The sequence below is a fragment of the Mesorhizobium sp. A556 genome (assembly GCF_054489545.1).
On record NZ_JBTMXA010000003.1, the window covers coordinates 1 to 111945 of the forward strand.

A 111945-nucleotide genomic window follows, 5' to 3' on the forward strand; every position below is an offset into this window, starting at 1 on the left:
TCGTTCAACTCTTGGCTTCCTAGAAGCGAACCTCTTCGGCGCCGGCGGCGAACCGCCCTCGTTGATGAGGCGTATATAGTCGCCACCTACACGAACTGTCAACACGCATTTCGATCTTTTTCGTGTTTTATCAGCAGAAAGCCGTCAGCCGGCTTTTTCGTAGCCGGCTTATGCGGGGCATTCGCATTCGCAGGCACGATACCCGCGCCAAAACCCTGTCGCAGCCATAATGACGGCAACCGTACTGGCGCTGGTGGTATCCTGATTCCGGCCACGCTTTTGCCCGCTTCATCAGGAAAGAAGACGGAATGCCGAGCATAGGCTGTGCGACCGCCCTTATAGGAATGACGTAAACGGGGATCGAGACGCGGTCGGGTTTCGTTGACTTAGCCCGGCGCGACAGGCAAATGTCACGGATACGTCGAAAGCAGTAACCCGCCGGGGAAGAAGCAGCCGTCCTGGATGCCAGACACGCAAGAGGTCATAGCCGAACTCGGCAACCAGCCGCCGCTCATCGCGGACGGCCGCAGCGGTCCTCCCGACCGTCGCGAGGTTTCGGCGCGCTGGCTGTCCGGCACGTTCCTGACCGGCCTAACCTCCAGCGTATTGATGGGCGTCGCCCTGTTCGCGGCGCTCGACGGACGCCAGCAACTTGCCACACCGCCCGAGATCGCCCAGCTGATCGGCCTGGCCGACGGGGCCGATTCCGGCGAAGGCGCAAAGACGACGCGGCTGGTACCGCTGCGCCAGATCGCCAAGGCCAAGGATCGGCGGCGCATGGAAGTGTCGATGGTCACCAAGGTTGGCGACCGCGACGTTATCCACACCATTCCCTTCGTGCAGATAAAAATGGCGTTGGCCGCTGGCCACACGACGACCCGCGCCTATCCCCCTTTCGATCCGATGCAGGTTTTTGGCGACGACGCGCCGGCCCAGCCGGCCACCAGTACCGCCAGTGCCGGCCAGATTTACGGCGCCAAGGTCGAAAGCGAGATGTCGCTGAAGACCATCGACTTCCCGATCGACACCGCCGCCTTTGACGAAAAGAACGACCTTTCCGCCAACGAGGTGGAAAAGGTGGTGCGGGAAGCCGGCGCCGACCTTGGCGACGGCGCCATCCATGTCGCGGCACTTCATTATGTCGACCCCCAGCGCTTCGGCGACCAGCTGGCGCAAAGCATGGCCGGGTCGTATGGCGTCAAGATCGTGCCTGAAAACGTGTCCGTCTCCCCGCGCGCCGATGCCGACGACCATGCGCCGTTTTTCGCCGAGGAGATCATTCCCTTCACCAAGGACTACGGCATTGCCGACGCCTTCGCGGACTCCGGCTATACCGGCGATGATGCGACCGGCATGGCCGAGGCGATCGGCAAACTGCTGAATGCGTCGGCGCTCAAGGCGGGAACCGTCCTGCGCGTATGCCTGGAAGTCGACGGCGACGTGGCCAAGGTCGTGCGTGCGAGTGTCTATGACAAGACCCAGCATATCGTCACCATCGCGCTGGACGACGACGGCCAGTACGTCCCGGCCAGGGAGCCCGAGCCCAATCCCGAATTGCTGACGGCATTCGACGATTCGAAGCCGGTAGCCGTGCGCGGCAGCCTGCCGAACATTTATGACGGCATCTATCGCGCGGCCTATTCCTACGGAATGACCAAGACGATGACCAAGCAATTGGTCAGGCTGCTGGCGTCGAATGTCGATTTCCAGTCACGCCTTACCGCGTCGGACCGCATGGAAGTGCTGTTCTCCCAGCCCGATAGCGACGATCAGGCATCGGACGAGTCGGAATTGCTCTACGTGTCCGCGACCTTCGGCGGCCAGACACGCACCCTCTACCGGTTCCAGATGCAGGATGGCGAAGCCGACTATTTCGATCAGGATGGGCGCAGCGCCGAACAGTTCCTGCTGCGCAATCCGCTGCCGGCCGGGAGATTCCGCTCCGGCTTCGGGGCCCGGCGCCACCCGATCCTGGGCTATGTGCGCATGCATACCGGCGTCGATTGGGCGGCCCCCGTCGGCACGCCGATCATCGCTGCGGGCAATGGCGTCATCGAGAAAGCCGGCTGGGCTGGCGGCTACGGCAAGCAGATCATGATTCGCCACGCCAATGGCTACGAGACATCCTATAATCACCAGAGCGCCTTTGCCAAAGGAATGGCGGCTGGCGTGCGCGTGCGCCAGGGCCAGATCATCGGCTATCTCGGCCAGACAGGCTTGGCCACCGGCCCCCATTTGCACTACGAACTGATCGTCAACGGCACCAAGGTTGACCCGATGCGCGTGCGCCTACCCGTCGGCAAAACGCTGAAGGGCGAAGATCTGGTCGCCTTCAAGCGGGAGCGCGAACGCATCGACGACCTTTTGAAGCAGGAAGATGCCGATCAATTGAAAGTCGCCAGCGCCAAGGTCGACAGCGGGAGCTAGTTTGCTTCCGGCAGTGAACCTTCACCGGGAATCGTTGTCCAGGCGATAATTGCCGAGAGCAGGCATAATAGCGCGGTAACGGATGCCACCGCTGCGAACGCCGCGTCCCCGGCAGCAATGCGTTTCGCATCGAGCGCGGGCGAAAGGCCGGTGGGCGCCGATTCGCCGAACCCGACGATTGCTCCCGGCATGCCGAACGCATTTGCATACGCCCACGCCGCCAGTGAACCCATCGCGGCAACGGCAAAAAGGCCGGCAATGCGCGAAACGGCGTTGTTTATGCCGGACGCTGCGCCGGTGTCCTTGTCGTCGACGGCCGTCATGACAGCCGTCGATAGCGGCGACACGACAAGCGCCATGCCAAGCCCCATCAACGCGGTCAGCGGGAAAGCGCCGGTCCAGAATCGATGCGCGCCGGAATAGGTCAAGAACGCCAGGCCGGCAAACGCCAAAGCAACCAGGAGATTGCCGGCCGTAAGCGGCAGGCGCGGTCCGGTTCTATCGGAAAAGCGACCGGCCGGACCCGACAAAAGGGCGATGCAGGCTGAGAGCGGGACAAAGATGAACCCGACCTCGCCGGCACTCAATCCCCAGCCGGCAATGAGCAGCATCGGCAGGTAAAAAAGGTTCGCCGACAGCGCGAAATAGAGAAAGAAGGTCACGATATTGGCGCCGGCAAACGCACGGTTCCTGAACAGCGCCAGTTCGATCATCGGCTCACGCTGGCGCCGCTCCCACAAAAAGAAACAAATGAGTAGCGCCATGCCCGCTGCGATGCTCAGCCCTGGAGCGCGATTATGCCCTGCCTCGCTGATCGCCGTGAGCCCATAGGCAAGGCTGCCGAAAGCCAGCGTCGCAAGGGCGGCGCCGCCAAGATCGAGCGAGCGTTTGGCGACCGCCTTATCATTGGGAACCTTGGCCAGCAGGAGGTAGATGGAAATCGCGCCCAGCGGCAGGTTGATGGCAAAGATCGCGCGCCAGATGCTGTCATCGAAGGAAGCCAGCAACAGGCCGCCGAGCACAGGTCCGAGCGCCGTCGTCAAGGCCGATGCCGATGCCCAGATACCGATGGCGCGTCCGCGCTCTTTCTTGGGATAGGCTTTTGCGATGATGGCGAGACTGCAGGGCACCATGATCGCCGCGCCCAAACCCTGGACCGCTCGAAACACGATGAGAAGCGCCGCGCTCGGCGCCAGCGCGCAGGCAAGCGACGCCAGGATGAAGACCGCAATGCCGGCAACGAAGGTGTGGCGCAGGCCGAAACGGTCGCCGGCCGCCCCGCCGGCCAGAATCAGCGCCGAGAGCGTCAGCGCATAGCCGTTGGATATCCATTGCGCGTCGGCGAAACTGGCGCCGAGATCGGCGCGAATCGCGGGAATGGCGATGGCCAGAACCGAACCGTCGATAAAACCCAGCGCGGAGGCAAGGATCGCCGCAATCAGGACGAAGTGACGGCGGTTCTGCGGACAAAAGGCACCGCCATTCGGCGCGACAGGCACGACGGCTGCTTCCTCTTTGGCATGGCTTGGCAGCATCGTCTAGAATCCGCGCTTCACACAAACAGGATGCGCGCGAGAGTACGCCGCCGCAAGTGGGCTTCCCGATGCTGGATCATCGGCGAAACTGGCGATCGGGCTTAATCCATGAACTCCACCGTCACGCCCGGCTTCACCAGTTTGGCCAGTTCGCGCGCGTCCCAATTGGTCAGGCGAACGCAGCCATGGCTCTCGGTCTTGCCGATTTTGGTCGGATCGGGCGTGCCGTGGATGCCGTAAGTCGGCTTGTCGAGCGCAATCCAGACCGATCCGACCGGTCCGTTCGGACCTGGCGGAATGGTCAGCACCTTGTCGTTCTCGCCTTGCTTGAAATTGATCTTCGGGTTGTAGGTATAGTTCGGGTCCAGGGCTACCCGGGATACGGCATGCGTGCCCGAGGGCGAAGGCGTATCTGTGGAGCCGATCGTCGCCGGATAAGCGGCGACCAGTTTTCCCTCCGCATCGTAGGCTCGCACCTGCTTCATGGCCTTGTCGGCAAGGATACGCGCTACCGGAGTGCTGACGAGCCTGCCGAAATTGGCGACCTTGATGATCGTGCCCGGCCGGTTGAAATTGGCTTCTGGATTGAGCGCCTTGAGATAGTTCTCGTCCATGTGGAACCGCTCGGCCAGTGCCTCCGTAACCGTCGTAAAACTGAGCCGGTCGAGCTTTGCCTTGTCGCTGTAGTCTGATGGCACCGAAGCGACGTAAGGACCGGCAGCGTCTTCAGCCGTGATGGTATAGGAGGCAAACGCATCGCCGCCCGTGCGCGCCAGCGCCTCGGTTATGCCGACCGTGTCGGTCGTCCTCAATTGCGTGCCGGTTATTTCCCGATAGGCGGCAAGGGCCTTGTCGACATTGGAGCCGAACCTGCCGTCGATGACGCCCGGCGAAGCGCCGACGCGATCCATCAGGACTTGCAGCGCCGCCACGTCCTCGCGTGCGCCGAGCGCCAGATGCGAATTGAGCTTGACAGCCGGCGCATCCCCCGGATGCGCAGGCACGACCACAACCTCCGGCTCGGCCGGATCGATAGAGGCCTGATCAAGCGGCTCGCTGGTAATCTTCCCACGCTGCACGTCGCGTGGCGCCTGTGGCTCTTCCGGGTAGGCCTCGCCATAACTTCCGTCGTCCAGCGGAATGGCCTCGCTATACGGATCGCTTTCCTGCACGGGCGGGTAGAGGCCGCCTTCCTCTTCCATCTGCCTTCGACGCAGCCGCGCCAGGTCTTCGGGATCGTCCAGATAATACCGGTCATCCCGTTGCTGGCGCAACTGGCGGCGGCGTTCGTCCAGGCGAAGGGATCGGCGGTCGAGACGGGTTTGCGGTGGCTGTATCGCGACCACCTTGCCGGTGAAGGAATCGACGATCACCCGATTGCCCTTGCCGTCGAAATAGACTTCGTAGTCGCCATTCTGGGCAACGATAATGCCAGGCTCGGCAGTCGGCACCGTTTGCTCCTGCCCATCCGGAGATGGCACCGCAGCGGCAAGCACCGGCGACGAAACCAAGGCAAATATCGAAAGGGTGAGTAACATGCGAAGCATGGCAGCTATTCCGGGTCCTGTTCGCCGTCGCGCGGCGCTATGCTCAACTGACAATCCAAAATAGGGTTCCAACATGAACCGGGCATGAAAATGGCAGCTACCGCTGCGCCGTATGCGACAAGGCGCCGACCGCAGGCTTTAGCCGGCGAATCAGCGCCTCGATCTTACCCGAGCAGGCCCGCGAGAACAGTGGCCCGCGAAATCAGGCGGCGTCGGCCTCCGCGACGAGCGTGGGCTTCGACCTGAAGTTCAGCCGGTCGGACCCGGCCGTCACCTTGACGGTAGAACCGTCGAGGATGTCGCCCATCAGGATTTTCTCCGCCAGCGGGTCTTGCAGTTCCTTCTGCATCGCCCGCTTCAGCGGCCTTGCCCCATAGGCAGGGTCGTAACCCTTGGCCGCCAGCCACTCCACCGCATCCTTGTCGAGGTCGAGCGTGATCTTGCGGTCGACAAGCAGGCTTTCCAGCCGCTTGAGCTGGATTTCCACGATGCGGCCCATATCCTGCCGGCGCAGCCGGTGGAACAGGATGATCTCGTCGATCCGGTTGAGGAATTCCGGCCTGAACGAGGCGCGCACGACGTTCATGACGTCGTCGCGCACCAGATCGACATCCTGGTCCTCGGTGAGATTGACCAGATATTCGGAACCAAGGTTGGAGGTCATGACGATCAGCGTGTTGCGGAAATCGACCGTACGGCCCTGCCCATCGGTCAGCCGCCCATCGTCAAGCACCTGCAGCAGGACGTTGAAGACATCGGGATGCGCCTTTTCGATCTCGTCGAACAGGATGACCTGATAGGGCCGGCGCCGCACCGCTTCGGTCAGCGCACCGCCTTCCTCATAGCCGACATAGCCGGGAGGCGCGCCGATCAGGCGCGAGACCGAATGCTTTTCCATGAACTCCGACATGTCGATGCGAACCATCGCGCTTTCGTCGTCGAACAGGAAGTTGGCCAGCGCCTTGGTCAGTTCGGTCTTGCCGACGCCAGTCGGCCCGAGGAACATGAACGAGCCGAGCGGCCGGTTCGGGTCCTGAAGACCGGCGCGCGCACGGCGAACGGCTTTCGACACCGCCTGCACCGCTTCGCCCTGGCCGACGACGCGCTTGCCGATCTCGTCTTCCATGCGCAAGAGCTTGTCGCGCTCGCCTTCCAGCATCTTGTCGACCGGAATGCCGGTCCAGCGCGAGACGATGTGTGCGACGTGGTCGGGCGTGACCACCTCCTCGACCATCCCAGGTCCTTTTCCGTCATGGGACTCGGCTAGCTTCAGCTTCTTTTCGAGTTCCGGGATCGTGCCATAGGCAAGCTCGCCGGCGCGCTGGAACTCGCCCTTGCGCTGAGCAATCGCAAGTTCGTTGCGGGCATCGTCCAGATTCTTCTTGAGATCGGCGGCATGCCCGAGTTTCTGCTTTTCGGCCTGCCATTTCGTGGTGATCGTGGCCGATTCCTCTTCAAGCCCGGACAGTTCCTTTTCGAGCCGGACCAGCCGGTCCTTCGAAGCGTCGTCGGTTTCCACCTTCAGCGCCTCGCGCTCGATCTTGAGCTGCATGATACGGCGGTCGATCTCGTCCAGCGCCTCCGGCTTGGAGTCGACCTGCATGCGCAGCCGCGAAGCCGCCTCGTCCATCAGATCGATCGCCTTGTCGGGCAGGAAACGGTCGGAAATGTAGCGGTTGGACAGGGTCGCCGCCGAAACCAGCGCCGAATCGGATATGCGCACCTTGTGGTGCTGCTCGTATTTTTCCTTCAGGCCGCGCAGGATCGAGATGGTGTCTTCTACCGACGGCTCATCGACGAACACCGGCTGGAAGCGGCGTGCAAGGGCGGCGTCCTTTTCGATATATTTGCGGTATTCGTTCAGCGTGGTCGCCCCAACGCAATGCAACTCACCGCGCGCCAGCGCCGGCTTCAACAGGTTGGACGCATCCATCGCGCCGTCCGCCTTGCCGGCACCGACCAGCGTGTGCATCTCGTCGATGAACAGGATGATGCCGCCGGCAGCCGACGTGACTTCCGAAAGCACGGCCTTCAGCCGCTCCTCGAATTCGCCGCGATATTTGGCGCCCGCAATCAGCGCGCCCATGTCGAGCGCCATCAACTGCTTGTCCTTCAGCGATTCCGGCACGTCGCCATTGACGATGCGCAGCGCCAGCCCTTCGGCGATCGCCGTCTTGCCGACGCCCGGCTCCCCGATCAGCACCGGATTGTTCTTGGTGCGGCGCGACAGAACCTGGATCGTGCGGCGAATTTCCTCGTCGCGCCCGATCATCGGATCGAGCTTTCCCGCCCGCGCATCAGCGGTGAGATCGCGCGCATATTTCTTCAGCGCGTCGTAGCCCTGCTCGGCCGTTGCCGAATCGGCGGTGCGGCCCTTGCGCAAATCGCTGATTACCTGGTTCAGCGCCTGTGCGGTGACGCCGGCCTTGGCCAGAATATCGGCGGTTTTCGCCGACTTCTCCATGGCAAGCGCCTGCAGCAGCCGCTCGACGGTGACGAAACTATCGCCGGCCTTCTTGGCCAGTTCCTCGGCGGTCGAAAACACCTTGGCCAGGGGCTGCGCCAGATAAAGCTGGCCGTTGCCGCCTTCCACCTTGGGCATGGCTTCGAGTGCCGTCTCGACGCCAAGCTTGACGTCGCGCGCATTGCCGCCGGCGCGTTCGATCAGCGACGCGGCCAGGCCCTCGTCGTCGTCGACGAGCACTTTCAGGATATGTTCGGGGGTGAATTGCTGGTGGTTGCGCGACAGCGCCATTGTTTGTGCGGAATGGATAAAGCCGCGCACGCGCTCGGAGTATTTTTCAAGATCCATAATCGTCTCCCTTCCGTCACCGGCCCGCTTCGCGGCACCGGATCGGACTGCGGTGAGGAACCCGCCAATGTGGCCGAGTCCAGTTCGGGATAGATATGGGGCGCGATCTTCTGTCGCTCAAGGCTCGCGACCTTGCCGCCGGCAAAAAACCGGACGGCCGAAAAGCAAAACGGCGGGTGATGCCCGCCGCTTACTTTGGATTGACCCTAGCCGATCAGCTTTCGCTGACGGCCGGTTCGACTGCGGCGGCTTCCGCCGGCGCTTCCGCACCTTCGGCCGCCGCACTGTCAGCGCTCACGCGTGGCCGGCGCGGGCGGCGCGGCCGCCTCGGCGTCTCGGCTGCGGCTTCGTTAAGCTCGGCGCGAGCGGCCAATTCGGCAGGTGACAGGTGTTCGGAGGAAGCGACAGGCGCGGCAACGGCCTCAGAAACATCGTCCGCCGCAATCGCCGGCGACGCATCGGACGAAGCCGGCGCACCGTTTTGCCGGTCCGCCTCGTCTCGCGATCCGTTCTGTTCGCCACGCGACTGGTGATCGCCGCGCTGGCCATTCTGGCCATAGCCGCGACTGGGCCGGCGTTCGCGCTGGCGACTATTTCGCTCCTCTGATCCGCCCTCGCCGGCAGATTCGGTATTGAGCGCGATTTCGGCTGGCGTGCCCTCGATGACAGGCTGCGGGCCCGATCCGTTGTTGGCGCGCTCGGTCGACGAGTCAGCCTGCGCATTGTGGCCGTTGTTGTCGAAATCGTCGCGATCTTCGTCGCCGTCGTCGTCAAAATCGTCGCGGTTATTCTGGACGTTCTGGACGGGCATCTGCGCCTGCGCGGCGGCAATGATGCGGTTGTAATGTTCGGCGTGCTGAAGATAGTTTTCAGCCATGACGCGGTCGCCGGAGCTTTGGGCGTCGCGCGCCAGCGTCGCGTATTTTTCGGCGATCTGCTGAGCCGATCCTCGGATCTTCACATCCGGGCCGTTGCTCTCATAATTACGGGTCAGCGGGTTAGGTCCCTTGCGGTTGTTATTATTATTATTGTTGCTGTTGCCGCCACCGCCGCCATTGTTGTTGCGACCGCGCATGCGCCTGTTCTGCTGTTGTGGCCTCATCAGACTCTCTTCATTGTGGAAATTTGAAAAACTTCTTGCAGACGGCGGCGCTCATGCGTCCTGCCGTTTCGGTGTTTCACCGGTATTCGCCCGCATCGATTGCGTTGGCGCTACTTGCCATCCTGCTCGGTTGCGTATCACTTGCCAGACGGTTCCCGCTCGAAGCTTGGCGTCGTTCGCACAAGGGGCAGATGTTTCCAAGGAACCCGAATCGTTGGAGCACTGCCTGCTTCGTCTCGTCCGGTAAAAAAACCCTAGCGGTATTCCCTGGCGTTGCCAAGCGTTTTTTCGCTGCCGTTTCAGTCTATTTTACGGGTAATTCCTGCATATTTGCCTGCAGATACGAAGATCAGCGCCCGGTCATTCCCGGCGAGATCGCAAAACGCTTCAGCAACAGTAAAACCCGCCATCCCGAAGACATTGGCTACGTCGTGTTTTTGCGTACTACCGATTTCCACGGCAACAGATCCGCCCGCTTCCAGATATTTCTGGACCTGACCTGCAATGATACGATAGGCATCAAGCCCGTCTTCACCACCGTCCAAAGCCCGGTGCGGATCGAAACTGCGCACCTCGACCTGCAAGTTTTGTACGTCGACGGAGCTTATATAGGGCGGGTTGGACACGATTACATCGTAACACCCTGAAATTTTCGAAAACCAGTCCGACTGGAGCGTCATGAAGCGGTCGGCAAGCCCCAGTTTCGCGGCATTGCGCATTGCGGTCGCAAGCGCGTCGCTGGAAATATCGACGCCGGTTGCAGTCGCCTGGGGAGCGGCAGCGAGAAGCGCCAGCGCAATCGCCCCGGTTCCCGTGCCGAGATCGAGAATTCGGCATTTGCCTTCACGCGCGACGACGACCCGCACCAGCGGCAGCACAGCCTCCACCAGCGTTTCCGTGTCTGGGCGGGGTTCGAGCGTTTCCGCCGACAGGTCGAGTCGCAGGCCATAAAACTCGCGATAACCCAGGATGCGATGCACCGGCTCGCCCGAAATCCGGCGCTGCAAAGCCTGGTTTATCGCTTCGACAACAGCCACGTCGACCAACCGACCGGGTTCCGTGATCGCCTGGGTTCGCGTCGTGCCGGAAAAGTGTTCCACCAACAGACGCGCATCGAGCACCGGGGTTTCAACGCCCGCATCGCTCAATCTTCGCCGTGCTTCGCGATGGAGTGCAGCCAGCGATAGCGGGGCCTGGGCGGGCGAATTCATAGCCCGACAGCCTCAGTTTTCAACGATATCAGCGAGCAGCTTTGACTGATGATCGGCGATCAGCGCGTCGATAATCTCGTCCAGTTCGCCCATCATTACGCGCTCGAGCTTGTACAGCGTCAGGTTGATGCGGTGGTCGGTAACGCGCCCTTGCGGAAAATTATAAGTACGGATGCGCTCCGAGCGGTCGCCAGATCCCACCTGCGACTTTCGCGACGACGAACGTTCCTCGTCGGCGCGGCTGCGTTCGAGGTCGTAGAGCCGCGCGCGTAAAATCTGCATGGCGCGCGCCCGGTTCTGGTGCTGCGATTTTTCCGCCTGCACCACCATGATGCCCGTCGGCAGGTGCGTGATGCGCACGGCCGAATCGGTGGTGTTGACGTGCTGGCCGCCCGAACCGGAAGCCCGCATCGTGTCGATGCGGATCTCGTCCGGCTTGATCTCGATATCGACCTCTTGCGCCTCGGGCAGCACCGCCACGGTAGCCGCCGACGTGTGGATGCGCCCTTGTGCCTCCGTGGCCGGAACGCGCTGTACGCGGTGCACGCCGGATTCGAATTTCAGATGGGCAAACACGCCCCTGCCGGAGACGGTCGCGATGATTTCCTTAAAACCGCCGGCATCGCCATCGCTGGCCGTTACCGTCTCGAAACGCCAGCCGCGCTCGGAGGCGTAGCGCTCGTACATGCGGTAGAGATCGCCGGCAAACAATGCCGCTTCGTCGCCGCCGGTGCCGGCGCGGATTTCGAGGATGGCGTTCTTTTCGTCGGCGGCGTCCTTGGGCAGCAGCAGTATCTGTATATCGTTCTGCAAGCCCTCGATGCGCTCCTCGACATCCGGCAGATCGGCTTCGGCCAGCGCACGCATCTCGGCGTCGGTGCTCTTGTCGGCGAGCATCGCCTCAAGGTCCGCCTGCTCGGCCTCGGCAGCGCGCAACTCCCTGATCTTGCCCACCATGTCCTGGATTTCGGCATATTCCGAAGCCATTCTTACATAGGCATCGGGAGCCGGGCCGGCCGCCATCTGCGCTTCGAGCATGTCGAAGCGCTTGACGACTTGGTCCATGCGGTCGCGCGGAAGAGTGATCATAGGGGAATCGAGCGATCGTCGGCAAAGGCCTGCAACAGCGCCCGCATCGGCAGGCCGTTCGCCGGCGCGGAAAGGTTATCGGTGAAAAAGCGCTGCAATTCTTCCAGCGGCAGTTCGGTCAACATCGCCTTGACCGGGCCGATCGCGGCGGGCGACATGGAAATGGAACGGTAGCCAAGCCCGATCAGTGCCATGGCCGATATCGGCTTGCCGGCAAGTTCGCCGCACAAGGTGACCGGTGTAAGATTGCGATGACCGGCATCGGCGATCTGCTTCAGCACGCGCATGAACGGCACCGACAACGGGTCGAAGCGGTCGGACACCTGCGTGTTGCCGCGGTCGACCGCCATGACGAACTGGAACAGATCGTTCGAGCCGACGGAAACGAAATCGACGGCCTTCATCAGTTCGTCGAGCTGGAACAGCAACGCCGGCACTTCCAGCATGGCGCCAAGCTTCAGGCTGGTCGGCAGATGATGGGCAAAGCGCGACAGATGCCGCACCTCGCGGTCGATGATCTCGCGCGCTTGCGCGATCTCGCCGAGTTCGGTCACCATCGGCAGCATCAGCTTGAGTTCGCGGCCCCCGCACGCCTTGAGCAAAGCGCGGATCTGGGTACGCAACAGGCCCGGCCGGTCGAGCGTCAGCCGGATCGCGCGCCAGCCGAGCGCCGGGTTTTCCTCCTGCACCGATCCTTTAAAGTAAGGCAGCACCTTGTCGCCGCCAATGTCGATGGTGCGGAAAGTGACCGGCTTGCCGCGCGCCGCGTCGAGCACGTCGCGATAGAGCTTCTCCTGTGCTTCCGCACGCGGGAAGGTCGAAGCCACCATGAACTGCAATTCGGTGCGGAAAAGCCCGATGCCGGCCGCACCCGCCTCCGCCAGTTGCGGCAGGTCGACGGCCAGCCCGGCATTCATCAGAAGATCGACCTGGACGCCGTCCTTGGTGATCGATGGCTGCTTGCGAAGTTCCCGGTAAACTTCCTGCCGGCGTGCGCGGAAGCGTACCTTCTCGGCATAGGCGGCCTCCAGATCCGCCTGCGGACGCAGATGGATGATGCCTTCCTCGCCGTCGACGATGATGTCGTCGCCATTCTCCGACATCGAGACGGCGCCCTTCATGTGGCCGGCGACCGGAATGCCCATGGCGCGCGCCACAATGACGACATGGCTGGTGGCCGTGCCGTCCTCCAGCACCAGTCCGCGCAAGTTCTCGCGCGGATAATCGAGCAGTTCCGCCGCCCCCATCGAGCGGGCGACGATGATGGCGTCCTTCGGCAACCAGGCCGCCACGGCTTCAGGCCCACGCCCCATCAACTGGCGCAACAGCCGGTTGGCGAGATCGTCGAAATCGCTCATCCGCTCACGCAGATACGGATCGGTCATGTGGATCATGCGCGCGCGCATGTCCGACTGCACTTTCTCGACGGCAGCCTCCGCCGTCAGGCCGTTGTGGATCGCCTCTTCCAGCCGGCGCACCCAGCCGCGGTCGTTGGCGAACATGCGATAGGCTTCCAGCACCTCGCGGTGCTCGCCCTCGAAGGCAACGTCGCGGCGTTCCAGCATGTCGTCGATGGACAGCCTGAGCGAGCCGAGCGACGTTTCCAGCCGCCGCACCTCTTCCTCGCTGTCCTCGTTGAACAGATTGGTGACGACGATGCGCGGCTCGTGCAGCACGACCTGCCCAAGACCGATGCCCTCGTTGAAGGAGAGGCCGGTAAAACTGACCGGACGCTTCAGGTCGAGTTCCAGTCCCTGCCGGTTGAGCCGTGCCAGGTCGCCGGTGGCGATCATCTCGGCGATGACCATCGCCGTGGTTTCCAACGCCTCGACCTCGTCGTCGCGATAGGTGCGCATGGTCTTGTTCTGGACCACCAGCACGCCCAGCGTGCGCCCTGCCCTGAGCACCGGCACGCCGAGGAAGGAATTGTAAACTTCCTCGCCCGTTTCCGGCAGATAGGCGAAGGCCGGGTGCTCCTGCGCGTTGGACAGGTTGAGCGGGCGCGCACTCGCCGCGATCGAGCCGACAAGCCCTTGCCCCAGCCGCAACTGCGCCAGGTGGACGGCTTTGGGATTCAAGCCTTCCGTAGCGTAAAGCTCAAGCACCGAATCGGAGCGCAGCACGTAAAGCGAGCAGACCTCGGCGACCATGTTGGAGGCGATGTCGCGCACAATCCGGTCGAGCCGCTCCTGCGGCTCCATCGGCTCCTGCATGAGCTCGCGGAGCCGTTTCAGCAAAACGCGCGGGCCGCTGGCCGTATCACGCATCGCGGCTTGTTCTCCAATCGGCATTTCTGTACCGCCGCGGCTCCACCCGCGCCAGCTCTCACGCAAAGACTGACTTTAAAAGTCCTGCTACTGCTTATCCAGACCGTAAACGGAATGCAAAGTGCGAACCGCAAGTTCCGTATAGGGACCGTCGATCAGGATCGAAATCTTGATCTCCGACGTGGTGATGGCGCGGATGTTGATGCCCTTGTCGGCCAGGGCCTTGAAGGCGGTCGCCGCGACGCCGGCATGGCTGCGCATGCCGATGCCGATCACCGAAACTTTCGACATGCCGTCGTCGTGCTGCACCATGTCGAAGCCGATATCGGCCTTGATCTTGTCCAGTGCCGCCAGCGCCCTGTCGACATCGCCCGATGGCACGGTAAAGGTCATGTCGGTGAGCTTGCCGTCCTCCGAAATGTTCTGGACGATCATGTCGACATTGATGCCGGCCTGCGCCAGCGGCCCAAAGATGCCGGCGGCAACGCCTGGGCGGTCGCCGACACGGCGCAGCGAAATCTGCGCCTCGTCCTTGGCATAGGCAATTCCAGTGACGACCTGCTGTTCCACGATTTCATCCTCGTCGCAAATAAGCGTTCCGGGCGGATTGTCGAAATCCCCCATTCCAGGCGCGTCCGGGTCCACGAAGGACGACCGCACGAAGGTGCGCACTTTATGAACCATGGCAAGTTCAACCGAGCGGACCTGTAGAACCTTGGCCCCCAGCGAAGCCATTTCAAGCATTTCCTCGAAGGAAATCTGCGCCAGCCGCCGCGCCTTCGGCTCCACGCGCGGGTCCGTCGTATAAACGCCGTCGACATCGGTGTAGATATCGCACCGGTCGGCCTTGACCGCCGCCGAGATGGCGACCGCGCTGGTGTCGGAGCCGCCGCGTCCGAGCGTGGCAATGCGGTTGTCCGGACCGATGCCCTGGAAGCCGGCGATCACCGCGACCTGGCCTTCGCCGAAGCGCTTGACCAGGAACGACCCGTCTATGTCGAGGATGCGCGCCGCGCCATGGCTGTTGTCGGTCTTGATCGGGATCTGCCAGCCCTGCCACGAGCGGGCGTGCACGCCCATGTTCTGAAGCGTGAGCGCCAAAAGGCCGGCCGTCACCTGCTCGCCGGAAGCGACGACGGCGTCGTATTCGCGCGCATCGTGCATGGGCGAGGCTTCGCGCGTCCAGGCGACCAGTTCATTGGTCTTGCCGGCCATCGCCGAAACGACCACGGCAACCTCGTGGCCGGCATCCACTTCGCGTTTGACGTGGCGCGCCACATTGCGGATGCGGGCGATGTCGGCGACCGACGTTCCGCCGAATTTCATCACGATGCGCGCCATGGAAACGAAACGCCTTTGCCTGAATACCGGACCGAAGGGGCCGCAAATCAACGAGATGCGGCCCCCGGAAGTCGAGGCGCCACATTATTGCGGCCTCCTTAACCAAAAGACCGTGGCTGCGCAAGCAACAGAAATCCTGTCAGCGACCGGGAAATTGTTGCCTTGACATTCCAGCCGGCACACCCGACTTCCTAGGGCCGATCGAGGAGACCACGCAATGCCAAAGCCAGAACGATCGGTAGAGAAGCGATCGACGATCGACGCCGCGGAGGTGGAGCGCTTTTCCGCACTCGCCGCCGAATGGTGGAACCCGAACGGCAAATTCCGCCCGCTGCACAAGTTCAATCCGGTGCGTCTTGCCTATATCCGCGACCAAGTGGCGGAGCGTTTCGGCCGCGACCCGCGTGAGGCGCGACCCTTCAAGGGCCTGCGTTTTCTCGACATCGGCTGCGGCGGCGGCTTGCTGTGCGAGCCGATGGCAAGACTGGGAGCCGAAGTGGTCGGCGCCGACGCTTCCGCCACCAATATCGAGGTGGCGAAACTGCACGCCTCCGAATCGGGCGTCGAGATCGACTATCGCGCCACCACGGCGGAAGACCTTGCCGACTCCGGCGAGAAGTTCGATGTCATCCTCAACATGGAAGTGGTCGAACACGTAGCCGACATCGACCTGTTCCTCGGCAAGTGCGCCGATATGGTCAAGCCTGGCGGCATCATGTTCGTCGCCACCATCAACCGCACGCTGAAGGCGCTGGGTCTGGCCATCATCGGCGCCGAATACGTGCTGCGCTGGCTGCCGCGCGGCACCCACCAGTTCGGCAAATTGGTGCGTCCCGAGGAATTGGAAAAGGCGTTGACGACCGCCGCGATGGCCATCGTCGACCGCACCGGCGTCGTCTACCATCCGCTGGCCGACCGCTGGCAGCGCTCGACGGACATGGATGTCAACTACATGGTGCTGGCCGAAAAAGGCTCCGCCTGACCATTTTCAGGCGGCTTTGCCGTTCATTCGCTGCGGCTTGGAAGTCAGTTGCGGTCGTCTGGAAAGACCGGAACCGGCATGAAGTCGACGCCGTCTTCAGCGAGGCTTTTTGCTTCTTCCAGCGTCGCTTCGCCATAGATTCCGCGCGGATCGATTTCGCCGAAATGGATTTTGCGGGCTTCCTCGGCAAATTTGTCGCCGACATAGTCGGCGTTCCCGCGAATCTTTTCCGCCATGGCCTTGAGTTGCGCCATCGCCGCCTTCTGCGCGTCGCCCATGGCGAGCGCAACCTTTTCCCGGCTGCGTCCGGTCGAGACGGCAGGCGCCATCAGCGCCTTCTCGACCGCGTGGCTGCCGCAAGAGGGGCATTCGACAAAGCCGCGCTTGGCCTGCGTGTCGAAATCCTCGTTGCTGCGGAACCACCCCTCGAATGTGTGGGCATTGTCGCACTCAAGCGAAAAACGGATCAAGACGCCGCTCCCCTGAGTGCTGCTTCGCCAACGCCGGCATCGACGGTGAATTCTCGCGCATTCTTCAGGTTCGGAATTTTGCGGCGCGCAGCCATCGATTGCGCCGGATCGATCTCGGCGACAATGACGCCAGGCTCCGCATCGGCAGCCTCGGCCAGCACCCTGCCCCATGGATCGACGATCAGCGAATGGCCATAGGTTTCGCGGCCGTCCTCGTGCACACCGCCTTGCGCGGCGGCAATGACGAAAGCCCCGTTCTCGATGGCGCGGGCACGCAACAGGACGTGCCAGTGCGCCTCGCCCGTTTGCCGGGTAAAAGCGGCCGGCACCGACAATATTTCGGCCCCGGCAAGCGCCTCGGCGCGAAACAATTGCGGAAAGCGCAAATCGTAACACACGGCAAAGCCGAGCCTGGCTCCGCCGATGTCGGCGATCACGGCCCGCTCGCCCGGCTCGTAGGCGGCCGATTCGCGCCAGCTTTCGCCATTGTCCAGATCGACGTCGAACATATGGATCTTGTCGTAGGTCGCAACGATCCGGCCCTGCGGCGATATCAGCAGCGCGCGGTTGGCGATCTTGCCGTCGGCACGCAGGATGCCCGTCGAACCGATATGCACGAAGATGCCAAGTTCCTTCGCTAGGCGACGCGCCCTGGCCACCACGATATCCCTGTCCTCGGTCGTATAGATCGCCTGCCGCGCATCCTTGTCGCGAACCATCGCCCCGGTCATTTCGGGCGTCTGGACATAGGTCGCGCCCTGCCCGGCGGCATTGCGCACCATCCGCTCCATCTCGGCGGCGTTGCGTTGCGGATCGGTGCCAGAACGCATCTGGATTGCCGCGGCCTTGAACACGCCCATCGTCAGGTTTCCTGTTTCATTGCGGTAGCGGCAAGCATGGTATCCAGCCGCCCCGTCGTTTCAAGGTCATGGAGATCGTCGCACCCGCCGACATGCAGATCGCCGATGAATATCTGGGGGAAAGTCGAGCCGCCATGGGCGCGGCTGATCATCTCCTGGCGCAGTTCCGGAGAAAACGAGGCGTCGTGCTCGGTATAGGCGACGCCCTTGCGCTCGAGCAGGCGCTTGGCCGCCGCGCAATAGCCGCACATCATGCGGGTATAAATGGTGACATCAGCCATGTCGGTCTTCCGTTGCGATACACCCTATATAGGGCCTGCTTCGTCGGCTCGGAAGTCCCCCGGCAGCACGCGGGCAAAGGTCAGCACGTCGACGGCGCCTGCGCCCCCCTTCTTGAGCGCCTTGGCCATGGCCCGCACGGTAGCGCCTGTCGTATAGACGTCGTCGATCAACAGCACGCGGCGGCCGGCAACCTCTATTTCGCGCTCCACCGGGACGCGGAAGGCCGCCCGCACGTTTTCCTCGCGCTGGCGTCGTTCCAGCCCTACCTGCTGCTGCGTCGGCTTCACGCGTTTTACCGCCGACGGTGCAAACGGCACGCCGCCAAGGCGCGAAACGGCGCGGCCTAGTTCCGCGGACTGGTTGAATTGCCGCTTCAGGAAGCGCCGCCAGTGCAAGGGCACCGGCACGACCACATCCGCGTCAGCCACCAAGGCAGCGCCCGCCCGCATCATCCACCGCGCCATCCAGGGCGCAAGATCCGTTCGGTCCTGGTATTTCAGGCCGCTCACCATCTGCCGCGCGACACCCGTATAGGCAACCGCAGCCCGCGCCCGTTCGAACGGCGGCGGATCGGCGATCGCTTCCGCCGACAAGAAGCCCTCGCCCATGTCATGAACGAACGGCGTGCCCATCACCGGGCACCAGGGTGGCTCCAGCAGGCGTAATTTCGGCCAGCACAGCGCGCACAATACGCCGGGCTGCGAGACGTGACGGCGGCAACCGGCGCAAACCGGCGGGAACAGAAGCCGCGCCGGCCAGTTCAGCGCCGCTCTGGAAAGACCCTTGATATCTGCCATGGGATCGGCCACGTCACGCCTGTTGGCATTCTCGATCCAGACCTTAGCAGATGCCGTAACGACGGGAACCTGTCCGTGCAGCCTATTTTCGATACATCGCTGTTCCTGGCGCGCAAGCGCCGGGCCCTGGCCAACCCCGTTGCCGGCTCGGATTTCCTGATGCGGCGCATCGGCGACGATCTGGCCGACCGGATCAATGCGGTGGAGCGCCGCTTCACCAGCGCCGCCACCCTTTTTTGCCAGACGGCAACGGCAAGGGACGTTCTGGCCGCAAGCGGAAAGGTCGCCGACGTCGTGCGCGTCGAGGCCGATCCGGCCTTTCTGGCTGGGCAGCCGGGTATTATAGCGTCGCCGGAAACCGTGCCTTTCGAGCCGGAAAGCCTCGATCTTGCCGTGTCGCTCCTGTCCTTGCAGTCGATGAACGACATTCAGGGCATGCTGGCGCAGATACGCCGGGCGCTGCGGCCGGACGGCCTGTTTCTGGGTGCGTTTGCCGGGGCCGGAACGCTGGGCGAATTGCGCGAAAGTTTCCTCGCCGCAGAAAGCGAACTCTATGGCGGCGTCAGCCCCCGCGTAATCCCTTTCCCCGATGTGCGCGATGCGGGCGGCCTCTTGCAACGCGCCGGGCTCGCCCTGCCCGTAGCCGACGTGGAAACGCTGACCGTGCGCTACGATACGCTATTTGCCTTGATGGCCGACCTCAGGGCGATGGGCGAAACCAGTCCGCTGGTCGACCGTCCGCGCCGGCCCGGTACGCGAAAACTTTTTTCGCGCGCGGCGGAGATTTACGCGGAGCGTTTCGCCGACCCGGACGGCCGGATCAAAGCGAGTTTTTCCATCGTCTGGATGTCTGGATGGGCACCCGATGCCTCGCAGCAAAAGCCGTTGAAGCCAGGTTCGGCAAAGGTGTCACTTGCAAGCGCACTGAGAGAAACCGGGCAAAACTGACGGAAGAACCCGCAGGTTAGTTTGCAGCGAACCCCTGCACCAGGCGGCTGCTATTGTCGCTCCACAACCATTGCAGCGAATCGGCCAAGCCACCCACCCCGGCGAAAATGGCGAGCGATATCAGTGTCGCAATGAGGCTGTATTCGATAGCCGTGGCGCCAGTTTGATCGTTGATGAACCGGCAAAACAGTCGTGTCATGGTCGTCGATCCTCTTGCTCCAACGCTAGCATCGACCCATTAAGAAAGGTTAACGGCACAGGCTTAACAAGCGGTGAAGGCCTGCGGAATAACCAGTCCTGGACCGTCGATGCTCTAGCAGTCGCCGCTGCGGCGGCCATTGGCGCGAATCACGCAAACGGATTCGGACGAGGACTGGAGCACGCTGCGGCGGATGGTGTAGGTTCCGCCGCGCTCGATCGAGCCGGTGCTCATCGTGTCGATCCCGGCAAAGCCGTCGCGTGCGACCTGCCTGTTGTCGTTGCTGTTGTCGAGAAGCGGCACCGCGATCAGGGCCAGCGCAATGGCGACCGAACCGAACAACAGCGTGATCCGCAACAGGCCCATTCCGGCTTCGACGGCCCGCGAGCCTCGTTCCGAGCGTAGCGAGTCCCAGTCGTCAATCGATTCCCTGATCGAACTGTTGTCGAGGCCCATCGCACCAATCCCAAGAAAATCCCTCGCCGCACGGCGACCGCACTAGGTCAATTTTTCACGGCAAGATTAAGCTTCCATTAATGATGATGGCGCAGCCGCGAAATAGACCGGCAAGTTCCCTCATAAAAGGTCGATCAGGAACGGAATAAGCGGCTCGTCGGCCGGCGGCATCGGATAGTCGCGCATCTGGCGCGGCCTTACCCATTTCAGGGTCTGGCCTTCTTTCGGCATCGCGATGCCCTCGAAGCGGCGGCATATGTAGAGCGGCATCAGCAGGTGAAAATCGTCATAGCTGTGGCTGGCGAAAGTCAGCGGCGCAAGGCATGCAATTTTTGTTTCGACACCAATTTCCTCGCGCAGTTCCCGCACGAGGCATTGCTCCGGCGTCTCCCCCTGCTCTACCTTGCCTCCCGGAAATTCCCACAGGCCGGCAAGTTGCTTGCCCTGTGGCCGTTGCGCGATCAGGACGCGGCCGTCGGCGTCGACCAGCGCACAGGCGACAACCAGGAGCAGGCGCTTGCCGCTTGAATTCATTTCGCTCATGCCGGCGGCGGCCGACGGTAGTGGTAACGGTAGACTTCGCTGAAGCCGAGCGTCCGGTACAGCGCAAGGGCCGGGTGGTTATCGGCGCCCACCTGCAACCACGCCTCGCGCGCGCCGCGCAAGCGCGCCCATTTCAGCGCCGACAGAATCAATTGGCGGGCATGCCCCTGGTGGCGCGCGGCCTCGTCCGTGGCGATCTCGAACAACCCGGCAAGATCGCCCTCATGCACGCAGATCAGCGTCGCCAGGGGTTCGTCACCCCGTTCCAGCGCAAACAGGCCGGCCTCGGGCTGGATCGACCCGATGATTTCGGACAGGCCCGGCCGCAGCGAAGCATCCGCCCCATGCACCTTCAAGGCAGCACCGACAAAACGGCTGATGTCGCGCAACGGCAGCTGATCCATCGCCTGCTCGACCGGCGCATCGGCCAGGGGCAGCCGCATGACCAGCGATTCGTCGAATGTGCTCCAGCCCTGCGCATCGAGATAAGCCGGGATCACGGTTCCCGACAGCGGCGAGACACGAAAGGTCAACGGCCTGCCATAGGCCTCGAAACGGCGGCTGGCGCGGCCGATTCGTTCGGGAATCTGGCTTATGTCGCCGGGGTCGAGCGGGTTGACCGAATTCAGCCGCTTTGCCGAATGGCCGGCCGTCAACCGGATCACCCAGGTTCCGTCGTAATGAACGGCGGCCGCCGGCCATGCCCGGAAGCCCGCCGCTTCATAGCGGCGAACCGTAGCCAGAATGCTGGGCGATGCCACCGGGCCCATCCGCGTCAGCTCCGATAGTCGCCGTTGATTGCGACATATTCCTTGGTCAAGTCGCAGGTCCACACCGTCGCCTTGCCGCGGCCGATGCCGATCTCCGCGCGAATGCGAACCTCGTCGCGCTTCATATAGGCCGTGGTCGCCGCTTCGGAGTAGGATGGATCGCGCTCGCCTTCATGCGCCAGCCGGTTGTCGCCGAACCAGATCGAGAGGCGGTCGCGATCGGCCGGTTCGCCGGCCTTGCCGACGGCCATGACGACACGCCCCCAATTGGCGTCTTCTCCGGCCACGGCTGTCTTGACCAGCGGCGAATTGGCGATCGAAAGCGCGATGCGCTTGGCCGAGCGCGCCGATTTCGCGCCGGTCACCGTCACCTCGATCTGCTTGCGCGCGCCCTCGCCGTCGCGCACGACCTGCAGCGCCAATGATTTCAGTATCTTTCCAAGCGCTCGGCGAAACGCGCCAAGGCGCGGGTCCTTCGGATCGGTGATCGACGGCGCGCCGCGCCCGGCGGCCGTGCCGGTTGCGAACAGAAGCAGCGTGTCGCTGGTCGAGGTATCCGAATCCACGGTAACGGCATTGAAGGTCTTGCCGACGCCGCGCGACAGCAAATCCTGCAAGACAGATGCCGCAATCGGCGCATCAGTCGCGACGAAGGACAACATGGTCGCCATGTCCGGCGCGATCATGCCGGCGCCCTTGGCGATGCCGTTCAGCGTGACATCGGCATCGCCGAGCTTGACGGTCGCGGTCGCCACCTTCGGATAGGTGTCGGTGGTCATGATGGCCTTGGCGGCATCGAGCCAGGAATCCGGCTTGCTGTCCTTGACCATGCCGGCCAGCAGCGGCCCGAATTTGGTCGCGTCAAGCGGCTCGCCGATAACCCCGGTCGAGGCCAGGAATACGTCGCCGGGCGCGCAATCCGCAGCCTTTGCGGCCGTCTCACTGGTCAGCGTGGTCGCTTCACGGCCCTTCTGGCCGGTAAACGCATTGGCGTTGCCGGAATTGACGACCAGGATTCGGGCCTTGCCCGCACCCAGATTCTGCCGGCAGAAATCGACCGGCGCCGATGGACACTTCGATTTGGTGAAAACGCCCGCGACCGTCGTGCCGGCATCGAAGACCATGGCCAGCAGATCGGTGCGGTTCTTGTATTTGATGCCGGCTTCCGCCGTGGCGATGCGCACGCCGTCTATGCGCGGCATTTTGGGGTATTTCTTAGGGGCAAGCGGCGAAATCGATTCGGACATGGCAGCCTCAGCGGGAAAACGCGAAACGAGGCCGGTTTGCCTGATGCCGCGCCGCTGTGCAAGACGTTTGCTTGCAACTTGCAAGAGACGCGTCTCGGCAGAACGCCTATCGAACCCGCAGTGGTTCGCAAGGGCGACCGCCCGTCGGCCGGCCAGGCCGCCCCATCGGAGCCCGTGAGCGAAGCGAACTGGGCGTGAGATCAAAAAGATGGTGCGCTCGGCAGGATTTGAACCTGCAACCTACGGATTCGAAGTCCGGTGCTCTATCCAGTTGAGCTACGAGCGCTTCAGGGCAGCGTCAGACCGCGCGAACGGAGCGGAAAAGGCGGATCCCGATAAGGCCCGCCCATCCGCATTCGGCTTGCTTACTCGCCGCCTTCAGCCGCATCGACGGCCTTCTTCAGCGCCGCGTCAGGGATTTCCACCTTGGCATCGGCGCGAAGCGCCTTGACCAGCGCGAAATATTTGTCGCGCACGACAAGCGAGCGGACATTGTCCTTGACCGCGTCGTAAGCCGGCGGCTGCTTGGCGCGCTTGTCCTCGACCTTGATGATGTGCCAGCCGAACTGGGTCTGTACCGGTTCCTTGGTATAGGAGCCAACCGCCAGCGCCTGTGCTGCCTTGTCGAATTCCGGAACCATCTGGCCAGGGCCGAAATAGCCGAGATCGCCGCCATTGCTCTTGCCGCTCGGGTCGCTGGTGTGCTCGTTGGCCAGCTTCTGGAAATCGGCGCCGCCGTCCAGTTGCTTGATGATCGCCTCGGCCTCTTCCTTGGTCTTCACGAGAATGTGACGGGCATGGACCTCGTTGACCGCCGGCTGCGCCGCGATTTCCTTGTCGTAGCGGGCGCGAACCTCGTCGTCGGTAATCTTGCCGACCACGTCCTTCGCGACCATCTCACCGTGCAGGGCGCGCTCCTGCAGGAACGCCATGCGGCGCTGGAATTCGGGATCCTTGTCGAAGCCGTCGGCGACAGCCTTGGCCGCGAGCACCTTGATCTCGATCGCTGCCGAAAGCGCTGCCGCGCGGCGCTGTTCTGGCGGAAGCTGCGCAAATTGCTGCGCAAGTTCGCCTTCTGCAAGCGTCAAATCGGCTTCCGTCACCGGCTTGCCGTTCACGGTGGCGACAACTGCCGCCGGATCGACGGGTGCGGCAGCCGGTGCTGCCGCAGGCGCGGCAGGTGCGGTTTCCTGCGCCAGGGCGGGCGAGAACGACAGCGCCGTCAGGCCAAGGACGAAACCCAGGCCGATAAACGGCGAACGACGAAACAACAGGGACATGGGCAAGATTACTCCGAAGGAATTGATAAGAGCGCGGGACAGGCTTTCTGATCAACCTGAATGTGGCGGAATTTGGCGCGGCAGCGCAGCGGCGCGCGGCGTTGACATCGATTGAGCCCCCTCTTATCTGTCCAACGAGTTTGCGTCCAGAACCGTTTTCAGGGCGCTTTTCGGTGTTTTTTCCGCCTCGGGCGGACTAGGCGGGGCCAGCCGGCTTTGTCGTGATGATCAGGATTGCAAGCGAAAGGACCATTTATGGTCAGTTTTGGCGCTCTCGCCCGTAAGGTTTTCGGCTCTTCCAACGACCGTCGCGTGAAAGCGGCGCGGCCAAGGCTGGAAGCGATCAACGCCATGGAAAACGAGATGCGCGCGCTTTCGGATGCCGATTTGACGGCGCGCACGCAAAAATTCCGCGAAGATATTGCCAACGGCGCAACCCTCGACGACCTGCTGGTGCCGGCATTTGCGACGGCACGCGAGGCGGCGCGCCGCGTGCTGGGCCTGCGTCCCTTCGATGTCCAGTTGATCGGCGGCATGGTGCTGCATGACGGCGGCATATCCGAAATGCGCACCGGCGAGGGCAAGACGCTGGTCGCCACGCTTCCCGTCTACCTTAACGCGCTGGCCGGCAAGGGCGTTCATGTCGTCACCGTGAACGACTACCTCGCCTCGCGCGACGCCGAATGGATGGGCCGCGTCTATAAATTCCTCGGGCTGACCATCGGCACCATCGTCCACGGCCTGGACGATGCGGAACGGGCTGCCGCCTATGCCTGCGACGTCACCTACGCGACCAACAACGAACTGGGCTTCGACTACCTTCGCGACAACATGAAATACGAGCGCGCCCAGATGGTGCAGCGCGGTCACAATTACGCGATCGTCGACGAGGTCGATTCGATCCTCATCGATGAAGCCCGCACCCCGCTGATCATTTCCGGCCCGCTCGAAGACCGCTCGGAAATGTACAATACCATCGACGCCTTCATGCTCAGGCTCGATCCGGCCGACTACGAGATCGACGAAAAGCAGAAGACCTCCACCTTCACCGAAGAGGGCACGGAGAAGCTGGAAAACATGCTGCGGGATGCGGGTCTTCTCAAGGGCGAGTCGCTCTATGACATCGAGAATGTCGCGATCGTCCATCACGTCAACAACGCGCTGAAGGCCCACCAGCTGTTCCAGCGCGACAAGGACTACATCGTCAACAACGGCGAAATCGTCATCATCGACGAATTCACCGGCCGCATGATGCCGGGCCGCCGCTTTTCGGAAGGCCTGCACCAGGCGCTGGAGGCGAAAGAGCACGTCAAGATCCAGCCGGAAAACCAGACGCTCGCCTCCGTTACCTTCCAGAATTATTTCCGCCTGTACGCCAAGCTTGCCGGCATGACCGGCACGGCGCTGACCGAGGCCGAGGAATTCGGCAACATCTACGGCCTCGAAGTAACGGAAATCCCGACCAACGTTCCGGTCATGCGCATCGACGAAAGCGACGAGGTCTACCGGACCGTCGAGGAAAAATACAAGGCCATCGTCAAGGAGATCAAGGAAGCCTACGCCAAGGGTCAGCCGACGCTGGTCGGCACCACCTCGATCGAGAAATCGGAGCAGTTGGCCGAGCGCCTGCGCAAGGAAGGCTTCAAGGATTTCGAGGTGCTGAACGCGCGCCACCATGAGCGCGAGGCATCCATCGTTTCGCAGGCCGGCAAGCCCGGCTCCATCACCATCGCCACCAACATGGCGGGCCGCGGCACCGACATCCAGCTTGGCGGCAACGCCGACATGCGCATCGCCGAGGAACTGGCCGACATGCCGGAAGGACCCGAGCGCACCGCCCGCGAAAACGAAATTCGCGAAGATGTCCAAAAGCTGAAGGATAAGGCGCTTGCCGCCGGCGGCCTCTACGTGCTTGCCACCGAACGCCATGAATCGCGGCGCATCGACAACCAGCTTCGCGGCCGCTCCGGCCGTCAGGGCGACCCTGGCCGCTCCAAATTCTTCCTGTCGCTGCAGGACGATTTGATGCGCATCTTCGGCTCCGAGCGCATGGACGGCATGCTGCAGAAGCTCGGCCTCAAGGAAGACGAGGCTATCATCCATCCCTGGATCAACAAGGCGCTGGAAAAGGCGCAGACCAAGGTCGAGGCGCGCAATTTCGACATCCGCAAGAACCTGCTGAAATATGACGACGTCTCCAACGACCAGCGCAAGGTGGTGTTCGAGCAGCGCATCGAATTGATGGACGGCGAAGGCCTTGGCGAAATGGTCGCCGAGATGCGCACCGGTGTGATCGAGGAGATCGTTGCCAAGAATATCCCCGAAAGTGCTTATGCCGAGCAGTGGGACGCCGCCACGCTCAAGGCGGAGGTCCAGCAGTACCTGAACCTCGACCTGCCGATCGAAGACTGGGTCCAGGAGGAAGGCATCGCCGAAGACGATATCCGCGAACGGATCACCGCCGCCACCGATACCGCCGCCGCCGACCGCGCCGAGCGGTTTGGGCCGGAGGTGATGACCTATGTCGAGCGCTCCGTGGTTCTCCAGTCGCTGGACGGGCTGTGGCGCGAGCACATCGTCAATCTCGATCATTTGCGCTCGGTCGTCGGCTTCCGTGGTTACGCCCAGCGCGACCCGCTGCAGGAATACAAGAGCGAGGCCTTCGAACTCTTCCAGGCCATGCTAGGCCATCTTCGGCAGGTTGTTACCGCGCAGTTGATGCGCGTCGAACTGGTCCGCGAGGCTGCCGATGCGCCGCCTCCGCAGGCTCCGGAGGTTTTCGGCAGCCACCTCGACGGCACCACCGGCGAGGACGATTTCCACGGCGGCGAAACCGCCACACTGCTCAGGCAGGAAGCCGTCGTGGCCCCCGAAGACCGCGACCCGAACAACCCGGCAAGCTGGGGCAAGGTCGGCCGCAACGAAGCCTGCCCTTGCGGCTCAGGCAAGAAATACAAGCATTGCCACGGCGCTTTCGCCTGACGCGAAGCGACAGACTTCCGTTCTGAAAACAACACGGCGCTGTTTCCCCGGAGCCAGCGCCGTGTTGTCTTTAACGGTACGCCGTAGCGTCGAACGGAAAAACGGCATCCATGCCGAAACATCGAACCCGCAGGGTTCGCAAGGGCAAGCGCCCGTCGGCCGGTCAGGCCGCCCCGTTGGAGCCGTGAGCGAAGCGAACTGGCGTGAGACAAAATAAAGTGGTGCGGGTGGCCGGAATCGAACCGGCACTCCTTTCGGAACTGGATTTTGAGTCCAGCGCGTCTACCAATTCCACCACACCCGCACAGGCGTTGCCGGTCCTGCCTGAAGCGAGGGACCGGCTGCCGGAACGCGCGCCCCGTACCCTTTCAGGCTGCGGGAACAGTCACCGGCAGTAGATGGCGCGAACTACACGCCCCGACCCCTGTCCGTCAACTGGATTGCTTCTCCCGTTCCGGCAAAGCAGCCGTTACCCCTCTCTGTCGGCCCGCCAGGCCCCGTTTTCGATTTCGTGAAGACGCCGCCATTGTGCGGCACCGGGATTTTTCCTATTCAGGCGGCGCACTTCGAGGGAACACCATGCTTCGCGGACTTTATGACTGGACCTTGTCGCTGGCGGCACGGAAATCCGCCGAATGGTGGCTCGCCCTCATCGCCTTCGTGGAAAGCTCGGTCTTCCTGGTGCCGGCGGACGTACTGTTCCTGCCGATGGCGCTTTCGCGCCCCAGCCGCGCCTATCGCTATGCGCTGATCGCCACCGCCGCGTCGGTGCTGGGCGGCATCGCCGGCTGGTTCATCGGCCATTACGCCTATGATGCCGTGGCCCGGCCGATCCTCGAATTCTACGGCAAGTTCGACGAGTTCGAGCACCTGCGGCTGTCTTCGGGCGACGGTATCATCCTCCTGATGCTGGTCACCTCCGGCCTGGCGCACCTGCCGCCCATCAAGGTGGTGACGATCCTGGCCGGCGTGGTCGGCTTTCCGCTCGGATGGTTCATCGTTTCGGCGATCGTCGCGCGCGGCGCGCGGTTCCTTTTCCTGGCCTGGCTGCTGCGCCGCTACGGCGAACCGATTCGCGAATTCATTGAAAAGCGGCTGGGCCTGATTGCCGGCGTCGCGGCGGCGGTCCTTATTCTCCTCTACTTGCTCGTCAAATATGCCATTTGAACATCGCCGTAAGGCAACTGGAGCGCAGTCATGATCTCGACCCTCGACGCCGCAGAAAGCCGCCGACAACTGACGGCCCTGTTCCTCGCAGTCGCCATGGCTGCCGTCGTCGGTTCGGCGCTCGCCTTCCAGTACATAGGCGGCTACATCCCCTGCAAGCTCTGCTACGAACAACGCATCCCCTATTATGTCGGCATACCGCTGATGGTGCTGGCGTTCGGGGCGTGTGCGCTTCGCCTGCCGGCCTGGCTGTCGCGCATCCTGCTCGCCATCGGCGGCCTGCTGATGCTCTACGGTCTCGGTCTGGCTATCTATCATTCGGGCGTAGAATGGGCCTGGTGGGCCGGCCCGACCGACTGCACCGACGTCGCCGGTCCTGTCGACACGGGCGGCAACGGCGTGCTGGATGCGCTCGAAAAATTCGTGCCGCCATCCTGCGACAAGGCGGCGCTGCGTATCCTCGGCCTGTCCATGGCCGGCTGGAACGCCATTGCGAGCCTGGTCCTGGCCTTCGTCGCGCTGCGCGCTGCATTTTCTCGCGATTGAGCCGCCAGATGGCCGGCATTCCGTAGGTCTGAACGACTTCAAGGTTCGAGTTCGACATCCCAGTAGAGATAATCGAGCCAGCTTTCGTGCAGATGGTTCGGCGGAAACAGGCGGCCATTATTGTGCAAATCGTGCACCGTCGGCTGATAGGGTTTCTGGCGGGGCCACATCTTGGCCTGGGCCGGCATCAGGCCACCCTTGCGCAAATTGCAGGGCGAGCAGGCTGCCACCACGTTCTCCCACGTCGTTGCCCCGCCGCAACGACGCGGGAGAACGTGATCGAAGGTGAGATCCTCCGGCGTCCCGCAATATTGGCACTGGAAGCGGTCGCGCAAAAATACGTTGAAGCGAGTGAAGGCGGGGTGCCTTGACGGCTTCACATAGGCCTTCAGGCTGACGACACTCGGAACTTTCATCGAGAATGTCGGCGAAGAAACCGCGTGCTCGTACTCTGCGACGATGTTGACCCGGTCGAGAAACACCGCCTTGATGGCATCCTGCCACGACCAGAGCGACAAGGGGTAATAGCTGAGCGGACGGTAATCCGCGTTCAGCACCAGTGCAGGAAGCCCATTCGCAGAGACGGCGACCGTCACGTTCCCGACCTCCTTCGCTTTCGATCCGAACGTCACCGATACTGTAAGCCCGACATGACAGGGATGTGAAGCGGATTGTCGGCTAGACGATGCGGTAAAACGGCCTGTCTGCAACGTTTTTTTAGCGTCTCACGCCGGCGGAACGGCCTCGCGGCCCTTCAACTCCCGGTAATAGGCCCAGAAAAGCCGGGCAGCGACCCCGCGCCAGGGCGACCATGATTCGGCAATAGTGATCAGCGCCTTTTCCGGCGGGCGTGGCGCAACGCCAAGCGCATGGCCGACCGCCGTTTGCAAGGCGACATCGCGCGCGGGGAAAATATCGGGATGCCCGGCGGCAAACAAAAGGTAAACCTCGGCCGTCCACGGGCCGATCCCCGGCACGGCCACCAGCAAAGCCATCGCTTCTTCCGCGTCAAGCGAACACAAATGATTGAGGTCGAGGCCATCCGCCACGGCTTGAGCAACCGCGACCAGGCCGCGTTGTTTCGGGCGCGACAGGCCGGCCTCGCGAAACACGGCCTCGCCCGACGCAAGGATTGCCAGCGGCGTCAGCGGATCGACCAACCGGGTCAATCGGCCAAAAATGGCATCGGCGCTGGCGCGCGACACCTGCTGCGAAATGACGATCGAGGCAAGGCTGTGAAATCCCGGCTTCGACAACCGGAGCGGGACCTCGCCGGCCTTGTCACGCACGGCTTTCAGGCGCGGGTCCAGCAAGCAAAGCGCGTCGAGGCCGTTGCCTATGTCATCGAGCGTTGCAATGCGCTGCATGGTTCCCTTGTCCCGTCCTTCGGGGCAAAGTAGCAATCGGCGGAAGCACCGCAACCCGATTAACGCCGAAGGATGAACCTCCTGACATTCCGCTTCGCGCCCAGCCCCAACGGCGAATTGCATCTCGGCCACGCCTATTCCGCGCTGCTCAACCAGAAACTGGCGAAAAGAACCGGCGAACGGCTGTTGCTGCGCATCGAGGATATCGACACGGCACGGTGTACGCCCGCGTTTGAGGCAGGCTTTTTGCGCGACCTGGAGTGGCTTGGCATCGAGTGGGAACGGCCGGTGCGGCGGCAATCGGAGCATTTCGCCGAATACGGGGCCATCCTTGAATGGCTGATTCGCGAAGAACTGGTCTATCCGGCCTTCATGAGTCGAGGCGAAATCCGCGCTTTCATTGCCGGCAGCGACAGCAAGGGGCGGGACTGGCCGACCGACCCGGACGGCGTGCCGCTCTATCCCCCTTCGGACAAGACGATCCCGGCGAGCGAGCGCCGCCGGCGTATCGCCGAAGGCCACCCTTTCGCCTGGCGGCTGGATATGGCGGCAGCGATCGCGCGTATCGGCAGCAAGCTGGCATGGACCGAATATGCCGACGAGAGCCTGACAGCGGCAGTCAGCGTTGAGGCCCGCCCGCAGGACTGGGGCGACGTCATCCTGGCCCGGCGCGACCTGCCGACCAGCTATCACATGGCGGTCGTTGCCGACGATGCGCTGCAAGGCGTCGAGCATGTTGTGCGCGGGCGCGATCTGTTTCTCGCCACGTCCGTGCAGCGCGTGCTTCAGGAACTGCTCGGCCTGCCGCAACCCGCCTATTTTCACCACCGGCTCATTCTGGATGCCGACGGCCGCAAGCTGTCGAAAAGCCTGCGCGACACCAGTCTTGCCGCCTTGCGGGCAGACGCGGTCACGCCGGACCGCATCCGGCAGATGGTCGCAATCTGACCGCGCCGAAACCGTCATCAATTCCCGTTATCCTATGGTTCAACCGTTTCGCTTTGCTTGTTGCGAAGAACCGCACTACAGGCAGCCCTCCTTCTTCCAGCAATGGCCGGGCCGAAATGCACAGTCTCAAGCGGTTCATTCCCGCCACTTTCGTCATTTTGTGGGCGACCGGTTTCATCGGCGCGCGCTACGCCATGCCCTGGGTGGAACCGTTCACCTTCCTGTCGATGCGCTTTGTCGTGGCTGCGGCGCTTCTGGTCGCCATCGCCACCCTGATCGGCGCGAAAAGAGCAAATCGCGACGAGGCCATGCACGCCATGATCGCGGGCATGCTGATCCACGGCGTCTATCTCGGCGGCGTGTTCTGGGCAATCCATCGCGGCATGCCGGCCGGCCTCTCGGCGCTGATCGCCGGACTGCAGCCGCTGACTACGGCCGTGCTGGCGGGCAAATTGCTGGGCGAAAAAATCCTGCCGCGCCATTGGATCGGCCTGGCGACGGGCTTTGCTGGCGTCGTCGTCGTGCTATGGCCGCGGCTCGGTGAGATGGGCAGCGGCATCACGGCGGAAACCCTTGCTGCTTCCGTCGTTTCCGTGCTGGGCATAACGCTGGGCACGATCTGGCAGAAGCGCTTTGCGGTGAGCGGCAATCTGGTGGCCACCACGGTCTGGCAATATGTCGGCGGCGCGCTGGTTGTCGCGCTGGGCTCGCTTCTATTCGAAGCGCGCACGGTCGTCTTCAACGGGGAACTTTTCTTCGCACTCGCCTGGCTGGTGCTGGTACTGTCCATCGGCGCGGTCTTCCTGCTGATGGTGATGATCCGCAACGGCGAAATGTCCAAGGTCGCCTCGGTTTTCTATCTCGTGCCGGCGGTAACGGCGGTGATGGCCTGGGCGCTGTTCGGCGAAAAACTCGATCCCATCCAGATCGTCGGCATGGCGATCACCACCTTTGGCGTGGCGCTGGCGACCGCTCAGCCCGGAACCCGCGCCCTCGCCTCGAGATAGCGGGTGATCGCGGCGTTGAACTCGCCGCCGAGGATGAAGATCGCCGAGACGATGTAGAGGAACACCACCGCGATCATGATCGAGGCGAGGCCTGCATAGGTCGTCACATAGGACGAGAAATGGTCGAGATAGGTGGCGAAGATGGTCGATCCGATCAGCCAACCGACCAGGGTGAAAACGATGCCGGGGACGATGGACAGGAAGCGCCTTTTGCCGAGCGGCAGCCAATAGTGCACGGCGAACAATCCGCCGATGATCACCATCGACGCGATGATGTAGCGCCATAGCGTGAAGGTGCCCATGTAGGGCTTGATCCATTCGAAATGGGCCTCGGCCAGCCGCGCCAGGATTGGCGCCAGGACCAGCAGCACACTGATGATCACGAACCCGACCGTGGCGATGATCACGAAGAAGAGGCTCTGCGCCCGCCTGTAGAGGATGCCGCGCGTTTCGACCACGCGGTAGGCCCGGTTGAGCGACGTGCGCAGCGCCTCGATGCCGTTCGAGGCAAAATAGCCCGCCAGCAACACGCCATAGGTCAACAGGTCGGTGCGCTGTACGGTAAGGACGTTGAGCACTTCGCGGGCGATCGGCTTGGCGATCTGCTCCGGCCAGGTATCGAACACCAGATGCACGGCCGTGTCGGCAAATGCCTGCGCACCCAGGAACGAGGCCAGCGTGGTCGCGAAGATGAGGAACGGAAACAGCGCCATCAGCGCCGTAATGGCCAGATGACTGGACATGGCCCAGCCGTCATCGTTGTTGAAATGACCAAGCGCATCGTAGACCACGCGTTTGAAGGCAACGATGTTCCTCAACAAGAAAGCTACCTGCGATTGTTTCCGGGCCGCGAATATGGGAAGGGATTGCGGTAAATGGCAAGCCTTCAGGGAGCAACGGCTTTCAGGTGAAAGAGTTGCGCACAATCATCGTCACCGGTGCTTCGTCAGGGGTCGGCGCTTATTGTGCCCGGGCCTTGCGCGCCGATGGCTGGCGGGTTTTCGCGACGGCGCGCAAAAGCCGCGACATTGCAGCACTTGAAGCCGAAGGCATCGAAGCCTTTCCCCTCGACTACCGCGACGCTTTATCGATCGAGACGCTGGTGGCGACGGTACTGGAGAAAACCGGCGGCAGGCTCGACGCGCTCTACAACAACGGCGCTTATGCGCAGGCCGGCGCCGTCGAGGATATTCCGGTCGAATTGCTGCGCGAGCAGTTCGAGGCGAACTTCTTCGGCTGGCATGATCTCACGCGGCGTATCGTGCCGGCGATGCGCCGGCAGGGACACGGCCGCATCGTGCATTGCTCATCCATCCTCGGCCTCATGCCCATGCCCTATCGGGGCGCCTATTGCGCATCGAAATATGCGCTGGAGGGGCTGATGCTCAGCATGCGCCAGGAACTGGCCGGCACCGGCATCCATGTCTCGCTGATCGAGCCGGGTCCCGTCGTCTCCGATCTGCACGACAACGGCCTGCCTTTTTTCATGGACAGGATCGATCACGAGAACTCCGCCCACCGCGAGGCCTATCGCAGGCAGATGGACCAGTTACGATCGGGACCGACAAAAGGCCGGGCAAAGGCCGGCCCGCATGTCGTCTATGCCGCACTGAAGCACGCGCTTCTTTCGCGGCGTCCGCGTCCACATTATGTAGTAACACTACCCGCGAGAGCGGGCATCCTTCTCAAGCGCATTCTCCCGGCATCGCTGTTTTACCGGCTTGTCGCCAGAACCAACTGATCGAACGGGAACGGCCATGGGCACTGTCTTCAATATCTTCGCTATCCTCGTCATGGTTGCGGTCGTGGCCGTGCTTGGGCGCGGCCTCTTTAACATGATGCGCGGCGGCGACCCCATGACCTCCAACAAGATGATGCAACTGCGTGTGCTATTGCAGTTCATCGCTATCGTGCTGCTGCTGCTGGCCGTTTATTTCACCCGCAAATAGCAATATCGGATCGGATTCTGGCCTTGGTCAAACTCAACAAGATTTACACCCGCACCGGTGACAACGGCACGACGGGCCTGGGAACCGGGGAGCGGCGGCTGAAGTCCGATGCTCGCGTGGACGCCTACGGCACTGTGGACGAGGCCAATGCCTGCATCGGCATGGCCCGCGTCCACACGGCGCAAACCCACCCGGTGCTGGACGCCATGCTTGGCCGCATCCAGAACGACCTATTCGATCTCGGCGCCGACCTTTGTTGCCCCGACGACGGCAAACCCCTCGACTACGAACCGTTGCGCATCACCGCGACGCAGGTGGCGCGGCTGGAGCAGGACATCGACCTCCTCAACAAGGAATTGCAGCCGCTGCGCTCCTTCGTGCTGAACGGCGGCTCGCCGGCCGCCGCCGCCCTACACCTGGCCCGCACGGTGGCCCGGCGCGGCGAGCGCCTGATGGTCGGCCTGGCGCAGAACCCGGCCGAGCCGGTCAATCCCGAAGGCATCAAATACATCAACCGGGTTTCGGACCTGTTGTTTGTCGCGGCGCGCACGGTCAATGACAACGGAAATGCCGATGTGCTATGGGTGCCGGGCAAGAACCGCTGACATTTCCGCCGGCGAGCGGGGGAGTTTTCGATGTTTATCCCGCTCTACGACACCAACCATCTGCGCACCATCCGGCTGCAATATGTCACCTTCATCCTGATCGGCATCAACGTCGCTGCTTACCTCGCAACGAAGATCGGCGGTGAAAACTTCACCAATGCCGCCGTTCTCGGCCTCAGCTTCATCCCGTCGGTGATCCATAATACGGCGGAACTGTCGCCCCAGTTCGTCATCATTCCCGAAAACCTGAGCTACCTGACCTATTCGTTCCTGCACGCCGATATTTTCCATCTCGGCGGCAACATGCTGTTCCTGTGGGTATTCGGCGACAATGTCGAGGATGCGCTCGGCCATTATCGCTTCCTTCTTTTCTACGTGGCCTGCGCCATCGGCGGCGCTTTTTTCCACGGCCTGGTCGCGCCTGATTCCCAGGCGCCGCTTATCGGCGCTTCCGGCGCTATCGCGGGCGTCGTCGTGGCCTATCTCATCCTTTTTCCGCGCGTGAAAATCTGGATCCTGGCCTTCGGCCGAATCCCGCTGCGCATCCCGGCCTATATCCCGCTGGCGCTGTGGATCCTGCTCCAGTTCGCTATGTTCGTGCTCGGCGGTGAGGACCAGATTTCCTGGGCCTGCCATATCGGCGGGATCATTTCCGGTGCCGTGCTGGTGTTGTTGTTGCGACGCCGCAACGTGCCTTTGACGGACGAGGCCATCGTCGTGCCGGTTGCCATCGACCCCGAGCAACCCGTCGTCCTGCAGCCGGCCGACCGGCAACCTCCATCGCGCTGGGGACGGCAATGATTCAACCGATTTTGGTTGCCTCGGCATATTGACGTATAGACGGGCCACAATTACCGTCCGCGCGCTTGTGGAAGCCCCCTCCGCCACTGAGACGGCTGAACAACGGAATTTCCATGAAAAATGTCGGCTTTCGACAACTTCGAGGGAGCGCGTGCTGCTACGGCTCGCTCCAAACCATCGGATAAAGGTGACAAGCAGATGAAAGTCCTGGTGCCCGTCAAGCGGGTTGTCGATGCGAATGTGAAGGTCCGCGTGAAGGCCGATGGGTCGGCGGTGGAACTTGCCAACGTCAAGATGGCGATGAACCCGTTCGACGAGATCGCGGTCGAAGAAGCGATCCGGCTGAAGGAAGCCGGCAAGGTCGAGGAGATCATCGTCGTTTCGGTCGGACCGCAGCAGGCGCAGGAAACGCTGCGCACAGCGCTTGCCATGGGCGCCGACCGCGCCATCCTGGTCAAGACCGACGAGCAGACCGAGCCGCTCGGCGTCGCCAAGGTGCTGAAGGGCGTAGTCGAGGCGGAACAGCCCGGCCTGGTCATCCTCGGCAAGCAGGCGATCGACGACGATTCCAACCAGACCGGCCAGATGCTGGCGGCGCTGCTCGGCTGGGCGCAGGGCACGTTTGCCTCCAAGATCGAGCTTTCCGGCGACAAGGCCAAGGTCACGCGCGAGGTCGATGGCGGCCTGCAGGCCCTGGAGTTGACGATGCCCGCCATCATCACCGCCGATCTTCGGCTCAACCAGCCGCGCTATGCCTCGCTGCCCAACATCATGAAGGCCAAGAAGAAGCCGCTGGACGAAAAAACCCCGGCCGATTTCGGCGCCGACGTGACGCCGCGCCTCAAGATCTTGAAGACCGAGGAGCCGAGCGGCCGCAAGGCGGGCGTCAAGGTCAAGAGCGTCGCCGAGTTGGTCGATAAGCTGCGCAACGAAGCCGGCGTGCTCTGAGGATTTGAGGTGAGGCCGGGCTGCAAATGGCGCCGTCCTCCGCTTCCGGTGCTCACGTACTAAAGTACGCTCCGCTCCGGTTCTCGAACGTCACCATTTTCGCTTCGGCCTGACCTCAAATCAGGCACCCGATGAAGTAAGGAAAAAAGAATGGCTATTCTTCTGATTGCCGAACACGACAACGCAACCCTTTCCGACCAGACCGCCAAGGCGCTGTCGGCTGCCCTCCAGATCGGTTCGGACGTGCATGTACTGGTAGCCGGCAAGGGCGCGAAGGCTGCGGCCGACGCCGCCGCCAAGCTCAAGGGCGTCACCAAGGTGCTGCTGGCTGAGGCCGACGAACTGGCCCAGCAGCTTGCCGAACCGATGGCGGCGCTGGTCGTTTCGCTGGCCGGCGGCTACGACACCATCGTCGCTGCGGCGACCTCGACCGGCAAGAACGTTGCGCCCCGCGTCGCCGCCCTGCTCGACGTGGCGCAGATATCCGAGATCGTCGAGGTTGTTTCGCCCGACACCTTCAAGCGGCCGATCTATGCCGGCAACGCCATCCAGACGGTGCAATCGGGCGAGGCCAAGAAGGTCGTCACCGTGCGCACCGCCGGCTTCCAGGCAGCCCCCGAAGGTGGCTCCGCTTCGGTGGAAACCGTCAAGGCCGCGAGCAATCCCGGCCTTTCGACCTTCATCGAGAACAAGCTGTCGGAAACCGACCGTCCGGAACTGACCTCGGCCAGGATCATCATTTCCGGCGGCCGCGCGCTCGGCTCCGCCGAAAAGTTCCAGGAAGTCATCCTGCCTGTCGCCGACAAGCTGGGCGCGGCGGTGGGCGCGTCCCGCGCGGCGGTCGACGCCGGCTATGCCCCGAACGACTGGCAGGTCGGCCAGACCGGCAAGGTGGTTGCCCCTGACCTCTACATCGCCTGCGGCATTTCCGGCGCCATCCAGCACCTGGCCGGCATGAAGGATTCCAAGGTCATCGTCGCCATTAACAAGGACGAGGAAGCGCCGATCTTCCAGGTCGCCGATTACGGCCTCGTCGCCGATCTTTTCGTCGCCCTGCCGGAACTCGAAAAGGCGCTTTGACGCTTTCCTTCTAACCGTATTACACTGGTCCGCGAAAGGCGGGGAGGCGGACGCCTCCCCGCCTTTCTAGTTGCGCTGCACAAAAAACAGGCTAGTTTGCACTGCACAAAAAATGAGCGGCGGGTTAACGGGATCAGGTCATGAGCAAGATTGAAACGATCGGCATCATTGGGGCTGGCCAGATGGGCGGCGGCATTGCCCATGTGTCGGCCCTGTCCGGATATAACGTGCTGATCTACGATATCTCCGTCGACCGCATCGAAAAAGGCATCGCCACCATCAACGGCAACATGGCCCGCCAGGTCGGGGCCGGTAAGCTGGAGGAAAAGATCCGCAAGGACGCCATGAGTCGGATCTCCACGGCGGCGTCGATGGCCGATCTCGCCGGCGCGGACCTCGTCATCGAGGCGGCGACCGAGGACGAAACCGTCAAGCGCAAGATTTACGCGCAGCTTTGTCCGCAGCTCAATCCCGAGGCGATCCTCGCCACCAACACCTCGTCCATCTCCATCACCCGCCTTGCGTCGCAGACCGACCGGCCGGAGCGCTTCATCGGCATCCATTTCATGAATCCGGTGCCGCTCATGAAACTGGTCGAACTGGTGCGCGGCATTGCGACCGAGGACCAGACCTTCGAGGCGGCCAAGGCCTATGTGACCCGGCTGGACAAGGCGATCACGGTTTCAGAAGATTTTCCGGCGTTCATCGTCAACCGCATCCTTTTGCCGATGATCAACGAGGCGATCTACACGCTCTACGAGGGCGTCGGCTCCGTCGAAGCCATCGATACCGCCATGAAGCTCGGCGCCAACCATCCGATGGGGCCGCTGCAACTGGCCGATTTCATCGGCCTCGACACCTGCCTGTCGATCATGCAGGTGCTGCATGACGGCCTGTCGGATTCGAAATACCGCCCCTGCCCGCTTCTGGTAAAATATGTCGAAGCGGGCTGGCTGGGCCGCAAGACCGGACGCGGCTTCTACGACTATCGCGGCGAACATCCCGTTCCGACGCGCTAGAATATCACCGCGCCAGCACGTCTGCCCATTCCTTGTGGCGCTGGAACTGAGCGGCAGCGAACGGGCATAGCGGAATGATCTTCTTGCCTGCCGCGCGAGCGTCCTCGACGGCCCTTGTCACAAGCCGCAATCCGGCACCCTGCCCGCGAAATGCGTCGGGAACGCCCGTATGATCGATGATGATCTTCTGCTCGCCGATCTTGGTGAAGGTCATCTCGGCTTCGGCGCCATCTGGCCCGCGCAGCACATAGCGGCCCTTCGAGCCATTGTCTTCCAGTTCTATCTCCGGCAGTTGTTCCGTCATTGCTTCCTGTCCTTCCTTCGTTCGCGGCAAGAATTACACTCCAAAAATGAACAATGCGAACGGCATGGTTCACGGTGAAGAGGGACCGATTCAAAAAAAGCCCGCGCCGGATAAGCGCGGGCTTTCGTCATTCAGGCTACCGAAGCGCGGTGCTACTGCAGCATCATGCGCTGCTCGTCGCGCTTTTGCGCATAGCTGCCCTTGTCATAGGGAGCCTGCTTCTCCAACTGGTCCTTGGTGAAGGCCGTATAGAGATATTTGTTGCCGTCCTTGTCGGTCATGAACTTCAGATTGTCCATGCCGACGGCAACTTGCTTCTCGCCCATGCCGAGGAACCCGCCAACGTCGACGATCACGGCGTCGACCTTGCCGTCGGTGGAAAGCGCGACATCGCCGATCTCACCGACATTGGCGTTGTCGGCGCCATAAACCGTCGTGCCCACCAGTTCCTTGCTGGTTATGTCACCGACCGGCATTTCGGTCAGGGCCGACTTGTCGATCGCAGCCGTTTGTGTCGCATCGGCGGTGGCGTCCGCAGCCGGCGCTTCCTGCGCCGTGTCCGTGGAAGGCGCGACTGTCGTGGTATCGGCCGGGGCCGCAGCCATGGGCGCCGGAGCGGTCACGTCGCTGGAGGCCGCTGCCGCAGGCGCTGGCGCGGGATCATAGGCCTTGCGGTCGAAGGCCGGCAGCGCCGTCAGTTCTTCCTTGCTGCCTTGGACAACCAGCCAGCGGTCGTTGTCCTTGGTCGCCCACTGCGCCTTGTCGTAGTCGAAGGCGACGCTCTTCTGGCCCAGGCCGAGGAAGCCGCCAACCCCGATGACGAGCGACTGCGCCTGGCCATCCTTGGCCACCACGATGTCGTTCACGTCGCCGATATTCTCGGCATCGTCGCCGGTACCATTATAGACGTTCTCGCCGATGATCTGGCTGGCAAGGTTACCCTCCGCCTTGACGACCGGGGCGGTATCCGCCGGAGCCGTCTCCGTCTGTGCCGTATCGGCCGAAGGGGCCGTTGCGGTGCCGTCTGCCGGCGCCGCGGGAGCCATGGCGCTGTCTGCCGGCGCTGTGGTTGTGGTATCGGCTGGAGCGGTAGCGGCCGGCGCCTGTGCAGCCGTGGGCTCATAAGGTGCCGGATCGAAGGCTGGCTGCGCCCTTAGTTCGTCCTTGCTGGTTTCGGCCACCAGCCAGCGGTCGCCGTTCTTTTCGGCCCACTGAAGCTTGCTGAAGTCATAGGCGACCTTCTTTTCGCCAAGGCCGAGGAAACCGCCGACGCCGATGACCATGGCTTTCGCCTTGCCGGCATCATCGAAAACCACATCGCTTACCTTGCCGATGCTTTCGGCATCGTCTGCGGTTCCGTTATAGACAGATTCACCGATGATATTGGTCGTGAGGCTGCCATTGGCGGGTGTTACGATGGCAGCGGGAGCCGTTGGCTGCACGGCCGGGATCGTCGTTTCAGCCGGCGCCGTGCTGTCCTGGGCGTAAGCCCCCGATACCAGAAGTGTTGCTAATGCGGTCGTAGCCATAAGTGTGCGGAACATGATAGTCTCTCCTTGTATGTGAAAACGTGCACGCCGCGTCCGTTGAACCGTCGCTGGGAATGTCGGGCGCGGCATCTGCACTTTCACAACGTCGCGACCCACTTCTTGTTCCGAATTTGCTGGGGTCGAATTGCTTCGAGTGTGCGGCCAGCCCAATCCGCCTTTTGGAAAAGGCAACTTTCCCGGCTTCGCGCCGTTCATCGAACAGCCGGCCATTCGCGCCGGCTTTATCGCGCGACGGGAGCGACCATGAAATTTGCGGCGGTGCTGAACCGGGACGGCGGGACGCTCAAAACAACCGATATGCCGGCCTTTTGCGAGCGCATGCGCGAAACGCTGGAAGCCGCCGGCCACTCCCTCACCGTCGATGTCGTCGAAGGCGGCGATATCGCCAAAGCCCTCGACCAGGCGGTCGCCAAACGCGGTATCGACGTGGTTTTGGCAGGCGGCGGCGACGGAACGATTTCAGCTGCTGCGGCACGCCTGATGGGAAAACGCAAGGCGCTCGCCATCCTTCCCGCCGGCACCATGAACCTGTTCGCGCGCGGGCTCGGCATTCCCCAGAACATGGACGATGCCATAAAGGCGTTTGCCGGGGGCCGGATCATGCCCGTCGACCTGGCGAGCGCCAACGGCGAACCTTTTGTCCATCAATTCTCGATCGGCATGCACGCCAAAATGGTGCAGTTGCGCGACAGGATGGAGTTCGGCTCGCGGCTGGGCAAAATCCGGGCTTCGGCCCGCGCGGCGTGGACGATCCTCAACGACCCGCCATCCATGCAAGTGACGCTGGCCATCGGTGAAACGAAGACGAGGCTTCGCACCAGCGCAATCGGCATCACCAATAATCTGTTTGGCGAAAGCACGCTGCCCTATGCCGAAAACCCCGCCGGCGGCACGCTCGGGGTCTATGTGACCACGACGCGGCAGCGGGGCGAACTGATCCGGTTCTTTCTCGGCGTCGCGCGCGGAAAATGGCGCGACAACCAGCATGTCGACATCACCCGGACCGACAAAGTGGTTCTGGAAATCCATTCGGCCAGCAAAAAGTTGTATGCGGCCATGGACGGGGAATTGATAAAGCTGAAGCCGGAAACCGTCTTCGAAATCCATCCCGGCGCGCTCAACGCGCTGGTGCCGCAGGCCACGCCATCCAAGGCGGAGTAAAACCTGTTCCACAGGCCCGCATGGTCAGCCTTTCGGAATCTGCCCCTGGCTAGTGCCAGTGTCGCCGGCAGGCGTCGTGTTGTCTATCGTTTCGCCGTAAAACTCGGCGGCTCCCCATGCTATGGTGGCCAGAACGAGCGCGATAATCAGGACCCAGAGAACCCGAAGGCCCCTGCCCCCCTGCCTGGCTTTCTGCCCGGGAATGATTTTGGTCATCGTCGGCCTCCATGTCCTTGTGCCCATGGAACGCCAGGGCACGCAGGATAATGGTCGCCTGCCGGTAAGGTTCCGGGCACGCTCTATTCCGGGCGATCCGGTCCGGTGTCACCGTCGGTCTTTGTGTTCTCGCGATAGATCGCATAGGCGGCGGCAGCTATTGCAGGCATCAGAAGGGCGCCAAGCCCTCCCTTGCCGCGCAGCAGCGTCGGCACAACCGCCAGTGCGGCGGTAACGCCGACCGCCGTCATGTCGGTCTTGCGGCTCTTCACCTGCCGTTCACGCCGGCTGCCGGCGGTAAGCTTGAAAATCAGGAGGATCAGCCCGCCCAGAACCAGAAAGCCAGCCCCGAAACAAAGGGCAGCGGTAACGGCGCCATGGATACGGGCCACATAAATGTAGGCCGCGCCGACCAGAAAGCCCACTCCGCACAGTGCAGCCACCGACGAAAGAGCATAGGCGATGAGGGCCAGGCGCGCACGCCGCAGGGCGGCAACCGTTTCGCCCGAGGCCAGTCCCGCGATCAGCGATGCAAGCGTCCCCATGGGCGGTTAGCGACGCGTAAGCAGGGCAAAAAGGAATCCGACGCCGGCAGCGATGGCCAGCGAGGTGACCGGCTTTTCACGCACGCCGGCGACGATCTGCGCCTCGATATCCTGTGCGTTTCCGCGTAGCGATCCCAGCGCTGCTTCGCCCTGCGCCCGAAGTTGCTCGACGCCTTCCGTCGCGGCGCGCTTGGCCGCGCCATAACCGTGCTCGCCGGTCGCGGCTAGCTGCTTGGTAAGTTGCTCTATATCGGCCTTGAGCTGGCGGATATCCGCTTCCATATCCGCATTCGGGTTGCCGATATTCTCGGACTTTCCAGTAGCTGCCATTATCTGCTCCTTCATTTGCCCGGTATGAACGTCCGGTGCGGGCCAAGGTTCCGTCGTTCCCCATTGAAGGGGTGCCGATGCGATTATGTCGCGTTGCAGCATTTTGTGAAGCGGGAGTGTCATTTTTAAATGACGCTCCGCCGAATTTCCTCCATGAGGAGCCGCCAACGGATGGAGTTAACCTATTTGTCATCATTGCTTGACGGCCTGCGCATTCTCCTCCTCGAAGACGAGTTGCTGATCGCCATGGACGTGGAACAGCTTTGCATCGACCATGGCGCAAGCGAAGTCACGATCGTGCGAAGCCTGGACGGGCTGGATCAGGCCGGCATTGCCGGTCGGTACGACGCCGCCATCGTCGATCTGATGCTGGGAGGCGTCTCCACCCTCGATTTCGCGCAACGCCTCAAGGACTGCGCGGTGCCGTTCGTTTTTGCGACCGGCTATTCGGAAACCGACGAAATCCGGTCGATCTTTCCCGGCATCGCACTCATTGAAAAGCCCTATGCCGGCGCCGATCTGGTCGAAGCGGTCGCGGCGAGCTTCCGCCGGCCGAGCCCTCAGTTGGTCGATATGCCCATTACCTGAGCGGAGATCGCATCCGGCCCGTACTCGTCCTCGCCGGATATTTTCAGGATTTCCTGAAGCTTCGAGCGCGCGCGGCTGACCCGGCTCTTGATCGTGCCGACCGCGCAGCCGCAAATTTCCGCGGCTTCTTCGTAGGAGAAGCCTGACGCTCCAATCAAAACGATCGCTTCGCGCTGGTCTTCCGGCAACCGTTCCAGCGCGGAGCGAAAATCCTTGAGGTCGAGTTGCCCGTGCTGGGCAGGATGAACGGCCAGCCGCGCGGTCATGATGCCGTCGCTATCCTGCACCTCGCGGCCGCGCTTGCGCATCTGCGAATAAAATTCGTTCCGCAAGATAGTGAACAGCCAGGCCTTGAGATTGGTGCCCATCTGGAAGCTTTCATGCTTGTCCCAGGCCTTCACCAAAGTCTCCTGGACCAGATCGTCCGCCTTGTCGGCGTTCTGCGACAGTGACACCGCAAACGCTCGCAAACTCGGAATGGATGCGAGCAAATCCGTCTTGAATGCCTGTGAGACGGCCATCGTCACCCCTTCTTCGCTGAGGGCTCGGCCTGTTCCAACTGCGTGAGCAACTGGGCGAAGCGATCCGGCACCTCATCGGAGACCAGATCGTCGTAATATTGCTTCAATTTTCGGCCGATTTCTGAATTCGGCCCCAATGGATCACCAAACGGGCCTCGACGCACGGCGCCCGCCGGATATTGTGTTTTTTCTTTCATCAGTCCCCCAACAGGCCCAAAACGCTATTCCCCGCTTGTTTATGCACATACAACGCCCGATAACGCCAGTCGGCGAAAGAAGTTCCCGCCTGACGGAACTTTTTACACCGCCTCACGTTTGTAAGACCGGGCTTGCAATCCGACCGGCCTGCATCCTGTTCGAAGACGTCATTTGAGGGAAACATCAACCATGAGCCTATCCGCGACAATTGCACCGCATCTGCCATTCTTGCGCCGCTTCTCGCGCGCGGTTTCCGGTTCGCAGGAGAGCGGCGACGCGCTCGTAGCAGCCATGCTCGAAGCCATCATCGCCGATGTGGAGATCTATCCGCAAGCTTCCAGCGAGCGCATCGCGCTCTACAAGATTTTTGCCAAGCTGTTCACGTCGATCGCCATCCGGGTTCCGCAAGAGCAGGCCCAGTCGGCATGGGAGCAACACGCCGCCGCCAATTTGAACGCATTGGCGCCGCTGCCGCGTCAGGCTTTCCTGCTGGTCGCAGTCGAAGGCTTTTCGGAACAGGAAGCCGCCGAAATTCTCGGCGTCGGCGAAGACGATTTTTCGGACCTGCTTTCGCAGGCCAGCAACGAAATCTCCCGCCAGGTGGCAACCGACATCCTGATTATCGAAGACGAACCCCTGATCGCCATGGATATCGAAGAGATGGTGGAAAGCCTGGGGCACCGCGTTGTCGGCACCGCGCGCACCCACAGTGAAGCGGTCGCGCTTTTTGGCAAGACCCGCCCGAAAATGGTGCTGGCGGATATTCAGCTTGCCGATGGAAGTTCGGGCATCGATGCCGTCAACGAAATCCTGTCGTCGACCTCCGTCCCGGTCATCTTCATTACGGCATTCCCCGAACGCCTCCTCACCGGCGAGCGCCCGGAACCGGCGTTCCTGGTCACCAAGCCGTTTAACCCCGATATGGTCAAGGCACTGATCAGCCAGGCCCTGTTCTTCGACAGGCAGGCAAAAGTGGCGGCCTGACCGGTCAAGACTTTACGGCGGAACAATTAGCTTGGCATCGCGTTTTGCCTGTAACAATTACAAGGTGGATCATGCTTTATTGGGCGCTTGTATTTCTGGTGGTGGCAATCATTGCCGGCGCGTTGGGTTTTGGCGGGATAGCAGGCGCATCGGCGGGACTGGCCAAGATTCTTTTCTTCATCTTCCTGGCGTTCTTGGTGATTTCGCTTATTGCCGGCATTTTCAGGCGAGCATGAGCGCAGGGAGCATTTAAGGGAATGTTCTCGTGCGGACTGCAGGACGCTCCAATGCCAAACTGGAAGCCGCCCCCCTCAAACGGTTTCCAGCCGCCGCCGGGTGATATTCTTCGGGATGTCGCCCGGCGGAACTTTTATCGCAACTCCTTTCCGGCTTGGACCAAGGTCCACTGGAACCCTATCCCGTCACAGCCGTTCAGCTGGTCATGTAGTAAACTGGTTGGCAGATGATTTCCGAAGCCGGAGACGGCCATAAAGCCCATGCAGGCGATGAAATCGTCGCGTTGCCCGCTGAAAGGGAAGCGCAGCTTGACCGTGCCTTGCTTCACGCGCTGCGCAATGCCGGTATTTCAGTGCTCTATCAGGATCGCACCCTCAACGTCGTCTGGTTCCGCAATATGCGCACGCCATTGGCGACGGAAGAGACCGCCGGCGGGGCGATGACGCCCATGCAGGGGGAGCGGATCGACGCTGCCCGCCGCGATGTTCTGGCTTCGGGTAATCCCTTGCGCCTCGAGATAAACGGTCCCGGCCCCAACGGCCTGCGGTGGTTCGAGATATGGATCGATGCCGACCGGGATGACGATGGCTCGATCGTCGGCGTGGTAACCACGAAAGTCGAGATGACGGAACAGAAGCGGCGCGAACAGACGCTGAAGACCCTGCTGCGCGAAGTCAGCCACCGATCGAAGAACCTCCTCGCGATCATTCAGAGCATCGCCACCCAGACCGGACGCTATTCCGACACCCTAGCCGAGTTTCTCGCGCGGTTCCGGGGGCGCCTGCATTCGCTGTCGTCGTCGCAGGATCTGGTGACGTCGTCGAACTGGCGCGGCGCGGAACTGCATGAACTCGTTTCCGGACAAGTCAGCCGTTATGGTGCCAATCCGAAGCTGAGCCTCCGGTTCAGTGGCGACAATCCTTACCTTAATCCCAACGCCGCGCTGCATATCGGCCTTGCCATGCACGAATTGGCGGTCAATTCGGTCAGCTACGGCGCACTTTCACAGCCCGACGGCTTTGTGGAAATCACGGCGCGGCTGCTGACGTCCGACACTGGCGAAAAAACGCTCTCGCTGGTCTGGATAGAAATCGTCGGCATCAACACCCGCCATGAGCACAAGAAGTTCGGCAGCGTTGCTTTGGAACGGATCGTGCCTTCGTCGCTGAACGGAACATCGTCGCTCGAGATCGTGGGCGGCCGGCTGGAGTATCGGTTGACCGTTCCGCAAGGCAATTTCGAAACGGATTAGGACCAATTCCGCTCTGTTAACGTACCATTTACCATAAATGCCGATGCTGGCTTTGCAGGCCGATCGTGGCTATTCATCGGATGGAGGCGGGCTTGACTGTCACCGATATGAACAGACTGGAACACGCCGCCCGCCTTTCGATGGGCGGGTTCGCCGATGCCGATGCGCCTGCCAAACCCTTGCCGCACACCGGCAATTTTCGCGTCGCGGCACTCGCAGTCGTTGCGATAGCGTTGCTCGTGCTGGGCGCATTCGTCTGGGCCTAGGCCTGCAGCGCAACCGATTTAAGCTCGCCCCGAGAAAAAACCTTGCAGGCAATGAAATCGCGCGTGGAACATTCCGTGCGTCAGAGCGTTCCTGAACTCAACAACCACAGACCCGATCTTCGAAGGCGGGAGAGCCTTTTCACCAAGCTGTATCTCCCTTCAGGGGGTGCTAGGCAGATTCCACGGTCGCATGATATAGAAGCGCCGGGACGGTCATCGAGAGACAGAAAATGAGAGGAGTGCGTTTATGAGGAAAATAGCTCTTGCCCTGGTGGCGATAGTTGCATTGAGCGGTTGCACCACGACCGAACAGGACGTTGGTGTCGGAACCGCAGCCGGCGCGGTCATTGGCGGCATTGCCGGTGGCGGCAAGGGCGCGCTGATCGGCGCGGCCGTAGGCGCTGGTTCAGGCCTTTTGGTGCGCAACCTTCGTAATGGCTATTGCCAGTACAGGGATCATAACGGCCGCATCTATACCGCTCGCTGCAGATAATCCGCGATTACATCGCTACCAATAAAAGGCCGGCTCGACCGGCCTTTTTTTCGACGGTTACTCGGGCAGCGGGATAATAATTGCGACCTTCAGCCCATCCTGCTTGAAATCGCGGATGATGGAACCGCCCAGTTCGCGCGTAATGTTGATGTCGATCAGTTTGGTGCCGAAGCCCGTCTCGACAGGAGCTTCCAGCTGCTTCTGACCCGTTTCCTGCCAGTCGAGCATGAGCTTGCGGCTGCGCGAACGCCCTTCAAGCCGCCAGCGTATCCTGATTGCGTCCGCCAGTTTGCCGGCATCGCCATATTTCAAGGCATTGGTAGCCAGTTCGTGAAAAGTCAGGCCAAGCGCCTGCGTCGTCGTCTCATCCAGCAGGACCTGCGGCCCAGCCAGCAGGCTGTCCGGCAAATCCTTTCCGAAAACCTGGCCAAGCTCGATGCGCAACAGGTCGCCCAGGTCCGCCTTCTGCCAGCGCGAGCGCGTCAGCATGTCCTGGGAAGCGGCCATCGCCTGCAACCTTGCCGAGAACGACGACGCGAATTCGCCGATCCCGTCTGATCCCGCCGCGGTCTGGCGCGCGATGGCAAGAACGCGCGCAATCAAATTCTTGATGCGGTGCTTCATCTCCTGAAGCATCAGTTCCTTTTCCAGCAGGCTCTTCTCGGTTGTCTCATGCAGCGACGACGCCGCCTCGTAGGCCCGTTGCTGGAAGCGGGCAACCAGCGCGATCGCACCCGCAAGCAACAGGCCCAAAAGCCCCAGCATGACGGGTATGGCGCCAGACGACGGCGGCGAGAACGTGCTTGTCGGCCGGAAAAGAACTTTCCACTTCCTGTCTGCCACGGTGAGTTCTCTCGTCACCAGAAGCTTCTCGCCGAGGCCCGACGACGGCGGCGTCTCGGACCGAAACAGAAGATTGTCCTTGGCATCGCCATCGTCATAAATTTCGACATTAACCGGCAGCAACGGCGCCTTGTTGAGCGCAACCTGGAACAATTGCGCGCTGCGGAAAACCGCATAGAGAACGCCACTGGGAGCGTGGCTGGCCGCCACCCCCTGACCTGGCGCCCCACCTTGACCCGGCGTCACACCTTTCCCCGGTGTCGGTTCCTCCCCAATGCGTAAAAACGCCAGGAACCCGGTAAACAGATCGCCGCTTCCCGAGACCTTGCCCAGGGTAAGCCGCCCGGTTGCGTGCGGCTCATCGTCCAGCAGGGCGCGCTTGATCGCCGGCTTGCGCAGGGGATCGGTCAGCATGTCATAGCCTAGCCCCGCCATCTTGCCGCTGGCCAGAGGTCCGAAAAGAACGGTAGGCGCCCGCCAGTCGGATTTCGAAGCCGGAAAGATCGCCCGGTCGAGCCCGTAATTGGCGCGGATTTCCTGCTCCGCGCCTGCTTCGTCGCCGGCTTTTACCAATCGCAAATAGCCAATGCCGCGCAGCCCGGCAAAATTCTGGTCGACATCGATGGCCCTGAAAAACCCATCGAACTCGTGACGGGAAATTTCCCCGTGGCGGGCATCGATCAGGGCCTGCGTCGTTCGCAACAGGGACAAATGCAGGTTGATGCGGCTCTCGATGCGGGAGAGCGCATCGTCGGCGGTCGCCTCGAACTTGATCCGGGCCGCTTCCTGCGTCGCGAAATAAGCGAACCCCGCCATGGTCAGGCTGATAAGCGCTACCGCAACGAACGCGACGATCGGAAAAAGCTTCTTCAACTGCAGATTTGACCCATGAATACTCCAAGCCTTCTTATCCTGTTCACAGGCTAACACAAAGCAGGAGGGTTCACGCCAAAAATGCACGCAATGGTTGTCCAAGACACGTTATAGGCGAATCAATCAGGCAGCGATCTTCAGGGCGCCGGGGCCGGGAATTGCGCCGGGCGGGCATTTACCCAGGATGATCATGCCAAGCACCTCGTCCTGGGTGACGTCGGTGGTGCGCGCCGTGCCGACGACCTGCCCGTTTTTCATGACGCAGACCCGGTCGGCCAGATCGAAGACGTCGTGGATATCGTGGCTGATCAGGAAGATGCCGATGCCGTCGGCTTTCAACTGCTTCACCAGTTCGCCGACCTGCGCCGTCTCCTGTGGGCCAAGTGCGGCCGTCGGTTCGTCCATGATCAGGATACGGGCGTTGAACAGGATGGCGCGCGCGATGGCCACCGACTGGCGCTGGCCGCCGGATAGCTTGATAACCGGTTCCTTGAAGCGCTGGAAGCGCGGGTTGAGCCGGCCCATGACCTTGCGCGCTTCCGCCTCCATAGCGCCGTCGTCCAGCGTGCCCCAACTCGTCATCAGTTCCCGGCCGAGGAAGAGATTGGCTGCGGCATCGACATTGTCGGCCAGCGCCAGCGATTGGTAGATCGTCTCGATCCCGTATTTCTTGGCGTCGCGCGGGTTGGAGATCGAGGCTTCCTCGCCATTGACAAAGATATGGCCGCCGTCGCGCTTGTAAGCGCCGGACAGGATCTTGATCAGCGTCGACTTGCCTGCCCCATTATGGCCGAGCAGCGCCATCACCTCGCCCGGGAAAAGATCGACGGAGGCGTCGTCGACGGCACGGATGCCGCCAAAGGCGATGGAGATATTCTTCAGGTCGATGAGCGGCGTACGGGTTTCTTCCATGATGAATTCTCCCTACACGCGCTTTTTGTAGACAGTGTCGAGCCATACGGCGAGGACCAGCACCGCGCCGACCACGATCGATTGCAGCGGCGAATCGATGCCCAGCAGCACCATGCCGGACTGGAGCGACTGCATCAAAAGCGCGCCAAGCATGGCCCCGATGATCGTGCCGGAGCCGCCGGCCAATGACGTGCCGCCGATCACCGCAGCCGCGATCACCAGCAACTCGTCCAGCGTGCCAAGCGCATTGGTCGAAGCGTTGAGGCGCGCCGAGGAAATGGCGGAACTGACCGCCGCCAGAATGCCCATGATCATGAACACCTTGACCGTTACCCAGCGCGTGTTGATGCCGGCAAGTTCGGCCGCTTCCGGATTGCCGCCAATGGCGAAGACGTAGCGGCCAAAGCGGGTGCGGCTGGTGATGAAGGTCATGACGATGCCCACCGCAATCGCGATGAGCACGGGTATGGCGATGCCGTGGGCGATGAACAGGCCGCCTTCGGGAACGGTTATGCCATTCTGCTCTGCATATCGGCGCACGATGCCGATGGGCCAGGGATAGGAATTGGCGACCCAGACCGCACCGAGGATGGCGGCGCAGGAGACCGCGCCCAGAAACGCTTCCGCCCATACCGGGCGCAAGGGGAATTTGAAGCGCTTGCGCTGCGCCCTGCCGTTGAGCAGCATGAGCACCACGGCGACACAGGCGACGATTGCCACCACCCAGCTCCAGGTAGCGCCGATGGAACCGCGCGGACCGCCGCCCATCAACTGGAAGGTGGCGTCAAGCGGCGCGACCGTCTGCCCGCTGGTGATCATCCATGCCATGCCGCGCCAGACCAGCAGGCCGCCCAGCGTGACGATAAAGGAAGGAACTTCAAGATAGGCGATGATGACGCCTTGCAGGCCGCCTATGGCCATCCCCAGCAAAAGCCCGCAGGCGAGCGCGATGATCCAGATGAACGGGTTGCCCGATTGCAGGCCGACCACATGGATCAGGAGCACGGCCTGCGCCACGCCCATGACCATCCCGATCACGCCTTCGGCGGACCCGACCGAGAGATCGATGTTGCGCGTGACAATGACCAGCACCATGCCCGTTGCCATGATGGCGACGGACGACGTCTGCACCGAAAGGTTCCACAAATTGCGCGGTGTCAGGAAAAGACCGCCCGACAGGAGGTGGATGCCCACCCAGATGACCAGGAGGGCGCCTACCATGCCTAGCATGCGCGTATCGAGTTCGGTCGCCTTCAGGAAACGGGCCACCGCACCGAGTTCGGAAGCGCGCGCGCCTTCAGCCGGTGCGCTCGTCGTCGTGTCGGCCATGGTTTCCTCCCACCGGCTGTCGGATCGCAATGCTACTGGCTTTTGGATTTTTCTTAAAGGCCGTCGCGCCCACGAGAGCGCGACGGTCGACCAGCGACGGTTTCTCGCCGCCGGTTTTTAGTTGCAGGCCGCGACGGTGCCCGCCTTGACCCCGGCGCAGGCCGCGTCCTTGGAAATCCAGCCGGCGTCGATGACGACGTTCAGATTATCCTTGGTGATGGCGACGGGCGTCAGGAACAGCGACTTGACCGTGTTTCCGCCAGGCGTGGTGAAATCTTTCACGCCGGGAATATCGGTCATGGCCTTGCCGTCCGCGAGTTGCGAGGCGATTTCGGCGGCATTCTTGCCGAGTTCGCGCGCGTCCTTCCACACCGACACGGTCTGCGTGCCGAGCGCGATGCGGTTGAGGGCGGCATGGTCGCCGTCCTGGCCCGAAACCGGCACGGTGCCGGCCAGCCCCTGCGCCGTCAGCGCTGCGACGACGCCGCCGGCGGTGCCGTCATTGGCCGCCACCACCGCATCGACCTTGTTGTCGTTGGCGGTCAGGAACTGCTCCATGTTCTTCTGCGCGTTGGCCGGCAGCCAGCCATCGGTATAGGCCTCGCCGACATTCTTGATCTTGCCCGCGTCGATGGCCGGCTTCAGCACTTCCATCGAGCCGGCAAAGAGGAAGTCGGCGTTTGGATCGGCGCCCGAGCCCTTGATGAAGACGTAGTTGCCTTCCGGCTTCACCTTGAACACTTCGCGGGCCTGCATACGGCCGACTTCCTTGTTGTCGAAGGTGAGGTAGAACACGTCCTTGTTCTCGATCAGGCGGTCGTAACCGACGACCGGGATGCCCTCGTCCAGCGCCTTCTGCACGGCCGGGCCGATGGCCGAGGCGTCCTGCGCCAGAATGATCAGCGCGGTGGCACCCTGCGAGATCAGGCTCTCCACATCGGTAAGCTGCTTGGCCGGGCTCGATTGCGCATCGGCGGAAATGTATTTGTCGCCAGCCGCCTCGATCGCCTTCTTCATCGCGGCTTCATCGGTCTTCCAACGCTCTTCCTGGAAGTTCGACCACGAGACGCCGATGACCTTGTCCTTCGCCTGGGCCAACGACACTAGCGTCATCGACAGCGCAGCACCCGCCAGAATGGCGGCAGTGAATTTCCTCATGACATCCTCCCTGCGCCGCGTGTGGCGCGACCTTGTTGATCCGGATCGCTCCGGGCCGGCAATGAAGCCTTTATTTCGGGCTTCGAAAAAATACTCACCCAATGCCCGAACGCTGTCAACAGCGTTTCAATCGTTTCATCGATTTTTTTCGTGACCCGAAATAATCAATGACAGCATCCCTAGCTTCTGCCACTACTTGTAGAAGGGTTCGAACCGTCGGCAAAGTCACGAAAGGGCGATGGCGCTGGAGGAGCAGGCAAAATGACAGTCGGGATGCGCCATGACGACCTGCGGCGGCGCAACCGCGCGATGGTCATTGCGGCGGTGCGCCGGGCCGGCGGGCAATTGTCGCGCACCGAGATCGCAGCCGTCACCGGGCTTAGCCATTCCACCATTTCCGCCATTTCGGCCGACCTGATCGGCGAAGGCATCCTGACCGAGGGCAAAGGTGTTCACCCCGCACCCAGGCGCGGGCGCCCGCAGGTGGGACTGGCCCTCAATCCGGCGGCCACCGCGGTGCTGAGCCTGGTGCTGTCGCTCAATTCCCTTTCCGTCGCGACGATCGACTATTCCGGCACCGTTATTGCCGAAGAGCAGCGTCGCCTCGACACGCGGGCGATGTCCCGCGATGCCTTGGTCGGCGAGTGTCTTGCCATCGTGCGGCGGCAGGTTGAGCGTTCCAACCCGAACGGATCGGGCATCGCGCGCATCGCGCTGGCGATCCAGGGCATCACCGACTCGGCATCGCGCTGCCTTTTGTGGTCGCCGATCACGCCGCATACCGACATTGCCTTCGCCGATAGGGTCGAGGCGGAGTTCGCCATTCCCGCCGTCGTCGAGAACGACTGCAACATGATGGCGGTGGCGCTGCGCTGGCGCGATCCGGGCCGCTACAGGAACGATTTCATCGCCATCCTTCTGTCGCACGGCATCGGCATGGGCATGGTGCTGAAGGGCGAACTGTTTGCCGGCACGCACTCGTCCGGCGGCGAGTTCGGCCACATGATCCACCGGCCGGACGGGGCGCTCTGCCGCTGCGGACGGCGCGGCTGCATCGAAGCCTATGCCGGCAATTACGCCATCTGGCGCAATGCGCGGCAAGGCAGCGAAAACGACGAGCCGGCGTCGGACATATCGGATGAAGCGTTGCAGGCGCTGGCGGCAACCGCCCGAAAGCACCCCGGACCGGAGCGCGAAGCCTTCCGCAAGGCGGGCGAAGCGCTCGGCTTTGGTCTGGGCAGCCTGTTCGCGCTGATCGACCCGGCGCCGGTGGCCATGGTCGGCATCGGGGCCACGGCCTTCGATCTCATCGAACCGGCGCTGCGCGAGGCCATCGCCAAAACCGCAGGCGGCCATCATTCGAAGGCCATCTCCTTCGACACCGAACCGAACGAACTGCCGCTTATCCGCGAAGGCTGCGCCATGCGCGCGCTGACTTTCGTCGATCAGGAAATATTCGCGCCGGGAACCTCGGATGCCGTGCGGCCGTCCGGCGTATTGCCTCAGCCTTCCTTGATCGCGTAGCCCGCGCCGCGAATGGTGCGGATGACGTCGTCCTGGCCATGACCGCTATTGACAGCCTTGCGCAGCCTTCCGACATGGACGTCGACCGTGCGCTCGTCCACATAGATCGCCTCGCCCCAGACATTGTCGAGCAACTGGCCCCGCGAAAACACGCGGCCGGGCGCACGCATCATGAATTCCAGCAGGCGAAATTCGGTCGGCCCGAGCTTGATCTCGTTCTGGTTGCGATAGACGCGGTGCGTCTCGCGGTCGAGCACCATTTCGCCGACCTTGAGCACGCTGGAAAGAACTTCGGGTTTGGCGCGCCGCAGCAGCGCCTTGACCCGCGCCATGAATTCCGGCGTCGAGAACGGCTTGACCAGATAATCGTCCGCCCCGGTCGAAAGCCCCCTCACCCGGTCGCTCTCCTCGCCGCGCGCGGTCAGCATGATGATCGGCAGGCGCTCCGTTTCTGCACGCATGCGCAGGCGGCGGCATAGTTCGATGCCCGATATGGCAGGCACCATCCAGTCCAGCACCAGAAGATCAGGCACGTTCTCCTGCAGCCTTATCTCGGCCTCGTCGCCGCGCGTCACCACTTCGACCTGATAGCCTTCGGATTCGAGATTGTAGCGAAGCAGCACGCCCAGCGGCTCTTCGTCCTCAACCACCATGATGCGCGGTGCGATCATTCGTGTGTTTCCTGCCTCGTTCGTCAAGCCGCCGGCGTCGGCGCGGTCATTTCGTCCGATTTTGGACGATTGGCGGGAAGCTGCTGCCCGGTCAGCACGTAATAGGCATTTTCAGCGACATTCGTCACATGATCGCCGATGCGTTCCAAATTCTTGGCGCAAAACAGCAAATGCGTACATGCCGTGATATTGCGCGGGTCTTCCATCATATAGGTCAGGAGTTCGCGAAACACGGAAGTATATTTCACGTCAATGCGCTCGTCGTCGTTGCGCAGCGCGACAAGGCCGGCGGCATCATGCGCGTCGTAGCGATCGATGACGCCCCGCACCTGCTCCAGCACCAGTTGCGCCATGCCGTCGATGGAATGCGAAAGTTCTCGCGGCACCGCGCTCTGGCCGACGGCGCCGACCCGCTTGGCGATGTTCTTGGCCAGGTCGCCGATGCGCTCCAGGTCGCCAGCCATGCGGATCGCGCCGACCACGGCGCGCAGATCGTCGGCCATCGGCTGGCGCTTGGCGATCATCGTGATGGCAAGGTCGTCCAGTTCGCGCTGGCGCGCATCCATGATGGCGTCGTCGGAAACGATGCGCTGCGCCTGCGCGACGTCGACATGCAGCAACGCGAGCGTCGCCCCGCCGACCATCGCGCCGGCAAGTTCGCCCATGTCGCGGATGAGCCGGCTGACCTGCCGCAGTTCCTGGTCAAAGGCCGTGACGGTATGTTCGCTCATAATGCTGGTCCTCGTATCGGTGTCTGGAACGCGCGCTCAGCCGAAACGGCCGGTGATATAGTCTTGCGTGCGCTTCTCGCTTGGCGAGGTGAAAATCTTCTCGGTCTTGTCGAACTCAATCAGTTCGCCGAGATACATGAAAGCCGTCTGCTTCGAGACGCGGGCGGCCTGCTGCATGTTGTGGGTGACGATGACGATGGTGTAGTCGGCCTGCAATTCGTCGATCAGTTCCTCGATCTTGGCGGTCGACAGCGGATCGAGCGCCGAAGCCGGCTCGTCAAGCAGGATCACCTCCGGCTTCACCGCGACGGTGCGCGCGATGCACAGGCGCTGCTGCTGGCCGCCGGAAAGGCTGAGACCGCTGGCATTGAGCTTGTCCTTGACCTCGTTCCACAAGGCCGAGCGTTTCAGCGCCTGCTCGACGCGGCCATCCATCTCGCTCCTGGAAAGCTTTTCGTAGAGCCTTATGCCGAAAGCGATGTTCTCGTAGATCGACATCGGAAAGGGCGTCGGCTTCTGGAACACCATGCCGATCTTGGTGCGCAGCAAATTGAGATCGTGCGAGCGGTCGAGCACGTTCTGGCCGTCGAGCAGAACCTGTCCCTCGGCGTGCTGCCGGGGATAAAGCTCGTAGATGCGGTTGAACACCCGCAACAGCGTCGACTTTCCGCAACCCGACGGGCCGATGAAGGCGGTGACGCTGCGCTCCGGCAGCGACAGGCTGATGTCCTTCAGCGCCTTCGACTGGCCGTAGTAGAAGTTGAGGTTCTTCACCTCGATCTTCGTCTTCCCGGCTTTCTCGGCGACGTTTTCGATCATGGTCATTTCAGGGGCCAACATCTGTACCATCTTTCTAGGTCCTGCGTCCGGTGAGGCTTCTGGCAACGATGCTCAAAACCAGAACCGCGAGCGTAATGATGAGAGCGCCGGTCCATGCCAGTTGCTGCCATTCCTCATAGGGGCTGAGCGCGAACTGGAAGATGGTAACCGGCAGGCTGGCCATCGGCGCATTGAGATTGCTCGACCAGAACTGGTTGTTGAGCGCGGTGAACAAAAGCGGTGCGGTTTCGCCCGTTATGCGGGCAATCGCCAGCAATATGCCGGTGACGATGCCCGACATGGCGGCGCGGTAGCCGACCGAGCGGATGACGATCCAGCGCGGCGCACCGATGGCGGCACCGGCCTCGCGCAGCGAATTCGGCACCAGGTTGAGCATGTCCTCGGTGGTGCGAACGACCACCGGGATAACCAGGATGGCCAGCGCCACAGCACCTGCAAGCGCCGAAAAATGCCCCATCGGCCGCACCATCAGTTCATAGACGAACAGGCCGATGATGATCGACGGTGCCGACAGGAGGATGTCATTGATGAAGCGCACCACCGTCGTCAGCTTCGAAAAGCGCCCGTATTCGGCCATGTAGGTTCCGGCAAGAATGCCGATGGGCGTGCCGACGAACACGGCGAAGGCTGTCATGATCACGGAGCCGAATATCGCGTTGGCGAGGCCGCCGGCATCGCCCGGCGGCGGCGTCATCTCCGTGAACACGGAGAACGAAAGCCCGGCGGTGCCCTTGTAGACGAGCGCGCCGAGGATAAGCGCCAGCCAGGCAAGACCGATGCCGGCAGCAATCACGCACAGCGTCATCATCACGGAATTGACCATCTTGCGGCGGCGGTGAAGCAGGGGGGATGCAGCCATCGGTCAGGCTCCGGCGCGCCGTTCGATCCGCATCAGCATGAAGCGCGCGGCGGCAAGGATGATGAAGGTGATGACGAACAGGATCAGGCCGAGCGCCACCAGCGAGGATGTGTAAAGCTCACCGTCGGCCTCGGTGAATTCATTGGCGATGGTCGCTGAAATCGTCGTGCCGGGCGCGAATATCGAGGCGCTGATGCGGTGCGCATTGCCGATGACGAAGGTCACGGCCATGGTTTCGCCGAGCGCGCGGCCAAGGCCGAGCATGACGCCGCCCATGATGCCGACGCGCGTATAGGGGATGACGACGCGGCGCGTCACCTCCCAGGTGGTGCAGCCGATGCCATAGGCGGATTCCTTCAGCACCGCCGGTACTGTGTCGAACACATCCTTGGTGATCGAGGTGATGAAGGGCAGCACCATAATGGCCAGGATCAGCGCCGAAGTTAAGAGGCCGATGCCGTAGGGCGGCCCGGCAAACAGGCTCGAAAGGACCGGCACGTCTTTAAAGAGGTCGATGAAGAAAGGCTGCACCGTCCTTTGCAGAAACGGCGCGAAGATGAACAGGCCCCAGATGCCGTAGATGATCGAGGGGATGCCGGCCAGCAGTTCGACGGCGATGCCGATCGGGCGGCGCAGCACGCGCGGGCACAGTTCAGTGAGGAAGATGGCGATGCCGATGCCGATCGGCACCGAGATCAGGATGGCGATCGCCGCCGTCACGATGGTGCCGTAGATCGGCGCGAGCGCCCCGAATTTCTCGGTGACGGGGTTCCAGGATTCGGTAACGAGGAAAGATGCGCCGAACGTCGCAAGCGCCGGCCACGCGCCGACAAACAGCGAAACCCCGACGCCGCCCAGAATGAGCAGGACGAGGATGGCGGCTGCGCGGGTCATGCCGCGAAAAATTGAATCGGTGAGTGCGAAGCGCCGCACCGTGGCGGCCCTGGCCAGCAGCGCGTCCGAACGTGGCATTGGTTCGGCAAAAATGGTCATGGATCGTGCTCGCATTCGGATGAAGCGGGAAGGCGCTGGAAAGCGCCCTCCCGAAACGGACTTTACATGGCCGAATAAAGCGGCTTGCCGTCGCTGCCGACGATATCCTTGGCCCACATGTCCTCGACGCTTTTGACGACACTGTCAGGCATCGGAACGTAGTCGAGTTCACCGGCCATCTCGTCGCCCTTGTCGTAGGACCAGGCGAAGAACTTGAGCGCCTCTGCGGTGGCGGTCACGTCTTCGGGCTGCTTGTAGACGAGGATCCAGGTCGCGGCGGTCATCGGCCAGGATTCGGCGCCCGGCTGGTTGGAGAGGATGACGCCATAACCCGGCTGCGAGGACCAGTCGGCGTTGGCGGCGGCGGCCGAAAACGCGGCGGCCGTCGGCTCGACCGTCTTGCCGTCCTTGTTGATCATGTCGGCATGGCTCAGCTTGTTCTGCTTGGCGTAGGCATATTCGACATAACCGATCGCGCCGCCGGTCTGGGCAACGTTGTTGGCGACGCCTTCATTGCCTTTCGCGCCGATGCCGACCGGCCATTCCAGCGCTGTGGCAACGCCGACATTTTCCTTCCAGTCGGCGCTGACGTCGGCCAGGTAGGTGGCGAAGTTGAAGGTGGTGCCCGAACCGTCGGAGCGGTGAACGACGGCGATGGCCTGCGAAGGCAGCTTGGCGTCGGGGTTCAGCTTCTTGATCGCAGCGTCGTCCCAGTTGGTGATCTTGCCCTGGAAGATGTCAGCCAGCGTCTGGCCGTCGAGAACCAACTCGCCCGGCTTGATGCCTTCGAGATTGACGACCGGCACGATGCCGCCCATCACCATCGGGAACTGCGCGAGGCCGATGGCGTCCAGGTCTTCGCCCTTCATCGGCGCATCGGAAGCGCCGAAGGTCACGGTCTTGGCCTTGATCTGCTTGATGCCGCCGCCGGAGCCGATCGACTGGTAGTTGAGACCGATATTGGTCTCCTTCTTGTAGGCGTCCGCCCACTTTGCATAGATCGGATAGGGGAAGGTCGCGCCAGCGCCGGAAATGTCGGCGGCGTATGCTGCGGAAAGGGTGAGCGTGGATGCTGTGGCCATTGCAACGGCAACGGCGGCAGAGCGGAGGAAATGTCTCATCGGGCCTGCTCCTGTTCGGAATATGGTCTCTCGGCGCCGTTCGTTTCTGGCGTCGGGGAGGCAATAGCCGTGATTTATAACAGTCGCATGACAGGTTCGTGACGATGCCGTAACGCTGCACCGCCCTCGTTTCCAATGGCGTATCCTAGCCGCCGGCGCTTACCCGCTCGCCTTCGCTGTCCCTCCCCAACCAGCGCTGAACCTTGGCAAGAAGTGCCTTGGGGCTGATCGGTTTGGAAAGGTAATCGTCCATGCCGGCCTCAATGCACCGCTCGCGGTCGCCCTTCAGGGCATGCGCCGTCACCCCGACGATGGGGACATGCCGGCCGGTTCCTTCCTCGGCGCGTCGGATTTCGAGCGTCGCCTCGTGGCCGTTCATTTCAGGCATGGAAACGTCCATCAGGATCATCTGCGGCTTCAGCCGATCATACGCCTCGAGCGCCAGCCGGCCATTGGCCACGATCTCGAAGCTTAAACCCGTTTCGCCCAGTATCTGGGTGAAAACGAGTTGATTCACCTCATTGTCCTCGGCGACCAGAATATCGACCTGATGCCCTGCCTCAGTGGCCGCAGCGCCCAGATAGACAGGCTGCCCGTGTGAAGACGCCTGTTGCGGCTGCTCGCCGGCCGGTTGCTCTCGGGGATCATCCTGCTGCGGCTCATCAAGGCCTGCGGTCGCCGCCTCTTCCGGTGCCGACTCGCTGCGGTGCCATTGAATGGCGCCAACCAGGGCTTCGAGCAGCGCCGAGGAGCGCACCGGCTTGACCAGATAGGCGTCGATGCCGAGGTCAAGGCACTCCGCGCTGGCGAGCGAGTGATCGACCGAAGTCAGCATGACGATCGGCGTATGCGCAAGACCGTCGGTGTTGCGCACGATACGGGCCATTTCCTCGCCGCTCATGCCCGGCATCTGGTAGTCGAGCACCACGCAATCCACCGGAACGCCGTAGGCTGCCGCCGCAACCAGCACTTTCAGCCCCTCCGCGCCGCTCGACGCCGCGCAGGAATCGAAACGCCACGATGCCATCTGCTCGGTCAGGATCGACCGGTTTACGGCGTTGTCGTCGACGATCAGCACGCGCGCGCCCGTCACGTCGGAAGGCGTGATGCGATTGCGCGACGACTGCTCCGCACTGGGCAGCGTCACGGCAAACCAGAATGTAGACCCCCTGCCCTCCGCGCTTTCCACGCCGATGTCGCCACCCATCAGTTCGACGAGCCGGGAGGTGATGGCAAGGCCGAGGCCGGTTCCCTCGTGCCGCCGCGTCGAAGAGGCGTCGACCTGGCTGAACTTTTCGAAAACCAGCCGACGTTTCTCTTCCGGAATGCCGATTCCCGTGTCGGTGACGGAAACATGCAGGCGGGTGCCATCGACAGCCCGCTCGCCGGTGACATCCACCAGGACATGACCGTCATCGGTGAACTTGACCGCGTTGCCGACCAGGTTGGTCACGATTTGCCGGATGCGCCCCACATCGCCCACGAACAGGCCGTCGAGGCCCGGCTCGATCCGGACGATCAGTTCCAGATCCTTTTCCTTGGCGCGGGTCGATACAAGCGTCGCCACATCCTCGATCGCTTCGCTCAGCCTGAACGGCGCCGGATCGAGCACAAGCTGGCCCGCGTCGATCTTGGAGAAGTCGAGAATATCGTTGATGATGGTGAGCAGCGCGTTGCCCGACTTGACGATGATGTCGGTGAAGGTCTTCTGCTTCGGGTTCAGTTCGGATTTCGCCAGCAATTCGGCCATGCCGAGCACACCGTTCATCGGCGTGCGTATCTCGTGGCTCATATTGGCCAGGAATTCCGACTTGGCGCGGTCGGCCAGCACCGCCCGCTGCCGGGCTTCCTGCAATTCCGCTTCCCGCTGCTTCAGGTCGGTAATGTCGGTGGTCGAGCCGATCAGATAAAGCGAGCCATCGGAGGCGATCATCGCGCTCTTGCGGGCGAACTGATGACGCATGCCGCCATCCGTCAATTTTACCGCTTCTTCGATCTCCTGCGTCGTGCCGGTGCGCAGCACCGCAAGATCGCTTTGCACGAAGGCCTCGCCATCGGCTCCAAAGATTTCGACGTCGGTCTTGCCGGCCGCTTCCGCCTTGCTGAAGCCGGTAAGGTCGCACCAGCCCTTGTTGACGTAAAATATGCGCAGATCCGACCGCTTGGCGTAGATCGACACCGGGACGTTATCGATGAGGGTGCGGAACACCTCGTTCTCGCGCATGCTTTCCTCAAGGGCCAGCTCGCGCGCCTTGACCTCGGTTATGTCGGTGCTGGAGCCGACCAGATGCACGGAACCGTCCGTTGCCACAAGACGGCTCTTGCGCGTCATGACCTGCCGGATCGTGCCGTCGCGATGGGTTACGGGTTCTTCCACCTCGACCATGTCGCCGGTGGTGCCGACCCCGGTGTCGTCAAGGCTGTAATTGGCTCCCTCTTCGGTGCCGAACAGTTCGCGGTCGGTGCGCCCGACCGCTTCTTCCTTCGATATGCCGGTTATGGCGCACCACGCCTTGTTGACAAACTCGATGGTAAGGTCGTCCGCCTTGGTGAAGGCCGCGACCGGCAGTTCGTCCATGATATGTCTGAACAGGTCGATCTGGTGCATCGAATCGCGCAGCGCCGTCTCGCGGTTCTTGAGTTCGGTGATGTCGACGCGCACGCCGATATACGTGCCGTCATCGGTGCGCATATCGTAAACCTGATACCACCGGCCATCGGGGTTCAACCGCTCGAAGCTCGAATAGGGCAGATGGTAGCGGGCGACAGTGGCGTCCAGCCGGCTGCGCTCGGCCGCCGTGACCAGTTCCGCTTCTATCTGCCGGGAATGTGCCGTAGGTGCGGAAGGATCGGCGTCTTCCAGTCTTTTGAGCGATCCGGCAATGCCCGTTACATTGCGGCCGACGCCACGGTAGCCCATGAAATTCCCGGCCGAATCAAAGCGGGGGAAGCCCGAGGTGGAAATCCAGCGGCAATTCTCATCGCTATCGTTCAGTTCGTAAACGAAATCGCGGAACGTCCTGCGCTCCTGCAAATCCTTCAGATGTGCAATGGCAGCTTCGCTGCCGCTCGACATATGCTTGAGAAAATCGAACCGGAACCGCCCGAGGACCTTCGCCGGATTGGTGCCGGTAGCGGCCGCGAAACCGTCGGAAAGCCAGGAGAACCGCAGTTCGGCATCGGTTTCCCAAAGCCAGTCGGAGCCGAATTCGAGCAATGTCTGCAATTCGCCGGCAGATAACCCGCCGGCTGCTTTCTCGTGCGTCGACATTTCTGCTTGGCTGGCTCCCCGCTCCGGACTAGCCATATCGGTTTCTACTGGTCCAACCACACCCTATTCCCATCCGGGCCATTGCATGCTCTCGGATGCCCCCGCAATCCGCCGTGCAAATGTGCCCAAGAAGGCTTAACGTTCCGCTAACCTTAACGCCGGGGAAGCAACCGGACGGGGGCGCAAGGCGTTAGATCGTAGTGACGAAAGAATGCATCACACCATGAATGTGCCAAGATGGAGCCGGAGACCGCGAGTGCCTAGATATATGTCGCTGGTCGTCTTTCTGGTCGCAGCCGTCGCCGGCTGCTCGCGAACCGACGACGGTACGGTCGTCATCCCGCCGGCGCTCGATGCCCGCCGGATGGATTTCGGGCCTTTCGACCTCCGCCACCCCGGTCACATCAAGCCGGCCGTGACAGCGCCGAACATCGTGGCCGCCGCGCCGGAACCTTTCCCGATTGCCCCCGGCATCACGGCTCGGCACATACGAAGCAGCGTGAAAAGACCCGGAAAAAGCCGAAACAAACGGAACGTTCACCAGGTCCCGGCTTCCGCAGCGGCGCGGCCGCAACTGGCCTGTGAAGCCGCGACGCCCACCGGCAAACGCGTCCGGGTCCTGTGCGAATAGCCACGATTGTCCGCTGATCCATTTCTCCTTGCGCTCTAACCGTCTTCCCCCGCTGTTTACAAGCGGGCAACCCGGCCTCACCTTCTGTCCCCGACGCCGGCAATACGATCGCCCGCTCCGGTTCGCCGGAGCGGGCATTTTTCGTTTGCGCCTCAGCCTCCGAAGGCCGCTTTGCATTCCCACCCAAAAGCAGTGGCCATCAGGCTTGTGCAACCTACCAGCAAAATATCGGCTGCCGTGAATACAGCGGTCGTGAAGATGATCAGCGCCAACCATCCGAACGCTGCTTCTCGTCGGGCTGCTCTCACCTCCTGCGGCGTCCTGTGATCGCGCGTGTAGATGTATTCGTCGTGGTGGTCTTTCATTGGGTCACCCCAGCTTTACGGCTTTAGGAAGCCATGACTATTTTCCATGCAGCAGATGCGCCGTCCTCTTTTGAGGCGGCGGCCTGTGCAGTTGGTTCGATTTTTGGAAAGTGCCGATTGCGGCAATTACGGGCGCAGCGGCGGAGCCTGCGCGTCGAAGTGGCGGAGCCGGGGCAGATCGACTGCGTCATGGACGAAGCGTGGAATGATCGGGTGCGGCCGCGAGGTGGCCATCCGAACCTCGGCAGAAACAATGCCGTACCCGCCGGACGCTTGGACCGGCCCGCTACGCTCTGCAGCGCGCGACCACCCGGGCATGGAACGACTGTCGAGGGTCAGATTGTATGAAATATCCTGACGAAGGATCGCCAGGTTATTGATCGGCCTCGATGTTACCGCTGGCGACCTGTCGATAGTCAGCCCGGCCGCCGAGGGAAACGAGACTGTCAGGAGCGCGAGGGCTAAAAATACCAGCCAAGTTCCGCGCCTGCATCTGCGGACGAATTCTGTAACGGATTTCACGTCGAACTCGATGGTCGCTGTCTCGCTATCACTCCGCGTCATGAGGATGTGATGCCTTCAACGGCGGCCAGACGCAAGGCGCCGCCATGATCCTATGCGCAGTTTTTGCGATTACCCAGCCCACGCATCCTGATGGGTGCGCGGGCTTTTTCGTGCGCTTACGCCTGCCTCAGCTACCTTTTTTACCGGTGGTTTGGCGAGATGACGGCGGGCGGAAACGAGCCTCACTCACGCGGTCAGAACAGCTTATTCGATCGCTATCAGACGATTCTCGGAAGAATATAAACTGAGTAATGAACCTTGGTACGCCCAAGGGGAATCGAACCCCTGTTCCCGCCGTGAGAGGGCGGTGTCCTGACCGCTAGACGATGGGCGCGTTCAAGAACCGGCGATATAGGCTGCCGCTTCGCAAAAAGCAACCGACCTCGGCCGCATAAATGCCAAGCCCGAAACGGGCGTCGCCGGCCGCCAAGAATTATTTGTTGCGGATGGCAAAATGGCCGATCATCCGGCGTTCCGTGACATCGTAGATGAAGATGACGCGAGAACCGTCGACAAGCTCCGCCTGAATCGACAGGCGGTTGCCCGAAATCGATTGCGACACCACTGCCGCGCCTACCGGCAACACGATATCGCCGGTGAGTTGTTCGCCGGCCGGCACCTGGATTTCACTCAAGGTCGCCGGAGCCGACTCCTTTGTTCCGCGCGATTTGTAGACAAGGGCGACGATCACCACCATAAGGGCAAGGAACAGCAGGCTCAGATTGACGCCCATGAAGCGGATCAGCTTCCTGCGCACATTCTCGACATGCGGGTCGAGCGGCTTTTCCGCGCCTTTTCCGGCAGCGGCGGCCTCAGGCGCAAGTTTGTCTTCGTCGGCATGGGGCCGGGTCATGGCAAAAATTCCGGAACGGTTATCAATGAGCGCTCTTAGCGAACAGGCCGATGAAATGATAGAGGACGACGATGCTTCGGCCCCGGCGGCGGTAATCGCGGCGGTTGTTGTGGTCGCCGATGCCGATGCGGCCGGCCAGCGACTCGATCAATGGCTGGCAAGCCAGCTAGGCCCCGACATGTCGCGCAACCGGGTGCAGATGCTCATCAAGCAGGGAGCGGTGAGCATCGAAGACAAGCCGGTCAGCGAAGCCAAGCGCAAGATGGCGGCGGGCGAGCGCGTGTCGGTGCTCATGCCCGAACCGGAGCCGGCCGAACCGCAGGGCGAGGCCATACCGCTCGCCGTCCTTTACGAAGACGACGAACTGATCGTCATCGACAAGCAGGCCGGGCTGGTGGTTCACCCCGGTGCCGGCAACTGGACCGGCACGCTGGTCAATGCGCTCATCCACCATTGCGGGACAAGCCTTTCCGGCATCGGCGGCGTGCGCCGGCCCGGCATCGTCCATCGGCTGGACAAGGATACAACCGGCGTCATGGTCGCGGCCAAGACCGACCGCGCCCACAAGGCCCTGTCGGAAGCCTTCGCCGACCACGGCCTGACCGGCGATCTCGAGCGCGCCTATGCGGCACTCGTCTGGGGCATCCCACCAAGGGTGAAGGGAACGATCGACGCACCGCTGGGCCGCGCCGCCGACCGCGTGCGCCGCGCCGTAGTGCCGGAGGGCCGCGCAGATGCCCGTCACGCCATCACCCACTACACGATCGAGGAACGCTTCGGCGAAGCCCAGAAGGCGTTCACCACGGCAAGCCTGGTCGAGTGCCGGCTGGAAACCGGGCGCACGCACCAGATCCGCGTCCACATGGCCCATATCGGCCACCCGCTCGTCGGTGACAAGGATTATGGCCGCGCCTTCAGCACCAAGGCCAACCGGCTTCCGGAAGCTTTGCGCGAAACGGTGGCGGCCTTCCCGCGGCAGGCATTGCATGCCCGCCTTCTTGCATTCCGCCACCCGACCACCCACATATCGATGCGCTTCGAGGCCCCGCTTCCGTCTGACATGCAGGAGATGGTGGACGGGTTTCGCCAACTCTGACCCACCATCAAGAATCCTGAATCGATCCGCATAAAACCTGACTGGTATTGTTCACTTTGGCGTGACAGTCTGTTTCGAGTTGAACAAAAGCTGTCTTTTCTGGTTTTGTTCCTGTATAAAGCGATTGTTGCGGATGCGCCTTTTTGGCGTCCGTGTCATATGCCCGCCGCGTTTTGGGGGCAGTTCTCTAAGAGATGAGGAGGGCGCTATCATGGCCCAGTCACTACCCAGCGTCGTTTCCGGTGAAGGCGGCCTCAGCCGCTACCTGGAAGAAATCCGCCGTTTTCCGATGCTTCAGCCGCAGGAAGAATACATGCTCGCCAAGCGTTACGCCGAGCATGAAGATACCTCTGCCGCGCACAAGCTCGTCACCAGCCACCTTCGGCTCGTCGCCAAGATCGCCATGGGCTATCGCGGCTACGGCTTGCCAATCGGCGAGGTGATCTCGGAAGGCAATGTCGGCCTGATGCAGGCCGTCAAGAAATTCGAGCCGGAGCGCGGCTTCCGCCTGGCGACCTACGCCATGTGGTGGATCAAGGCGTCGATCCAGGAATATATCCTGCGCTCGTGGAGCCTGGTCAAGATGGGCACGACCGCCAACCAGAAGCGGCTGTTCTTCAACCTCAGGAAGGTGAAGGGCAAGATTCAGGCGCTGGATGACGGCGACCTCAAGCCGGAGCACATCACCGAGATCGCGACGCGGCTGAACGTTTCCGAAGCGGAAGTCGTGTCGATGAACCGCCGCCTGTCGGGCGACGCTTCGCTGAACGCGCCGATCCGCGCCAGCGAGGGCGAGTCCGGCGAATGGCAGGACTGGCTGGTCGACGACCACCAGAGCCAGGAACAGACGCTGATCGAGCAGGACGAGCTGGAAAACCGGCGCGGCATGCTTACCGGTGCGCTGGCCGTGCTGAACGAGCGCGAAAAGCGCATCTTCGAGGCACGTCGCCTGTCCGAAGAGCCTTTGACGCTGGAGGAATTGTCGGGAGAGTTCGACATTTCCCGCGAGCGCGTGCGCCAGATCGAGGTGCGCGCCTTCGAAAAGGTGCAGGACGCCGTCAAGGCCGCGGCCAAGCGGCAGGCTCAGTCGCTTCGCACCATCGAGGTGCAGCCGGCGGCTTAAGCGGCCCTGCTATAGGACCGAGTATACGGAAACGAAAAGCGGCGCCGGAGAAATCCGGCGCCGCTTTTTTCAACAAAGTATCGCCGCTTCCACCGCCGTCATGCTTGGGCTTGTCCCGAGCATCTGCTGCCACCCCTCAAAACGCGTTCAGCGGAAATTTCAGATAGCGCTGGCCGTTGGCTTCCGCTTCAGGCAAACGCCCGCCATTGATGTTGATTTGCAAGGCATGCAGGATCAGGCGCGGCATCGGCAGCGTCTTGTCCCTCGCCTCGCGCAGCGCGACAAACTCCGCCTGCGTCTTGCATCTGGACAGATGGCTGTTCGTCGCCCGCTGCTCGGCGACCGTGCTCTCCCACACCGGATCGCGGTCTCCCGGCATGTAGTCGTGCCCGGTAAACAGCCGCGTATCGTCCGGCAGCGCCATGATCTCCTGGATCGAATGCCACAGCCGCTCGGCGCTTCCGCCGGGGAAATCCGCGCGCGCCGTGCCGCTGTCCGGCATGAAGATGGTGTCGTGGATGAAGGCGGCATCGCCGATCACGTAGCTGATCGAGGCAAGCGTGTGCCCCGGCGAAAACAACACCTTTACCGGAATGGTCCCGATGGAAAATGTCTCGCCGGCGGCGAAAAGCCTGTCCCATTGCGAGCCGTCGGCGGCAAAATCCGGCCAGTTGTAGATGGCCTTCCAGAGCTTCTGGACTTCCGCGATGTTCGCGCCGATGGCGGTCGGCGCGCCGGTCTTCCTGGCCAGATAATGCGCGGCGGAAAAATGATCGGCGTGCGGGTGGGTGTCGAGTATCCAGTCGACGCTCAGTCCGTTCTGGTCCACGAAATCAAGTAAAGCATCGGCATTGGTCGTGGCCGTCGCGCCGGATTTCTCGTCGAAGTCCAGCACCGGGTCTATGATGGCGCATCGCCCAGTCGCCTTGTCCGCGACCACATACTGGATCGACCCGGTCGGCTTGTCGTAAAAGCCGGTTACCTGCGGCCTGGCAGACGATGCGCTCAATCCAACCTCCACTCCTGTCGGCGCAGGAATAATTTTCTCTACCGGTAGGGAATGGAGGTATGGTTATCCGCACAGCCGGCACAGTCAAGCACTGCACCGGCGCATAGGCGGAAAAACGGAAAATCAGGCAGAGGGCTGCTTGGTCTTGCGCATATAGGGCAGGATGGTTTCGAACGAACCGAACCGCTTGGTCGCTTCCTCGTCCGAAATGCCGCCGCCGATGATGACGTCGTCGCCCGGCTTCCAGTCCGCCGGTGTCGATACGGAATGCTTGGCGGTAAGCTGGATGGAATCGATGGCGCGCAGGATTTCCTGGAAATTGCGGCCGGTCGACATCGGATAGGTGAGGATCAGCTTGATCTTCCTGTCCGGGCCGATGACGAACACCGAGCGCACCGTCTGGTTGTCGGCAGGCGTGCGGCCTTCCGAACTGTCGCCGGCGGCGGCGGGAAGCATGTCATAGAGCTTGGCCACCTTGAGTTCGCCGTCGCCGATCATAGGATAGTTGACGGTATGGCCGGTCGCCGTCTTGATGTCGTCCTTCCAGCGGTTATGGCTTTCGACCGGATCGACCGAAATGCCGATGATCTTGGCGTTGCGCTTCTTGAATTCGCCATCCAACCCGGCCATCGTGCCAAGCTCGGTCGTGCAGATCGGGGTGAAATCCTTGGGGTGCGAGAACAAGACTGCGTAACCGTCACCGATCCAATCATAGAAATGGATGGTGCCCTGCGTCGTCTCGGCGGTAAAATCGGGTGCCGTATCGTTAATACGAAGGCTCATGGCGTTTCCTACCTATGCTGTTACTGAAATTGGGCTGCCGCTATGCGGTCCCATGTTTTAGCACCAATACAACGGTGCTCAAAATCCGGCCGCACCAAGCATACGGATTATTGAGAATAAATTTCTCACCCGATGGAGCGGACTAGTATGAACTACCCTTGCTGTGGTTAGGACGAGCCGGCCTCCGATCAACCGCAAGGGGCAGATCAGGCCTTCCTGACCGTCAGTGTCTCTGCCAAGCCTTCCATGCGCAAGGCGAGCGCGCCAAGCGCGCCGGTCAGCGCCGCGTCGTTCTTGTCAGCCTTGGTCAGCGCCTCGTCACGCGTCTTGCGCAGCGTCTGCACTTCGCTTTCCATGCCCTTCACGCGCTTTTGCAATTCCGACAATTCATCCATCACCATGATGCCGGCCATGACGGTGAGCCGCTGGTCGCCGATCTCGCCGAAGGAATCCTTCAGATGCGAGACATAGCGATCGAAGCGCAGCGCCAGATCGGTCAGATGCTCTTCCTGCCCCTCGTCGCAGGCCATCCGGTATTGCTTGCCGTCGATGGAAACCGTGACTTGCGCCATGTCCTCGCCTACCTGTCCAGAACTGCGCGGATGGTTTCCATCGCGGTCACCAGCCGGCGCGAGACTTCCTTGTTGGCATCTTCCAGCCGCTCCGCCCGCGCTTCGGAATTGTCGAGTTCCTGCGCCAGCCGCGAACGGTCTGCATTCATGCGCTGCACTTCGGCTTCAGCCTCGGAATAGTCGCGCTCGTTTTCGAGCCGGGCCACGACGGCATCCTCCAGCCCGTCAATCGCTTTACCAAGCCTGGCAATGACTTCCTTGAGCGTCGTTTCACCGGTCATGGCATTTGTCCCGTCACCTGCCCATCACCGAATCGTTCACATTCAGAACGCGTTACTCTCGAAACATTAGGCGGCGTGTGAAGCATGCGTCAACAAAGCTCTGTCGCCTGTCCCCCGGTAACGAGGGTTTCCGGCGGATTGTATCGCAATTGTTGCGCCAGAAGCGACCTAAATCGATTTAGGTTTTGTTGACTAAAGCGTCTGTCCTGCTATGTGTCGTCTCACCTTTCCCCAATCGAAATTATCCCGGAGGTCCCATGGTTTCGCGCGAACAACATGATCGTATGGCCAACGCGATCCGCTTCCTGTCCATGGATGCCGTCGAGAAAGCCAATTCGGGGCATCCGGGCCTGCCGATGGGCTGCGCCGACGTCGCAACGGTGCTCTTTACCCGCTTCCTGAAATACGATCCCAAGAACCCGCACTGGCCGGACCGCGACCGCTTCATCCTGTCGGCCGGCCACGGTTCGATGCTGCTTTATTCGCTGCTGTATCTCACCGGGTACGAAGACATCACCCTCGACCAGATCAAGAAATTCCGCCAGTTGGGCTCCCGCACGGCCGGCCACCCCGAATACGGCCATGCCGCTGGCATCGAGACGACCACCGGACCGCTCGGCCAAGGCGTCGCCAATTCGGTGGGTTTCGCCCTTGGCGAGCGCATCATGAACGCGGCATTCGGCAACGACCTTGTCGATCATCACACCTACGTGCTCTGCGGCGACGGCTGCCTGATGGAAGGCATCAGCCAGGAAGCCCTCACGCTGGCGGGCCATCTCAAGCTGAACAAGTTGATCCTCATCTGGGACAATAACGACATCACCATCGACGGTTCCGTATCGATGTCCGACAATACCGACCAGGTTGCCCGCTTCCAGGCTTCCGGGTGGAACGCCATGCATGTCGACGGGCTCGATCCAGAGGCGATCGCCTACGCCATCGAAACGGCGCGCCATTCCGACAAGCCGACGCTGATTGCCTGCAAGACGACCATCGGCTTTGGCGCTCCGACCAAGGCAGGCACCAACAAGGCGCATGGCTCGCCTCTCGGCGCCGACGAAATCGCCGGCGCGCGCAAGTTCTTCAACTGGGACTCGAAACCTTTCGAAATCCCCGCCGATATTCTCGAAGCATGGCGCACCGCCGGCAAGGCGGGTGTCAAGGCACGCACAGACTGGGAGGGCCGCCTTGCCAAGGCTGAGCCTGCCAAGCGCGCCGAATTCGAACGCCGCATGAGCGGCAAGCTGCCGCAGAACTTCGATGCGGTCATCGCCGATTACAAGAAGAAGCTGGCAGCCGACAAGCCCAAGGTCGCCACCCGCAAATCGTCGGAAATGGCGCTGGAGGTCATCAACGGCGCGGTGCCGGAAACCATCGGCGGCTCGGCCGACCTCACCGGCTCCAACAACACCAAGACCAGCCAGACCAAGAACATCACGCCGCTCGACTACGGCCAGCGCTATGTCCATTACGGCATTCGCGAGCACGGCATGGCGGCGGCGATGAACGGCCTGACCCTGCATGGCGGCATCATTGCCTATGGCGGCACGTTCCTGTGCTTCTCCGACTATGCGCGGCCTGCCATGCGGCTGGCTTCGCTGATGGGCATCCGCTCGATCTTCGTCATGACGCACGATTCCATCGGCCTTGGCGAAGACGGCCCGACCCATCAGCCAGTCGAGCACATGGCCGCCCTTCGCGCCATTCCCAACCACAATGTGTTCCGCCCTGCCGACGCGATGGAAACCGCCGAATGCTGGCAGGTAGCCCTCGAAACTGAAAAGACGCCGTCGACGCTGGCGCTTACCCGCCAGAACCTGCCGGCGCTGCGTACCGAGTTCGTTTCGGAAAACCTCTGTGCCAAGGGTGCCTACGAGATGGCGGCGGCCGAAGGCGGCGACGCTGCCGTGACCATCTTCGCTTCCGGCTCCGAGGTCGAGATCGCGCTTGACGCCCGCAAATTGCTGCAGGGTCACGGCCACCCGACCCGCGTCGTCTCGGTGCCCTGCTTCGAACTGTTCGACAAGCAGAGCGATGCCTACCGCGCCAAGACCATCGGCAATGCCGGCATCAAAATCGCCATCGAAGCCGGCATCCGCCAGGGCTGGGACCAGTTCATCGGCGCGGATGGCATCTTCATCGGCATGACCGGCTTCGGTGCGTCCGGCACCATCGAGCAACTCTACCCGCATTTCGGCATCACCGCCGAGCATGCTGCCGAGGCAGCCGAAAAGCGGCTGCACAAGAAATAGGTTTTGGCATACTGCCGAAGCCCAGCGATTTCAAAACCCGCGACGGATGCGGCCATGGCGGCATCCGCGCACCGAACGACGGACGTCTTCCGCCCCAGGAGAAATAAATGACTGTCAGAGTTGCCATCAACGGATTTGGCCGTATCGGCCGTAACGTCCTGCGCGCCATTCATGAATCGGGCCGCAAGGATATCCAGGTCGTTGCCGTAAACGATCTCGGCCCGGTCGAAACCAACGCGCACCTGCTGCGCTACGACAGCGTGCATGGCCGTTTCCCGCATGAAGTGACCGTGAACGGCGACCAGATTTCGGTCGGCTCCGAGACGTTCAAGGTCTGCGCCGTGCGCGACCCGGCCCAACTGCCGTGGAAGGAACTGGGCGTCGACATCGCGCTGGAATGCACCGGCCTCTTCACGTCCAAGGACAAGGCCTCCGCCCATCTTGCCGCCGGCGCCAAGCGCGTTCTTGTCTCGGCTCCCGGCGATGGCGTCGACCTGACAGTCGTCTACGGTGTCAACCACGACAAGATCAGCAAGGATCACATCGTCGTCTCCAACGCCTCCTGCACCACCAACTGCCTCGCGCCGGTCGCCATGGTGTTGAACAATGCCTTCGGCATCGAAAAGGGCTTCATGACGACCATACACGCCTATACGGGCGATCAGCCGACGCTCGATACCATGCACAAGGATCTCTACCGCGCCCGCGCCGCCGCCATGTCGATGATCCCGACCTCGACCGGCGCCGCCAAGGCGGTCGGCCTCGTGCTGCCGGAACTCAAGGGCAAGCTCGACGGCGTTTCGATCCGGGTGCCCACCCCGAACGTCTCGGTCATCGACTTCAAATTCGTGTCCAAGCGCAACGTCACCGTGGACGAGGTCAACGCGGCCCTGGTCGCGGCGGCAGACGGCCCGCTCAAGAATATCCTCGCCTACACCAAGGAACCGCTCGTTTCGATCGATCTCAACCACAACCCGGCGTCTTCAACCTTCGCGCTCGACCAGACCAAGGTCGTCGAGGGCAATCTGGTGCGGGTCATGTCCTGGTACGACAACGAATGGGGCTTCTCGAACCGCATGAGCGACACCGCCGTCGCCTTCGGCAAGACCATCGCCTGATCCTTCGTCTTTCCGCTTTTTGAAAACGCCCGGCTTCCGCCGGGCGTTTTTGTTTGTGCCAGTCGCGTAAAAAGCGCTCCCATCATCGATATCAAGGCCGAAAACCTTGCCTTTCGCCATGTCTTCGCCGCACTCTGCCCTATTCAGAATTAAGGCCCGCCTCAACTAAGAGACGAGCGCAAGGGAACCGGGGGCATGGAGCACGCGATCTATCTGGTGACGCTGGTCGGCACCGGGCTTGTGGTCGCCGCGGCGTTTTCAAGCCTGATCGCCTTCCGTTTCGGCGCGCCCCTCTTGCTTCTGTTCCTCGGCATCGGCCTGGCATCGGGCGGCGACGGCCTTGGCATCCAGTTCGACAATCCGCGCATCGCCTATTTCGTCGGTTCGCTGGCGCTGGCCGTCATCCTGTTCGATTCCGGCTTCGGCACGCCGCTTAAGGCGCTGAAGCAGGCTGCCCTGCCCGCCGTGTCGCTGGCAACGTTCGGCGTGCTTGTCACCACCGGCGTGTTTGGCGTCGCGGTCTATTACCTGCTCGATCTCACCTGGCTGGAATCCTTCCTGCTGGGCGCGGCTGTCGCTTCGACCGATGCGGCGGCGGTGTTCTTCCTGCTTCGCGCGGGCGAGATCAATTTGCGCGAACGGGTGCGCTCGACGCTGGAAGTCGAATCCGGCACCAACGATCCGATCGCCATTTTTCTTACCATCACTTTGGTTGAGATAATCGCCGCAAATGCGCATCCCGAAGCCCAGGTACTGCTGGCCGACCTGGCCCTGGGGTTCCTGCTCAACATGGGGCTGGGCGCACTTGTTGGCATTCTTGGCGGCATGGCGATCGTGCGCTTTGTCGACAAGCTCAATCTCGATCACGGCCTGTTGCCGATCTTCGTGCTGACCTTGTCGCTGATGGTGTTTGCCGCTGCCGGAACAATCGGCGGCTCCGGTTTCCTGGCCGTCTATCTGGCCGGGCTTGTCGCCGGCAATTCCGACATCCGCGCCGTCACCATGCTGAAACGCTTTCAAGGCGGCATGTCGTGGCTGGCGCAGATCATCATGTTCCTCGTCCTCGGCCTGTTCGCCACCCCGTCGCAATTCCCCGGACTGATCATTCCGGCGGTGTTGCTAGGCCTGTTCCTGATCTTCGTTGCCCGGCCGCTTGCGGTGTGGCTATGTCTGATGCCATTCCGCCTACCCCGGCCCGAAGTCGCCTTCATATCCTGGGTCGGGCTGCGCGGTGCGGTTTCCATCCTGCTCGCCATCACGCCCCTGCTTGGCGGCCTGGAGAACGGACGGCTGATCTTCAACACCGCCTTCATCGTCGTGCTGGTGTCGCTGGTCATACAGGGCTGGACGGTTGGACCGCTGGCGCGGCGGCTTGGCCTGATCGTTCCCGCCCGCCTCGGCCCGCTCGACAAGGTGGAACTGGAATTGCCGGGCTCCGCCCGCCACGAACTCCTTGCCTACAAGGTCGCAGCCGGCAGTCCGGTCGCACGCGGCGAACGCATCCCGCGCTGGGCGCGCCCGTCTCTGGTAGTGCGCGAGGGCCGTTCGATGCGCTTCCAGGACATGGGCCGGCTTGCCGCCGGCGACAACGTCTATATCTTCGTGCCGGACCGCTATCCGCGCCTGCTCGACAAGCTGTTTGCCAGCCGCGCCGTCGTCGATCCCGAGGATGCCGATTTCTTCGGCGCATTCGCGGTCGATCCGGCCCGCCCCGCCGCCGAACTGGAGACGGCCTACGGCATCGGCCTCAGCGAAGCCGAACGCAAGCTGACCGTCGCCGCCCTCGTCATCGAGCGGCTGGACGGCCACGCCGAATATGCCGACCGCGTGCCCATCGGCCCCATCGAGTTGATCGTGCGCGACGTCGACGACAAGGGCCACATCACCGGCATCGGCCTTTCCTTCGAGCCGACCGCCCCCGTGGCGCGCGTGCCTGTCTTCCTCAGCGCCGGCGAAATCGCCGACCGCGTCAGGGCCTATCTCAAAAACCGGCGGAAAAAGGCCGAGCCGCCCACCGCTCAATCCGTGCCACAAGTGGTTCCCGACGCACCAGCCCCACCCGAAGGCCTGCACGGCGACAGCCTTGAGGACGACGCACCGCAAGCAGCGTGACGCCGGCGTTTTTCCGGGCTGCGCGGTTTCGCGGCCTTGCATCGCGTTAAACGCCGGGTAATGTCCGGAAACTTTTCTGTAAAAAGGAATCCGGCATGGCCAGCTTCAAGACACTCGACGACATGGGCGCTATTGCCGGCAAGCGCGTTCTGGTGCGCGTCGATCTCAACGTTCCCGTCACGGACGGCAAGGTCAGCGACACGACCCGCATCGAGCGGATCATGCCGACGCTGGACGAACTGTCGAAAAAGGGCGGCAAGGTCATCCTACTTGCGCATTTCGGCCGCCCGAAGGGCCAGCCCTCGCCTGAATTCTCGCTGGATCCAATTGCCCACGCCGTTTCCGCCATGATCGGCAAGCCTGTCGCCTTTGCCGCCGATTGCATCGGCGAAGAGGCCGCCAATGCCGTGACGCGCATGAAGGATGGCGACATCCTGCTTCTGGAAAACACCCGCTTCCATGCCGGAGAAGAAAAGAACGATCCGGCCTTTGCCGAGGCGCTGGCCAAAAACGGCGACATCTTCGTCAACGACGCTTTTTCAGCGGCGCACCGGGCGCACGCCTCGACTGAGGGGCTGGCGCATCTTCTGCCGGCCTTCGCCGGGCGCACCATGCAGGCCGAACTGGATGCACTGGAAAAGGGCCTCGGCAGCCCGGTCAAGCCCGTCGTCGCCATTGTCGGCGGCGCGAAGGTGTCGACCAAGATCGATCTTCTGATGAACCTTGTCAGGAAGGTCGACGCGCTGGTCATCGGCGGCGGCATGGCCAACACGTTTCTCGCCGCGCGCGGCACCGATGTCGGCAAGTCGCTGTGCGAGCACGACCTGGCTAAAACCGCCAAGCAGATCATGATCGAGGCGGCCACCGCCGGCTGCGCCATCGTGCTGCCTTCGGACGGAGTCGTCGCATGGGAGTTCAAGGCGGGCGCGAAAAGCGAAACGATCGCCATCGAAGCCTGCCCGAGCGACGCCATGATCCTCGATGCCGGCGACAAGACCGTCGACACCATCAACCAGTGGATCGACCGCGCAGCCACGCTGGTCTGGAACGGCCCGCTTGGCGCTTTCGAGATCACGCCGTTCGACCGCGCAACGATCGCCGTCGCCCGGCACGCCGCCGCGCGCACCAAGACCGGAAAACTCGTGTCCGTCGCCGGTGGTGGCGACACCGTCGCAGCGCTGAACCATGCCGGCGTCGCCGACGACTTCACCTATGTCTCGACGGCAGGCGGCGCGTTCCTCGAATGGATGGAAGGCAAGCCGCTGCCCGGCGTCGACGTCCTGAAGAAATAGGGCGCACCCGGAACGCAATATCGTGAGGCGGTTCGCTCGATTTGGGCCTTCTGCAACCATTCCTTGGGCGGTAGGTTACTGAAAACCTCGTTTGGAAGGAATGGGACGATGAGCGAACGCCTCGAAGACATCGCCGCCAAAATGGTGGCCGGCGGCAAAGGCTTTCTGGCTGCGGATGAAAGCTCCGGCACCATCAAGAAGCGCTTCGACGCCGTTGGCGTGGAGTCGACGCCGGACAGCCGCCGCGACTACCGCGAAATGCTGTTTCGCACCCCCGATGCGATGAGCCGGTACATTTCCTCGGTCATCCTCTATGACGAAACGATCCGCCAGAATGCCGCCGACGGAACGCCGCTGATCGAGATCATCCAGGCGACCGGTGCCATCCCCGGCATCAAGGTCGATGCCGGTGCCAAGCCGCTGGCCGGCTTTCCGGGCGAAACCGTCACCGAGGGGCTGGATGGCCTGCGCGAGCGCCTCGCCGCGTATTACAAGCTCGGCGCGCGCTTCGCCAAATGGCGCGCGGTCATCGACATCGACACCGCCAACGGGGTGCCGTCGGGCGCGTCCATCGCCTCCAACATGCACGCGCTGGCGCGCTATGCAGCACTTTGCCAGGAAGCCGGCATCGTGCCCATCGTCGAGCCGGAAGTGATGATGGAAGGCGATCACTCCATCGACACCTGCTACGAAATCTCCAAGGCGGCGCTGCTGAAACTCTACAGCGAACTCTACGGCCTGCATGTGAAGCTCGAAGGCACCATCCTCAAGCCGAACATGATCCTTTCCGGCAAGAAATCGGCCAGCCAGGCCGGGGCGGAAGAGATCGCAGAAAAGACGATAAGGCTGTTTCGCGAAACGGTCCCGGTCGCCGTTCCGGGCATCGCCTTCCTGTCCGGCGGCCAAGGCGATGTGGAGGCGACCGCCAACCTCAACGCCATCGCCGCGCTTGGCGCGCAGCCGTGGAAGCTGACCTTTTCTTATGGCCGCGCCTTGCAATCGGCGGCGCAAAAAGCATGGAGCGGTAAGGTTGCGAATGTCGCGTCCGGCCAGGCAGCCTTTGCGCACCGCGCCCACATGAACCATCTGGCAGCGCTCGGTCAGTGGCAGGAATCGCTGGAGAACGCGCCCTGACTCTGCAGGCTCAGCCCCAGTGGCCAAGCACGGCGGTCAGCGAGATCGCGGCCAGCGCCAGCACCGCCAGTTTCCAGAAGTCGCGTCGCGCCCTCAATCCGGGCCAGCCTAGCGGCTTGATCAACTGGATGACCATCATCGCCAGGATGACAAGCGCGAGAATTTTCGTCATGCCGCCTTTGACCAGCATCCCGCGCTGCTGTCAAAGGACAGCCCAAAATTCCCGGTCGAAAGCGCGATGGACGCGCCACCCTTCCAGGCGCTAGAACAAATGACGGAAAAATTACCGGAGAGGAACGAGGCATGGCTTCGCGCTATCACGAGGTTTACGAAGGCTGGAAACGCGATCCCGATGCTTTCTGGGCAGAGGCGGCCAAGGGCATAGACTGGTCGACGCCCGTCGACAAAGTGTTCGATGCTGAAGCGGGCGTCTATGGGCATTGGTATCCCGGCGCGGCCTGCAATACCTGCTGGAACGCCGTCGACCGTCACGTTGCCGGCGGGCGCGCCGACCAGACGGCGCTGATCCACGACAGCGCCTATACGGGCGTCGTCGAGAAGTTCACCTATGCCGAGATGAAGCGCGAGATCGTCGCGCTGGCTTGCGTGCTGAAAAACCACGGCGTGACGAAAGGCGACCGCGTCATCATCTACATGCCGATGGTGGCCGAGGCGATCTTCGCGATGCTGGCCTGCGCGCGGCTGGGCGCGGTCCATTCCGTGGTGTTTGGCGGCTTTGCCTCGCGCGAACTGGCCACCCGCATCGACGACGCCAAGCCCAAGCTCATCGTGTCGGCTTCCTGCGGACTGGAGCCGGGCCGCATCATCGCCTACAAGCCGCTGCTCGACGGGGCCATCGAAATGGCCCGCCACAAGCCGGACCGCTGCATCGTCCTGCAGCGCGACCAGTTGCGCTGCGACCTCAAGGAAAATTACGACATCGACTTCGCCGACGCCGTGGCGCGAGAGCGCGCCGCCGGAGCCAATGTGGACTGCGTGCCGGTCCTGGCCACCGACCCGCTCTATGTTCTCTACACGTCGGGCACCACCGGTCAGCCCAAGGGCGTCATCCACGACAATGGCGGCCACATGGTCGCGCTGAAATGGTCGATGGACAACGAATACGGCGTCAAGCCAGGCGAAGTGTTCTGGTCGGCCTCCGACATCGGATGGGCGGTCGGCCACTCCTATATCGTCTACGGCCCGCTCCTGCACGGCTGCACCACCATCGTCTATGAGGGCAAGCCGGTCGGAACCCCGGACGCCAGCGCCTTCTGGCGGGTGATCTCGCAGCACGGCGTCGTAGCACTCTTCACCGCGCCGACCACGTTCCGCGCCATCAAGGGACAGGACCCGAAAGGCGAACTCATCGCCAACTTCGACCTGTCGAAATTCCGCACGCTGTTCCTGGCCGGCGAGCGCGCCGACCCCGAAACCATCAAATGGGCCGAGCAGAAGCTGAATGTGCCGGTGATCGACAATTGGTGGCAGACCGAAACCGGATCGCCGATCACCCACAACCCCGTCGGACTTGGCCTTTTGCCGGTCAAATACGGCTCGCCCGGCGTACCGATGCCGGGCTACGACATCCGCGTCGTCGACGATGCCGGCCACGAACTGCCGCGCGGCACGCTCGGCAATGTCGTCATCAAGCTGCCCTTGCCGCCGGGCTGCCTGCCGTCTTTGTGGAACGCTGACGCCCGCTTCCGGCAAGCCTATCTGGAGGAATTCCCCGGCTACTACAAAACCGCCGATGCCGGGATTGTCGATGAAGACACCTATCTTTTCATCATGGCGCGCACCGACGACATCATCAATGTCGCCGGCCACCGGCTATCCACGGGCGCCATGGAAGAGGTTCTGGCCGCACATCCCGACGTGGCCGAGTGTGCGGTCATCGGCATTGCCGACGCGTTGAAGGGCCAGGTGCCGCTCGGCTTCGTCGTGCTCAATGCGGGCGTCACCCGCGACACGGCCATGATCGAGAAGGAAGTCGTGACGCTGGTGCGCGACCGCATCGGCCCCGTCTCGGCGTTCAAGACCGTGGTCACGATCAAGCGCCTGCCCAAAACCCGCTCCGGCAAGATCCTGCGTGGCACCATGCAGAAGATCGCCGACAAGGAAGAATGGCTGATGCCGGCAACCATCGACGATCCGGCCATACTGGACGAGATCGGCGCGGCGCTGGCGCAAAGGGGGATCGGCGTGTGACTGCCCCGCGTCGCGGGTGACGGGGCTGCAGGCGGCCTTTCCTTTTCAGCGATGATCCGCTAAACGGCCTTTCCCCAAAAAAGCGCTGAGCACGCCTGCCGGTGCCGGCCTCCATTTTGCGAGCTTTCCACTATGCCGATTGATTTTTGTGGTGTCGATTTCGGCACCACCAATTCGACCGTCGGCCTGTGCGCGCCGGGCGGCGCTCCGGCTCTCGTGCCGCTCGAGGGCGAGCACCTGACCATTCCCTCGGCGCTGTTCTACAGCCTGGAGGACGGCAAGACCTATTTCGGGCGGGCAGCCGTGTTCGAATACATGGACGGGGCCGAAGGGCGCTTCATGCGCGCGCTGAAATCCATCCTCGGCACCGGCCTGATGAAGGACACCACCCAGATCGGCCGCGAACGCCTGCGCTTCGAGGCGATCATCGGGCGGTTCCTGCGCCATCTTCGCTCACGCCTTGAATCCGAGCACGGGGCAGCGCCCGAACAGGTCGTATTGGGCCGCCCCGTGCGCTTCGTCGACGAGGACGACGAAGCCGACGCGCAAGCGCAGGCGCAGCTTGAGGCGGCAGCCCGCATGGTCGGATTTCGTCACGTCGAATTCCAGTTCGAGCCGGTCGCCGCCGCCCTTACCCACGAACGCATGCTCGACGCGGAGCAACTGGCGCTGGTGGTCGACATCGGCGGCGGCACCTCCGATTTTTCCGTGCTGCGCCTTTCCCCGGAACGGGTGCGCAAATCGGATCGGCGCGACGATATACTGAGCACATCCGGCGTCCATGTCGGCGGCACCGATTTCGACCGGCAGTTCAACATCGCCAGGGTCATGCCGCATCTTGGCCTCGGCTCCGCGACGCTCGACGGCAAGCGGCAATTGCCGGTCTGGTACTTCAACGACATGGCGACGTGGCACCGCATCAATACGCTCTACACGGCGAAAAACGCCCGCGACATCCACACGCTGACGCGCGAGGCAGCCGAGCCCGAAAAGCTGGCGCGCTACGCGCATGTGCTCAAGAACCGCTCCGGCCATCGGCTGGCCGCGGAGGTGGAACGGGCCAAGATCGCGCTGACCGACGCGGACACCGAAACCATCGCGCTGATCGAACCGGGCCTTGCGCTCGACGTGCCCGTGACGCGGGCCGAATTCGAGGCAGCCGGCATGGATCTGGTCCGGCGCATCGGCACGTCGATCGACGATGCGCTGAAGGCAGCCGGCGTGCAGGCCGGCGCCATCGAAACCGTCATCCTGACCGGCGGCGGCGTGCAGGTGCCGATGGTAGAGCAGGCAGCGATTGCGCGCTTTCCGGACGCCCGCATTTCCCGCTCCGACCGGTTCGGCTCGGTCGGGCTTGGCCTTGCCATCGACGCTGCCAGACGATTCGGCTGAGCCCCGCACCCTGCTGACACAGTGCTGGCAGGAGCGGTATGCGATAGTGGCCTTCAACAAAACAGGAGGCCGCGATGACCACCTTTACCGTTCTGAACGCCATGATCCGCTATGTCGGCAAGGTCCGCACCCTGCGCAACGAGATCCGTACCGAACGCCTGCTCAACTCGTTTCCCGCCCATCTCCAGCATGATATCGGCTGGCCGGAAAGGCGTAAGGGGTCGGGCAGCTTCGGCCATTGAACCGGCCTTGTTGCGCGCAAGAAGGTGCCTCTGCCATGCGCCTGACCGCCACCATGCACCTGCCCGAGGCGCACGATCCTCCTGACACAATGTTGTCAGGAGGATCGTGCAATACTATGTCGGTGAGCCTGGGTTGGGCGGGCAAGAGGAACGACCATGCGACGTGCCGACCGGCTTTTCCAGATTGTCCAGCATCTGCGTGGCGGCAGGCTTGTTACCGCGCAGAAACTGGGAACATGGCTCGAGGTTTCCGAGCGTACCATCTACCGCGACATTGCCGACCTGCAATCGACGGGCGTTCCGATCGATGGAGAGGCCGGCGTCGGCTACATGATGAGGGATGGTTACGACCTTCCGCCGCTGATGTTCACGCGTGACGAGATCGTGGCGCTGGTGGCCGGCGCGCGCATGGTGCGGGCCTTTGGCGGCGCGGCCATGGCAAGGGCGGCCGAAGAAGCGCTGGTCAAGATCGGCGCGGTACTTCCCGACGCGGAGAAGGACCGCATCGCCCGGACCGAAATCCACACGCCCATGTGGGTTGTCAGCGATGCCGCCCGCGAGGCGATCGACCTTATCGAGCGGGCCGTGGAGAAACGCCAGGTCTTGACCATCGACTATACCGACGAAGCCGGGCGCGGCAGCGTGCGCGACATCCGCCCGCTCGGCCTGTGGTTCTGGGGCAAGGTCTGGACCCTGATCGCCTGGTGCGAGATGCGCGGCGACTTCCGCGCATTCCGTATCGACCGGATCGCCTCGGTGGTCATTGCCGGGCGCATCTTCAAGCCGGAGCGCGGCAAGCAACTTGCCGATTTCTACCGCGCCGTCGAGCGCAGCGAAGACTACGGCATCGCGCCGGGCAAGGCGCGCGGAGCGTAACTTTTTCCCTCTCTTCGAAAGGAGAGGGAAAAGCGCTTATTCCTCGCCCTCATCCTCGTCGGTGTCTTTCGACTTCAGCGCCGAAAGCTTGGCGAACACGGCATTGGCGTCGAGTTCTTCGTTCTCGTCCTTCGGCTTTTCGGGCGTCGGCACAAGCCGCTCAGTAAGGGCTGCCGGCAGTAGCGTATCGCCGACGGGTGCGGCCGCCTCCTTGCCGCGCGAGGCGCGGTTGACTTCCATGTCGAGGTCGATCTGCGAGGCAAGGCCAAGCGTCACCGGGTCCATCGGCACCAGGTTGGCCGCGTTCCAATGTTTGCGATCGCGAATCTGCTCGATCGTTGACTTGGTGGTGCCGACCAAGCGCGAAATCTGTGCATCCTTCAATTCGGGATGGTTGCGGACCAGCCACAAAATGGCATTCGGCCGGTCCTGCCGCTTCGACAGTGGCGTGTAACGCGGCCCCTTGCGCTTGGATTCCGGCACGCGAACCTTCGGCTCGGAAAGCTTGAGGCGCAGATTGCCGTCCTTTTCCGCACGCGAGATCTCGTCGCGGGTGAGCTGGCCGGTCATAATCGGGTCCATGCCCTTGATGCCCTGCGCCGACTCGCCATCCGCGATCGCCTTGACCTCCAGTGGATGCAGGCCGCAGAACTGCGCAATCTGCTCGAAGGAAAGCGCGGTGCTGTCGACCAGCCACACGGCGGTCGCCTTGGGCATGAGGAGCGTATTGGCCATTAAAAAAGTCACCTTCTCGTTCGCCCGCGTTCCCGCGCGGGCGGTGGTTTAAGCCACCAATATGGGAAATTCGTCGCCTGTATAACCGTTCCCGGCTCATTTCGCAACGGCTTTGGACGAGACCGCCCGCGCTAACGGACTCTAGGAGTCCTCGGCTGGGCACGGCGCCTGCCCCTTGATGTCGCGGGCCATACAGCCATATTTGTCGAACATCTTGCCGGTGTTGCTATAGGCCTTTGCCATGCCGCAGCCGCTCAAGCCCCCGCCCACACCAAGGACGACACCGACCGCAACCAGCGAAGCTGCGATGCGGCGCGCCATCATTGGGATGTCCCCTCCCCGCAGCGCCGCGCCAGGGAATCGTTCATCGCGGCAATCTTGCCGACCGCGCTGTCGTGCTCGCGGCGCGCCTGCGAGCGATAGTCGGGAATGACCACGCCGAAACCGGCCGAGACCCCGCTGAACGTCACTTTTGCGTCGGTCGGAACACCCACATCACGCGCCAGCGCGTTGCGATCGCTGGTCAGCCGGGCGCAGGGAACGTCGTCATAGACGGTCGAGACAAGCACCGCCGCCTCCTCGCCGCTGACCAGCGAGTTGCCCGCGCATCCGCCAAGGCCAAGCAGGGCCACCATCAGGGCCACCGGTGTTCTCATCGACATCCTCATCGAATTCCGGTGCCATCAAAGCACCACGGCCGGCGCAAGTCGACTCCATCCGGCTTGACCTTATCCTCGGGAATACCCGGCCACGTAAGCCCGGCAGCTCGGCCACGCCAAGCGCGGCTGGAGTAAGGCGAAGCTGGCCGCCGACCAGGCTGTTCGTATCGGTGATGTGCCGCGTAGCCGAAGCCAAGGGCAATATGGTGCATCACTTTTTTTTCGTATTGCATTTCCCACTTGCTGGTTGGCGAATATTTCAATAAAAATCTCCGGCTGGGGATCGAATTTTCTTTCGATGGCGAGTATTCCCGTGGTGGGGCCTACCCACGGTCTTTGGATGGCTCACCGGTAGCGATGGGCTAGAGACCGTGAACTACCCGGCACCGAGCAACAGTTCGGCACCTACTTGCATGCACATGAACCATTGGAAAAAAGGATCTCCACAATGGCAAGCAATGCAGAACTCGTTGCCCAGGTATATATAGGCTTCTACGATCGTGCTCCGGACCCGGTTGGCCTGCAGTACTGGATTGGCCGTCTCGAAGCGGGCGTCTCCATCCAGGACATCGGCGATTCTTTCGCGGCCTCGCCCGAAGCTTCCGACACCTATCCCTATTTCGAGTTTCCCGGCCTGCTGAGCCCCGATGATTTCCTGGCGGAGGTCTACCAGAACGTGTTCGGCCGTGCGATCGACGCCGATGGCCTCAACTACTACAGCAGCCGCATCGCTTCCGGCGAATCGGCCGGCAGCGTGGTCGCCTCGATCCTCGGCAACGCCTCCACCAACGAAGGCAGCCCGGACCAGGGCTATCTGCAAAACAAGGTCGATGCCGGTATTCATTGGTCAACGGAAGCGGCGACGACGAATGCCAACGTCTATCAGGAAAACGGTCGCCTGACGGATTCGGCCAGCGATTCGGCGCATGCCATCCTCGACGGCATCACCGCCGATCCGGCGACGGTCGACGCGGCCAACACGGCGTCGGACGCCTACTTCGCCAGCGGCGGCCTTGGCGAGATCTTCACGCTCACTAACTTTACGAACGTTCAGACCGGTGGCGTCGATGTCATCCACGGTACGGATGGCGCCGACAATATCCGCGCTATTCTACCTGTTTCGCTCGACAGCACGGACATCATCGACGGTGGCGCTGGCACTGACGTATTGAACATCAGCGCTGGCGGTATTCTCCCAAATGCTGCTCCGGTCATCTCGAATGTCGAGACCATCAACAACGCCGACGGCGCGCCTCTGGACCTCACCAGCGTCACGGGCGTACAGAATATCAATTCCTCTAACAGCGCTATCTACCTCCACGCCTCGCTGGCTACCGTCTTCGGTGCGTCTGCCGCAGCAGGGGCGATCCAGATCGGCATCGAAGCAAGCGTTGCGGGAGCCAACGACACGCTTCATCTGGCTTTAGAAGACAATGCTGCTGCTGTAGTGTTCTTGGTTGGGGATGGTGGCATTACGGTTAATAACTCGGCCGAAATCGAGCACATCACCCTCGCTGCTAACGGGGATGCAGCGGCCGTACCCGCGCCAGACGTTGTCAATCTTGGGCTGTTTAGCGGGCTTGAAAGCCTGACGGTGACCGGTGCAGGTGACGTCTTCATCGCCGTTGGCGCGCCTGAACTTGTGACGTTCGACGCTTCGGCAGCTACCGGTGACGTTACAGTCAACTTGGGCGCTTCTCTCGATCTCGAAACGGCGACGACCGGTTCGGGCAACGATACGGTCCTTTTTGACGCTGAGGATGCCGTTGTTAGTACCGGTACTGGTGACGATCACGTAACCGTCGGCGCGGCTTCTGACAACGCCGTGATAAACACCGGCGCTGGCGTCGACACCATTGACGCGGGCGGCACGGGTGCTGGAACCGACCTCACGGTCAATGGCGGCGCTGGTGCCGACATCATTAACCTGGGCGGTGCTGGCGCTGCGAACCTCGTTTATACCGCGCAGGCTGACTCGACCTATGTGAACTTCGACGCTGTCGCCAACTTCCTCGTGGGTACGGATACGATCGATCTGTCCGCGTTCAACCTCACTGGCGATATGGCCACCGTCGCTGATGGCACCACGACCGCTTTGACGATCGGGCAGCTTGCTGGTGGTGTTGCCGATTTCTTCGACGTGGGCGGCGCTACACTCGCCGTTGCCACGTTCCAGGATGGCGCTGAGACCTACGTGCTTGCGGATCTTAACAATGACGGCAACTTCAACGCCGCCAACGACCTCGTTGTTCATATCGTCGGTGGTGCCGTCATTACCGCTGCGGACATCGTCTTCGCCTGATCATCTCTTGCCTGAGAACTGTCCAACCACTGACCCTGCTGGCTTCGGCTGGCGGGGTTTTTCTTTCCGGGAGAGGCTCAGGGCCGGCACGATTGCGATGCGCCAGACATTACCCACGCCGAACAACGCAAAAGGCCCGCGCATCCATCAGGACACGGGTCTCAATTTACTGGCGGTCAACCCTTATGGCTGCCGCTGAAGAAAACATATTTGGCGAGCGCCGCCGCTCCGAGGACGAGCACGACAGCGACGAGCAGCCAGACAAGGCCCATGCTCCACATCATCACGCCCATGCCGTCCATCATTCCGTTGGGAGCAACCATCATGGCTTTATGCCTTTCATTCCTCCCTTGCAGGTAGGTGCGCCGGCGAGAGACTTCAGCATGGGAAATTGTCACGGGGATCGCGGGCCGGTCGCCCTCAAACCACACCGTGATCCGATCGAAATAGCGCCAGGTTCAGCGCTTCCCATAGCCTGCGCCGGGCAGGCGGTGGACCGGTGGATTGCCCGGCATGCCCCGCTTGTCCGTCGGGCTGCCGGTGCTTACCTCAGTGTATAGTTGAAGAATGCCATAAGGAGACGAGCCTTGTATAACCATATCCTGATCACTACCGACGGTTCAGACTTGGCGCAGAGAGGCATCGACCAGGGCCTGAGCCTAGCCAAGGCACTCGGTAGCAAAGTGACGGTCGTTGTCGCAACCGAACGTTTCCCCATGCAGGGCGCGACGACAAGTTCCGGATGGGTTGGAAGTCCCGTCGACTACGAGCGCTACGACGAGGGCCAGAAACGGTTCGCAAACGACATCCTGTCAGCCGTCAAACCCGAGGCAGGAAAGTTGGGCATCGAGACCGACACGATTCACGTTCCTAACGAGGTTCCAGCCACTGCAATTCTCGAAGCGGCCGCAAGCCATGATTGTGATCTCATCGTCATGGCATCCCACGGAAGGCGCGGGATCAAGCGGCTGATGCTCGGCAGCCAGACGGCGGAAGTCCTTGCACACAGCCACACGCCGGTTCTGGTGGTTCGCCGACCGGGCCGTCCGACTTGAAACCGAAGGTTGTAAACCCTATATTGAATGCTAGATGTCCGTGCGAACGCGACATCTGATTGCTTGCTCAAAATTTGGAGGAAGTGATGAGCGATGGTGTCTTTTCCAACCCGGTCAAACTCTATTTCAAAGCCACCGGCAGCCGTATGATCGCGAGCACCTGGGAGGCCAAGGAAGTGCTGCGCGAAAATTGGCCGGAATGGGCACGCGGCCGAACCTACCGCTCGGCGCAACGGACGTGCCGGGATGTGCTCGATGGATTGCGATCGCCTCACGAGGCGCGCCGCGCCTTTGTCGCAGCCGCTCGCCGTGCCGGGATTTTAGCTCAAACGACCTGAGCGCCCGGCCCCTGAAATCCCGGCCGCCGGAACCCGCCGGTGCCTTCGTTGATCGAGGGCCGGCGCCGGATCGCCGCGGACGGCCAAGGTCACGTTGCGCTGCGTAAATAACTTGTCTCGTCGACCCGGCCCATAGAATTAAAAAGTTGAAACCCCCACTTTCCTTGCTTTCAATGGCCAAATGAGCCATATCAGATGTGGCTGTTGCTGATGGAAATTCAACCGCCACTCAAAACCGCTCAGATTTCCATTCACAAGGAGGCTGTGATGATTGTTTTGGCGTTCGCAAATCCGCTCTACGTCAAAGATAAGAACCAGATTGTTCACGAAATTACTTGCGTCGAGGATGCTCTGGAATTTCTCTACGAATGGCCAGCGGCCCGCCGTGGGAAGATCCACGAAACGGCTGTAAATGCCTGCCAGGCCGCGCTTGTCGGCGAACTCACCGGCGTGGGAGCCGGCAAGTCCTTCAAAGGGTTTGCCAGGTCCGCCCGGATATTGACCGATCTGTCGGCCCTGGTGCCGATGCTTAACGGTCCAGCCAAATCGCAAGGTACTATCCCCACATAGTGGGATAGTCCCAAGCCAGGAGCGGCGTCGGTAGCCTTGTTCTCATCGACGCTCGCTCATACCGCCAGCTTCGCCCAGTGCGGGCAGAGGAATATCGTCCTACCCGTTCAAGAGCGGTAGCCGGAAGAAACGGGTGGCTCTTCCAGAGTAAAACCTCGGGCAGCTTTTCTGGTGTTTATTGGCAGCAAATTGAAGCCAAGCGCCCCTGACCGACATTGAGAAATTAAATCCCCTGAAAAATGGTCGCCCCGTCAAAGGCCAGCAATGATTTTAGGTTGGCGATAATTCAGATATGCTCTGAAGGAGATGTCGTCCGCTATTCTGAAGGGGTCACCCCGAACTGGCGCGGGCGGCAGTAATGCCGTTGGCCGTAGGCGCCTGTTCGACAATATTCCCGTGGAACGCGTCATTGAACGCCGACGAAAGGGCGCTAAGCCTTGACCAGAAACGGCACGTTATTCAGGGAGTAGGTCCCGGCCTCGAGGCTGAGTACTTTTACCGTGGTGGTTCCATGGCTGACGCTGACGCTGACGCCACCGTCATTGGCCGAGTATTCATATTTGATGCCGTCGCATGAAGCCTTTTCTGGCAAAGAGAATGAGCGCCCCACCGTACTGCCCGGCTCGCCCGATCTTGAAACGGCGACAACCGGTTCGGGCGACGATTACGTCGTGTTCGACACCGAAGATGCTGTCGTTAGCACGGGTGCTGGCAATGATGCCTTAGCCGTCGGCGCGGGTTGATGGCGCCGTGGTAAACATGGGCGCTGGCGTCGACACCATTAACGCGATTGTTACTGCCACCGGTAACGAGTTGACGATCAGTGGCGGCGGTGGAGCTGATAGCATATTTCTGGGTGCTGGCGATGAGAACCTCGTTTACACCGCCCAGACCGACTCGACGTATGTGAACTTCGACATGCTTAATGCGTTCAGCGTGGGTCAGGATACGATCGATCTGTCGGCGTTCGATCTCACCGGCGAGACGGGCACCGTCGCTGCTGGCACCACCACCGCCACGACGATCGCTCAGCTTGCTGGCGGTGTGCCCGGCTTCTTCGACGTAGCCGGCGACACGCTCGCGGTCGCGACGTTCACGGATACTGTCGCCAACCAGACTTACGTGCTCGCCGACCTCAACAACGATGGCAATTTCAACGCCGCCGACGATCTCGTTGTTCACTTGACGGGCGTTGTGGCGGTTTTTGACACGGACATCGTCTTCGCCTGATCACCCTCTCGCCTGAGAGTGATTCAACGCCTGACCCCGCTGGCTTCGGCTGGCGGGCTTAGGGAGTCGCACCTATGTGGATTAGGCAGCAGGAGCGCCCTCGTGAATTGCTTTCTTGATCTCGGAACGGAACTTAGGTGTGTCCTTTTCGCCATGGACTGATACGGCGTGCTGAACTGCAGCGTTGATGAGTTCGTCTTCCCGGTCTGCTGAGATGGCTACCGTGCATTGCATCTCGCTCGGGAATTCTCGGCAGTCAATATATTTACGAGCCATTTTCATCTCCCGACTACTAGGTGCCCTTCGCCTCGCTAATATACGCCACACCGATAAGGCCGCCAAATCACAAGATGGGACGAGCATATTGCTGGCGTCGGGATGGTCAGGGCGCGGCCCTTTGATCGCCAGCCGCTCACCCCCGAAACCACGCCAGTATCTTCGCCACGCTCTCACCGAACATGACCGTGCCAAGGGGTCAGCCCGAGGATGCCTTCCCGATGCGCTGAAGGCGTTGGGGAGGGATCCGTCATGAACGACATGCCAGCCCCAGCCACCATGGAAAAGCCAGCTTACCGGATATCCGAGTTTTGCGAGGCCTTCGGCGTTGGCAGGACGAAAGTGTTCGACAAAATCGGGGACGGCCGCCTGAAGATCAGAAAGGCCGGGAGGATGACCCTGATCCGGGCCGAAGACGCCAAGGCCTGGCTCGATTCCCTGTCAGAAATGAACAAACGGCGGGCGAAACTCCGCTGTAATTCGTCAACGACCGGAAATCATTGTGGGGAAAATAGAGGGGAAGAAAGCGCGAACGTCCCGAAAAACGCTTGAAAACAAGTCGTTATGGAAGGTTGGTGGCGGAGAGGGAGGGATTCGAACCCCCGATGGGCTTACACCCATGCCGCATTTCGAGTGCGGTGCATTCGACCACTCTGCCACCTCTCCGCGGGTCATGGTCCGCCGTTGCCGGCGCGGCGCAGTAGATAACGGCTGAACAGCAACCTTACAAGGCCCAATATGTGCGCCGGCGATAATCCCTGCCCCCGACGCCGGCCAGCCGCTCCCGGCGCGTCAACGCGCACCCCCTCCTCCATCTTCGTCACCGCCCTCCCCCATCTTCGTCACCGGCCTCGCCTTGACTTTGCCGGGGCCGGCGTCTATGGACAGCGCGCAATCGGCGTGGAGGCTTTCCGCGCCGCTTGTCTATTGAACCCGCAGACTGACAAAAAGACGGCCGAACCGTCCCTCTTTCGAGAGAAAGACGGTTCATCAAGGTCGACCGAACAGCGAAAGGCAAAAAATGTTCGCAGTCATTAAAACGGGCGGCAAGCAATATCGCGTAGCCGCCAACGATCTCCTGAAGATCGAAAAACTCGAAGCCAATGTCGGCGATATCGTCGAAATCGGCACTGTACTGGCGCATGGCGAAGGCGAAAACGTCGTTTTCGGCGCGCCCTTCGTTTCGGGCGCACTGGTAACAGTGGAAATCGTCGAGCAGGGCAAGAACCGTACCGTCATCGCATTCAAGAAGCGGCGCCGGCAGAATTCGCGCCGCAAGATCGGCCATCGCCAGTTGCTCACCACCGTGCGGATTTCCGAAATCCTGACGGATGGCGCCAAGCCGTCGAAGAAGGCGCAAGGCAAGCCGACAAAGGCCGCCGCGAAAAAAGAAGCCGCCCCGGCAGCAACCGCCACCGCAGCGCCGCTGTTCACCGCGCCCGCCGGCGATGCCGACGATCTGGTCGTCATCAAGGGCATCGGCCCGGTTGCGGCCAAGGACCTGATCGCGCAGGGCATCACCACCTTCGCGCAGATCGCGGCCCTCACCGACGCCGACATCGAGACGATCGACGCGAACATGCCGTTCAGCGCCGACCAGATCAAGGACTGGCGCGAGCAGGCCAAGGAACTGGCCAAGAAGTAAGCTGTCGGTCCAGAACCGATATCTGACTTGAAACGAGCGCCAAGCGCGTTCATAAGAATTTGAGGCGCTTCGCGGCGCAAAGGAGTTAGACAAATGGCACACAAGAAAGCTGGCGGTTCGTCGCGCAACGGTCGCGACTCGCATTCCAAGCGCCTTGGCGTGAAGAAGTTCGGTGGCGAAGCCGTCATTCCGGGCAACATCATCATTCGCCAACGCGGCACCACCTGGCATCCCGGCGTCAATGTCGGCATGGGCACGGACCACACCCTTTTTGCGCTCGAAACCGGCGCTGTCACCTTTAACAAGAAAGCCAACGGCCGAACCTACGTGTCGGTAAATCCGACACTCAAGGCCGCGGAGTAGCCGGTTCCGCACGAGAACACCGGCACCCATCTCGGGGACCGGTATCTGGCCAAGCCAGGAAATGGATCAGGGGAGATGGGCAAGCCATCTCCCCTTTTTCTTTTCTGGAGGATTTTCACCATGGTCGCCGAAGCGGAAGACGCCGGAGACGAAAGTTTCGCCATAGACTGCCCGGTCATCGCCACCGAGAACCTGACGATGCGCGCACCGCAGGAAAGCGATATCGCGCAACTGGTGGAGCTGGCCGACAACCATCACATTGCCCAGATGCTGGCGCGCATGCCGCACCCTTACGGCGAGGCCGAGGCGCGCGCCTTCCTGTCCATGACCAAGGCACGGCGCGGCGGCGCGGCCTATATGCTGACGCTGGCCGGAACCGACACCATCGTCGGCTGTGCGGGCCTGAACACCACGGATCGCGGGCTGGAACTCGGCTACTGGATCGGCGAGCCCTACTGGCGGCGCGGCTATGCCACCGAGGCAGCCCACGCACTCGTCGACCTCGCCTTCCGCAGCACGAATATCCAGGTGCTGCAGGCCTCGTGCCGGGTCATCAATCCGGCCTCGCGCCGGGTCATCCACAAATGCGGCTTCCAGTATGCCGGTCAGGGCATGCTGAACTCGATCGTCGCCGGCCAGGTGCCGGTCGAGCGCTATCGTCTCGACCGCAAGACCTGGACCAGCCTGCGCAACTGGGTGCATTTCTGATGATGCCCAGTCTGATGATGTTCGGCGGGGTGCGTCCTTCGAGGCTCGCCCTTCCGGGCTTGTGCTCCTTCTCGGGCGTCAAAGCGGGCTCGCACCTCAGGATGAGGAAGGGCGGCGCTCCGGCGGCGTCTCCTGCCCTGTCGGCAGATACCGAGCGATAAGCAACAACGGTCCTCATCCTGAGGTGCGAGCCCGCACGACCAAAGAAAGCCCGCCCCAACGTCGACGGGCGAGCCTCGAAGGACGCACCGAAACTACGCCAGTTCCGCCCACACCGGCAAATGATCGGAGCCGACCGCCTGCCGGTCGACCCACAGGCGTTGCAAGGATCGGGCGAACGAGGCGCTGGTAAACACATAGTCGAGGCGCTTATGCCGGCCGGCATTGTCGGGACACTTGGGATCGACCCATGTGGTGAGATCGTCGACGCCGAGGTGTCGCGCGGCATCGATAGCAAGGCCGGCGCTCAGCGGCATGCCGAACTCAGGATCGGGTGTGCCGGCAAGGGCGGCATATTCCGGCGATCCGGCCAGCATGTTGAAGTCGCCCATCACGACAAAATCCTCGGGACAAGGCGGCTCCGGCAGGCCGACTTCGGCAAGGCCGGAAAGGCCGCCGCCTTCCAGCGGATAGTTCAGCAGCCGCTCGCGCAGGAAGCGGATCTGGCTGATACGCTCGACCGGGCTGCGGTGGTCGAGATGCGTCGAATAGAACCGGACGAAACCAAGCGGCGTCTCGATCAGCGCTTCCAGCGCGCCGCGCTGGAAATTCAGGGCATCGATGCTGCGGCTGCGCGGCAAAAGCAGGTTGCGCGACAAGTGGATCGGCGTTCTGGACAGCACCATATTGCCCAGCTGGAACGTGCTGGTGACGGCGCGGCCCTTGGCGATATGCGAGCCGATATTGGCCTCGAAATTGCTGCCATAGACGGAAAAATACTCCGGCAAAGCCTCGCCAAGCTCGGCCACCATGTCGCGCCCGCCATTATTGGGGTTGTTGCGGCAAACCTCCTGCAGGGCGATCACATCCGCGCCGCGCACGGCACTGGCGGTACGCTCGATATCGTAGAGCCCGTCGAGACCGACGCCATACTGGGTGTTGTAGGTGACCAGTTTCATCGCCATCTTCCGACCAAAACACGCCGCGTCCGCTCTCGCCCTATCCCGCGCTATAGGGTAGAGGTCAGTCATGAAACTCAATAGCAGCAGAAACAGCCCCTTCCGATGAAATTTCTCGACCAGGCCAAGGTTTACATACGCTCCGGCGACGGCGGTGCCGGCTCCGTGTCGTTCCGGCGCGAAAAGTTCATCGAGTTCGGCGGCCCCGACGGCGGCGACGGCGGGCGTGGCGGCGACGTCTGGCTCGAGACGGTCAACGGGCTGAACACGCTGATCGATTATCGCTACCAGCAGCACTTCAAGGCCAAGACCGGCATGCACGGCATGGGCCGCAACATGACCGGCGGCAAGGGAGCCGACGTAACGCTGAAAGTGCCGGTCGGCACCCAGGTTCTGGAAGAGGACAACGAAACGCTGATCTGCGACATGGTGCATATCGGCCAGCGATTCCTGCTGGCCAAGGGCGGCAATGGCGGCTTCGGCAACCAGCATTTCAAGACCTCGACCAACCAGGCGCCGCGCCGCGCGAACCCCGGCCTGCCCGGCATCGAAATGAACATCTGGCTGCGGCTGAAACTGATTGCCGATGCCGGACTGGTCGGCCTGCCCAATGCCGGCAAGTCGACGTTCCTTGCGACGGTAACGGCGGCGAAGCCGAAGATAGCCGACTATCCTTTCACGACCCTGCATCCGGGCCTTGGCGTCGCCCGCATCGATGCCCGCGAATTCGTCATCGCCGATATTCCGGGTCTTATCGAAGGCGCGCATGAGGGCGTCGGCATCGGCGATCGTTTTCTTGGCCATGTCGAACGCACGCGCGTGCTGTTGCATCTTGTTTCGGCACAGGAAGAAAACCCCGGCAAGGCCTACAAGACGGTGCGCGACGAACTCGAGGCCTATGGCAACGGCCTGGCCGACAAGGTCGAGATCGTCGCGCTCAGCCAGGTCGACCTTCTCGATGCCGACGAGCGCAAAAAGAAAATAGCCTCGCTGAAACGTGCCGCCGGCCGCACGCCCATGCTGCTATCAGCCCCCACCCGCGAAGGCGTCGAAGCCATGCTGCGCGCGCTGATGAAGATCGTGGAAGACGCCCGCGCGCCTGCCGCCCCTGTCGATACGCGGTGGCAGGACTAGCCGCCGATGACTGCGCTTTCCCTCAAAAAATACCGGCGTATCGCCATCAAGATCGGCTCGGCGCTGGTGGTCGACCGCGCGACCGGCCTCAAGCGAGACTGGCTGGCATCGCTGGCCGACGACATTGGCGAGCTGGCCAAGGGCGGCACGGAAATCCTCGTCATTTCTTCCGGCGCCATCGCGCTCGGCCGCACCATTCTGGGCTTGGGCAAGCGCGCGTTAAAACTGGAAGAAAGCCAGGCCGCCGCCGCCGTCGGCCAGATCGCGCTGGCGGGCGCATGGTCCGATGCGTTGGGCGGCCATGGGCTCAAATCCGGGCAGATCCTGCTGACGCTCAGCGACACCGAGGAGCGCCGCCGCTATCTCAACGCGCGCGCCACCATCTCCACCCTGCTCAAGATGAAGGCGGTGCCGGTCATCAACGAGAACGACACGGTCGCCACCTCCGAAATCCGCTATGGCGACAACGACCGGCTGGCGGCGCGCGTCGCCACCATGATGGGCGCGGACCTTCTGGTGCTCCTGTCCGACATCGACGGGCTCTACACCGCCCCGCCCGCGCACGATCCGCAGGCGCGCTTCATCCCGCTGGTCGACCACATCACTCCCGACATCGAGGCAATGGCGGGTGCTGCCGCTTCCGAATTTTCGCGCGGCGGCATGCGCACCAAGCTCGACGCCGGCAAGATCGCAACCGCCGCCGGCACCGCCATGATCATCACCGCCGGCACGCGGCTGTCGCCGCTGATGGCGATCGAGCGCGGCGAGCGCGCCACCTTCTTCAAGCCGAGCAGTCACCCGGTCAAGGGCTACAAGACCTGGATTGCCGGCCAGCTCGAACCGGCGGGGAGGCTCACCATCGACGCCGGCGCGGTGCGTGCGCTCAAGTCCGGAAAGTCGTTGCTGCCGGCCGGCGTCAAGCTGGTCAGCGGCAACTTTTCGCGCGGCGATACCGTGGCGATCCTGTCGCCCGAGGCCCGTGAAATCGCGCGCGGGCTGGTTGCCTACGATGCCGCCGATGCCGTAAGAATCGCGGGCCTGAAGACGACCGAGATCGAAACGGTGCTCGGCTACGAGGCGCGCTCGGCGATGATCCACCGCGACGATTTGGTGGTAAACGACGACGCCACCGCCTACACCGACGCCCCGGCTACGACGGAGACTGAACCATGCTGACCCGGCATGACAATTCCAACAGCGACATTGCGGCCGTGATGGCCGCTATCGGCCGCTGCGCGCGCGCTGCCGCACGCCCACTGGCCATCGCCACCGCCGAACGCAAATATGCCGCCCTGGTCGGCATGGCGCAGGCAATCGCGGCCCAGGAACAGGCCATCCTCGACGCCAATGCCGTCGATCTGGCCAATGGCGAGGAGAATGGCCTTGCCGCCTCCTTCATGGACCGGCTGAAGCTGACGCCGGCACGCATCCGCGCCATGGCCGACGGCATCCGCACTATTGCCGAACTGCGCGATCCGGTCGGCGAGGTGATGGCCGAATGGGACCGCCCGAACGGCCTGCATATCGAACGCGTGCGCACGCCGCTCGGCGTCGTCGGCGTCATCTACGAAAGCCGGCCGAACGTGACGGCGGATGCCGGCGCGCTGTGCCTCAAGGCCGGTAACCCGGTGATTTTGCGCGGCGGCTCGGATTCGGCGAATTCCTCCGCTGCCATCCATGCCTGCCTGGTCGAAGGGCTGAAGAACGCCAACCTGCCGCAAGATGCCATCCAGCTGGTGCCGACCACCGACCGCGCCGCCGTCGGCGAGATGCTGAAAGGCCTGTCCGGCAATCTCGACGTCATCATTCCGCGCGGCGGAAAAAGCCTTGTCGCGCGGGTGCAGAACGAAGCGCGCGTGCCGGTGTTCGCGCATCTCGAAGGCATCTGCCACCTCTATGTCGACAGGTCGGCCGACCTCGACATGGCGGTGAAGATCGCCGTCAACGCCAAGATGCGCCGCACCGGCATCTGCGGCGCGGCGGAAACGCTGCTTGTGGACCGCACTGTCGCTTCGACACACCTCGTTCCAATCCTGACCGCGCTGCGCGAGGCCGGCTGCGCCATCCGCGCCGATGTCGAAGTGCTGAAAGCATTTCCCGACGCAACACCCGCCACGGACGCCGACTGGACCACCGAATATCTCGACGCCATCATCTCCGCAAAACTGGTGGACGGCGTTGCCGGAGCCATCGAGCACATCGAGACTTTCTCCTCGCACCACACCGAGGCCATCGTCGCGGAGGACGCCAAGGCGGTCGAAAAATTCTTCAACGAAATCGACTCGGCAATCCTGCTCGCCAATGCCTCGACCCAGTTCGCCGATGGCGGCGAGTTCGGCATGGGCGCGGAAATCGGCATCGCCACCGGCAAGATGCACGCGCGCGGCCCGGTCGGCGTCGAACAGCTCACCTCATTCAAATACCGCGTGCGTGGCACGGGGCAGGTGCGGCCGTGATGGCAACGGGCCGGCCTCGGCTTCGGCTTGATTAGAGACGTAGTGCATTCCGTGTCGAACGCTAAACTGTCGCCCCACTATCTGCGCATGCCCCATGTCGAAAAGGGCATGCAGGTCGGCCTGTTCGGCGGCTCGTTCAACCCGCCGCATGCCGGTCATGCGCTGGTCGCCGATATTGCGCTTCGGCGTCTGGCACTCGATCAGTTGTGGTGGATGGTGACACCCGGCAATCCGCTTAAGAACGGGCGCGAACTGGCTCCGCTGGCCGAGCGCCTGCACCGGTCGGAAGACATCACCAAAAATCCGCGCATAAAAGTGACTGCCTTCGAGGCGGCCCATCATATCCGTTACACCGCCGACACGCTGGCGCTGGTACGCGCCCGAAATCCGGGCGTCGATTTCGTCTGGATCATGGGCGCGGACTCACTGCGCGACTTCCACCGCTGGCAGCGCTGGCGCCAGATCATGCTGACCTTCCCCGTCGCGGTGATCGACCGGCCGGGTGCGACGCTGTCTTTCCTGTCATCCGTGGTGGCGAAAACCTTCGACTACGCCCGCATCGACGAACGCGACGCGCAGCAGCTTGCCCGCATGCGCGCGCCGGCATGGACCTTCATTCACGGACCGCGTTCGCCGCTGTCGTCCAGCGCGATCCGCCAAGTGACAAAATAGCCATCATCCTTGCCACGCCCTGCATTCGCAGTCTGGCCATTTCAAAGAACGCTGCCTTTTGGGCAGGTGGGAAGGGCGACGCGAGGCCGTGCCTTCGATAATTTGATACATGGCGCGAACCTCGCGTCACGCCGGCGTTTTCCGTTTCCGTCCGATCCGCTACACCGTCCGGCATTTGCGCCTTTCGGTTTGTGTGCTCGCTCCAGCACGCACGGGCCATAGTACCCGCGGGTGACCCTCTGGACGGAACCTCCCCGGGCGACAGGCACGTTTCCTGCCATCGGAGGCGCCGGTTCCTCCCCACACGTTCACCGTCGCGACCGGCGTTCCCATGGGAGAAACTGCCGGGCATTATGAGAGGGATGCGGAGGGTGTGGATATATTTATTTTCGAGGGAGCGCTCCGTCCAGCACCCCTCATCCGACCTCGCTGCGCTCGGCCACCTTCTCCCACAAGAGGAGAAGGGAAGGTCGGCGCTGCTCTTACCTTCTCCCCTTGTGGGAGAAGGTAAGAGCAGCGCAGCGGCGAGACGGATGAGGGGTGTTGGCCGGAACGAGTTCAGCTTTCCATCTGCGCCCCCCGAACCTTACGCCACGTCGAACTGCAGCCGCTTGGCGGAATCGATCGACTTGTTGTCGCGCACCTGCGCCAGCACGTTTTCGGGAAACGGCGCATCCAGGTAAAGCAGGGCGATGGCATTGCCGCCGGGATGGTCGCGGCCAAGCTGGAAGTTGGCGATGTTGACGCCGTTTTCGCCGCACAGCGTGCCAAGCAGGCCGATAATGCCGGGAACGTCGGCATTGGTCGTGTACAGCATATGCGCCCCGACCTCGGCGTCGAGATTGATGCCCTTGATCTGGATGAAGCGCGGCTTGCCGTCGGAAAAGCAGGTGCCGGCGATCGAGCGTGTCTTCTTCTCGGTCTTTACCGTCAGCTTGATATAGCCGTCGAACACGCCCGACTTGTCGCGCTTGACCTCGGCGACGATAATGCCGCGTTCCTTCACCATGATCGGGGCGGACACCATGTTGACGTCCGAAACCTGCGGGCGGATCAGCCCGGCAAGCGTGGCACTGATCAGCGCGCGCGTATTCATGGTCGCGGTCTGCCCGTCGAACAGGATTTCCACCTCCTTGATCGGGTCTTCCGTCACCTGCCCGACGAACGCGCCCAGCACCTCCGCCAGCTTGACGAAGGGTTTCAGGCGCGGCGCTTCCTCGGCGGTGATCGAGGGCATGTTGATGGCGTTGGTGACCGCCCCCTTGATCAGATAGTCCGACATCTGCTCGGCCACCTGCAGCGCCACGTTTTCCTGCGCTTCCGACGTCGAAGCGCCCAGATGCGGCGTCGCCACCACGTTTTCCATGCCGAACAGCGCGTTGTTTTCGGCCGGCTCGACCTCGAACACGTCGACGCCAGCACCGGCGACCTTGCCGCTCTTCAACGCCGCGACCAGGTCGGCCTCGACGATCAAGCCGCCGCGCGCGCAATTGACGATGCGCACGCCGGGCTTCATCCGGGCAATCGCATCTGCATTGATGATGCCCTTGGTCTTCTCCGTCATCGGCGTGTGCAGCGTGATGAAGTCGGCGCGCGCGAACAGTTCGTCCAGTTCAACCTTGTCGACGCCCAGTTCCTCGGCCCGCTTGTCGGACAGGAACGGATCGAAGGCGATGACGTGCATCTTCAAGCCGACGCCGCGTGAGGCGACGATCGAACCGATATTGCCGCAGCCGATGATGCCCAGCGTCTTGCCGGTGATCTCGATGCCCATGAAGCGGTTCTTTTCCCACTTGCCGGCATGGGTGGAGGCGTTGGCTTCCGGTATCTGGCGGGCCAGCGCGAAGATCATGGCAATCGCGTGCTCGGCCGTGGTGATCGAATTGCCGAAGGGCGTGTTCATGACGATGATGCCGCGCCGCGAGGCGGCCGGAATATCGACATTGTCGACGCCGATGCCGGCGCGGCCGATAACCTTGAGGTTCTTCGCGGCGGCGATCAGCTTTTCGGTGACCTTGGTCGCGGAGCGGATGGCAAGGCCGTCATACTGGCCGATGACTTCGAGCAGCTTTTCCTTGTCCTTGCCGAGATCGGGCAGATAGTCGACGTCGACGCCGCGATCCTTGAAGATCTGCACGGCGGTGGGGGAAAGTTTGTCGGAAACGAGAACGCGGGGCATTTTTTTCAATCCTGTCAGGTTGCTGACCCCTCATCCGTCGCCTTTGGCGACACCTTCTCCCACAAGGGGAGAAGGAAGAGCGCCTGTCCCTTCTCCCCTTGTGGGAGAAGTTGGCCGAGCGGAGCGAGGTCGGATGAGGGGTGTTCCAGTAAACGTAAATGCCAGGTCAGGCCGCTTGCTTGAGCGCGGCTTTCTGTGTGGAAAAAGCCCAGTCGAGCCAAGGCATCAGCGCTTCAACGTCCGCCGTCTCGACAGTTGCCCCGCACCAGATGCGCAGGCCGGGCGGCGCATCACGATAATGGCCGATGTCGAAAGCGACGCTTTGCCTGTCGAGCGCGGTTGCCAGACCCTTGGCGAACGCCGCCTGCCCTTCGGCATCGAGCGCGGCGATTTCCGCATCGACGATTGCCAGGCAAACGGATGTGTTCGACCGCGTTGCCGGGACGGCAGCCAGATGGCCGAGCCACGAGGACTTTTGCACGAAGCGGTCGATGACGGCGGTATTGGCGTCTGCGCGGGCAACCAGCCCGTCCAGCCCACCGATGCTTTTCGCCCAATTCAGCGCATCCAGATAATCCTCGACGCACAACATCGACGGCGTGTTGATGGTTTCGCCGCGAAAAATGCCTTCGATCAGCTTGCCGTTGGAGGTGAGGCGGAAAATCTTCGGCAGCGGCCATGAAGGCTTGTAGCTTTCCAGCCGCTCGACGGCGCGGGGGCTGAGGATCAGCATGCCATGCGCGCCCTCGCCGCCCAAAACCTTCTGCCAGGAGAAGGTGACGACATCGAGCTTTTCGAAGTCGAGTTTTTGCGCGAACGCCGCCGAGGTGGCGTCGCAGATGGTCAGCCCTTGCCGATCCGCCGGGATGAAGTCGCCGTTCGGCACGCGCACGCCAGAGGTGGTGCCGTTCCAGGTAAAGACCACGTCGCGGTCGAAATCGATGCTGGAGAGGTCCGGCAATTCGCCATAGGGCGCTTCGATGCGGCGCACATCGGCAAGCTTGAGCTGCTTGACCACGTCGGTGATCCAGCCGGCGCCGAACGATTCCCAGGCGACCATGTCGACGCCGCGCTCGCCCAGCAACGACCACAACGCCATCTCGACGGCGCCGGTGTCGGACGCCGGCACGATGCCGATGCGGTAGTCGGCCGGAACGTTCAGGATTTCACGGGTAAGGTCGATGGCCTGCGCCAGCTTGCTCTTGCCGATCTTGGCGCGGTGCGAGCGGCCAAGCGGTGCGTCCGTCAGCGCCTCGACCGACCAGCCGGGACGTTTGGAACAGGGACCTGAAGAAAAGCGGGGGTTTGCCGGACGGAATCCGGGCATGGGAAGTGTCGTCATCGTGGTCTATCCTTCCAGATAGTGGCCCCTCGTTGGGGAGGGGTGGCCCACGGACGGCGATATTCGCTCAGGCCTTCGGCGTCAAGAGGAAAGTTTTTGTCGTGTGCAGGATATTCGCCTCGGGCGCGGCAAGCGCCGAAACGAAAACGGCGGGCCCGAAAGCCCGCCGCGATGATGGTAAAACCGGTAAGATGCTTACCAGAGATCGTAGCGCAGCCCGACCTTGACCTGGTTGGTGCTCATGCCCTTGCGCTGCTCTATCCCGCCATCGCCGACGGCATAGTATTTGATGTTCGGCGCGCTGATATACTGATAGCCGATATCGACGGATGTATTCTGCGAAAGTTGATAGGAAACACCCGCCGAGAGGCCATACAACAAGTTGTATTCGCTGTGATCGGCGGAAGCGACCTGCTTGTCGCCCGCGCCGCCGCGGCAATTGAAGGCCGTGGTCGTTTCCGTGGTGGTGCCATTCGAACTGGTTATGCCCGTCGTGGAACTGTCATTACACGTGGCATTGGTCGTCAGCTTCGTGCGTGTGTACAGCACGCCGATGCCGGCGCCGACATAGGGTGTGAACCCGGCATAGGTGCCAAGGTCGACATAGCCGTTGGCCAGGCCGTTCCAGGCGATATTCTTCGCCGATGCGCTGACCATGCAGTCCCTGCGCCAATCCGGAGCGTTGGCGACGGTGGTGACTGGATCGCCTTCCACGGGATTGCCGTCAACATCCACGGTCGTGACGGTTGTCTTGGTTGTGACGGTCCTGTCGCCCAAGCACCCGAAATCGGGGCGTTGCAGCCTGCCTTGCTGATAAAGATCCTGACTGAGATCCAATGTGTTGGCAGCCTCATAGGGGCTGAGATACCCGGCAAACAGGTGTGCCGTCCCTCGGTAGCTGTCGTTGGCCAGAAGCCCGACATTGATGTCCGCGCGCAGATAGTCGTTGATATGGTAGCCGAAGCCGATGCTGCCCGTAATCGGCGATTCGCTGTCCTTGTAGGAGAAGGCATCCAGGGGCCCAAGCTGCCCCAGGCCGATATAATTACCGAGCAAATTATTGTCGACCAGGAAATCATCGATCCCGATCGCCGTATCCTTGTAGCTCTTGGCGAAAGCATAGCCGACATCACCACGCAGATACCATCCGGAGCCAACCTCGACCGGCTGGTACTCCGGCGCCTGATCGACATAGATGGGCGGGTCGTAATCGGCGGCGAGCGCGGGCGCCAGTGGCGTGAGCGCGGCGGCACCCAGCGCCAGCGCAATACGAATTTCGAGTTTCATGGTCCCCAACTCCCGAAGTTGCCCCTGGCCACATTCGCATGACAGCCACCGGTTCGAGGACCATTGTTAACCATAGTGGTTAAATGCTGGTTAAGGATAACAGCGGGTTAGCAAATGGACTTCCGGGGACCGATTTCGCCACAGATGGAGGAAGCCCCTGCCCCCAAACGAGATCAACACACAAGAGCACTGCACAAACGAAAGCCGCCCGGACGATGCCGGGCGGCTTTGCTGTCTGAATGGGATGAATTACTTGGTGTAGATCGGCTCCGGCTCGTAGGCCACGGTTTCCGGTTCCGCGCAACTGCTGGCGCCGCCGAACGAGTAGCGCAGGCCGCTGCGGACTTCGTGCGAATTGATGCCCTTGTCGTAGCCCGGACCAGCGCCCGGCCCGCCGGCGGACGAACCGGTATAATGGAACATCTTGCCGCCGTTGATGTGGGTGAAGCGATAGCCGACGTCGAGGTCGAGATTGTCGGTCAGGCAATAGGACGCGCCCGCCGACAGAGCATAGGCGAAGCGCCAGCTTTTCGCGCCCGCATGGCGGTCGTCAACGCCCGTGAAGGTGTTGCGCAAATCGTCCCATTTCACGAACGCGCCGCCAATGCCCGCGCCAACATAGGGCGTGATGCGGTTCCAGGTGCCGATATCGACATAGGCGTTGGCAAGCAGCAAAAGGGCGCTGAAGCTGGACGTATCGACGGATACGAAATTGGCGTCGGACGTCTGGCCGCGAAAATCCGATTTGGACCAGTAGTCCGCCGTAAAGTCGGTGCGCAGATAGGGGCTGATCTTGTAGCCGACACCGCCGCCGAACGAGAACCCGCCCTTGAGCTTGCCAAAATCGAACGACTTGCTGCCGGGCACCGGAATGGCGCCGCCGCAGGGGCCGCAATTCTCGGCGCCATAGGTGATATAATCGGCGCCCTGGAATTTCGACTTGTGGTAGCCCAGATCGCCGCGGATATACCAGCCGCCATATTGCACGTCCTGGATTACCGGCGGCGGGGCCTCCACCACCTGCGGCTCATAGAGGTCGGCAGCCAGCGCGGGGACCGCCATGCCTGCCGCCATCGCGACGACGAGGGCTGACCTGGTAAAGTAAAACATAGGCTGTTGACCCCTGAAACCGCGGCAGAAACGGTGCGAAATTGATGCCTTCAGGGCTGGATAATGATGGGCAATGGTTAAATCCTGTTTAACCCTGTCGCTTAACCACGATCCGTTAAAAATTGAGGATTGCACTGGGCCGCGCGGCTCGGCTGTCAGAAAACGCTGACCGGCAAGTTCAGGCCGCGCTGCGGGTTTCCGAGATGATCTCAACCAGATCGTTGACGACCGCCTCGACCAGCGTCTGGTCGTCGCCTTCGGCCATGACCCGGATGAGTGGTTCGGTGCCGGAGGGCCGGATGACGACGCGGCCGGCATTGCCGAGGCGGGCGCGCGCCTCTTCAATCGCGGCCTTGACCGAGGCGTCCTCAAGCGGCTTGCCGCCGCCCGAGTAGCGAACGTTCTTGAGCAATTGCGGCACCGGCTCGAACCTCCGGGAAAGCTCGCTCATCGGCCGGTTCTGCCGCTTGATGCAGGCAAGCACCTGCAAGGCCGAGACAAGGCCGTCGCCGGTGGTCGAGAAATCGGAAAGCACGATGTGGCCGGACTGCTCGCCGCCGACATTGAGGCCGTTGGCGCGCATATGTTCCACGACATAGCGGTCGCCGACCTTGGTGCGGTGCAGTTGCAGGTTCAAGCCACCCAGGAAACGTTCGAGGCCGAGATTGGACATGATCGTGGAAACGACACCGCCGCCGGCCAGGCGCCCGCTTTGCAGCCAGGCTTCGGCGATCAGCGCGATGATCTGGTCGCCGTCGACGATCTCGCCCTGCTCGTCGACCATGACGACGCGGTCGGCGTCGCCGTCGAGCGCGATGCCGATATCGGCGCGAACCTCGTGAACCTTCTTCTGCAGGCTGGCAGGATGCGTCGAGCCGCATTCATTGTTGATGTTGAAGCCGTTGGGATCGTCGTTGATCGAGATGACCTCCGCGCCCAGTTCCCAAAGCACGGCAGGCGCAACCTTGTAGGCCGCGCCATTGGCGCAATCGACGACGATCCTGAGGCCCGAAAGCGACATGGAGCGCGGCAGCGTGCGCTTGGCGAATTCGATGTAGCGGTCATGGACGCCATCGACGCGCTTGGCGCGGCCAAGCCCGTCGGAATCAGCGAGCGCCATTTCGATGTCGTCATCGAGCATCGCCTCGATCCGCATTTCGATCTCGTCGGACAATTTGTAGCCGTCGGGACCGAACAGCTTGATGCCGTTGTCGAAATACGGATTGTGCGAGGCCGAAATCATCACGCCGATATCCGCGCGCAGCGAACGCACCAGCATGGCGACGGCCGGCGTCGGAATAGGCCCGAGCAGGAACACGTCCATGCCGGCCGCGCAAAGGCCGGCGACGAGCGCGCTTTCAATCATATAACCGGAAAGGCGGGTGTCCTTGCCGAGCACGACCCGGTGCCGATGGCTGCCGCGCTGGAAGGAAAGGCCAGCGGCCATCCCCACCTTCATGGCGATCTCGGCGGTCATCGGGAATTTATTGGCCCGCCCGCGAATACCATCCGTACCGAAATAACGTCCCATCCGCGTACCTGTCCCTAGCTGCGCTCGGTCGGCTTTTACTGCCACAAACGGCGAACTACTGCATCACAATGTGTGAGTTTATGTTACGAATCCTGAGAAAGGGTTCCTTTTTTGCGGTCGCTGCCTTTAGCCGGCGCCGTTCCCATTTTTTTGTCGGGCCGACCGCCGCGTCTGCCATGATTTTCGCGTATTCGCGGCTATGTGCTGTGCAGGCTAGGGTCTGGCGCAAATCCTTGTGGAGCGCTATTGCTTTTCGGGTGCGTTCCCGGCGGCATCCAACGGAGAGTTACATGCTCATTAATCGACTTGCCACACTGACCAGTCTGGCTGGACTGGCCGTGGCCACCGTATTGCTGGCCTCGCCGGCAAGCGCGCTCACCATGGCCGAATGCAGCACGAAGTACAACGCGGCCAAGGATGCCGGCACCCTCGACGGCCAGACGTGGAACCAGTTCCGCAAGGCCGAATGCGCCGCCGATGCCGACGCGGCCACGAAGCCCGACAAGAAATCGACCGCCAAGGCGACCACGACCAAGACGACTGCTACTGCCGACGAGCCCAAGGGGCTGACGGCGAAGGAATGCAGCGTAAAATACCAGGCGGCCAAGGAAGCCGACACGCTGAACGGCATGAAGTGGAACGACTTCCGCAAGAGCGAGTGCGCCGCCGGCGCAACTGCCGCCGCAACACCCGCCAAGGCGACCAAGACCAAGACGACTGCTACCGCCGACGAGCCCAAAGGGCTGACGGCGAAGGAATGCAGCGTAAAATACCAGGCCGCCAAGGAAGCTGGTACGCTCAACGGTATGAAGTGGAACGATTTCCGCAAGAGCGAATGCGCCGCCGGTGCAACTGCCGCTGCAGCGCCTTCCAAGGCGACCAAGACCAAGACCGCCGCTACCGCCGACGAGCCCAAGGGCCTGAGCATGGCTGAGTGCAGTACCAAATATCAGGCGGCGAAGTCTGGCAACACGCTGGGCGGCATGAAGTGGAACGATTTCCGCAAGGCCGAGTGCGGCGCCGGCGCGACCGATGACGATACCGTGCCGAACCCGACTGAGGCGAAGTACGACCGGGAACCGGCAGCGCCGACCGCCAGGGCACCGCGCGGCGTCAAGTTCCCGAGCGCCATCGCCAACAAATACAACGACGAAACCCCCGGCAAGGCGCGCATGCACACCTGCCTCGACCAGTATTATGCCAACAAGGACGCCGACACGCTTGGCGGCCTGCGATGGATCCAGAAGGGCGGCGGCTTTTACAGCCTGTGCAACACCCGGCTGAAGAGCTGATCCTGAAAAAACCCGCGAGGCATCCGCCCCGCGGGTTTTTTCTTGCCCTTGTTGCAAGCACGCCGTTGCTACCCCTCGACGCGCCGTCCGCCGCGTTCCCTGGCGACATAGGGCAGAACGAACATGTAAAGCCCGCTGAACAGAAGCAGGAAAAGCGGCAACAGGGGCGAATAGACGATCCAGGCGGGGGGCTGCCCCAGCGCCATCGCCGCGAAATTGGCGGCGACGGTCAGAGTAAAGATGATCGCAAGCCAGCGATGGCCTTGCCTGATCCACGTGTTCCAGCGCAATGAATCCTCCTTCGATATAAGCCGCCGCCCAGCCGGACGGCCGTTCGATCTACGGTTCGGCAGCAGTCAGCCTGCCTTCGCCGCAACCTGTTCCAGCTTTTCGAGGAACTGCTGCCAGCCGACCCTGGCGCCGCCATAGGCCTGCCTTTGATCCGGGCGGAAGCCCGATTGCTCGACACGCAGATGAGTGCCAGTATCCGTGGGGGTAAGCGTGAAGCGCACCACGCTTCTCAGATCGTAGGCCGGATCGTCATGGGCAAAGTCCCACGTGTAGGACAGCGTTCTGGCCGACTCGATGGCAAGGACCTCGCAATCCAGCACACCGCCCCAGTCTCCGCGCAGATTGAAGCGATGCCCCACGGCAGGCTTGAAATCGTTCTTCATGAGCCATTCCTCGATCAGATGCGGCTGCGTCAGCGCGCGCCAGAGCTTTTCGGGCGGATGAGGAAATTCCCTTTCGACAATGACGGTGCCTAGTTCGGGTGAAATGTCGTTCATTGGTCCATCCTCTTGAGCAAATCTTCGAGCCCATCCAACCGGCTTTGCCAGAAACCGGTCATCTCGCTCGTCCAGTCGGCCAGCGGCGCCAGCGCATCCAGTTGCGCGCTGTAATGCGTCTGGCGCCCCTCGTGGCGGTCGCGCACCAGCCTTGCCTGTTTCAGGATAGCGAGATGCTTGGAGACAGCCGGCTGAGAAATGCCCGCCTGCGCCGTCAAAGCGCCGACGGTCTGCTCTCCCTCGCGGCACAACCGTTCGAAAATTGCGCGGCGCGTCGGATCGGCCAACGACCTGAAAAGAATGTCATGGGATTCCGGCATATCGATTCATAACCATCCAGCTATTAATTATTACATAGCTGATCGGTTATGAATGAGTCAAGGGGTATCGAAGGAACCTTCATGCCTATGAGGAGGGCCATCGGTGCAGAAACAAAAACGCCGCGGGCATGCCGCGGCGTTTTCGTCAAATTCTCAGGAAGAACCCCTACCCTTGCGGCTGAGGCTCCATGCCGCCTTCGGGCTCTGGGCCCTTCTTCTTGCCGCGCGCGGTGCCGCCGGCCTTGGGAACGGCCGAGCCACGGCTGGTCGGCGTATCGTCGCCAAGGTCGCGGGACGGCTTCTTGCCGGCGATCAATTGCTTGATCTCCTCGCCCGACAGCGTCTCGTATTCGAGCAGCCCCTCGGCGATGGCGATCCATTCCTTCTTCTTCTTGGTCAGGATGTTCCTTGCCGCCGTATAGGCTTCGTCGATCAGGCGGCGCACTTCGGCATCGATGATCTGCGCCGTCCCTTCCGAGACATTTTGCGTGCGCGCGACCGAATGGCCGAGGAACACCTCTTCCTGATTGTCGCCATAGGCGACATGGCCGAGCTTGTCGGAAAAGCCCCAGCGGGTCACCATGGCGCGCGCCAGCTTGGTCGCCTGCTCGATGTCGGAGGAAGCGCCAGACGTGATGTTTTCCTTGCCGAACTTGAACTCCTCGGCCACGCGGCCGCCCATCATGATGGCGAGACGCGAGATCATGTATGTGTAGCTCATCGAGTAGCGGTCGCCTTCCGGCAACTGCATGACCATGCCGAGCGCACGGCCGCGCGGAATGATGGTAGCCTTGTGCAGCGGGTCGGCGGACGCCACGTTGAGCGCCATCACCGCATGGCCGGCCTCATGATAGGCGGTCAGTTCCTTCTCGGCCGGCGTCATGGCGGAGGAGCGGCGTTCCGCGCCCATCATGATCTTGTCCTTGGCGTCCTCGAACTCGGCCATGGTGACGAGCCGCTTGTTGCGGCGGGCCGCCATCAGCGCGCTTTCGTTGACGAGGTTGGCAAGATCGGCACCCGAGAAGCCCGGCGTACCGCGCGCGATGACCTTGAGGTCGACATTGGGGGCCAGCGGCACGTTGCGCACATGCACTTTCAGGATCTTCTCGCGGCCGACGATGTCGGGGTTCGGCACCACGACCTGACGGTCGAAACGGCCCGGACGCAGCAGCGCGGGATCGAGCACGTCGGGACGGTTGGTGGCCGCGATCAGGATGATCGACTCGTTCGCCTCAAAACCGTCCATCTCGACCAGCAGCTGGTTCAGCGTCTGCTCGCGCTCGTCATTGCCGCCGCCAAGACCGGCGCCGCGATGGCGGCCGACCGCGTCGATTTCGTCGATGAAGATGATGCAGGGCGCGTTCTTCTTGGCCTGCTCGAACATGTCGCGGACACGGCTTGCGCCAACGCCGACGAACATCTCGACGAAGTCCGAGCCGGAAATGGTGAAGAACGGCACATTGGCTTCGCCAGCCACCGAGCGCGCCAAAAGCGTCTTGCCGGTGCCGGGAGGGCCGACGAGCAGCACGCCGCGCGGGATCTTGCCGCCGAGCCGCTGGAATTTCTGCGGATCGCGCAGGAATTCCACGATCTCCTCGAGGTCTTCCTTGGCCTCGTCGACGCCGGCGACGTCGCCGAAGGTGATGCGGCCATGCGCTTCCGTCAAAAGCTTGGCCTTCGACTTGCCAAAGCCCATGGCGCGGCCGGAGCCGGACTGCATCTGGCGCATGAAGAATATCCACACGCCGAGGATCAGGATCATCGGCAGCCAGGAGATCAGATAGCCGAACAGCGTGTTGGAGCCGTCTGTCTCGGGCTTCGCGTTGATGGTGACTTGCTTGGTCTCAAGCCGCGATACCAGCGACTGGTCGCCAGGCGAATAGGTCTGGAAGCCGGTGGCGTTGTCGATGTAGCTGCCGCTGATGCGTTCGCCGGCGATAGTCACCGACTTGATGCGCCCGGCATCCACATCTTGAAGGAACTGCGAGTAGGGGATGTCGGTCGACGCCCCGCGCGTCTGCGGGGTCTGGAACAGATTGAAGAGCGCGATCAGCAGAACCGCTATAATCGCCCAGAGCGCCAGATTGCGATAATTCGGATTCATCAATTGTCCCGTTGGGATTTCCCGTTGGCACGGCCGGCGGCCGCGCACGCTGCAAGAAGTTGCCTTAACATAGGGAGCGCGCCCAGCCTTGCCAAGCACAACCGCGCGTCTCGGTTAAGCTTTGATGCCCTGCGGATCGGCCCCCTGGTCGGCCCCCTGGTCGGCTTGACGATCCATCAGCGGCGAGGCCGGCAGCGGCGGCGCGCCGACAAGGGCGGCGACTGCTGCGGCAAGCGCGAGATCGAAACCGGGCAAGAAGCGGGCAAAGGGCGCAACGACGGGCGAGATCAGCCCATGCCGGAGGTGGCCGGACGCGGAACGTTTTCCGGCAGAATCGCCGGAAAACACGGGTTCGGCAGCGTGTGCGGCCCGAAAAAGACTGGCCGGAACGTCGTTTTGCCCCGACAGGCCGCTCGACTGCGCGCTGGAGCCGGCAGGCGCGACGGTGGTTGCGGTAAAGCCGTCGGACAGGCTGATGCGCCGGCGGCCGTCCCACACCACGCCGTCAAAAGCCGGCGCGGCCGCCGGCAGGTCGCGTAGCTCGCGGTAAAGGAAGATGCCGGCGCGCCTGACATCGACGACAGCCCGCGACAATGTGGCGCGAAACGGCGCGCCGCCAAACCTCGCCAGAAGTGCTGCCGCACGGGCCTCGTCAGGCGGAAACGAAACCCCGCCCATCGTCGCCAGCAGAACCCGCAGCGCGACGATGGCGGCACTTTCGTCACCCTTTGCAAAAGCGGGATCGAGCCGGACCAGCCCGGCGGCCGGCTGGCTGGCAAAGGACCGGACCAGCGCGGCAGCGCCCAAGCTGGCTGTTTCGCGCGCGGCGGCCTCGCGGCCGGCAAGGGCGATGGCCTGCGCGAAACCGCGCCCGTCGATCAGTGCCCGGATGCGGGGGCGTTCATATGCCGGGTCCAGATTGGTCGGATCGTCGGCCCAGCCCGTTCCCTCGCCGCGCAGGAAATCGCGCAAGGCGGCGCGGCGCGTGCCGAGCAGCGGCCGCACGATCCACGTCTTCCAATCGTAAAGGGTCGCCGGCGCCATGCCGGCAAGGCCGCGCGCGCCGGTACGGGCGTCGGCCGCCAGGCGCGCCTGACGCATCAGCACCGTTTCGGCCTGGTCGTCGGCGGTGTGGCCGGTAAGGATGATGCCTATTCCTGCATCGCAGGCGGCTCGCGCCAACAGCCGGTAGCGCGCCTCGCGCGCGGCGACGGACACGCCCGAGGACGGCTTGGGGCCAGTCCACGTAACGGTCAGATGGGCGATCCCGCGTTCGGCGCATAGACGGCCAACGGCCTGCGCTTCCGCTGCCGAGCCGGACCGCAAATTGTGGTCGACGGTGACGGCCAGAAGCCGCGCCGATGGCGCATTGCGGTCGAGAAATCGCTTGAGGAGAAGAAGCAGGGCAGTTGAATCGCTGCCGCCGGAAATGGCAACGAGCGCGCCGCCGGAAAAGTCGATTGAAGAAAAGAGACTGTCAGGCAAATCTGCGTCGGCAACGGGGTCGGTTTCGGCAGCAGGGCCGGCTTCCGCCCGGGGCGATGTCAGCACGAGGCCAGTGCCCGTTCCTGTTTGATGCGCTCTTTCAGCGCGCCGGAAACGTTGGGATAGCGCTTGCCGATTTCGCCGAAGGTGGCGCAGGCGACATCCCGCTGCTTGAGGCCGACAAGCGAAACGCCAAGCTTGAGCAGCATGTCGGGGGCTTTCTTGGCCTTCGGATAGTTCTTGCTGGCGGCGAGGAAGATTTCAGCCGCATCGCGGTATTTCTGCTGGCCGAGCAGCGATTCACCGAGCCAGTAACGCGCATCCGCCGTTTTGGCGTCCTTGGGGAAGCGGCTGATATGGTCGCGGAACCCCTGCTCCGCCGTGCTGTAGTCGCCCGAAAGAATGAACTGATAGGAATTGCGGTAAAGCTCGTCGGCATTGTCGGTGGCCGGAAGCGCGGCAACGACCGCGCCTTGCGACCCGCCGTCCGAAGAACTCGCCGCCGGCCCCGATGCAGAGGGCGTGGTCGACTGGGTGTTGCCGCCCGCATCCACCACATTCCCGTTCTTGTCGACGGTGATCGTTCCGAACGTCTTGGCCGGCGCGCCTGTTGCTCCCGAGCCTGCCGCTGCAGTGCCGCTGCCGGGCACCAGCGTGCCGGGGTCGCCGGTCCCGGAATCGATGATGACGTCTTCGACGCTCTGGCCATCGGCGGGGGGTTGGCCGGCAGCCGGGGGCTGGGCAGCCGCCGGCGCCTGGGCGACGCTGGTGCCGTCGCCGGCTGCCTCCGACTTCTTCTGCCCGGCCGGTGCGCCCTGCTCCAACTGCTGCAGGCGGAATTCATTGTCCTCCTGCTGCTTGCGGATCTGCTCCTGCATCTGCAAGACCTGGAAATTGAGCTCCTCGATCTTGCCGTTCATCTGGCGCAGTTGGTTTTCCAGTTCGGTAACCCCCGCGCCGCTGGATTGGGCCATTTGGGCCGGAGC

At 62.3% G+C, this 111945-nt stretch carries 113 protein-coding genes and 4 tRNA genes (1 of these 117 only partly in view); 50 read left to right on the forward strand and 67 right to left on the reverse strand.

All coding sequences use genetic code 11. The annotated features are described in order from the left end of the window. Positions 1–462 precede the first annotated feature (462 nt). Positions 463–2427, forward strand: a complete 1965-nt coding sequence (locus ACX3P0_RS08405) for a peptidoglycan DD-metalloendopeptidase family protein (protein ID WP_459087880.1) — start codon at positions 463–465, stop codon at positions 2425–2427. Here ACX3P0_RS08405 and ACX3P0_RS08410 read toward each other — a convergent pair. From ACX3P0_RS08410 to ACX3P0_RS08445, 8 genes are all read right to left on the reverse strand, one after another. Beyond that, a complete protein-coding gene (locus ACX3P0_RS08410) occupies positions 2424–3962 on the reverse strand; it encodes an MFS transporter (protein ID WP_459087881.1) in 1539 nt (512 codons plus the stop codon). The genes ACX3P0_RS08405 and ACX3P0_RS08410 overlap by 4 nt on opposite strands. Before the next feature lie 101 nt (positions 3963–4063). Continuing rightward, the gene (locus ACX3P0_RS08415) at positions 4064–5509 is read right to left on the reverse strand and encodes a L,D-transpeptidase family protein (protein ID WP_459087882.1); all 1446 of its coding nucleotides are present in this window, start codon (positions 5507–5509) and stop codon (positions 4064–4066) included. 202 nt (positions 5510–5711) lie between these two features. Then, positions 5712–8321, reverse strand: coding sequence for an ATP-dependent chaperone ClpB (gene clpB / locus ACX3P0_RS08420; RefSeq protein WP_459087883.1), 2610 nt, complete (start codon positions 8319–8321; stop codon positions 5712–5714). A 214-nt stretch (positions 8322–8535) separates the two neighbouring features. Continuing rightward, a complete protein-coding gene (locus ACX3P0_RS08425; protein ID WP_459087884.1) occupies positions 8536–9423 on the reverse strand; it encodes a DUF4167 domain-containing protein in 888 nt (295 codons plus the stop codon). A gap of 299 nt (positions 9424–9722) precedes the next feature. After that, on the reverse strand, positions 9723–10634 hold the full coding sequence (prmC, locus tag ACX3P0_RS08430; RefSeq protein ID WP_459087885.1) for a peptide chain release factor N(5)-glutamine methyltransferase: 912 nt from the start codon (positions 10632–10634) through the stop codon (positions 9723–9725). 12 nt (positions 10635–10646) lie between these two features. Further along, complete coding sequence (gene prfA, locus ACX3P0_RS08435; RefSeq protein WP_459087886.1) at positions 10647–11723, reverse strand: peptide chain release factor 1; 1077 nt, start codon at positions 11721–11723, stop codon at positions 10647–10649. Continuing rightward, on the reverse strand, positions 11720–13990 hold the full coding sequence (ptsP, locus tag ACX3P0_RS08440) for a phosphoenolpyruvate--protein phosphotransferase (RefSeq protein WP_459082117.1): 2271 nt from the start codon (positions 13988–13990) through the stop codon (positions 11720–11722). The genes prfA and ptsP overlap by 4 nt, the downstream gene beginning before the upstream one ends. Before the next feature lie 87 nt (positions 13991–14077). Further along, positions 14078–15331: an aspartate kinase gene (locus tag ACX3P0_RS08445; RefSeq protein ID WP_459087887.1), complete on the reverse strand. Its 1254-nt coding sequence runs from the start codon at positions 15329–15331 to the stop codon at positions 14078–14080. 217 nt (positions 15332–15548) lie between these two features. Here ACX3P0_RS08445 and ubiG point away from each other — a divergent pair, with 217 nt between their 5' ends. Beyond that, positions 15549–16313 (forward strand): bifunctional 2-polyprenyl-6-hydroxyphenol methylase/3-demethylubiquinol 3-O-methyltransferase UbiG, encoded by a 765-nt coding sequence (ubiG, locus tag ACX3P0_RS08450; protein WP_459087888.1) that lies wholly within the window; start codon positions 15549–15551, stop codon positions 16311–16313. A 44-nt stretch (positions 16314–16357) separates the two neighbouring features. Here ubiG and ACX3P0_RS08455 read toward each other — a convergent pair whose 3' ends face one another. From ACX3P0_RS08455 to ACX3P0_RS08470, 4 genes are read right to left on the reverse strand one after another with little or no spacing between them, the layout of a single operon-like run. After that, positions 16358–16783 (reverse strand): DUF1178 family protein, encoded by a 426-nt coding sequence (locus tag ACX3P0_RS08455; protein ID WP_459082114.1) that lies wholly within the window; start codon positions 16781–16783, stop codon positions 16358–16360. Beyond that, on the reverse strand, positions 16780–17643 hold the full coding sequence (locus tag ACX3P0_RS08460) for a carbon-nitrogen hydrolase family protein (protein ID WP_459087889.1): 864 nt from the start codon (positions 17641–17643) through the stop codon (positions 16780–16782). Before ACX3P0_RS08460 ends, ACX3P0_RS08455 begins: the two co-directional genes overlap by 4 nt. A gap of 2 nt (positions 17644–17645) precedes the next feature. After that, a complete protein-coding gene (gene grxC, locus ACX3P0_RS08465; RefSeq protein ID WP_459087890.1) occupies positions 17646–17924 on the reverse strand; it encodes a glutaredoxin 3 in 279 nt (92 codons plus the stop codon). A gap of 24 nt (positions 17925–17948) precedes the next feature. Then, a complete protein-coding gene (locus ACX3P0_RS08470; RefSeq protein ID WP_459087891.1) occupies positions 17949–18734 on the reverse strand; it encodes a ComF family protein in 786 nt (261 codons plus the stop codon). Between the two features lie 63 nt (positions 18735–18797). Between ACX3P0_RS08470 and ACX3P0_RS08475 the strand changes: the two genes are divergently transcribed. Next, positions 18798–19670: a methyltransferase domain-containing protein gene (locus ACX3P0_RS08475; protein WP_459087892.1), complete on the forward strand. Its 873-nt coding sequence runs from the start codon at positions 18798–18800 to the stop codon at positions 19668–19670. A gap of 16 nt (positions 19671–19686) precedes the next feature. Here the strand turns inward: ACX3P0_RS08475 and ACX3P0_RS08480 are convergent, their stop codons facing one another. The 7 genes from ACX3P0_RS08480 to ACX3P0_RS08510 all read right to left on the reverse strand — a co-directional run bounded on the left by ACX3P0_RS08480 (position 19687) and on the right by ACX3P0_RS08510 (position 24165). Next, positions 19687–19869 carry a Flp family type IVb pilin gene (locus ACX3P0_RS08480; protein ID WP_459087893.1) on the reverse strand — a complete coding sequence of 61 codons (183 nt, stop codon included), beginning with the start codon at positions 19867–19869 and terminating at the stop codon, positions 19687–19689. 114 nt (positions 19870–19983) lie between these two features. Next, positions 19984–20325, reverse strand: coding sequence for a hypothetical protein (locus ACX3P0_RS08485; protein WP_459087894.1), 342 nt, complete (start codon positions 20323–20325; stop codon positions 19984–19986). A 120-nt stretch (positions 20326–20445) separates the two neighbouring features. Beyond that, a complete protein-coding gene (gene mutT / locus ACX3P0_RS08490; protein WP_459082108.1) occupies positions 20446–20868 on the reverse strand; it encodes an 8-oxo-dGTP diphosphatase MutT in 423 nt (140 codons plus the stop codon). Next, entirely contained in the window at positions 20865–21614 is a 750-nt protein-coding gene (locus ACX3P0_RS08495; protein ID WP_459082125.1) for a GNAT family N-acetyltransferase, read from the reverse strand. The genes mutT and ACX3P0_RS08495 overlap by 4 nt, the downstream gene beginning before the upstream one ends. Positions 21615–21643: 29 nt before the next feature. Continuing rightward, a complete protein-coding gene (gene argJ / locus ACX3P0_RS08500) occupies positions 21644–22885 on the reverse strand; it encodes a bifunctional glutamate N-acetyltransferase/amino-acid acetyltransferase ArgJ (protein WP_459087895.1) in 1242 nt (413 codons plus the stop codon). 209 nt (positions 22886–23094) lie between these two features. Next, a tRNA-Arg gene (locus ACX3P0_RS08505) sits at positions 23095–23171 on the reverse strand. Between the two features lie 79 nt (positions 23172–23250). Then, complete coding sequence (locus ACX3P0_RS08510; RefSeq protein ID WP_459087896.1) at positions 23251–24165, reverse strand: peptidylprolyl isomerase; 915 nt, start codon at positions 24163–24165, stop codon at positions 23251–23253. 255 nt (positions 24166–24420) lie between these two features. On the opposite strand from ACX3P0_RS08510, the gene secA reads away from it, so the two are divergent. Then, positions 24421–27147 (forward strand): preprotein translocase subunit SecA, encoded by a 2727-nt coding sequence (gene secA / locus ACX3P0_RS08515; protein WP_459087897.1) that lies wholly within the window; start codon positions 24421–24423, stop codon positions 27145–27147. Between the two features lie 219 nt (positions 27148–27366). Here the strand turns inward: secA and ACX3P0_RS08520 are convergent. Continuing rightward, positions 27367–27451: transfer RNA gene (locus ACX3P0_RS08520), tRNA-Leu, on the reverse strand. Between the two features lie 275 nt (positions 27452–27726). On the opposite strand from ACX3P0_RS08520, the gene ACX3P0_RS08525 reads away from it, so the two are divergent. Together ACX3P0_RS08525 and ACX3P0_RS08530 are read left to right on the forward strand one after the other, a co-directional pair. Beyond that, positions 27727–28314, forward strand: a complete 588-nt coding sequence (locus ACX3P0_RS08525; protein ID WP_459087898.1) for a YqaA family protein — start codon at positions 27727–27729, stop codon at positions 28312–28314. Between the two features lie 30 nt (positions 28315–28344). Further along, positions 28345–28860, forward strand: coding sequence for a disulfide bond formation protein B (locus tag ACX3P0_RS08530; RefSeq protein ID WP_459087899.1), 516 nt, complete (start codon positions 28345–28347; stop codon positions 28858–28860). 38 nt (positions 28861–28898) lie between these two features. Here the strand turns inward: ACX3P0_RS08530 and ACX3P0_RS08535 are convergent, their stop codons facing one another. Together ACX3P0_RS08535 and ACX3P0_RS08540 are read right to left on the reverse strand one after the other, a co-directional pair. After that, entirely contained in the window at positions 28899–29456 is a 558-nt protein-coding gene (locus ACX3P0_RS08535; RefSeq protein ID WP_459081494.1) for an HNH endonuclease, read from the reverse strand. Positions 29457–29585: 129 nt separating this feature from the next. After that, positions 29586–30227, reverse strand: a complete 642-nt coding sequence (locus tag ACX3P0_RS08540; protein WP_459081495.1) for a DNA-3-methyladenine glycosylase family protein — start codon at positions 30225–30227, stop codon at positions 29586–29588. A gap of 72 nt (positions 30228–30299) precedes the next feature. Between ACX3P0_RS08540 and gluQRS the strand changes: the two genes are divergently transcribed. Next, positions 30300–31175, forward strand: a complete 876-nt coding sequence (gene gluQRS, locus ACX3P0_RS08545; RefSeq protein ID WP_459087900.1) for a tRNA glutamyl-Q(34) synthetase GluQRS — start codon at positions 30300–30302, stop codon at positions 31173–31175. A 116-nt stretch (positions 31176–31291) separates the two neighbouring features. After that, positions 31292–32182 (forward strand): DMT family transporter, encoded by an 891-nt coding sequence (locus tag ACX3P0_RS08550; RefSeq protein WP_459087901.1) that lies wholly within the window; start codon positions 31292–31294, stop codon positions 32180–32182. On the opposite strand, the gene ACX3P0_RS08555 is transcribed toward ACX3P0_RS08550, so the two are convergent. Continuing rightward, positions 32149–33003: a YihY/virulence factor BrkB family protein gene (locus ACX3P0_RS08555; RefSeq protein WP_459081498.1), complete on the reverse strand. Its 855-nt coding sequence runs from the start codon at positions 33001–33003 to the stop codon at positions 32149–32151. The two genes, ACX3P0_RS08550 and ACX3P0_RS08555, sit on opposite strands and share 34 nt — an antisense overlap. An 86-nt stretch (positions 33004–33089) precedes the next feature. Here ACX3P0_RS08555 and ACX3P0_RS08560 point away from each other — a divergent pair, with 86 nt between their 5' ends. The 7 genes from ACX3P0_RS08560 (at position 33090) to ACX3P0_RS08590 (ending at position 38584) form a co-directional block, all read left to right on the forward strand. Then, the gene (locus ACX3P0_RS08560; RefSeq protein ID WP_459087902.1) at positions 33090–33923 is read left to right on the forward strand and encodes an SDR family oxidoreductase; all 834 of its coding nucleotides are present in this window, start codon (positions 33090–33092) and stop codon (positions 33921–33923) included. A 16-nt stretch (positions 33924–33939) separates the two neighbouring features. Next, positions 33940–34131 (forward strand): twin transmembrane helix small protein, encoded by a 192-nt coding sequence (locus ACX3P0_RS08565; protein WP_459087903.1) that lies wholly within the window; start codon positions 33940–33942, stop codon positions 34129–34131. 23 nt (positions 34132–34154) lie between these two features. Continuing rightward, entirely contained in the window at positions 34155–34736 is a 582-nt protein-coding gene (locus ACX3P0_RS08570; protein WP_459087904.1) for a cob(I)yrinic acid a,c-diamide adenosyltransferase, read from the forward strand. A gap of 30 nt (positions 34737–34766) precedes the next feature. Next, positions 34767–35537, forward strand: a complete 771-nt coding sequence (locus ACX3P0_RS08575; RefSeq protein WP_459081502.1) for a rhomboid family intramembrane serine protease — start codon at positions 34767–34769, stop codon at positions 35535–35537. Positions 35538–35735: 198 nt separating this feature from the next. Continuing rightward, entirely contained in the window at positions 35736–36485 is a 750-nt protein-coding gene (locus ACX3P0_RS08580) for an electron transfer flavoprotein subunit beta/FixA family protein (protein ID WP_459087905.1), read from the forward strand. 150 nt (positions 36486–36635) lie between these two features. Further along, on the forward strand, positions 36636–37565 hold the full coding sequence (locus ACX3P0_RS08585) for an electron transfer flavoprotein subunit alpha/FixB family protein (protein ID WP_459087906.1): 930 nt from the start codon (positions 36636–36638) through the stop codon (positions 37563–37565). 140 nt (positions 37566–37705) lie between these two features. Beyond that, positions 37706–38584: a 3-hydroxybutyryl-CoA dehydrogenase gene (locus tag ACX3P0_RS08590; RefSeq protein ID WP_459081505.1), complete on the forward strand. Its 879-nt coding sequence runs from the start codon at positions 37706–37708 to the stop codon at positions 38582–38584. Between the two features lie 4 nt (positions 38585–38588). Here ACX3P0_RS08590 and ACX3P0_RS08595 read toward each other — a convergent pair whose 3' ends face one another. Both ACX3P0_RS08595 and ACX3P0_RS08600 read right to left on the reverse strand, forming a co-directional pair. Next, on the reverse strand, positions 38589–38888 hold the full coding sequence (locus tag ACX3P0_RS08595) for a GNAT family N-acetyltransferase (protein ID WP_459087907.1): 300 nt from the start codon (positions 38886–38888) through the stop codon (positions 38589–38591). Positions 38889–39040: 152 nt separating this feature from the next. Beyond that, the gene (locus tag ACX3P0_RS08600) at positions 39041–40432 is read right to left on the reverse strand and encodes a PRC-barrel domain-containing protein (protein ID WP_459087908.1); all 1392 of its coding nucleotides are present in this window, start codon (positions 40430–40432) and stop codon (positions 39041–39043) included. Positions 40433–40681: 249 nt separating this feature from the next. Between ACX3P0_RS08600 and ACX3P0_RS08605 the strand changes: the two genes are divergently transcribed. Then, positions 40682–41599 (forward strand): diacylglycerol/lipid kinase family protein, encoded by a 918-nt coding sequence (locus tag ACX3P0_RS08605; RefSeq protein WP_459087909.1) that lies wholly within the window; start codon positions 40682–40684, stop codon positions 41597–41599. A gap of 24 nt (positions 41600–41623) precedes the next feature. Here the strand turns inward: ACX3P0_RS08605 and ACX3P0_RS08610 are convergent, their stop codons facing one another. From ACX3P0_RS08610 to ACX3P0_RS08620, 3 genes are all read right to left on the reverse strand, one after another. Beyond that, positions 41624–41815 carry a hypothetical protein gene (locus ACX3P0_RS08610; protein ID WP_459081509.1) on the reverse strand — a complete coding sequence of 64 codons (192 nt, stop codon included), beginning with the start codon at positions 41813–41815 and terminating at the stop codon, positions 41624–41626. A gap of 83 nt (positions 41816–41898) precedes the next feature. After that, positions 41899–42360 (reverse strand): hypothetical protein, encoded by a 462-nt coding sequence (locus tag ACX3P0_RS08615; RefSeq protein ID WP_459087910.1) that lies wholly within the window; start codon positions 42358–42360, stop codon positions 41899–41901. 6 nt (positions 42361–42366) lie between these two features. Beyond that, complete coding sequence (locus ACX3P0_RS08620) at positions 42367–42693, reverse strand: DUF883 family protein (RefSeq protein WP_459088215.1); 327 nt, start codon at positions 42691–42693, stop codon at positions 42367–42369. A 183-nt stretch (positions 42694–42876) separates the two neighbouring features. Here ACX3P0_RS08620 and ACX3P0_RS08625 point away from each other — a divergent pair, with 183 nt between their 5' ends. Beyond that, positions 42877–43278 carry a response regulator gene (locus ACX3P0_RS08625; RefSeq protein WP_459081511.1) on the forward strand — a complete coding sequence of 134 codons (402 nt, stop codon included), beginning with the start codon at positions 42877–42879 and terminating at the stop codon, positions 43276–43278. Here ACX3P0_RS08625 and ACX3P0_RS08630 read toward each other — a convergent pair. Together ACX3P0_RS08630 and ACX3P0_RS08635 are read right to left on the reverse strand one after the other, a co-directional pair. After that, complete coding sequence (locus ACX3P0_RS08630) at positions 43251–43799, reverse strand: sigma-70 family RNA polymerase sigma factor (RefSeq protein WP_459081512.1); 549 nt, start codon at positions 43797–43799, stop codon at positions 43251–43253. The two genes, ACX3P0_RS08625 and ACX3P0_RS08630, sit on opposite strands and share 28 nt — an antisense overlap. Positions 43800–43801: 2 nt before the next feature. Further along, positions 43802–43996 carry a NepR family anti-sigma factor gene (locus tag ACX3P0_RS08635; protein WP_459081513.1) on the reverse strand — a complete coding sequence of 65 codons (195 nt, stop codon included), beginning with the start codon at positions 43994–43996 and terminating at the stop codon, positions 43802–43804. A gap of 190 nt (positions 43997–44186) precedes the next feature. On the opposite strand from ACX3P0_RS08635, the gene ACX3P0_RS08640 reads away from it, so the two are divergent. The 5 genes from ACX3P0_RS08640 (at position 44187) to ACX3P0_RS08660 (ending at position 47229) form a co-directional block, all read left to right on the forward strand. After that, a complete protein-coding gene (locus ACX3P0_RS08640; protein ID WP_459087911.1) occupies positions 44187–44981 on the forward strand; it encodes a response regulator in 795 nt (264 codons plus the stop codon). A gap of 71 nt (positions 44982–45052) precedes the next feature. Then, entirely contained in the window at positions 45053–45217 is a 165-nt protein-coding gene (locus tag ACX3P0_RS08645) for a DUF1328 domain-containing protein (RefSeq protein WP_459081516.1), read from the forward strand. A 227-nt stretch (positions 45218–45444) separates the two neighbouring features. Next, a complete protein-coding gene (locus ACX3P0_RS08650; protein ID WP_459087912.1) occupies positions 45445–46470 on the forward strand; it encodes a sensor histidine kinase in 1026 nt (341 codons plus the stop codon). 92 nt (positions 46471–46562) lie between these two features. Then, positions 46563–46736 carry an LPXTG cell wall anchor domain-containing protein gene (locus tag ACX3P0_RS08655; protein ID WP_459087913.1) on the forward strand — a complete coding sequence of 58 codons (174 nt, stop codon included), beginning with the start codon at positions 46563–46565 and terminating at the stop codon, positions 46734–46736. A gap of 247 nt (positions 46737–46983) precedes the next feature. Next, the gene (locus ACX3P0_RS08660; protein ID WP_459081520.1) at positions 46984–47229 is read left to right on the forward strand and encodes a YMGG-like glycine zipper-containing protein; all 246 of its coding nucleotides are present in this window, start codon (positions 46984–46986) and stop codon (positions 47227–47229) included. Positions 47230–47286: 57 nt separating this feature from the next. Here ACX3P0_RS08660 and ACX3P0_RS08665 read toward each other — a convergent pair whose 3' ends face one another. The 4 genes from ACX3P0_RS08665 to xylF form a co-directional block, all read right to left on the reverse strand. Continuing rightward, the gene (locus ACX3P0_RS08665) at positions 47287–48945 is read right to left on the reverse strand and encodes a CHASE domain-containing protein (RefSeq protein WP_459087914.1); all 1659 of its coding nucleotides are present in this window, start codon (positions 48943–48945) and stop codon (positions 47287–47289) included. 123 nt (positions 48946–49068) lie between these two features. Continuing rightward, positions 49069–49857 (reverse strand): ATP-binding cassette domain-containing protein, encoded by a 789-nt coding sequence (locus ACX3P0_RS08670; RefSeq protein WP_459081522.1) that lies wholly within the window; start codon positions 49855–49857, stop codon positions 49069–49071. Between the two features lie 12 nt (positions 49858–49869). After that, positions 49870–51186, reverse strand: a complete 1317-nt coding sequence (locus tag ACX3P0_RS08675; protein ID WP_459087915.1) for a sugar ABC transporter permease — start codon at positions 51184–51186, stop codon at positions 49870–49872. Between the two features lie 117 nt (positions 51187–51303). Continuing rightward, positions 51304–52344: a D-xylose ABC transporter substrate-binding protein gene (gene xylF / locus ACX3P0_RS08680; protein WP_459087916.1), complete on the reverse strand. Its 1041-nt coding sequence runs from the start codon at positions 52342–52344 to the stop codon at positions 51304–51306. A gap of 261 nt (positions 52345–52605) precedes the next feature. Here xylF and ACX3P0_RS08685 point away from each other — a divergent pair, with 261 nt between their 5' ends. Further along, complete coding sequence (locus ACX3P0_RS08685) at positions 52606–53868, forward strand: ROK family protein (RefSeq protein WP_459087917.1); 1263 nt, start codon at positions 52606–52608, stop codon at positions 53866–53868. Here the strand turns inward: ACX3P0_RS08685 and phoB are convergent. The 7 genes from phoB to ACX3P0_RS08720 form a co-directional block, all read right to left on the reverse strand. Beyond that, positions 53847–54539 carry a phosphate regulon transcriptional regulator PhoB gene (gene phoB / locus ACX3P0_RS08690; RefSeq protein ID WP_459087918.1) on the reverse strand — a complete coding sequence of 231 codons (693 nt, stop codon included), beginning with the start codon at positions 54537–54539 and terminating at the stop codon, positions 53847–53849. The genes ACX3P0_RS08685 and phoB overlap by 22 nt on opposite strands. Before the next feature lie 23 nt (positions 54540–54562). Continuing rightward, positions 54563–55270: a phosphate signaling complex protein PhoU gene (phoU, locus tag ACX3P0_RS08695; protein ID WP_459087919.1), complete on the reverse strand. Its 708-nt coding sequence runs from the start codon at positions 55268–55270 to the stop codon at positions 54563–54565. Between the two features lie 36 nt (positions 55271–55306). Then, a complete protein-coding gene (gene pstB, locus ACX3P0_RS08700) occupies positions 55307–56119 on the reverse strand; it encodes a phosphate ABC transporter ATP-binding protein PstB (RefSeq protein WP_459087920.1) in 813 nt (270 codons plus the stop codon). A 4-nt stretch (positions 56120–56123) separates the two neighbouring features. Further along, positions 56124–56969: a phosphate ABC transporter permease PstA gene (gene pstA / locus ACX3P0_RS08705; RefSeq protein WP_459081529.1), complete on the reverse strand. Its 846-nt coding sequence runs from the start codon at positions 56967–56969 to the stop codon at positions 56124–56126. A gap of 3 nt (positions 56970–56972) precedes the next feature. Further along, positions 56973–57962 carry a phosphate ABC transporter permease subunit PstC gene (gene pstC / locus ACX3P0_RS08710; protein ID WP_459087921.1) on the reverse strand — a complete coding sequence of 330 codons (990 nt, stop codon included), beginning with the start codon at positions 57960–57962 and terminating at the stop codon, positions 56973–56975. Between the two features lie 62 nt (positions 57963–58024). After that, positions 58025–59083 (reverse strand): phosphate ABC transporter substrate-binding protein PstS, encoded by a 1059-nt coding sequence (gene pstS, locus ACX3P0_RS08715; protein WP_459087922.1) that lies wholly within the window; start codon positions 59081–59083, stop codon positions 58025–58027. A 145-nt stretch (positions 59084–59228) separates the two neighbouring features. After that, entirely contained in the window at positions 59229–62354 is a 3126-nt protein-coding gene (locus tag ACX3P0_RS08720; protein ID WP_459087923.1) for a response regulator, read from the reverse strand. Positions 62355–62610: 256 nt separating this feature from the next. On the opposite strand from ACX3P0_RS08720, the gene ACX3P0_RS08725 reads away from it, so the two are divergent. Continuing rightward, positions 62611–62985, forward strand: a complete 375-nt coding sequence (locus ACX3P0_RS08725; RefSeq protein WP_459081532.1) for a hypothetical protein — start codon at positions 62611–62613, stop codon at positions 62983–62985. Between the two features lie 152 nt (positions 62986–63137). Here the strand turns inward: ACX3P0_RS08725 and ACX3P0_RS08730 are convergent, their stop codons facing one another. The 3 genes from ACX3P0_RS08730 to ACX3P0_RS08740 form a co-directional block, all read right to left on the reverse strand. After that, positions 63138–63350 (reverse strand): hypothetical protein, encoded by a 213-nt coding sequence (locus ACX3P0_RS08730; RefSeq protein WP_459081533.1) that lies wholly within the window; start codon positions 63348–63350, stop codon positions 63138–63140. 823 nt (positions 63351–64173) lie between these two features. After that, a tRNA-Glu gene (locus ACX3P0_RS08735) sits at positions 64174–64248 on the reverse strand. 99 nt (positions 64249–64347) lie between these two features. After that, on the reverse strand, positions 64348–64767 hold the full coding sequence (locus ACX3P0_RS08740; RefSeq protein WP_459087924.1) for a fimbrial protein: 420 nt from the start codon (positions 64765–64767) through the stop codon (positions 64348–64350). 25 nt (positions 64768–64792) lie between these two features. Between ACX3P0_RS08740 and ACX3P0_RS08745 the strand changes: the two genes are divergently transcribed. Then, on the forward strand, positions 64793–65863 hold the full coding sequence (locus ACX3P0_RS08745; RefSeq protein WP_459087925.1) for an RluA family pseudouridine synthase: 1071 nt from the start codon (positions 64793–64795) through the stop codon (positions 65861–65863). A gap of 211 nt (positions 65864–66074) precedes the next feature. After that, entirely contained in the window at positions 66075–66986 is a 912-nt protein-coding gene (gene rpoH / locus ACX3P0_RS08750; RefSeq protein WP_459081536.1) for an RNA polymerase sigma factor RpoH, read from the forward strand. A 136-nt stretch (positions 66987–67122) separates the two neighbouring features. On the opposite strand, the gene ACX3P0_RS08755 is transcribed toward rpoH, so the two are convergent. From ACX3P0_RS08755 to ACX3P0_RS08770, 4 genes are all read right to left on the reverse strand, one after another. Then, positions 67123–67995: an MBL fold metallo-hydrolase gene (locus ACX3P0_RS08755; RefSeq protein WP_459081537.1), complete on the reverse strand. Its 873-nt coding sequence runs from the start codon at positions 67993–67995 to the stop codon at positions 67123–67125. Positions 67996–68118: 123 nt separating this feature from the next. Then, entirely contained in the window at positions 68119–68778 is a 660-nt protein-coding gene (locus tag ACX3P0_RS08760) for a peroxiredoxin (RefSeq protein ID WP_459081538.1), read from the reverse strand. Between the two features lie 206 nt (positions 68779–68984). Further along, a complete protein-coding gene (locus ACX3P0_RS08765; protein WP_459081539.1) occupies positions 68985–69350 on the reverse strand; it encodes a cell division protein ZapA in 366 nt (121 codons plus the stop codon). An 8-nt stretch (positions 69351–69358) separates the two neighbouring features. Further along, a complete protein-coding gene (locus ACX3P0_RS08770; RefSeq protein ID WP_459081540.1) occupies positions 69359–69631 on the reverse strand; it encodes a DUF4164 domain-containing protein in 273 nt (90 codons plus the stop codon). Positions 69632–69888: 257 nt separating this feature from the next. Here ACX3P0_RS08770 and tkt point away from each other — a divergent pair, with 257 nt between their 5' ends. The 5 genes from tkt to ACX3P0_RS08795 all read left to right on the forward strand — a co-directional run bounded on the left by tkt (position 69889) and on the right by ACX3P0_RS08795 (position 77539). Then, positions 69889–71883 carry a transketolase gene (gene tkt, locus ACX3P0_RS08775; protein WP_459081541.1) on the forward strand — a complete coding sequence of 665 codons (1995 nt, stop codon included), beginning with the start codon at positions 69889–69891 and terminating at the stop codon, positions 71881–71883. A 107-nt stretch (positions 71884–71990) separates the two neighbouring features. Continuing rightward, positions 71991–73001 (forward strand): type I glyceraldehyde-3-phosphate dehydrogenase, encoded by a 1011-nt coding sequence (gene gap, locus ACX3P0_RS08780; protein WP_459087926.1) that lies wholly within the window; start codon positions 71991–71993, stop codon positions 72999–73001. A 195-nt stretch (positions 73002–73196) separates the two neighbouring features. Further along, positions 73197–75113, forward strand: coding sequence for a potassium/proton antiporter (locus ACX3P0_RS08785; protein WP_459087927.1), 1917 nt, complete (start codon positions 73197–73199; stop codon positions 75111–75113). A gap of 95 nt (positions 75114–75208) precedes the next feature. Further along, the gene (locus ACX3P0_RS08790) at positions 75209–76405 is read left to right on the forward strand and encodes a phosphoglycerate kinase (protein ID WP_459087928.1); all 1197 of its coding nucleotides are present in this window, start codon (positions 75209–75211) and stop codon (positions 76403–76405) included. Between the two features lie 108 nt (positions 76406–76513). Continuing rightward, complete coding sequence (locus tag ACX3P0_RS08795; protein ID WP_459087929.1) at positions 76514–77539, forward strand: class I fructose-bisphosphate aldolase; 1026 nt, start codon at positions 76514–76516, stop codon at positions 77537–77539. A 10-nt stretch (positions 77540–77549) separates the two neighbouring features. Here ACX3P0_RS08795 and ACX3P0_RS08800 read toward each other — a convergent pair whose 3' ends face one another. After that, a complete protein-coding gene (locus tag ACX3P0_RS08800) occupies positions 77550–77729 on the reverse strand; it encodes a hypothetical protein (RefSeq protein ID WP_459081559.1) in 180 nt (59 codons plus the stop codon). A 113-nt stretch (positions 77730–77842) separates the two neighbouring features. Here ACX3P0_RS08800 and ACX3P0_RS08805 point away from each other — a divergent pair, with 113 nt between their 5' ends. The 4 genes from ACX3P0_RS08805 to ACX3P0_RS08820 all read left to right on the forward strand — a co-directional run bounded on the left by ACX3P0_RS08805 (position 77843) and on the right by ACX3P0_RS08820 (position 82260). Further along, on the forward strand, positions 77843–79750 hold the full coding sequence (locus ACX3P0_RS08805; protein ID WP_459087930.1) for a propionyl-CoA synthetase: 1908 nt from the start codon (positions 77843–77845) through the stop codon (positions 79748–79750). Between the two features lie 132 nt (positions 79751–79882). Then, positions 79883–81142, forward strand: coding sequence for an Hsp70 family protein (locus tag ACX3P0_RS08810; RefSeq protein WP_459087931.1), 1260 nt, complete (start codon positions 79883–79885; stop codon positions 81140–81142). Positions 81143–81216: 74 nt separating this feature from the next. Beyond that, positions 81217–81384, forward strand: coding sequence for a hypothetical protein (locus ACX3P0_RS08815; protein WP_459081548.1), 168 nt, complete (start codon positions 81217–81219; stop codon positions 81382–81384). Positions 81385–81540: 156 nt separating this feature from the next. Then, positions 81541–82260, forward strand: a complete 720-nt coding sequence (locus ACX3P0_RS08820) for a helix-turn-helix transcriptional regulator (protein WP_459081549.1) — start codon at positions 81541–81543, stop codon at positions 82258–82260. Between the two features lie 36 nt (positions 82261–82296). On the opposite strand, the gene ACX3P0_RS08825 is transcribed toward ACX3P0_RS08820, so the two are convergent. The 3 genes from ACX3P0_RS08825 to ACX3P0_RS08835 form a co-directional block, all read right to left on the reverse strand. After that, on the reverse strand, positions 82297–82995 hold the full coding sequence (locus tag ACX3P0_RS08825; protein WP_459087932.1) for a DUF1013 domain-containing protein: 699 nt from the start codon (positions 82993–82995) through the stop codon (positions 82297–82299). Between the two features lie 141 nt (positions 82996–83136). Further along, positions 83137–83319 carry a hypothetical protein gene (locus ACX3P0_RS08830; RefSeq protein ID WP_459087933.1) on the reverse strand — a complete coding sequence of 61 codons (183 nt, stop codon included), beginning with the start codon at positions 83317–83319 and terminating at the stop codon, positions 83137–83139. Further along, on the reverse strand, positions 83316–83651 hold the full coding sequence (locus ACX3P0_RS08835) for a hypothetical protein (RefSeq protein ID WP_459087934.1): 336 nt from the start codon (positions 83649–83651) through the stop codon (positions 83316–83318). Before ACX3P0_RS08835 ends, ACX3P0_RS08830 begins: the two co-directional genes overlap by 4 nt. Positions 83652–84081: 430 nt before the next feature. Here ACX3P0_RS08835 and ACX3P0_RS08840 point away from each other — a divergent pair, with 430 nt between their 5' ends. After that, complete coding sequence (locus tag ACX3P0_RS08840; protein ID WP_459088217.1) at positions 84082–85956, forward strand: DUF4214 domain-containing protein; 1875 nt, start codon at positions 84082–84084, stop codon at positions 85954–85956. Between the two features lie 176 nt (positions 85957–86132). Here the strand turns inward: ACX3P0_RS08840 and ACX3P0_RS08845 are convergent, their stop codons facing one another. Beyond that, positions 86133–86282, reverse strand: coding sequence for a hypothetical protein (locus tag ACX3P0_RS08845; protein ID WP_459087935.1), 150 nt, complete (start codon positions 86280–86282; stop codon positions 86133–86135). Positions 86283–86543: 261 nt separating this feature from the next. Between ACX3P0_RS08845 and ACX3P0_RS08850 the strand changes: the two genes are divergently transcribed. The 5 genes from ACX3P0_RS08850 to ACX3P0_RS08870 all read left to right on the forward strand — a co-directional run bounded on the left by ACX3P0_RS08850 (position 86544) and on the right by ACX3P0_RS08870 (position 89149). Next, positions 86544–87011 carry a universal stress protein gene (locus ACX3P0_RS08850; protein ID WP_459087936.1) on the forward strand — a complete coding sequence of 156 codons (468 nt, stop codon included), beginning with the start codon at positions 86544–86546 and terminating at the stop codon, positions 87009–87011. Between the two features lie 59 nt (positions 87012–87070). After that, on the forward strand, positions 87071–87349 hold the full coding sequence (locus ACX3P0_RS08855) for a DUF982 domain-containing protein (protein ID WP_459087937.1): 279 nt from the start codon (positions 87071–87073) through the stop codon (positions 87347–87349). 195 nt (positions 87350–87544) lie between these two features. Then, entirely contained in the window at positions 87545–87919 is a 375-nt protein-coding gene (locus ACX3P0_RS08860; protein ID WP_459087938.1) for a DUF982 domain-containing protein, read from the forward strand. 563 nt (positions 87920–88482) lie between these two features. Beyond that, positions 88483–88662, forward strand: coding sequence for a hypothetical protein (locus ACX3P0_RS08865; protein WP_459087939.1), 180 nt, complete (start codon positions 88483–88485; stop codon positions 88660–88662). Positions 88663–88678: 16 nt separating this feature from the next. Further along, positions 88679–89149, forward strand: a complete 471-nt coding sequence (locus ACX3P0_RS08870; protein ID WP_459087940.1) for a M10 family metallopeptidase C-terminal domain-containing protein — start codon at positions 88679–88681, stop codon at positions 89147–89149. 81 nt (positions 89150–89230) lie between these two features. Here the strand turns inward: ACX3P0_RS08870 and ACX3P0_RS08875 are convergent, their stop codons facing one another. Beyond that, a complete protein-coding gene (locus ACX3P0_RS08875; RefSeq protein WP_459087941.1) occupies positions 89231–89425 on the reverse strand; it encodes a DUF1059 domain-containing protein in 195 nt (64 codons plus the stop codon). Between the two features lie 252 nt (positions 89426–89677). Between ACX3P0_RS08875 and ACX3P0_RS08880 the strand changes: the two genes are divergently transcribed. Beyond that, complete coding sequence (locus tag ACX3P0_RS08880) at positions 89678–89977, forward strand: helix-turn-helix domain-containing protein (protein ID WP_459087942.1); 300 nt, start codon at positions 89678–89680, stop codon at positions 89975–89977. A 24-nt stretch (positions 89978–90001) separates the two neighbouring features. Here the strand turns inward: ACX3P0_RS08880 and ACX3P0_RS08885 are convergent. Continuing rightward, positions 90002–90091, reverse strand: a tRNA-Ser gene (locus tag ACX3P0_RS08885). A gap of 355 nt (positions 90092–90446) precedes the next feature. On the opposite strand from ACX3P0_RS08885, the gene rplU reads away from it, so the two are divergent. The 3 genes from rplU to ACX3P0_RS08900 all read left to right on the forward strand — a co-directional run bounded on the left by rplU (position 90447) and on the right by ACX3P0_RS08900 (position 92141). Further along, positions 90447–91070, forward strand: a complete 624-nt coding sequence (gene rplU, locus ACX3P0_RS08890) for a 50S ribosomal protein L21 (RefSeq protein WP_459087943.1) — start codon at positions 90447–90449, stop codon at positions 91068–91070. A 93-nt stretch (positions 91071–91163) separates the two neighbouring features. Beyond that, positions 91164–91433: a 50S ribosomal protein L27 gene (gene rpmA / locus ACX3P0_RS08895; RefSeq protein ID WP_459079411.1), complete on the forward strand. Its 270-nt coding sequence runs from the start codon at positions 91164–91166 to the stop codon at positions 91431–91433. A gap of 120 nt (positions 91434–91553) precedes the next feature. Further along, positions 91554–92141, forward strand: a complete 588-nt coding sequence (locus ACX3P0_RS08900; protein WP_459087944.1) for a GNAT family N-acetyltransferase — start codon at positions 91554–91556, stop codon at positions 92139–92141. Positions 92142–92395: 254 nt separating this feature from the next. On the opposite strand, the gene ACX3P0_RS08905 is transcribed toward ACX3P0_RS08900, so the two are convergent. Further along, complete coding sequence (locus ACX3P0_RS08905) at positions 92396–93259, reverse strand: endonuclease/exonuclease/phosphatase family protein (protein ID WP_459087945.1); 864 nt, start codon at positions 93257–93259, stop codon at positions 92396–92398. Between the two features lie 105 nt (positions 93260–93364). On the opposite strand from ACX3P0_RS08905, the gene obgE reads away from it, so the two are divergent. The 4 genes from obgE to ACX3P0_RS08925 all read left to right on the forward strand — a co-directional run bounded on the left by obgE (position 93365) and on the right by ACX3P0_RS08925 (position 97521). Beyond that, positions 93365–94393, forward strand: a complete 1029-nt coding sequence (gene obgE / locus ACX3P0_RS08910) for a GTPase ObgE (RefSeq protein ID WP_459079408.1) — start codon at positions 93365–93367, stop codon at positions 94391–94393. 6 nt (positions 94394–94399) lie between these two features. Then, the gene (gene proB / locus ACX3P0_RS08915; protein ID WP_459079407.1) at positions 94400–95569 is read left to right on the forward strand and encodes a glutamate 5-kinase; all 1170 of its coding nucleotides are present in this window, start codon (positions 94400–94402) and stop codon (positions 95567–95569) included. Further along, positions 95563–96849, forward strand: coding sequence for a glutamate-5-semialdehyde dehydrogenase (locus tag ACX3P0_RS08920; protein ID WP_459087946.1), 1287 nt, complete (start codon positions 95563–95565; stop codon positions 96847–96849). The genes proB and ACX3P0_RS08920 overlap by 7 nt, the downstream gene beginning before the upstream one ends. Positions 96850–96936: 87 nt before the next feature. Further along, positions 96937–97521 (forward strand): nicotinate-nucleotide adenylyltransferase, encoded by a 585-nt coding sequence (locus ACX3P0_RS08925; protein WP_459088219.1) that lies wholly within the window; start codon positions 96937–96939, stop codon positions 97519–97521. A gap of 586 nt (positions 97522–98107) precedes the next feature. On the opposite strand, the gene serA is transcribed toward ACX3P0_RS08925, so the two are convergent. The 5 genes from serA to glmM form a co-directional block, all read right to left on the reverse strand. After that, positions 98108–99700: a phosphoglycerate dehydrogenase gene (serA, locus tag ACX3P0_RS08930; protein WP_459079405.1), complete on the reverse strand. Its 1593-nt coding sequence runs from the start codon at positions 99698–99700 to the stop codon at positions 98108–98110. 166 nt (positions 99701–99866) lie between these two features. Continuing rightward, on the reverse strand, positions 99867–101042 hold the full coding sequence (locus ACX3P0_RS08935; protein WP_459087947.1) for a phosphoserine transaminase: 1176 nt from the start codon (positions 101040–101042) through the stop codon (positions 99867–99869). 195 nt (positions 101043–101237) lie between these two features. Next, complete coding sequence (locus tag ACX3P0_RS08940; protein WP_459087948.1) at positions 101238–102329, reverse strand: outer membrane protein; 1092 nt, start codon at positions 102327–102329, stop codon at positions 101238–101240. A gap of 249 nt (positions 102330–102578) precedes the next feature. After that, positions 102579–103439 (reverse strand): outer membrane protein, encoded by an 861-nt coding sequence (locus ACX3P0_RS08945; RefSeq protein WP_459087949.1) that lies wholly within the window; start codon positions 103437–103439, stop codon positions 102579–102581. Positions 103440–103617: 178 nt separating this feature from the next. Further along, positions 103618–104970, reverse strand: a complete 1353-nt coding sequence (gene glmM / locus ACX3P0_RS08950; RefSeq protein ID WP_459079387.1) for a phosphoglucosamine mutase — start codon at positions 104968–104970, stop codon at positions 103618–103620. A 629-nt stretch (positions 104971–105599) separates the two neighbouring features. Here glmM and ACX3P0_RS08955 point away from each other — a divergent pair. After that, positions 105600–106262: a hypothetical protein gene (locus ACX3P0_RS08955; protein ID WP_459088221.1), complete on the forward strand. Its 663-nt coding sequence runs from the start codon at positions 105600–105602 to the stop codon at positions 106260–106262. 68 nt (positions 106263–106330) lie between these two features. Here the strand turns inward: ACX3P0_RS08955 and ACX3P0_RS08960 are convergent, their stop codons facing one another. The 6 genes from ACX3P0_RS08960 to ybgF all read right to left on the reverse strand — a co-directional run. Beyond that, entirely contained in the window at positions 106331–106552 is a 222-nt protein-coding gene (locus ACX3P0_RS08960; RefSeq protein ID WP_459079384.1) for a hypothetical protein, read from the reverse strand. 66 nt (positions 106553–106618) lie between these two features. Then, positions 106619–107050 (reverse strand): SRPBCC family protein, encoded by a 432-nt coding sequence (locus ACX3P0_RS08965; protein WP_459087950.1) that lies wholly within the window; start codon positions 107048–107050, stop codon positions 106619–106621. Further along, positions 107047–107370 (reverse strand): ArsR/SmtB family transcription factor, encoded by a 324-nt coding sequence (locus ACX3P0_RS08970; RefSeq protein ID WP_459079382.1) that lies wholly within the window; start codon positions 107368–107370, stop codon positions 107047–107049. Before ACX3P0_RS08970 ends, ACX3P0_RS08965 begins: the two co-directional genes overlap by 4 nt. 166 nt (positions 107371–107536) lie before the next feature. Then, complete coding sequence (gene ftsH, locus ACX3P0_RS08975; RefSeq protein WP_459079381.1) at positions 107537–109474, reverse strand: ATP-dependent zinc metalloprotease FtsH; 1938 nt, start codon at positions 109472–109474, stop codon at positions 107537–107539. Positions 109475–109588: 114 nt separating this feature from the next. Next, on the reverse strand, positions 109589–111025 hold the full coding sequence (gene tilS, locus ACX3P0_RS08980; RefSeq protein ID WP_459087951.1) for a tRNA lysidine(34) synthetase TilS: 1437 nt from the start codon (positions 111023–111025) through the stop codon (positions 109589–109591). Beyond that, positions 111019–111945 carry the 3' portion of a tol-pal system protein YbgF gene (gene ybgF, locus ACX3P0_RS08985; RefSeq protein ID WP_459087952.1) on the reverse strand. The gene runs 177 nt beyond the window's last position, so the window shows 927 of its 1104 coding nt (coding positions 178–1104); the start codon falls outside the window, past its right edge; its stop codon occupies positions 111019–111021. Before ybgF ends, tilS begins: the two co-directional genes overlap by 7 nt.

Coding starts and splice junctions, on each gene's coding strand:
- ACX3P0_RS08405 (WP_459087880.1), top strand. CDS start 463: ATGCCAGACACGCAAGAGGTCATAGCCGAACTCGGCAACCAGCCGCCG.
- ACX3P0_RS08410 (WP_459087881.1), bottom strand. CDS start 3,962: ATGCTGCCAAGCCATGCCAAAGAGGAAGCAGCCGTCGTGCCTGTCGCG.
- ACX3P0_RS08415 (WP_459087882.1), bottom strand. CDS start 5,509: ATGCTTCGCATGTTACTCACCCTTTCGATATTTGCCTTGGTTTCGTCG.
- clpB (WP_459087883.1), bottom strand. CDS start 8,321: ATGGATCTTGAAAAATACTCCGAGCGCGTGCGCGGCTTTATCCATTCC.
- ACX3P0_RS08425 (WP_459087884.1), bottom strand. CDS start 9,423: ATGAGGCCACAACAGCAGAACAGGCGCATGCGCGGTCGCAACAACAAT.
- prmC (WP_459087885.1), bottom strand. CDS start 10,634: ATGAATTCGCCCGCCCAGGCCCCGCTATCGCTGGCTGCACTCCATCGC.
- prfA (WP_459087886.1), bottom strand. CDS start 11,723: ATGATCACTCTTCCGCGCGACCGCATGGACCAAGTCGTCAAGCGCTTC.
- ptsP (WP_459082117.1), bottom strand. CDS start 13,990: ATGCGTGATACGGCCAGCGGCCCGCGCGTTTTGCTGAAACGGCTCCGC.
- ACX3P0_RS08445 (WP_459087887.1), bottom strand. CDS start 15,331: ATGGCGCGCATCGTGATGAAATTCGGCGGAACGTCGGTCGCCGACATC.
- ubiG (WP_459087888.1), top strand. CDS start 15,549: ATGCCAAAGCCAGAACGATCGGTAGAGAAGCGATCGACGATCGACGCC.
- ACX3P0_RS08460 (WP_459087889.1), bottom strand. CDS start 17,643: ATGGGCGTGTTCAAGGCCGCGGCAATCCAGATGCGTTCTGGCACCGAT.
- grxC (WP_459087890.1), bottom strand. CDS start 17,924: ATGGCTGATGTCACCATTTATACCCGCATGATGTGCGGCTATTGCGCG.
- ACX3P0_RS08480 (WP_459087893.1), bottom strand. CDS start 19,869: ATGACACGACTGTTTTGCCGGTTCATCAACGATCAAACTGGCGCCACG.
- ACX3P0_RS08485 (WP_459087894.1), bottom strand. CDS start 20,325: ATGGGCCTCGACAACAGTTCGATCAGGGAATCGATTGACGACTGGGAC.
- mutT (WP_459082108.1), bottom strand. CDS start 20,868: ATGAGCGAAATGAATTCAAGCGGCAAGCGCCTGCTCCTGGTTGTCGCC.
- argJ (WP_459087895.1), bottom strand. CDS start 22,885: ATGTCCGAATCGATTTCGCCGCTTGCCCCTAAGAAATACCCCAAAATG.
- ACX3P0_RS08510 (WP_459087896.1), bottom strand. CDS start 24,165: ATGTCCCTGTTGTTTCGTCGTTCGCCGTTTATCGGCCTGGGTTTCGTC.
- secA (WP_459087897.1), top strand. CDS start 24,421: ATGGTCAGTTTTGGCGCTCTCGCCCGTAAGGTTTTCGGCTCTTCCAAC.
- ACX3P0_RS08525 (WP_459087898.1), top strand. CDS start 27,727: ATGCTTCGCGGACTTTATGACTGGACCTTGTCGCTGGCGGCACGGAAA.
- ACX3P0_RS08530 (WP_459087899.1), top strand. CDS start 28,345: ATGATCTCGACCCTCGACGCCGCAGAAAGCCGCCGACAACTGACGGCC.
- ACX3P0_RS08540 (WP_459081495.1), bottom strand. CDS start 30,227: ATGCAGCGCATTGCAACGCTCGATGACATAGGCAACGGCCTCGACGCG.
- gluQRS (WP_459087900.1), top strand. CDS start 30,300: ATGAACCTCCTGACATTCCGCTTCGCGCCCAGCCCCAACGGCGAATTG.
- ACX3P0_RS08550 (WP_459087901.1), top strand. CDS start 31,292: ATGCACAGTCTCAAGCGGTTCATTCCCGCCACTTTCGTCATTTTGTGG.
- ACX3P0_RS08565 (WP_459087903.1), top strand. CDS start 33,940: ATGGGCACTGTCTTCAATATCTTCGCTATCCTCGTCATGGTTGCGGTC.
- ACX3P0_RS08575 (WP_459081502.1), top strand. CDS start 34,767: ATGTTTATCCCGCTCTACGACACCAACCATCTGCGCACCATCCGGCTG.
- ACX3P0_RS08580 (WP_459087905.1), top strand. CDS start 35,736: ATGAAAGTCCTGGTGCCCGTCAAGCGGGTTGTCGATGCGAATGTGAAG.
- ACX3P0_RS08585 (WP_459087906.1), top strand. CDS start 36,636: ATGGCTATTCTTCTGATTGCCGAACACGACAACGCAACCCTTTCCGAC.
- ACX3P0_RS08590 (WP_459081505.1), top strand. CDS start 37,706: ATGAGCAAGATTGAAACGATCGGCATCATTGGGGCTGGCCAGATGGGC.
- ACX3P0_RS08595 (WP_459087907.1), bottom strand. CDS start 38,888: ATGACGGAACAACTGCCGGAGATAGAACTGGAAGACAATGGCTCGAAG.
- ACX3P0_RS08600 (WP_459087908.1), bottom strand. CDS start 40,432: ATGTTCCGCACACTTATGGCTACGACCGCATTAGCAACACTTCTGGTA.
- ACX3P0_RS08605 (WP_459087909.1), top strand. CDS start 40,682: ATGAAATTTGCGGCGGTGCTGAACCGGGACGGCGGGACGCTCAAAACA.
- ACX3P0_RS08610 (WP_459081509.1), bottom strand. CDS start 41,815: ATGACCAAAATCATTCCCGGGCAGAAAGCCAGGCAGGGGGGCAGGGGC.
- ACX3P0_RS08615 (WP_459087910.1), bottom strand. CDS start 42,360: ATGGGGACGCTTGCATCGCTGATCGCGGGACTGGCCTCGGGCGAAACG.
- ACX3P0_RS08630 (WP_459081512.1), bottom strand. CDS start 43,799: ATGGCCGTCTCACAGGCATTCAAGACGGATTTGCTCGCATCCATTCCG.
- ACX3P0_RS08635 (WP_459081513.1), bottom strand. CDS start 43,996: ATGAAAGAAAAAACACAATATCCGGCGGGCGCCGTGCGTCGAGGCCCG.
- ACX3P0_RS08640 (WP_459087911.1), top strand. CDS start 44,187: ATGAGCCTATCCGCGACAATTGCACCGCATCTGCCATTCTTGCGCCGC.
- ACX3P0_RS08645 (WP_459081516.1), top strand. CDS start 45,053: ATGCTTTATTGGGCGCTTGTATTTCTGGTGGTGGCAATCATTGCCGGC.
- ACX3P0_RS08650 (WP_459087912.1), top strand. CDS start 45,445: ATGATTTCCGAAGCCGGAGACGGCCATAAAGCCCATGCAGGCGATGAA.
- ACX3P0_RS08660 (WP_459081520.1), top strand. CDS start 46,984: ATGAGGAAAATAGCTCTTGCCCTGGTGGCGATAGTTGCATTGAGCGGT.
- ACX3P0_RS08670 (WP_459081522.1), bottom strand. CDS start 49,857: ATGGAAGAAACCCGTACGCCGCTCATCGACCTGAAGAATATCTCCATC.
- ACX3P0_RS08675 (WP_459087915.1), bottom strand. CDS start 51,186: ATGGCCGACACGACGACGAGCGCACCGGCTGAAGGCGCGCGCGCTTCC.
- xylF (WP_459087916.1), bottom strand. CDS start 52,344: ATGAGGAAATTCACTGCCGCCATTCTGGCGGGTGCTGCGCTGTCGATG.
- ACX3P0_RS08685 (WP_459087917.1), top strand. CDS start 52,606: ATGACAGTCGGGATGCGCCATGACGACCTGCGGCGGCGCAACCGCGCG.
- phoB (WP_459087918.1), bottom strand. CDS start 54,539: ATGATCGCACCGCGCATCATGGTGGTTGAGGACGAAGAGCCGCTGGGC.
- phoU (WP_459087919.1), bottom strand. CDS start 55,270: ATGAGCGAACATACCGTCACGGCCTTTGACCAGGAACTGCGGCAGGTC.
- pstB (WP_459087920.1), bottom strand. CDS start 56,119: ATGGTACAGATGTTGGCCCCTGAAATGACCATGATCGAAAACGTCGCC.
- pstA (WP_459081529.1), bottom strand. CDS start 56,969: ATGGCTGCATCCCCCCTGCTTCACCGCCGCCGCAAGATGGTCAATTCC.
- pstC (WP_459087921.1), bottom strand. CDS start 57,962: ATGACCATTTTTGCCGAACCAATGCCACGTTCGGACGCGCTGCTGGCC.
- pstS (WP_459087922.1), bottom strand. CDS start 59,083: ATGAGACATTTCCTCCGCTCTGCCGCCGTTGCCGTTGCAATGGCCACA.
- ACX3P0_RS08720 (WP_459087923.1), bottom strand. CDS start 62,354: ATGTCGACGCACGAGAAAGCAGCCGGCGGGTTATCTGCCGGCGAATTG.
- ACX3P0_RS08730 (WP_459081533.1), bottom strand. CDS start 63,350: ATGAAAGACCACCACGACGAATACATCTACACGCGCGATCACAGGACG.
- ACX3P0_RS08740 (WP_459087924.1), bottom strand. CDS start 64,767: ATGACCCGGCCCCATGCCGACGAAGACAAACTTGCGCCTGAGGCCGCC.
- ACX3P0_RS08745 (WP_459087925.1), top strand. CDS start 64,793: ATGAGCGCTCTTAGCGAACAGGCCGATGAAATGATAGAGGACGACGAT.
- rpoH (WP_459081536.1), top strand. CDS start 66,075: ATGGCCCAGTCACTACCCAGCGTCGTTTCCGGTGAAGGCGGCCTCAGC.
- ACX3P0_RS08760 (WP_459081538.1), bottom strand. CDS start 68,778: ATGAGCCTTCGTATTAACGATACGGCACCCGATTTTACCGCCGAGACG.
- ACX3P0_RS08765 (WP_459081539.1), bottom strand. CDS start 69,350: ATGGCGCAAGTCACGGTTTCCATCGACGGCAAGCAATACCGGATGGCC.
- ACX3P0_RS08770 (WP_459081540.1), bottom strand. CDS start 69,631: ATGACCGGTGAAACGACGCTCAAGGAAGTCATTGCCAGGCTTGGTAAA.
- tkt (WP_459081541.1), top strand. CDS start 69,889: ATGGTTTCGCGCGAACAACATGATCGTATGGCCAACGCGATCCGCTTC.
- gap (WP_459087926.1), top strand. CDS start 71,991: ATGACTGTCAGAGTTGCCATCAACGGATTTGGCCGTATCGGCCGTAAC.
- ACX3P0_RS08785 (WP_459087927.1), top strand. CDS start 73,197: ATGGAGCACGCGATCTATCTGGTGACGCTGGTCGGCACCGGGCTTGTG.
- ACX3P0_RS08790 (WP_459087928.1), top strand. CDS start 75,209: ATGGCCAGCTTCAAGACACTCGACGACATGGGCGCTATTGCCGGCAAG.
- ACX3P0_RS08795 (WP_459087929.1), top strand. CDS start 76,514: ATGAGCGAACGCCTCGAAGACATCGCCGCCAAAATGGTGGCCGGCGGC.
- ACX3P0_RS08800 (WP_459081559.1), bottom strand. CDS start 77,729: ATGCTGGTCAAAGGCGGCATGACGAAAATTCTCGCGCTTGTCATCCTG.
- ACX3P0_RS08805 (WP_459087930.1), top strand. CDS start 77,843: ATGGCTTCGCGCTATCACGAGGTTTACGAAGGCTGGAAACGCGATCCC.
- ACX3P0_RS08810 (WP_459087931.1), top strand. CDS start 79,883: ATGCCGATTGATTTTTGTGGTGTCGATTTCGGCACCACCAATTCGACC.
- ACX3P0_RS08815 (WP_459081548.1), top strand. CDS start 81,217: ATGACCACCTTTACCGTTCTGAACGCCATGATCCGCTATGTCGGCAAG.
- ACX3P0_RS08820 (WP_459081549.1), top strand. CDS start 81,541: ATGCGACGTGCCGACCGGCTTTTCCAGATTGTCCAGCATCTGCGTGGC.
- ACX3P0_RS08825 (WP_459087932.1), bottom strand. CDS start 82,995: ATGGCCAATACGCTCCTCATGCCCAAGGCGACCGCCGTGTGGCTGGTC.
- ACX3P0_RS08830 (WP_459087933.1), bottom strand. CDS start 83,319: ATGATGGCGCGCCGCATCGCAGCTTCGCTGGTTGCGGTCGGTGTCGTC.
- ACX3P0_RS08835 (WP_459087934.1), bottom strand. CDS start 83,651: ATGAGAACACCGGTGGCCCTGATGGTGGCCCTGCTTGGCCTTGGCGGA.
- ACX3P0_RS08845 (WP_459087935.1), bottom strand. CDS start 86,282: ATGATGGTTGCTCCCAACGGAATGATGGACGGCATGGGCGTGATGATG.
- ACX3P0_RS08860 (WP_459087938.1), top strand. CDS start 87,545: ATGTGGCTGTTGCTGATGGAAATTCAACCGCCACTCAAAACCGCTCAG.
- ACX3P0_RS08865 (WP_459087939.1), top strand. CDS start 88,483: ATGCCGTCGCATGAAGCCTTTTCTGGCAAAGAGAATGAGCGCCCCACC.
- ACX3P0_RS08870 (WP_459087940.1), top strand. CDS start 88,679: ATGGGCGCTGGCGTCGACACCATTAACGCGATTGTTACTGCCACCGGT.
- ACX3P0_RS08875 (WP_459087941.1), bottom strand. CDS start 89,425: ATGGCTCGTAAATATATTGACTGCCGAGAATTCCCGAGCGAGATGCAA.
- ACX3P0_RS08880 (WP_459087942.1), top strand. CDS start 89,678: ATGAACGACATGCCAGCCCCAGCCACCATGGAAAAGCCAGCTTACCGG.
- rplU (WP_459087943.1), top strand. CDS start 90,447: ATGTTCGCAGTCATTAAAACGGGCGGCAAGCAATATCGCGTAGCCGCC.
- rpmA (WP_459079411.1), top strand. CDS start 91,164: ATGGCACACAAGAAAGCTGGCGGTTCGTCGCGCAACGGTCGCGACTCG.
- ACX3P0_RS08900 (WP_459087944.1), top strand. CDS start 91,554: ATGGTCGCCGAAGCGGAAGACGCCGGAGACGAAAGTTTCGCCATAGAC.
- ACX3P0_RS08905 (WP_459087945.1), bottom strand. CDS start 93,259: ATGAAACTGGTCACCTACAACACCCAGTATGGCGTCGGTCTCGACGGG.
- obgE (WP_459079408.1), top strand. CDS start 93,365: ATGAAATTTCTCGACCAGGCCAAGGTTTACATACGCTCCGGCGACGGC.
- proB (WP_459079407.1), top strand. CDS start 94,400: ATGACTGCGCTTTCCCTCAAAAAATACCGGCGTATCGCCATCAAGATC.
- ACX3P0_RS08920 (WP_459087946.1), top strand. CDS start 95,563: ATGCTGACCCGGCATGACAATTCCAACAGCGACATTGCGGCCGTGATG.
- ACX3P0_RS08925 (WP_459088219.1), top strand. CDS start 96,937: ATGCCCCATGTCGAAAAGGGCATGCAGGTCGGCCTGTTCGGCGGCTCG.
- serA (WP_459079405.1), bottom strand. CDS start 99,700: ATGCCCCGCGTTCTCGTTTCCGACAAACTTTCCCCCACCGCCGTGCAG.
- ACX3P0_RS08935 (WP_459087947.1), bottom strand. CDS start 101,042: ATGACGACACTTCCCATGCCCGGATTCCGTCCGGCAAACCCCCGCTTT.
- ACX3P0_RS08940 (WP_459087948.1), bottom strand. CDS start 102,329: ATGAAACTCGAAATTCGTATTGCGCTGGCGCTGGGTGCCGCCGCGCTC.
- ACX3P0_RS08945 (WP_459087949.1), bottom strand. CDS start 103,439: ATGTTTTACTTTACCAGGTCAGCCCTCGTCGTCGCGATGGCGGCAGGC.
- glmM (WP_459079387.1), bottom strand. CDS start 104,970: ATGGGACGTTATTTCGGTACGGATGGTATTCGCGGGCGGGCCAATAAA.
- ACX3P0_RS08955 (WP_459088221.1), top strand. CDS start 105,600: ATGAAGTGGAACGACTTCCGCAAGAGCGAGTGCGCCGCCGGCGCAACT.
- ACX3P0_RS08965 (WP_459087950.1), bottom strand. CDS start 107,050: ATGAACGACATTTCACCCGAACTAGGCACCGTCATTGTCGAAAGGGAA.
- ACX3P0_RS08970 (WP_459079382.1), bottom strand. CDS start 107,370: ATGCCGGAATCCCATGACATTCTTTTCAGGTCGTTGGCCGATCCGACG.
- ftsH (WP_459079381.1), bottom strand. CDS start 109,474: ATGAATCCGAATTATCGCAATCTGGCGCTCTGGGCGATTATAGCGGTT.